At 63.0% G+C, this 99484-nt stretch carries 100 protein-coding genes (1 of these 100 cut by a window edge); 63 read left to right on the top strand and 37 right to left on the bottom strand.

What is annotated here, in order from left to right:
- Positions 1-396: 396 nt before the first annotated feature.
- The gene (locus L610_RS11045; RefSeq protein WP_246658985.1) at positions 397-837 is read right to left on the bottom strand and encodes a hypothetical protein; all 441 of its coding nucleotides are present in this window, start codon (positions 835-837) and stop codon (positions 397-399) included.
- A 129-nt stretch (positions 838-966) separates the two neighbouring features.
- Entirely contained in the window at positions 967-1350 is a 384-nt protein-coding gene (locus tag L610_RS11040; RefSeq protein WP_144705096.1) for a VOC family protein, read from the bottom strand.
- Positions 1351-1654: 304 nt separating this feature from the next.
- Between L610_RS11040 and mgtE the strand changes: the two genes are divergently transcribed.
- The 4 genes from mgtE (at position 1655) to L610_RS11020 (ending at position 4671) form a co-directional block, all read left to right on the top strand.
- Positions 1655-3025: a magnesium transporter gene (gene mgtE / locus L610_RS11035; protein WP_144705114.1), complete on the top strand. Its 1371-nt coding sequence runs from the start codon at positions 1655-1657 to the stop codon at positions 3023-3025.
- A gap of 77 nt (positions 3026-3102) precedes the next feature.
- The gene (locus L610_RS11030) at positions 3103-3489 is read left to right on the top strand and encodes a MerR family DNA-binding transcriptional regulator (protein WP_024846787.1); all 387 of its coding nucleotides are present in this window, start codon (positions 3103-3105) and stop codon (positions 3487-3489) included.
- A gap of 79 nt (positions 3490-3568) precedes the next feature.
- Positions 3569-4312, top strand: coding sequence for an AzlC family ABC transporter permease (locus L610_RS11025; protein WP_144705112.1), 744 nt, complete (start codon positions 3569-3571; stop codon positions 4310-4312).
- Positions 4312-4671, top strand: a complete 360-nt coding sequence (locus L610_RS11020; RefSeq protein WP_144705093.1) for an AzlD domain-containing protein — start codon at positions 4312-4314, stop codon at positions 4669-4671. The genes L610_RS11025 and L610_RS11020 overlap by 1 nt, the downstream gene beginning before the upstream one ends.
- A gap of 3 nt (positions 4672-4674) precedes the next feature.
- Here the strand turns inward: L610_RS11020 and L610_RS11015 are convergent, their stop codons facing one another.
- The 4 genes from L610_RS11015 to L610_RS11000 all read right to left on the bottom strand — a co-directional run bounded on the left by L610_RS11015 (position 4675) and on the right by L610_RS11000 (position 7641).
- The gene (locus L610_RS11015) at positions 4675-5106 is read right to left on the bottom strand and encodes an HIT family protein (protein ID WP_144705090.1); all 432 of its coding nucleotides are present in this window, start codon (positions 5104-5106) and stop codon (positions 4675-4677) included.
- A 68-nt stretch (positions 5107-5174) separates the two neighbouring features.
- Complete coding sequence (locus tag L610_RS11010) at positions 5175-6326, bottom strand: GNAT family N-acetyltransferase (protein ID WP_246658984.1); 1152 nt, start codon at positions 6324-6326, stop codon at positions 5175-5177.
- Between the two features lie 110 nt (positions 6327-6436).
- Positions 6437-7147, bottom strand: coding sequence for a glycerophosphodiester phosphodiesterase (locus L610_RS11005; protein WP_144705083.1), 711 nt, complete (start codon positions 7145-7147; stop codon positions 6437-6439).
- 29 nt (positions 7148-7176) lie between these two features.
- The gene (locus L610_RS11000) at positions 7177-7641 is read right to left on the bottom strand and encodes a RidA family protein (protein WP_024846793.1); all 465 of its coding nucleotides are present in this window, start codon (positions 7639-7641) and stop codon (positions 7177-7179) included.
- 120 nt (positions 7642-7761) lie between these two features.
- On the opposite strand from L610_RS11000, the gene L610_RS10995 reads away from it, so the two are divergent.
- The 15 genes from L610_RS10995 (at position 7762) to L610_RS10925 (ending at position 22156) form a co-directional block, all read left to right on the top strand.
- Positions 7762-8571, top strand: a complete 810-nt coding sequence (locus L610_RS10995; RefSeq protein ID WP_144705080.1) for a cell envelope integrity EipB family protein — start codon at positions 7762-7764, stop codon at positions 8569-8571.
- Between the two features lie 9 nt (positions 8572-8580).
- A complete protein-coding gene (locus tag L610_RS10990) occupies positions 8581-8868 on the top strand; it encodes a DUF4031 domain-containing protein (protein WP_144705078.1) in 288 nt (95 codons plus the stop codon).
- Positions 8869-9024: 156 nt separating this feature from the next.
- The gene (rpsB, locus tag L610_RS10985) at positions 9025-9795 is read left to right on the top strand and encodes a 30S ribosomal protein S2 (RefSeq protein WP_144705076.1); all 771 of its coding nucleotides are present in this window, start codon (positions 9025-9027) and stop codon (positions 9793-9795) included.
- Between the two features lie 108 nt (positions 9796-9903).
- Positions 9904-10815 carry a translation elongation factor Ts gene (gene tsf / locus L610_RS10980; protein WP_144705074.1) on the top strand — a complete coding sequence of 304 codons (912 nt, stop codon included), beginning with the start codon at positions 9904-9906 and terminating at the stop codon, positions 10813-10815.
- A gap of 103 nt (positions 10816-10918) precedes the next feature.
- Positions 10919-11641: a UMP kinase gene (gene pyrH / locus L610_RS10975; RefSeq protein ID WP_144705072.1), complete on the top strand. Its 723-nt coding sequence runs from the start codon at positions 10919-10921 to the stop codon at positions 11639-11641.
- Positions 11642-11702: 61 nt separating this feature from the next.
- Positions 11703-12263: a ribosome recycling factor gene (gene frr, locus L610_RS10970; protein ID WP_024846799.1), complete on the top strand. Its 561-nt coding sequence runs from the start codon at positions 11703-11705 to the stop codon at positions 12261-12263.
- A gap of 77 nt (positions 12264-12340) precedes the next feature.
- The gene (locus L610_RS10965) at positions 12341-13033 is read left to right on the top strand and encodes an isoprenyl transferase (protein ID WP_246658987.1); all 693 of its coding nucleotides are present in this window, start codon (positions 12341-12343) and stop codon (positions 13031-13033) included.
- Positions 13034-13068: 35 nt separating this feature from the next.
- Positions 13069-13866 (top strand): phosphatidate cytidylyltransferase, encoded by a 798-nt coding sequence (locus L610_RS10960; RefSeq protein WP_246658983.1) that lies wholly within the window; start codon positions 13069-13071, stop codon positions 13864-13866.
- Between the two features lie 97 nt (positions 13867-13963).
- On the top strand, positions 13964-15103 hold the full coding sequence (rseP, locus tag L610_RS10955) for an RIP metalloprotease RseP (protein WP_144705065.1): 1140 nt from the start codon (positions 13964-13966) through the stop codon (positions 15101-15103).
- Between the two features lie 221 nt (positions 15104-15324).
- Positions 15325-17700 (top strand): outer membrane protein assembly factor BamA, encoded by a 2376-nt coding sequence (gene bamA / locus L610_RS10950; RefSeq protein ID WP_144705063.1) that lies wholly within the window; start codon positions 15325-15327, stop codon positions 17698-17700.
- A gap of 51 nt (positions 17701-17751) precedes the next feature.
- Positions 17752-18810: a UDP-3-O-(3-hydroxymyristoyl)glucosamine N-acyltransferase gene (gene lpxD, locus L610_RS10945; protein ID WP_144705061.1), complete on the top strand. Its 1059-nt coding sequence runs from the start codon at positions 17752-17754 to the stop codon at positions 18808-18810.
- Positions 18803-19276, top strand: coding sequence for a 3-hydroxyacyl-ACP dehydratase FabZ (fabZ, locus tag L610_RS10940; protein ID WP_024846805.1), 474 nt, complete (start codon positions 18803-18805; stop codon positions 19274-19276). The genes lpxD and fabZ overlap by 8 nt, the downstream gene beginning before the upstream one ends.
- Before the next feature lie 12 nt (positions 19277-19288).
- On the top strand, positions 19289-20119 hold the full coding sequence (gene lpxA, locus L610_RS10935) for an acyl-ACP--UDP-N-acetylglucosamine O-acyltransferase (protein ID WP_144705058.1): 831 nt from the start codon (positions 19289-19291) through the stop codon (positions 20117-20119).
- Positions 20103-21002 carry an LpxI family protein gene (locus L610_RS10930; protein ID WP_371713015.1) on the top strand — a complete coding sequence of 300 codons (900 nt, stop codon included), beginning with the start codon at positions 20103-20105 and terminating at the stop codon, positions 21000-21002. Before lpxA ends, L610_RS10930 begins: the two co-directional genes overlap by 17 nt.
- Entirely contained in the window at positions 20999-22156 is a 1158-nt protein-coding gene (locus L610_RS10925) for a lipid-A-disaccharide synthase (protein ID WP_144705054.1), read from the top strand. The genes L610_RS10930 and L610_RS10925 overlap by 4 nt, the downstream gene beginning before the upstream one ends.
- A 96-nt stretch (positions 22157-22252) precedes the next feature.
- Here L610_RS10925 and gltA read toward each other — a convergent pair whose 3' ends face one another.
- Complete coding sequence (gene gltA, locus L610_RS10920; protein WP_144705052.1) at positions 22253-23542, bottom strand: citrate synthase; 1290 nt, start codon at positions 23540-23542, stop codon at positions 22253-22255.
- Positions 23543-23704: 162 nt separating this feature from the next.
- Positions 23705-25129, bottom strand: a complete 1425-nt coding sequence (gene gltX, locus L610_RS10915) for a glutamate--tRNA ligase (RefSeq protein WP_144705048.1) — start codon at positions 25127-25129, stop codon at positions 23705-23707.
- A gap of 256 nt (positions 25130-25385) precedes the next feature.
- Here gltX and L610_RS10910 point away from each other — a divergent pair, with 256 nt between their 5' ends.
- Positions 25386-27605 (top strand): ComEC/Rec2 family competence protein, encoded by a 2220-nt coding sequence (locus L610_RS10910; protein WP_144705045.1) that lies wholly within the window; start codon positions 25386-25388, stop codon positions 27603-27605.
- Here L610_RS10910 and lexA read toward each other — a convergent pair.
- Complete coding sequence (lexA, locus tag L610_RS10905) at positions 27599-28312, bottom strand: transcriptional repressor LexA (protein ID WP_144705042.1); 714 nt, start codon at positions 28310-28312, stop codon at positions 27599-27601. The two genes, L610_RS10910 and lexA, sit on opposite strands and share 7 nt — an antisense overlap.
- A 152-nt stretch (positions 28313-28464) precedes the next feature.
- Here lexA and L610_RS10900 point away from each other — a divergent pair, with 152 nt between their 5' ends.
- The 9 genes from L610_RS10900 (at position 28465) to L610_RS10860 (ending at position 37697) form a co-directional block, all read left to right on the top strand.
- Positions 28465-29325 carry an SMP-30/gluconolactonase/LRE family protein gene (locus tag L610_RS10900; RefSeq protein WP_246658982.1) on the top strand — a complete coding sequence of 287 codons (861 nt, stop codon included), beginning with the start codon at positions 28465-28467 and terminating at the stop codon, positions 29323-29325.
- A 178-nt stretch (positions 29326-29503) separates the two neighbouring features.
- A complete protein-coding gene (locus tag L610_RS10895) occupies positions 29504-30694 on the top strand; it encodes an AI-2E family transporter (RefSeq protein ID WP_144705036.1) in 1191 nt (396 codons plus the stop codon).
- Positions 30695-30824: 130 nt separating this feature from the next.
- Positions 30825-33740, top strand: a complete 2916-nt coding sequence (locus L610_RS10890) for a monovalent cation/H+ antiporter subunit A (protein ID WP_144705033.1) — start codon at positions 30825-30827, stop codon at positions 33738-33740.
- A complete protein-coding gene (locus L610_RS10885) occupies positions 33740-34081 on the top strand; it encodes a Na+/H+ antiporter subunit C (protein WP_144705030.1) in 342 nt (113 codons plus the stop codon). Before L610_RS10890 ends, L610_RS10885 begins: the two co-directional genes overlap by 1 nt.
- The gene (locus L610_RS10880) at positions 34078-35718 is read left to right on the top strand and encodes a monovalent cation/H+ antiporter subunit D (RefSeq protein WP_144705027.1); all 1641 of its coding nucleotides are present in this window, start codon (positions 34078-34080) and stop codon (positions 35716-35718) included. The genes L610_RS10885 and L610_RS10880 overlap by 4 nt, the downstream gene beginning before the upstream one ends.
- Entirely contained in the window at positions 35715-36200 is a 486-nt protein-coding gene (locus tag L610_RS10875) for a Na+/H+ antiporter subunit E (protein ID WP_144705024.1), read from the top strand. The genes L610_RS10880 and L610_RS10875 overlap by 4 nt, the downstream gene beginning before the upstream one ends.
- Entirely contained in the window at positions 36197-36478 is a 282-nt protein-coding gene (locus L610_RS10870; RefSeq protein WP_024846818.1) for a K+/H+ antiporter subunit F, read from the top strand. The genes L610_RS10875 and L610_RS10870 overlap by 4 nt, the downstream gene beginning before the upstream one ends.
- Positions 36479-36480: 2 nt before the next feature.
- Positions 36481-36894 (top strand): monovalent cation/H(+) antiporter subunit G, encoded by a 414-nt coding sequence (mnhG, locus tag L610_RS10865; RefSeq protein WP_144705110.1) that lies wholly within the window; start codon positions 36481-36483, stop codon positions 36892-36894.
- A gap of 71 nt (positions 36895-36965) precedes the next feature.
- Positions 36966-37697 (top strand): DUF502 domain-containing protein, encoded by a 732-nt coding sequence (locus tag L610_RS10860; RefSeq protein WP_144705021.1) that lies wholly within the window; start codon positions 36966-36968, stop codon positions 37695-37697.
- On the opposite strand, the gene L610_RS10855 is transcribed toward L610_RS10860, so the two are convergent.
- The 6 genes from L610_RS10855 to L610_RS10830 form a co-directional block, all read right to left on the bottom strand.
- Positions 37624-38559, bottom strand: coding sequence for a lysylphosphatidylglycerol synthase domain-containing protein (locus L610_RS10855; RefSeq protein ID WP_144705018.1), 936 nt, complete (start codon positions 38557-38559; stop codon positions 37624-37626). The genes L610_RS10860 and L610_RS10855 overlap by 74 nt on opposite strands.
- A 297-nt stretch (positions 38560-38856) precedes the next feature.
- Positions 38857-40074, bottom strand: a complete 1218-nt coding sequence (gene glp, locus L610_RS10850) for a gephyrin-like molybdotransferase Glp (protein WP_144705015.1) — start codon at positions 40072-40074, stop codon at positions 38857-38859.
- Position 40075: 1 nt separating this feature from the next.
- Positions 40076-40561, bottom strand: coding sequence for a cyclic pyranopterin monophosphate synthase MoaC (gene moaC / locus L610_RS10845; protein WP_144705012.1), 486 nt, complete (start codon positions 40559-40561; stop codon positions 40076-40078).
- A gap of 1 nt (position 40562) precedes the next feature.
- Positions 40563-41369 carry an indole-3-glycerol phosphate synthase TrpC gene (gene trpC, locus L610_RS10840; protein ID WP_144705009.1) on the bottom strand — a complete coding sequence of 269 codons (807 nt, stop codon included), beginning with the start codon at positions 41367-41369 and terminating at the stop codon, positions 40563-40565.
- Positions 41366-42388: an anthranilate phosphoribosyltransferase gene (gene trpD, locus L610_RS10835; protein WP_144705006.1), complete on the bottom strand. Its 1023-nt coding sequence runs from the start codon at positions 42386-42388 to the stop codon at positions 41366-41368. The genes trpC and trpD overlap by 4 nt, the downstream gene beginning before the upstream one ends.
- Before the next feature lie 11 nt (positions 42389-42399).
- Positions 42400-44286 carry a SurA N-terminal domain-containing protein gene (locus tag L610_RS10830; RefSeq protein WP_144705003.1) on the bottom strand — a complete coding sequence of 629 codons (1887 nt, stop codon included), beginning with the start codon at positions 44284-44286 and terminating at the stop codon, positions 42400-42402.
- Between the two features lie 142 nt (positions 44287-44428).
- On the opposite strand from L610_RS10830, the gene tpiA reads away from it, so the two are divergent.
- The 3 genes from tpiA to L610_RS10815 all read left to right on the top strand — a co-directional run bounded on the left by tpiA (position 44429) and on the right by L610_RS10815 (position 47477).
- Complete coding sequence (gene tpiA, locus L610_RS10825; RefSeq protein ID WP_144705000.1) at positions 44429-45193, top strand: triose-phosphate isomerase; 765 nt, start codon at positions 44429-44431, stop codon at positions 45191-45193.
- 158 nt (positions 45194-45351) lie between these two features.
- A complete protein-coding gene (gene secG, locus L610_RS10820; protein ID WP_144704997.1) occupies positions 45352-45711 on the top strand; it encodes a preprotein translocase subunit SecG in 360 nt (119 codons plus the stop codon).
- Between the two features lie 137 nt (positions 45712-45848).
- Complete coding sequence (locus tag L610_RS10815; RefSeq protein ID WP_024846829.1) at positions 45849-47477, top strand: CTP synthase; 1629 nt, start codon at positions 45849-45851, stop codon at positions 47475-47477.
- A 345-nt stretch (positions 47478-47822) separates the two neighbouring features.
- Here L610_RS10815 and L610_RS10810 read toward each other — a convergent pair whose 3' ends face one another.
- Positions 47823-53480: a kinesin gene (locus tag L610_RS10810; protein WP_144704994.1), complete on the bottom strand. Its 5658-nt coding sequence runs from the start codon at positions 53478-53480 to the stop codon at positions 47823-47825.
- Between the two features lie 273 nt (positions 53481-53753).
- Here L610_RS10810 and L610_RS10805 point away from each other — a divergent pair, with 273 nt between their 5' ends.
- Positions 53754-54134, top strand: a complete 381-nt coding sequence (locus tag L610_RS10805; protein ID WP_144704991.1) for an Hpt domain-containing protein — start codon at positions 53754-53756, stop codon at positions 54132-54134.
- Between the two features lie 83 nt (positions 54135-54217).
- Complete coding sequence (locus tag L610_RS10800) at positions 54218-54538, top strand: 2Fe-2S iron-sulfur cluster-binding protein (RefSeq protein ID WP_024846832.1); 321 nt, start codon at positions 54218-54220, stop codon at positions 54536-54538.
- Here the strand turns inward: L610_RS10800 and L610_RS10795 are convergent.
- A complete protein-coding gene (locus L610_RS10795) occupies positions 54535-55125 on the bottom strand; it encodes a DUF922 domain-containing Zn-dependent protease (RefSeq protein ID WP_144704988.1) in 591 nt (196 codons plus the stop codon). The two genes, L610_RS10800 and L610_RS10795, sit on opposite strands and share 4 nt — an antisense overlap.
- A 203-nt stretch (positions 55126-55328) precedes the next feature.
- Here L610_RS10795 and folP point away from each other — a divergent pair, with 203 nt between their 5' ends.
- The 4 genes from folP (at position 55329) to dusA (ending at position 58123) form a co-directional block, all read left to right on the top strand.
- Positions 55329-56195, top strand: a complete 867-nt coding sequence (gene folP / locus L610_RS10790) for a dihydropteroate synthase (protein ID WP_144704985.1) — start codon at positions 55329-55331, stop codon at positions 56193-56195.
- A gap of 3 nt (positions 56196-56198) precedes the next feature.
- Complete coding sequence (gene folB, locus L610_RS10785; protein ID WP_144704982.1) at positions 56199-56558, top strand: dihydroneopterin aldolase; 360 nt, start codon at positions 56199-56201, stop codon at positions 56556-56558.
- A complete protein-coding gene (gene folK, locus L610_RS10780) occupies positions 56542-57060 on the top strand; it encodes a 2-amino-4-hydroxy-6-hydroxymethyldihydropteridine diphosphokinase (protein ID WP_144704979.1) in 519 nt (172 codons plus the stop codon). The genes folB and folK overlap by 17 nt, the downstream gene beginning before the upstream one ends.
- A 61-nt stretch (positions 57061-57121) precedes the next feature.
- On the top strand, positions 57122-58123 hold the full coding sequence (gene dusA, locus L610_RS10775) for a tRNA dihydrouridine(20/20a) synthase DusA (RefSeq protein ID WP_144704977.1): 1002 nt from the start codon (positions 57122-57124) through the stop codon (positions 58121-58123).
- Here dusA and L610_RS10770 read toward each other — a convergent pair.
- Together L610_RS10770 and L610_RS10765 are read right to left on the bottom strand one after the other, a co-directional pair.
- A complete protein-coding gene (locus L610_RS10770) occupies positions 58120-58824 on the bottom strand; it encodes a TIGR02281 family clan AA aspartic protease (protein ID WP_144704974.1) in 705 nt (234 codons plus the stop codon). The two genes, dusA and L610_RS10770, sit on opposite strands and share 4 nt — an antisense overlap.
- Positions 58824-59054: a DUF1289 domain-containing protein gene (locus tag L610_RS10765; RefSeq protein ID WP_144705108.1), complete on the bottom strand. Its 231-nt coding sequence runs from the start codon at positions 59052-59054 to the stop codon at positions 58824-58826. Before L610_RS10765 ends, L610_RS10770 begins: the two co-directional genes overlap by 1 nt.
- 154 nt (positions 59055-59208) lie before the next feature.
- Between L610_RS10765 and L610_RS10760 the strand changes: the two genes are divergently transcribed.
- A complete protein-coding gene (locus L610_RS10760; protein ID WP_024846840.1) occupies positions 59209-59529 on the top strand; it encodes a DUF1476 domain-containing protein in 321 nt (106 codons plus the stop codon).
- Position 59530: 1 nt separating this feature from the next.
- A complete protein-coding gene (locus L610_RS10755) occupies positions 59531-60304 on the top strand; it encodes an HpcH/HpaI aldolase/citrate lyase family protein (protein ID WP_144704971.1) in 774 nt (257 codons plus the stop codon).
- Positions 60305-60317: 13 nt separating this feature from the next.
- On the opposite strand, the gene L610_RS10750 is transcribed toward L610_RS10755, so the two are convergent.
- Positions 60318-60866, bottom strand: a complete 549-nt coding sequence (locus L610_RS10750) for an alpha/beta hydrolase (protein WP_024846842.1) — start codon at positions 60864-60866, stop codon at positions 60318-60320.
- A gap of 140 nt (positions 60867-61006) precedes the next feature.
- Between L610_RS10750 and L610_RS10745 the strand changes: the two genes are divergently transcribed.
- Positions 61007-61819 (top strand): VOC family protein, encoded by an 813-nt coding sequence (locus L610_RS10745; RefSeq protein ID WP_144704968.1) that lies wholly within the window; start codon positions 61007-61009, stop codon positions 61817-61819.
- Between the two features lie 3 nt (positions 61820-61822).
- Here L610_RS10745 and purB read toward each other — a convergent pair whose 3' ends face one another.
- The 4 genes from purB to L610_RS10725 all read right to left on the bottom strand — a co-directional run bounded on the left by purB (position 61823) and on the right by L610_RS10725 (position 66030).
- Entirely contained in the window at positions 61823-63130 is a 1308-nt protein-coding gene (purB, locus tag L610_RS10740; protein ID WP_144704965.1) for an adenylosuccinate lyase, read from the bottom strand.
- A gap of 86 nt (positions 63131-63216) precedes the next feature.
- The gene (locus L610_RS10735) at positions 63217-63942 is read right to left on the bottom strand and encodes a DUF2259 domain-containing protein (RefSeq protein ID WP_144704962.1); all 726 of its coding nucleotides are present in this window, start codon (positions 63940-63942) and stop codon (positions 63217-63219) included.
- A gap of 55 nt (positions 63943-63997) precedes the next feature.
- Positions 63998-65002, bottom strand: a complete 1005-nt coding sequence (locus L610_RS10730) for a P1 family peptidase (protein WP_144704959.1) — start codon at positions 65000-65002, stop codon at positions 63998-64000.
- Positions 64999-66030 carry a branched-chain amino acid ABC transporter substrate-binding protein gene (locus tag L610_RS10725; protein ID WP_024846847.1) on the bottom strand — a complete coding sequence of 344 codons (1032 nt, stop codon included), beginning with the start codon at positions 66028-66030 and terminating at the stop codon, positions 64999-65001. Before L610_RS10725 ends, L610_RS10730 begins: the two co-directional genes overlap by 4 nt.
- Before the next feature lie 136 nt (positions 66031-66166).
- Here L610_RS10725 and L610_RS10720 point away from each other — a divergent pair, with 136 nt between their 5' ends.
- Genes L610_RS10720 through L610_RS10690 form a run of 7 tightly spaced genes read left to right on the top strand, consistent with a single transcriptional unit; the run spans position 66167 to position 72407 of the window.
- On the top strand, positions 66167-66661 hold the full coding sequence (locus L610_RS10720) for a flavin reductase (RefSeq protein ID WP_024846848.1): 495 nt from the start codon (positions 66167-66169) through the stop codon (positions 66659-66661).
- Positions 66662-66674: 13 nt separating this feature from the next.
- Positions 66675-67604 carry a MoxR family ATPase gene (locus L610_RS10715; protein WP_144704956.1) on the top strand — a complete coding sequence of 310 codons (930 nt, stop codon included), beginning with the start codon at positions 66675-66677 and terminating at the stop codon, positions 67602-67604.
- A 1-nt stretch (position 67605) separates the two neighbouring features.
- Entirely contained in the window at positions 67606-68844 is a 1239-nt protein-coding gene (locus L610_RS10710) for a VWA domain-containing protein (protein WP_144704953.1), read from the top strand.
- Between the two features lie 30 nt (positions 68845-68874).
- Positions 68875-69207 carry an XdhC family protein gene (locus tag L610_RS10705; RefSeq protein WP_144704950.1) on the top strand — a complete coding sequence of 111 codons (333 nt, stop codon included), beginning with the start codon at positions 68875-68877 and terminating at the stop codon, positions 69205-69207.
- 1 nt (position 69208) lies between these two features.
- Complete coding sequence (locus L610_RS10700; protein ID WP_144704947.1) at positions 69209-69919, top strand: XdhC family protein; 711 nt, start codon at positions 69209-69211, stop codon at positions 69917-69919.
- Positions 69916-71520 (top strand): NTP transferase domain-containing protein, encoded by a 1605-nt coding sequence (locus tag L610_RS10695; protein WP_144704944.1) that lies wholly within the window; start codon positions 69916-69918, stop codon positions 71518-71520. The genes L610_RS10700 and L610_RS10695 overlap by 4 nt, the downstream gene beginning before the upstream one ends.
- 23 nt (positions 71521-71543) lie before the next feature.
- Positions 71544-72407 (top strand): S9 family peptidase, encoded by an 864-nt coding sequence (locus L610_RS10690; RefSeq protein WP_144704942.1) that lies wholly within the window; start codon positions 71544-71546, stop codon positions 72405-72407.
- Between the two features lies 1 nt (position 72408).
- Here the strand turns inward: L610_RS10690 and L610_RS10685 are convergent, their stop codons facing one another.
- Complete coding sequence (locus L610_RS10685) at positions 72409-72882, bottom strand: hypothetical protein (RefSeq protein WP_144704939.1); 474 nt, start codon at positions 72880-72882, stop codon at positions 72409-72411.
- Between the two features lie 147 nt (positions 72883-73029).
- On the opposite strand from L610_RS10685, the gene L610_RS10680 reads away from it, so the two are divergent.
- From L610_RS10680 to L610_RS10660, 5 genes are all read left to right on the top strand, one after another.
- Entirely contained in the window at positions 73030-73497 is a 468-nt protein-coding gene (locus tag L610_RS10680) for a hypothetical protein (protein ID WP_144704936.1), read from the top strand.
- Positions 73498-73687: 190 nt separating this feature from the next.
- A complete protein-coding gene (locus L610_RS10675; protein WP_024846857.1) occupies positions 73688-74275 on the top strand; it encodes a cold-shock protein in 588 nt (195 codons plus the stop codon).
- Positions 74276-74301: 26 nt separating this feature from the next.
- A complete protein-coding gene (locus L610_RS10670) occupies positions 74302-74805 on the top strand; it encodes a DUF192 domain-containing protein (RefSeq protein WP_144704933.1) in 504 nt (167 codons plus the stop codon).
- Between the two features lie 44 nt (positions 74806-74849).
- On the top strand, positions 74850-75623 hold the full coding sequence (locus L610_RS10665) for an alpha/beta fold hydrolase (protein ID WP_144704930.1): 774 nt from the start codon (positions 74850-74852) through the stop codon (positions 75621-75623).
- Positions 75620-76486, top strand: a complete 867-nt coding sequence (locus L610_RS10660) for an alpha/beta fold hydrolase (RefSeq protein ID WP_144704927.1) — start codon at positions 75620-75622, stop codon at positions 76484-76486. The genes L610_RS10665 and L610_RS10660 overlap by 4 nt, the downstream gene beginning before the upstream one ends.
- A 16-nt stretch (positions 76487-76502) precedes the next feature.
- On the opposite strand, the gene L610_RS10655 is transcribed toward L610_RS10660, so the two are convergent.
- Positions 76503-77282: an enoyl-CoA hydratase-related protein gene (locus L610_RS10655; RefSeq protein ID WP_186441424.1), complete on the bottom strand. Its 780-nt coding sequence runs from the start codon at positions 77280-77282 to the stop codon at positions 76503-76505.
- Positions 77283-77411: 129 nt separating this feature from the next.
- On the opposite strand from L610_RS10655, the gene cysE reads away from it, so the two are divergent.
- Positions 77412-78230, top strand: a complete 819-nt coding sequence (gene cysE / locus L610_RS10650; RefSeq protein WP_024846862.1) for a serine O-acetyltransferase — start codon at positions 77412-77414, stop codon at positions 78228-78230.
- Positions 78231-78337: 107 nt separating this feature from the next.
- A complete protein-coding gene (locus L610_RS10645) occupies positions 78338-78547 on the top strand; it encodes a DUF3126 family protein (protein WP_024846863.1) in 210 nt (69 codons plus the stop codon).
- Between the two features lie 18 nt (positions 78548-78565).
- Here the strand turns inward: L610_RS10645 and L610_RS10640 are convergent, their stop codons facing one another.
- Together L610_RS10640 and L610_RS10635 are read right to left on the bottom strand one after the other, a co-directional pair.
- Entirely contained in the window at positions 78566-79066 is a 501-nt protein-coding gene (locus tag L610_RS10640) for a CinA family protein (RefSeq protein WP_144704922.1), read from the bottom strand.
- Positions 79063-80250, bottom strand: a complete 1188-nt coding sequence (locus L610_RS10635; protein WP_371713008.1) for a bifunctional 2-C-methyl-D-erythritol 4-phosphate cytidylyltransferase/2-C-methyl-D-erythritol 2,4-cyclodiphosphate synthase — start codon at positions 80248-80250, stop codon at positions 79063-79065. Before L610_RS10635 ends, L610_RS10640 begins: the two co-directional genes overlap by 4 nt.
- Before the next feature lie 159 nt (positions 80251-80409).
- Between L610_RS10635 and dusB the strand changes: the two genes are divergently transcribed.
- From dusB to hflX, 8 genes are all read left to right on the top strand, one after another.
- Positions 80410-81426: a tRNA dihydrouridine synthase DusB gene (dusB, locus tag L610_RS10630; protein ID WP_144704915.1), complete on the top strand. Its 1017-nt coding sequence runs from the start codon at positions 80410-80412 to the stop codon at positions 81424-81426.
- A gap of 14 nt (positions 81427-81440) precedes the next feature.
- Positions 81441-82556 carry a nitrogen regulation protein NR(II) gene (locus L610_RS10625; RefSeq protein ID WP_024846867.1) on the top strand — a complete coding sequence of 372 codons (1116 nt, stop codon included), beginning with the start codon at positions 81441-81443 and terminating at the stop codon, positions 82554-82556.
- A complete protein-coding gene (ntrC, locus tag L610_RS10620) occupies positions 82553-84010 on the top strand; it encodes a nitrogen regulation protein NR(I) (protein WP_144704912.1) in 1458 nt (485 codons plus the stop codon). Before L610_RS10625 ends, ntrC begins: the two co-directional genes overlap by 4 nt.
- Positions 84011-84107: 97 nt before the next feature.
- On the top strand, positions 84108-86372 hold the full coding sequence (locus L610_RS10615; RefSeq protein ID WP_144704909.1) for a PAS domain-containing sensor histidine kinase: 2265 nt from the start codon (positions 84108-84110) through the stop codon (positions 86370-86372).
- Positions 86362-87726 carry a sigma-54 dependent transcriptional regulator gene (locus L610_RS10610; protein WP_144704906.1) on the top strand — a complete coding sequence of 455 codons (1365 nt, stop codon included), beginning with the start codon at positions 86362-86364 and terminating at the stop codon, positions 87724-87726. The genes L610_RS10615 and L610_RS10610 overlap by 11 nt, the downstream gene beginning before the upstream one ends.
- Positions 87727-87780: 54 nt before the next feature.
- Positions 87781-88644 (top strand): D-amino-acid transaminase, encoded by an 864-nt coding sequence (locus L610_RS10605; RefSeq protein ID WP_144704903.1) that lies wholly within the window; start codon positions 87781-87783, stop codon positions 88642-88644.
- A gap of 137 nt (positions 88645-88781) precedes the next feature.
- The gene (gene hfq / locus L610_RS10600) at positions 88782-89024 is read left to right on the top strand and encodes an RNA chaperone Hfq (RefSeq protein ID WP_024846872.1); all 243 of its coding nucleotides are present in this window, start codon (positions 88782-88784) and stop codon (positions 89022-89024) included.
- 69 nt (positions 89025-89093) lie between these two features.
- On the top strand, positions 89094-90419 hold the full coding sequence (gene hflX, locus L610_RS10595) for a GTPase HflX (RefSeq protein ID WP_144704900.1): 1326 nt from the start codon (positions 89094-89096) through the stop codon (positions 90417-90419).
- 3 nt (positions 90420-90422) lie between these two features.
- Here the strand turns inward: hflX and mazG are convergent, their stop codons facing one another.
- The 9 genes from mazG to L610_RS10550 all read right to left on the bottom strand — a co-directional run.
- On the bottom strand, positions 90423-91247 hold the full coding sequence (mazG, locus tag L610_RS10590) for a nucleoside triphosphate pyrophosphohydrolase (RefSeq protein WP_144704897.1): 825 nt from the start codon (positions 91245-91247) through the stop codon (positions 90423-90425).
- 203 nt (positions 91248-91450) lie between these two features.
- On the bottom strand, positions 91451-92263 hold the full coding sequence (locus L610_RS10585) for an MBL fold metallo-hydrolase (RefSeq protein ID WP_024846875.1): 813 nt from the start codon (positions 92261-92263) through the stop codon (positions 91451-91453).
- Between the two features lies 1 nt (position 92264).
- A complete protein-coding gene (locus L610_RS10580) occupies positions 92265-93047 on the bottom strand; it encodes a TatD family hydrolase (protein ID WP_024846876.1) in 783 nt (260 codons plus the stop codon).
- Positions 93048-93049: 2 nt separating this feature from the next.
- Entirely contained in the window at positions 93050-94606 is a 1557-nt protein-coding gene (gene metG, locus L610_RS10575) for a methionine--tRNA ligase (RefSeq protein WP_144704894.1), read from the bottom strand.
- 67 nt (positions 94607-94673) lie between these two features.
- Complete coding sequence (locus L610_RS10570; protein ID WP_024846878.1) at positions 94674-95729, bottom strand: DNA polymerase III subunit delta'; 1056 nt, start codon at positions 95727-95729, stop codon at positions 94674-94676.
- Positions 95726-96391: a dTMP kinase gene (tmk, locus tag L610_RS10565; RefSeq protein WP_144704891.1), complete on the bottom strand. Its 666-nt coding sequence runs from the start codon at positions 96389-96391 to the stop codon at positions 95726-95728. Before tmk ends, L610_RS10570 begins: the two co-directional genes overlap by 4 nt.
- Positions 96392-96466: 75 nt before the next feature.
- On the bottom strand, positions 96467-97639 hold the full coding sequence (locus L610_RS10560) for a D-alanyl-D-alanine carboxypeptidase family protein (RefSeq protein ID WP_024846880.1): 1173 nt from the start codon (positions 97637-97639) through the stop codon (positions 96467-96469).
- Between the two features lie 75 nt (positions 97640-97714).
- Positions 97715-98728: a septal ring lytic transglycosylase RlpA family protein gene (locus L610_RS10555; RefSeq protein ID WP_144704888.1), complete on the bottom strand. Its 1014-nt coding sequence runs from the start codon at positions 98726-98728 to the stop codon at positions 97715-97717.
- A gap of 173 nt (positions 98729-98901) precedes the next feature.
- Positions 98902-99484 carry the 3' portion of a quinone oxidoreductase gene (locus tag L610_RS10550; protein ID WP_144704885.1) on the bottom strand. The gene runs 395 nt beyond the window's last position, so only the last 583 of its 978 coding nucleotides appear in the window; its start codon lies beyond the right edge, outside the window; the stop codon is at positions 98902-98904.

Raw genomic sequence — 99484 nt, 5'->3', positions numbered from 1 at the left:
TCTTCAATCGCCGCAATAACTCGACCGCGAAGGTCCCCGCTCAAGCTCCTCGTCATCACCACCCTCCTGGCAAATCACCAAGAGCAGTGAATCAGACTAAACTGATCCCGTGAATCCTCAAACCGACTCTGTGTTCATAAAAGATGCTCTAGTGCTTTCTTTTGTGGGTCGCATTTGGTTTGCGGCAACGACTGGTTTCAATCATGGTGTCTTAGGCGCCCTGGTGTTCTGGATTGTTGCAGTATTCACGGTCGGAATTGTTGCACATCTAAGCTTCCGCTTTCTGGAGCTGCCGATTTTAGCGGCGTTCCGGAAGACCTATTTCAGGCGGGAGCCGCGGACGGTAGGTAGCCATTGATATTATTTGGCTGGTGAGCACTCGGTGGTTGGCGGCGGCTATCGCGCGACTGTGACCACAACCGAGCGCCCGACGCCGCCGCGCCCATAAATCTCGACCAGAACGACGGCGCCGCCACGCATCACATCGCGCGCGGCCTGACGCGAAATTGAGCCAGATCGCAGCATGCTTTCGAAGGCAGCGCGGTTGTTGGCGTCGTGAAAGAAGCTGTCGCCCTCATCCAGCCGATCGCGGATCCGAAACCGGTGATAGTTGGCGCGGTCCTGGCGCAGTACCTGCCATGGCTGGCTGAGCCGGGCGCCACTCGAGTTGACCAGATCGCGCGGGCCGATTTCGGCGATGTATTGCTCGATCAGCACATCGCCCCTCGGAGCGGACTGGATGATGGATTGTGCCCCGGACGTGGCGGGCAGGGCGGCCAACGCAACCAGTCCTGTGACCGTACCTCGAATGAATTTCCTCACCATGCCAGGCGGCATCGATCATCCTCCCGCTCGCTGCATTCCCCGGTTCTTTATAACCAGCGGCAAAGGGCGAGTCGCGCCCCGGCACCGCGAAGAACGGCAAAAAGCAAAACGGCGGGCCGAAGCCCGCCGCCAGTAAAATCCTTAGTCCGCCGCCGGCGCGCCGGCGCAGAGCTTGTTGCCGATTGGATCGCGCAGATAGGCGAGAAAGAGCTTGCGCGGCCCGACCTGGCGCACGCCGGGAGGGTTTTCGCAGGTGGTGCCGCCGTTGGCGACGCCCGCCGCGTGCCAGGCTTCGACCAGTTCCGGGCTCGCCATCTTGAAGCCGATGGKGCCGCCATTGGCGTGGGTAGCCGGCTCGCCGTTGATCGGCTTGGTCACCAGGAAGCGCATGCCGTCTTTGGAATAGACGACACGGCCCTTCGGATCGATCTGTCCGGCCTCGCCGCCGGCGGCAAGGAAAATTGCGTCATAAAAGGCCTTAGAAGCCTCAATATCGTTCGCGCCGACCACGATGTGGCTGAACATTCATGCCCCTCCTCAGTGAGTGTGTTGCGGAAAAGGAGCTAGACTGATTCCGGAGAGCAGCCAAGGCAAACCGGAGCAGCCGCGCGGTGCTTCCCGATCATGTGAACTGAAACCTCGCGGGAGCCGGCGCGTTGCTCGTGGCTGGCCTGCAACATCATCTTGCTAACCTTTGGAGAGATAAGGCAGATGGGTTCCGCACGGCTCCGCTCCGGGTTAAACGGCATAGTCACGAACTGAAAGGCGGGAGGCGCTTTTGGAAAATCCGCAAGACCGGCCTCCTGAATTCGAAGTCCGCGATTCCGTCATGGAGGGCGGGATCTACGACGACTCCGGCGTGCTGCGGCCCGAATTCCTCAACCGGGTGACGACGGCAATCGCCGAGGGCGACACCGAGACGCTCAAACAGAACGTCGGCGAGCTTCACCAGTCGGAGGTCGGCGACCTTCTCGAGACGCTTTCGCCAGACCAGCGCCTCGCGCTCGTCGAGCTCATGGGCGCGGACTTCGACTTCTCGGCGCTGACCGAGGTCGACGAGGCCATTCGTCTCGACATCGTCGAGAACCTGCCGAACGAGCAGATCGCCCAGGCCGTCCAGGAACTGGATTCGGACGACGCGGTCTACATCCTTGAGGACCTCGACCAGGAAGACCAGGACGAGATTCTCGCGCAGCTGCCGTTCACCGAACGGATCAGGCTGCGCCGGTCGCTGGACTATCCGGAAGATTCGGCCGGCCGCCGCATGCAGACCGAATTTGTCGCCGTGCCGCCGTTCTGGACGGTCGGCCAGACGATCGACTACATGCGCGAGGACAGCAATCTGCCGGAATCGTTCAGCCAGATTTTTGTCATCGACCCGACCTTCCGCCTGCTCGGGACAGTCGATCTCGATCGCATCCTGCGCACCAAGCGCGCGGTGAAGATCGAGGAGATCATGCACGAGACGCGCCATGCCATCCCGGCCACCATGGACCAGGAAGAGGCGGCGCACGAATTCGAGCAGTACGATCTTCTCTCGGCCGCCGTCGTCGACGAGAACGACCGCCTCGTCGGCGTACTGACCATCGATGACGTCGTCGACGTCATCCAGGAAGAGGCCGAGGAAGACCTGATGCGCCTCGGCGGCGTCGGCGATGAAGAGCTGTCGGACTCGGTACTGGCGACCTCGCGCTCACGCATTCCCTGGCTGATGGTTAATCTCGTCATGGCCTTTCTGGCGGCATCCGTTATCGGCCTGTTCGATGGAACGATCCAGCAGATCGTGGCGCTCGCGGTACTGATGCCGATCGTGGCTGGCATGGGCGGCAATGCCGGTTCGCAGACCATGACGGTCACGGTGCGTGCGCTCGCCACCAAGGACCTCGACATTTACAACGCCGGCCGAATCATCCGCCGCGAGATCGGGGTGGGGCTAATCAACGGCATCCTCTTCGCAACGCTGATCGGTATTGTCGCCGGCTTCTGGTTCTCTGATCTCAACCTTGGCGGCATCATCGCCGTTGCGATGGTGATCAACCTTCTGGTCGCCGCGCTGGCCGGCATTCTCGTGCCTCTGTTGCTCGACAAGGCGGGAGCGGACCCTGCTGTTTCGTCGGCTGTTTTCGTGACCACCATTACTGACGTCGTCGGCTTCTTCGCCTTCCTCGGCCTTGCGACCTGGTGGTTCGGTCTCCTCTAGGTGCACTCCTCCAAGAGGGGAGTTTGACTTTTACGTAAGTGCCGTGGCAAACATGAGCGAGCGGCAGGACAAGCGAAATGCGTGAATATTACACCATCACCGAGCTGACACGCGAATTCGACGTGTCGACGCGGACCCTTCGCTTCTATGAGGACGAGGGACTCATTTCGCCGATCAGACGCGGACGGACCCGCCTGTTTCGTCCCTCCGACCGTCATCTGATTCGTCAGATCCTTCGCGGGAAGCGCCTCGGATTCTCGATCGCGGAGATCCGCGAGATTATCCAGATGTACAAGGAGCCACCGGGCGAGGTGGGTCAGCTCAAGCTGATGATCCGCAAGATCGAGGAAAAGCGCGAGGAACTGCGCCAGAAGCGGCGAGACCTTGAGGAGACTCTCGCAGAGCTCGACAACGCGGAGGAAAGCTGCGTCGAGCGCTTGGTCGAGCTGGGCGTGACCACCTGACCGGGCAGGCAGTCCTCATAAATCTGGCACAAGGGTTGAGGTATCGCAGGTACCGCCGCGCCATGCTATCTGCCGATTGATGAAACCCGCCGCCTCCGCCTCTCCGGACAAGCACTCGACGCGCACCCGCTGGTTCTTCCGGGGCGTGGCGTCGGCGGTATCGATTCCCGGCCTTATCCTCATCAGCGCGTTTGTCGGCTTTGCGGGCCTCGCCCGCGAGGCGGGCATCACCCTGCCGCAGGCCGTGTTCATGACCGGCCTCGTCTGGGCGCTGCCTGCCAAGGTGGTGCTGATCGGTGCCATCATGTCGGGCGCGTCGCTGCCTGCGGCGGCGCTTGCCGTCAGCCTTTCGTCGGTGCGCCTGACCCCAATGGTTGTGGCTCTGATGCCAGAACTGCGCAGCGAGGGCGGCCGGCCAATCGTGCTCTACCTGTTGTCGCACTTCGTCGCCGTGACTTCTTGGGTCATCGCGATGGAAAAGGTGCGCGAGGTCCCGCGCGAGATGCGCACCTCCTGGTACGCGGGCCTTGGCGGATCGCTTGTCCTTGGCAACATGGTGGTCGTCGCGTTGGTCTATGCCGTCGCCGGCAGCTTGCCGCCGATCCTGTCAGCCGCGTTGCTGCTTTTGACGCCGATCTATTTCCTGACCTCGCTCTGGGGATCGGCGCGCGAAGCTGCGAGCCACTACGCAATGACCTTCGGGATCGTACTTGGACCCGTCTTCCATGTTTGCATGCCGGGGGGCGACCTGATGGCTGCCGGGTTCATCGGCGGAATCGGCGCCTACGTCCTGTACAGGTTGCGCAAGGGGCAGGGCGCCTGATGACCTTCACCGCATTCGAAAACTGGTGGTGGCCCTACCTGTTCATCCTGATCGCCGGCTCGCTTGCGACCGACATCTGGCGCTTTCTCGGCGTCTATCTCGGCGGGCGGATCAGGGACGATTCGGAGGCGCTCGTCTTCGTGCGCGCTCTGGCAACGGCACTGGTGGCCGCCGTCATCGGCAACCTTATCGTGTTTCCCTCGGGAGCTCTGGCTGCCGCGCCGCTCTTGTTGCGGCTTGTCTCGGTGCTGGTGGGTTTTGCTGCTTACCTGAGATTCGGCAAACTGGTGATCGTGGGGATCATGGTGGCGGAGGCCGTGCTGATCGGCGGCCTCTACCTGATCGGCTTCGAAGCCTAGCCGTTACTCGGCGAGCGCCGCGCGGATCTTCTCGGCATTTGCCGCCAGCACGCCCTGGTCTTCCATCTGTCCGGTGTGTGGCTTCAGCGCGACGCCCTCAAAGCGCGGAATGACGTGAACATGAAGGTGGAACACCACCTGACCGCCGGCGCTCTCGTTGAACTGCTGGACCGTCACGCCATCAGCAGAGAATGCCTTTTTGACGGCACGCGCGAGCTTCTGTGTGGTCCTCGCAACGGCGGCGAGGCTGGCTTCCTCGACGTCAAGTATGCTGCGGGCGGGCTGCTTCGGCAGCACGAGGCAGTGGCCGTCGCCGCGCGGCATGATGTCCATGATGGCAACGGTGTCGTCGTCCTCGTAAACCTTGTGGGAGGGTAGTTCGCCGCGCAGGATCTTGGCAAAGACGTTGGTCGGATCGTAGGCAGGTGTCGTCATCGAAGCCTCTGGTTCGCTCAGTTGGTCTGTTATCAGGGGAATAGGATATTGGCGCGCCCGGTCAACTGTCAGGATGCGGCTTCCGGGTCCTTGCGGAACGGCGTTGCGTCCTCCAGCCACTCGCCCACCTGTTCCACCTCTCGCCGTTCCTGCTCGAGATAGTCCGCGACCGCGCGGCGGAAGCCGGGATGGGCGATGTAGTGCGCCGAATGGGTCGTCACCGGCCGGTAGCCGCGCGCGAGTTTGTGTTGGCCCTGCGCGCCGGCCTCCACGACGCGCAGTTTTCGCGAAATCGCGAACTCGATCGCCTGATGGTAGCAGACCTCGAAGTGTAGGAATGGATGGTCCTCGATGCAGCCCCAGTTGCGGCCGTACAGTGTGTCCGAGCCAATGAAGTTGATGGCGCCGGCAATGTAGCGGCCATTGCGGCGGGCCATGACGAGCAGGATGTCGTCCGCCATCCGCTCGCCGATCAGCGAGAAGAACTGCCGGTTTAGGTAAGGCCGGCCCCACTTGCGGCTGCCGGTGTCCATGTAGAAGGCGAAGAAATCGTCCCACACCGCTTCGGTGAGGTCGCTCCCCGTAAGCCACTCGATGGTAATGCCGGAACTCACTGCCTCGCGGCGCTCGCGCTTCAGCGCCTTGCGCTTGCGAGAAGCAAGTGTGGCGAGGAAATCATCGTAGCAATCGAACCCTTCGTTGAAGAAGTGAAACTGCTGGTCGATGCGATGGAGGAAGCCTGCCTCAGTAAGCGCGTCGATGTCGTCGCCCTGGGCGAAGGTGACGTGGACCGACGAGGTGCCGAGCGTGTCGTTCAGCGCCTTGAGGCCGTTGGCGAGCGCGGCCCGAACAGCATTTCCGTCGAACCCCTCGCGGACCAGCAGGCGAGGGCCGGTTGCCGGGGTGAAGGGAACAGATACCTGCAGCTTCGGATAATAGTTGCCGCCGGCACGCTCGAAGGCATCGGCCCAGCCGTGGTCGAAGACGTACTCGCCCTGGCTGTGGCTCTTGGCATAGCAGGGCACTCCCCCCACTAGCGTTCCGTCAGGCGCTTCGAGCCGCAGGTGCCGAGGGGCCCAGCCAGTTCGTGCCGTCGCGCAACCGCTTTCTTCGACAACTCTCAGAAAGTCATACGAAATGAACGGGTTATAGAGCGAAATTGCACTGGTAGAAGAAGTGCCGGAGAGTAGATTCCACTCTTCCGGCCGGAAGTCGTGCATCCCCGTGACCGCACGCAGGACGAAGTCGCCGGCACTTCCTTCTGAAACACTGCGCTCGCTCGTGGCCATAACGCATAGATACGCGCCTCAAGGAGCGATGCAAGTGCGGCCTAGGCCTCGTAACCCTCGAAGGTGACCTGATCCGCGTACCTGGCGGTCGTGTCGCGCGCCTGCTGGTCCCGAACCGTCCAGGTGATGACCGGCATGGCAAGCTTTTCACGCACGAAGCAGATGAACGGGTTGGGCAGATCGGAGACGCTGAACGAGACGAACGAGATCGGATGCGCCAGCATCGAGAAGTGGAGTTCGAGGTCGCGGATGCCCTTGCCCTCGGCCGTCAGGCCGCCCGGAATGCCAGGCGCGTCTTCGGCGAAGCGGCGGACCAGCCAGTGGTCGAACGACATGATCGCCGCCTGGCCCTTGTAGCCGGAGAGGACGGAAGCCACGGCCTTCACGAGGCCGTTGTCCTTGCCCTCGATGCCCTTGAGCTCGATCACCAGCGGCACGCGGCCGTCGATGACATCGAGTAGCTCGCGCAGCGTCGGCGCATGGTCGTTGGTGCCACCGATCTTCATCGCCGCCATCTCGGCAGCCGTCTTTTCGTAGATGAAGCCCTTCTGGCCGGTCAGGCGCTCGAGTTCCGAGTCGTGGAACACGACCGGCACCCCGTCGGACGAGAGGTGGACGTCGCACTCGATCGCATAATTGCGCTCGATTGCTGCGCGCGCCGCCGAGAGGGTGTTCTCCCAGCGGGTCTTGTTCATGTCATGATAGCCGCGATGGGCAATCGGCCTCTGCGTCAGCCACGAGATGTCGGTCATGTCCTGATGTCCGTCTGGGCGGGGTACTGTTACTTGAGCTCGACGATCGCCTCGATCTCGACCGGGGCGTTGAGCGGAAGGACCGCAACGCCAACAGCCGAACGGGCATGCTTGCCCCGCTCGCCGAGCACCTCGGCCAGGAAATCGGAAGCACCGTTGGCGACAAGGTGCTGCTCGGTAAAGTCAGGCGACGAGGCGACGAACACGGTGATCTTCACGAGGCGCGCGATCTTTTCGAGATCGCCCGTGGCAGCCTGGATCTGGGCGAGGATGTTGATCGCGCAGGCGCGCGCCGCAGCCTTGCCGGCCTCGGTGTCGACGTCACGGCCGAGAAGGCCGGTCGAAATCAGCTTGCCGTCGACCAGCGGCAGCTGACCGGCCGTGAGAAGCAGGTTGCCGCTCTGTGCAAACGGGACATAATTGGCGGCAGGGGCAGCTGCAGCAGGAATGGTGACGCCAAGATCGGCCAGCCGTTTTTGGATTGTGTCGCTCATGCTCTCTTCCCTATGCTTGCGCGCAGGCGCGGGTCAGGCGCTGTGATGCCCCGCTTCTGCCACGAATAGCCTTTCTGTTAAATACCAGTTTGCGGCATCGCCGCGTCGGGGAGATTACACATGCGCGCCGCGTGCCTTGCCTTGCCGTTCGTCCTGTCCGCTGCGCTCCCTGCTCAGGCAGGTCCGCTTTTACCCCACCGCGCGGTCTACGACCTTGCCCTCGAGAATGCCTCGGATCGTTCCGGCATCACTGGAATCGTCGGCCGCATGGTCTATGAGTTCAACGGCTCGGAGTGTGACGCCTATACGGTAAAGTTCCGCTTCGTGACGCAGATCGACACCCCCGACATCACGCGTATCACCGACCAGCAGACGACCACCTTCGAAGACGGTGACGGCAAGACCTTCAACTTCGTCACGCGCTCCTTCGTCGACTCGGTGATGGACAAGGAAGTGAGGGGCTCCGCCAAGACCGAAGGCAGCGAGACGGTCGTGTCGCTCGAAAAGCCGGAGAAGCAGGAATTTGCGCTCGAGAAGACTCAGTTCCCGACGCAGCATCTCCTCGAATTGCTCGACAACGCCCGCAAGGGCGAGACCTTCTACGAGACGACGCTGTTTGACGGTTCGGAAGATGCCGACCGGATCATGACGACCACTGTCATTATCGGCAAGGGTTCAACGCCAGCTGCGAATGATCCGGAACGTAAGGCGATCAAGACGCTCGCCGATGATGAGTTCTGGCCAGTCGACATCGCCTATTTCGATCTCAAGGGAGATCAGGGCGAGGAGATCCCTACCTACCGGATCAGCTTCAAGCTGCACGAGAGCGGCATTACCCGCGACCTCGTCATGGACTACGGCGACTTCTCCATGACCGGCACGCTGGTCGATCTCGCCCTGTTCGAGCCGGCAAAGGACTGCGCCCAGTAACGGCTGCCCATGGCTGTCTACGTCGATGATGCGATCTGGAACTTTGCCGGTCGCAAGTGGTGCCACCTGATGGCCGATTCGGAAGAGGAGCTGCATCGCTTCGCGGCACGGCTCGGCGTGCATCGCTCCTCCTATCAGGGGCCGCCGAAGACGGCAGCGCCTCACTACGACATCACGGGATTTGAGCGGGACCGCGCCATCCGCATGGGCGCGCTGGCGGTAAGCCGGGCAGAAATTCTTGCGGTGTACCGCGGGGTGAGGCGGCCGGGCGAAAAACAACGCCGTCAGCTTGTTTAGCCGGACGGTTGCCTTTTCTCTTCGTCGCCTATATATGCGCGACCATTCCACACGCGGACTTGGTTTCATCCGGGAGAAATCCGGCTGCGACCGCCGGTGGCGGGGRGCTCCGCTTCTCGTCATGTCCGTGGAGGCTAACCGGAAAGGAAAAAGAAAATGGCACTGCCTGATTTCAGCATGCGCCAGCTCCTGGAAGCTGGTGTTCACTTCGGCCACCAGACCCACCGCTGGAACCCGAAGATGGCTCCGTACATCTTCGGCGCTCGCAACAACATCCACATCATCGACCTTTCGCAGACCGTGCCGCTGCTGCACCAGGCTCTCAAGGTCGTTTCGGATACCGTTGCTCGCGGCGGTCGCGTCCTGTTCGTCGGCACCAAGCGTCAGGCTTCGGACATCGTTGCTGAGTCTGCTGCCCGTTCGGCTCAGTACTACGTCAACTCGCGTTGGCTCGGCGGCATGCTGACCAACTGGAAGACGATCTCGAACTCGATCCAGCGCCTGCGCAAGCTCGACGAGCTGCTGGCTGGCGAAGCCCTCGGCTTCACCAAGAAGGAGCGCCTGAACCTCGAGCGCGAGCGTGAGAAGCTGAGCAAGGCTCTCGGCGGTATCAAGGACATGGGCTCGACCCCGGACCTGATGTTCGTGATCGACACCAACAAGGAAGCTATCGCCATCCAGGAAGCCAAGCGCCTTGGCATCCCGGTCGTCGCGATCGTCGACTCGAACTGCGATCCGGACAAGGTCGACTACCCGATCCCGGGCAACGACGACGCCGCACGCGCTATCCAGCTCTACTGCGACCTGGTTTCCCGCGCTGCGATCGACGGTATCGCTCGTCAGCAGGGTGCTCTGGGCATGGACCTCGGCGCTTCGGAAGAAGCTCCGGTTGAGCCGACGCTCGAAGCAGACGGCAACGACGCGTAATCCCGTTGGCCGCTTCGTGCGGCTGCAGACTTGAACTTCGGGCAGGCGCACCTGGAAATCCATGGTGCGCCGCGCTCTTTTGAAAATACCGGATTTGAAGAGGCGACAATGAGCATTTCTGCTGCACAGGTCAAACAACTGCGCGAGATGACCGGCGCGGGCATGATGGACTGCAAGGCTGCGCTGGCCGAGACCAACGGCGACCTCGAGGCCGCTGTCGACTGGCTGCGCGCCAAGGGCATTGCCAAGGCCGACAAGAAGGCCGGCCGTACCGCTGCTGAGGGCCTGGTTGCCGTCGCTGCCGACGACAACGGCGCCGTCGTCGTCGAGGTGAACTCCGAGACCGACTTCGTTGCCCGCAACGACGCCTTCCAGGACATGGTTCGCAAGATCGCCACGGTTGCTCTCGGCACCGACGGTTCGGTCGAGGCTGTTGCCGCTGCTGGCTATGCAGACGGCAAGTCGGTTGCCGACACCATCAAGGACGCCATCGGCACCATCGGCGAGAACATGAACCTGCGCCGCTCGGCCAAGCTGACCGGCACGGTCGCGACCTATATCCACAACGCGGTTTCTGACGGCCTCGGCAAGCTCGGCGTTCTCGTTGCTATCGAGACTTCGGGCAATGCTGACGCTGCCCGAGCTTTCGGCCGTCAGGTCGCGATGCACGTTGCTGCTACCAGCCCGCTCGCTCTGACCGCTGAAGAGGTCGATCCGGCCGCCGTTGCCCGCGAGAAGGAAATCTTCTCGACCCAGGCTCGCGAGTCCGGCAAGCCGGAGAACATCATCGAGAAGATGGTCGAAGGCCGCATGCGCAAGTTCTACGAGGAAGTCGTGCTGCTGAAGCAGGCTTTCGTCATGAACCCGGACGTTACCGTCGAGCAGGCCCTGAAGGAAGCCGAGAAGGAAATCGGCGCTCCGGCGAAGATCACCGGCTTCGTCCGCTTCGCTCTCGGCGAGGGCATCGAGAAGGAAGAGACCGACTTCGCTGCCGAGGTTGCAGCTGCGGTCAAGAGCTAATCGTTCTTCCCAGCCATTCACTGGTAACGACAGGGCGCCGCGTGACATCGCGGCGCCCTTCGTGTATCGGGGCACCGCATTCATGAATTTGCCGAGGGAGCCCATGCCGAACACGCCAAAATATCGTCGCGTCCTTCTGAAGGCTTCGGGCGAGGCCCTCATGGGCAATCAGGGATTTGGCATCGATGTCGAGGTGGCAGATCGTATTGCCGCCGACATCAAGGAAGCCCGCGAGATGGGCGTCGAGGTGGGCGTCGTCATCGGCGGTGGCAACATCTTCCGGGGCGTGGCGGTTGCCTCGAAGGGCGGTGACCGCGTGACGGGCGACCACATGGGCATGCTGGCGACGGTTATCAATTCGCTCGCCCTGCGCACCTCGCTCATCAAGGCCGGCGTCGACGCGGTCGTGCTTTCCGCCATCGCCATGCCTGAGCTCTGCGAGAGCTTTTCGCAGCGCCAGGCGACCGCCTACATGAATGCGGGCAAGGTCGTCATCTTTGCAGGCGGTACCGGCAACCCGTTCTTCACGACCGACTCCGCCGCGGCCCTGCGAGCTGCAGAAATCGGCGCTGACGCGCTGTTCAAGGGCACCCAGGTTGATGGCGTCTACTCGGCCGATCCCAAGAAGGACCCGAACGCGACGCGGTACGACAAAATCACGCACGAGCAGGTCATCCGCGAGGGCCTTGCGGTCATGGATACGGCGGCGATTGCGCTTGCGCGTGAGAACAACATTCCGATAATCGTCTACTCGATTCATGAAAAGGGCGGGCTCGGCGCGGTCCTGCGTGGCGAAGGCCGTTGTACGGTCGTCAGCGACACGTGACGAAGCCAGCTCCTAGATTTCCCACAATCAGCGCCGACTATAAGGCAGCGGAGGATTACCGATGACCAACGGAGTCGATTTCAACGACATTCAGCGTCGCATGGACGGCGCCGTCAACGCTTTCAAGCATGACCTTGCCTCGCTGCGCACTGGGCGCGCCTCGGCAAACCTGCTCGATCCGATCCAGGTTCAGGCCTACGGCTCGACCATGCCGATCTCCCAGGTGGGTACGGTCAGCGTTCCGGAGCCGCGAATGATCTCGGTATCCGTCTGGGACAAGCAGCTGGTGGGTGCGGTCGATCGCGCCATCCGCGAGTCGAACCTCGGCTTCAACCCGATTGTTGACGGCACGACCCTGCGCATTCCTCTGCCGGAGCTCAACGAGCAGCGCCGCAAGGAGCTCGTGAAGATCGCTCATCAGTACGCTGAGAACGCGCGTGTCGCCGCTCGCCACGTACGCCGCGACGGCATCGACGCCTCGAAGAAGGCGGAGAAGGATGGTGTCATCAGTCAGGATGATGCCCGCGTTCAGTCGGACCGTATCCAAAAGATTACGGATGACACGATCGCACTGATCGATAAGCTGCTCGCCGAGAAGGAAGCAGAGATCATGCAGGTCTAGGCCTCGCGGCCTGACGCCTGGTCTGCTTCTCGGGGGAAAGGAACCGGGATTTGAAACCCGAGCACATCGCGATCATCATGGACGGCAACGGCCGGTGGGCGAAAGCTCGCGGCCTGCCGCGCATTGCGGGGCACAGGGCCGGCGTCGAGGCGCTGCGCCAGACCGTGCGGACCGCAGGCGACCTCGGGATTCCGTGGCTTACCGTCTACGCATTTTCCTCCGAAAACTGGTCGCGGCCGCAGTCGGAGATCAGCGATCTCCTCGGCCTGCTGAAGACCTTCATCCGCCGCGATCTCGCGGAGCTGCACAAGGCTGGTGTCCGTGTTCGGATGATCGGTGCCCGCGAAGGGCTCGCCAAAGACATTCGTCTCCTCATTGAGGAGGCCGAGAGCCTGACCGCTGACAATACGTCGCTCAACCTGGTGATTGCCTTCAACTATGGCAGCCGCGACGAGATCGTCCGGGCGACGCGTTCGATTGCCGAGGCGGTTGCCGCCGGCTCGATCCGTCCGGAAGATATCACCCAGGAGAGCTTCGCAACATTCCTCGACACGCACTTCGTGCCGGATCCGGATCTCATCATCCGAACCAGCGGCGAGCTGCGCCTGTCGAACTTCCTGCTCTGGCAGGGGGCCTACAGCGAGCTGGTCTTTCTGCCGTGCTACTGGCCCGACTTCGGCAAGGCCGAGTTGCTGGGAGCTATCAAGAGCTTTGAGGCGAGGGAGCGCCGGTTTGGCGGCGTGACGCCGGCACGGGACGTCGCCCTATGACGGCGGCGGGCAGTCACAGCAATTTGCAGCTTCGCATGATGTCGGCAATCGTGCTTGCGATCGTCGTGCTTGCTCTGACCTGGGCTGGCGGCTTCTGGTATCGGCTGCTGTCGGCCGTCATCGGCGCGGCGATTCTCTACGAGTGGACCAGCATGGTGCTGCCGAAGGAGAAAGTGGTTCACCGCGTCCTCTTAGGGCTCCTGTTCCTGCCCGTTCTTGCGCTTCTCGTCATCGGTTATCCCATCTTGCCGACGCTGATTGTTCTCGTGGCGGTTTTCCTGGTCGTGCTGATCTACGGCGTGGCGACGAAATCCGGCCTCTGGCCGTCGCTCGGCGTTATCTATGCCGGCATCAGCGCCATTTCGCTCGCTGCCCTGCGCAACGACGATTCGTCCGGCCTTGCGGTCACGATCTTCCTCTTCGCGGTCGTATGGGCGACCGACATTGCCGCATATTTTGTCGGCCGGAAGTTCGGCGGCCCGAAGCTCGCGCCTTCCATATCGCCCGGCAAGACCTGGAGCGGCGCCATCGGCGGCACGCTGGGTGCTGTCGTTGCGGGCCTCATCGTCGCGTGGTCCTATGGCACCAGTTGGAACATCGTGGCGCTGTTCGTCCTCATCTTGGTGCTGTCCGCGATCTCGCAGATCGGCGACCTGTTCGAATCGTCCATCAAGCGGCGCTACGGGGTAAAGGACTCGAGCCAGCTCATTCCGGGCCACGGTGGGGTGATGGACCGCGTCGACGGGTTGGTAGCGGCAGCGGCCGCGCTGTTCATCCTGGGTGCGGTATTCGTGTCACCAGATTTCCCCGCTCATTTCCTGTTCGCCCGGTGACCACCGCGGAACTGTCCACTATGGTCAGCTTCGGACACGGATTTGCCCGTATTGATCCTGTATCTGGGCGAAGGAACAAGAGCGGGCAAGAACCGAAGTGAACGACATCCTGGGCACATTCTTCAGCCTCGACAACATCATCTTCACGACGCTGATTCCCTTCCTGTTCGTGCTGACCGTCGTCGTCTTCGTGCACGAAATGGGGCACTACCTCGTCGGCCGCTGGTGCGGTATCGGCGTGCGAGAGTTCTCGATCGGCTTCGGCCCAGAGCTGTTCGGCTTCTTCGATCGCAAGGGGACCCGCTGGAAGCTTTCCGCCATTCCGCTCGGCGGCTACGTGAAATTCGTCGGCGACATGAGCGTGACCAGCGATCCCTCGACGCAGGATACGGGCGTGCTGACGCCGGAGGAGCGCAAGGGCGCGTTCCATCTCCAGCCGGTCTGGAAGCGTGCTGCGACTGTCTTTGCCGGCCCCTTCGCCAACTTCCTGCTGACGATTGCCGTCTTTGCGGTGATGTTCTCGCTCTATGGCCGCTACGTGTCGGAGCCGATGGTGGCCGAGGTGCGCCCCGGCAGCGCTGCCGAAGAGGCGGGCTTTCAGCCGGGTGACCGTTTCGTTTCGGTCGATGGTAAGCGCGTGACGACATTCGGCGACGTTCAGCGCCTGGTTTCGGGGCGCGCCGGCGATACCATCACTTTCGTCATGTTGCGTGGCGAGAAGGAGGTGACCCTGACCGCGACACCTCAGCTGGTTGAGCAGCAAGACGCGCTCGGCAACACCATTCGCATCGGCGTCATCGGTGTCGTCAACAATCAGGAACTCGGCCAGCCGCGCCACATCGAATACGGGCTGGGCGAGGCGCTGGTCGAGGCGACGAAGGAGACGGGCCACATCATCGCCCGTACTGGCCAGTTCTTCCAGCGCTTCGTGACGGGGCGGGAGGACCGCTGCCAGCTCGGCGGACCGGTCAGAATTGCCGATATGGCAGGGAAGGCGGCTGCGCTCGGCTTCGAGTGGCTGGTTCAGTTGGTGGCGATGCTGTCGGTTGGAATTGGGATTCTCAACCTCCTGCCGATTCCCCCTCTTGATGGCGGACATCTGGCGTTTTACGCAGCGGAAGCCGCCTTGCGCCGTCCGGTGTCTGAGCGCGTGATGGAGATGTTCTACCGGGCGGGCCTGCTGGTTGTGCTCGGCTTCATGATGTTCGTGTTCTGGAACGACCTGTTTGGTTGCTAAAAGATGAACGAAATGATCGGCTTGCTAACGAAATTGACGGCGCATTTACCATGGCGCGGCTTATCCGTGACGCTAATGCCACGGCCGGTGATTAAGTAAATGGATCTTAACCAGAACCCTTGCGTGTAGGCGAAATCCGGGTAATACGGTACGACACTTGTGACAGCCACGTCCGGTGTTCTCGCCGTGGGGACTACGAGAATAAAAGGTTTCAGAGCCCAATGAAGGCAGCTTCTAATTTGTTCGGCGCCGTTTCGGCGATCGCTATCTCGGCCGGCGTTGTGGTGAGCGGCGCTGGTGCATTGCAGCTGGCAACCGTGGCCGTCGCAGAAGCCGCCGTGGTCAACAGGATCGAAGTCCGCGGCAACCGCCGCGTGGACGCGGAGACGATCCGCAGCAACATCGCGATCCGTCCCGGCAGGAATTTCAACAACGACGACGTCGATGAGGCTGTGAAGCGCCTGTTCGCTACCGGCCTGTTCTCCGACGTGCGCATCAACCAGGCTGGCGGCGCGCTCGTCGTCACCGTCGACGAATACTCGATCGTCAACCAGGTGCTGTTCCAGGGCAACAAGCGCCTGAAGGACGAGGACCTTATCCGTCAGATCCAGCTGCAGCCGCGCGGCTCGTTCTCCAGCGCGACCGCCGAGGCTGACGCCGAAACCATCCGTCAGGCCTACGCTCGCGTCGGCCGCGAGGGTGCGAATGTTTCCTACCAGGTCGTCGACCTCGGCGAGAATCGCGTCAACGTCGTCTTCAACGTGGAAGAGGGCGGCCGCACCAAGATTTCGTCGATCACCTTCGATGGCAACTCGGCCTACTCCGACAGCCGCCTGCGCGACGTCATCTCGACGAAGCGCTCGGGCGTTATGTCGTGGCTGACCCGCAACGACATCTATGACGCCGACCGTCTGCGTGCCGACGAAGAGGCGCTGCGTCGCTTCTACTACAACCGCGGCTATGCCGACTTCCGTGTGATCTCGTCGTCCGCGCAGCACAACGACCAGACCAACTCCTACGACATCACCTTCGTCGTCGATGAAGGTCAGCGCTACCGCTTCGGCTCGATCGAGGTCGAGAGCACGGTCGAAGGCCTGTCGCCAGAAGTCCTGCGCTCGCAGATCAAGACCGTCGAGGGCAAGTACTACTCGGCCAAGGACGTCGAGGACACGCTTCTCGGCCTTTCCGAGCGCGCTGCTGACCTCGGCTACGCATTCGCGCAGGTTACCCCTCGCGGTGACCGCAATTTCGAGAACGGTACGATCTCGGTCGTCTACACGATCGACCAGGGTCCTCGTGCCTACATTGAGCGCATCGAGATCCGCGGCAACAGCCGCACCCGTGACTACGTCATTCGTCGCGAGTTCGATGTCAGCGAAGGTGACGCTTTCAACCAGGTCCTGATTCAGCGCGCCAAGCGCCGTCTTGAGGCTCTGGACTTCTTCCAGACCGTCAACATTGCGACCGCTCCGGGCTCCGAGCCTGACCAGGTTGTTCTGGTTGTCGACGTAGTCGAGAAGTCGACTGGTGAGCTGTCGATCGGTGGCGGTTACGCGACCGGTGGTGGTCCGACCGGCGGTTTCTCGGTTGAAGGCTCGATTGCAGAGCGCAACTTCCTCGGTCGCGGCCAGTCGATCCGTCTCGCCGGCGGTGGCGGCAAGAACTCGCGCGACTACCAGCTGTCGTTCACCGAGCCATACTTCCTCGGCCGTCGTATCTCCGCTGGCTTTGACATCTACCGCAACACCCGCGAGTACGATGAGTACCACAGCCAGCTGACCGGTGGCACGATCCGCTTCGGCCTGCCGATCACGCAGGGTCTCACCACGCAGGTGGCGTACAACTACACGCAGGAAAAGTACAAGTACGACGACGATTGCTTCGTTGGTTCGGACAATAAATGTGATGATGATGCAGTGCTATCGCGTCATATTCGTGAGGCAATCGGCGAGGGAACTTGGACGAAATCGTCGGTCAGTGGCTCGCTGATCTACAACACGATCGACAATATCCAGAACCCCCGCAACGGCATCTACGCCAACTTCACGACCGAAGTGGCCGGCCTTGGTGGAGATGCAAAGTGGGCGAAGTTCACGGCTCGCGGCAGCTACTACAAGCCGCTGGTCGATGAGCTCGACCTGGTTGGCCTTCTCTCGGTGGGCGCCGGCCACATTATGAGCTACGGCTCGGGTGAATTGCGGGTGTTCGACCACTTCCAGGGCAACGACCGCATGATCCGTGGCTTCAGGCACAACGGTTTCGGTCCGTATGACACGACGGTTGCGCCGGGTTATGATAGCCGTCACCTGGGTGGTACGACCTACTTCAATGCTTCTGCTGAAGTGCAATTCCCGCTGCCGCTGCTGTCGGAAAGCCTTGGCTTCCGGGGTGCCGCGTTTGTCGACGCTGCAACGCTCTACGGCAACGATCTTGCGAACGCTGCAGGCACCTCGATGGAGTGGCGTGCTTCTGCCGGCGCCAGCATCATCTGGGCCTCGCCGTTCGGTCCGCTGCGCGTCGACTACGCTGTGCCTTTCAAGAAGGAAGCTACCGACCGGGTGCAGGAGTTCAGCTTCGGCATGTCGACCCGGTTCTAGTCACAGCAACAACTCTTCCGGGCCGCTCGCGGCCCGGATAAGAAGGCTCGCATGACGGACCCGGTTTTCTTTCAAGCGTCGCGCACTTTCACCGCAGCTGAAATTGCGGCGCTGACGGGGGCGGAGCTTCGCACTCCTGAACATGCTTCGATGACAGTGTCGTCACTGGCGTCCGCCGAAAACGGCGGCGCCGGTGCGCTTGTCTTTGTCGAAGGCCGCCGCAACGCCGGCCTGCTCAAGGGCATTGCTGGCGGCGTGTTGCTGTGCACCGACGACGTGTCGAAAGACGTGCCGGCTGGTATTGCCGTTCTCGTTTCGAAGGCACCGCAGCAGGATTTTGCGAGCATCGGCCGCTTGCTGTTCCCCGCCGCTGCGCGTCCGGTCTCGGTGACCGGTGAGACCGGGATCTCGAAGACTGCCTTCGTTCATCCGAGCGCGACCATTGAAGCAGGCGTGATCGTCGAGCCGGGCGCGGTCATCGGCGCTGATGCCGCAATAGGCCAGGGGTCCATCATCGGCCCCAACTCGGTCATTGGCGCCAACTGCAAGATCGGCCGCGAATGCTTTGTCGGCCCCGGCGCCAGCGTCCAGCACGCGATGATCGGCAACCGAGTGATTATCCACGCCGGCGTTCGCGTCGGCCAGGATGGCTTTGGCTTTGTCGGCGGCCGTACCGGCCCGGAAAAGATGCCTCAGGTTGGTCGCGTGATCATTCAGGATGATGTCGAGATCGGGGCCAACACCACCATTGACCGCGGCGCGCTGTCGGACACTATAATCGGCGAGAAATCGAAAATCGATAATCTGGTCCAAATTGCGCATAACGTACGTATAGGTCGTGCGTGCCTGATTGCGGGCCAGTGCGGAATTTCCGGCTCAGTCACCCTCGGCGATGGCGTGATGATGGGCGGTAGCGTCGGCATTGCCGATCACATCAATGTAGGCTCCGGCGCGCAGATCGCCGCCAGGTCGGGTGTGATGAACGACATTCCGGCCGGCGAACGGTGGGCTGGCGCCCCCGCGCGGCCGATCAAGGATTTCTTCCGCGAAGTCGCCGCTATCCGGAAACTGATTACTCCAAGAACAGAGAAGGGACAGGGCGATGGCTGAGGAAACTCAGGGCAACACGCTTGAAAGCCTCGACATTCTGCAGATTATGCGGCTGCTGCCGCACCGCTATCCGTTTCTGCTGATCGACCGCGTCATCGAGATCGATGAAGACAACTCCGCGATCGGCATCAAGAACGTCACTTTCAACGAGCCGCATTTCACAGGACATTTCCCGGAACAGCCTGTCATGCCGGGCGTCCTCATCATCGAGGCCATGGCGCAGACGGCCGGCGCGATCTGCATCCGCAAGACCGGACTCGACAAGCCTTCGCTGGTCTACTTCATGACGATCGACAACGCGAAGTTCCGCAAGCCTGTCGTCCCCGGTGACCGCCTCGAGATCCACGTGAAGAAGCTCAAGCAGCGCGGCAACATCTGGCGTTTCGCCTGCGAAGCAATTGTTGAAGGCAACAAGGTTGCCGAGGCCGAAATTTCGGCCATGATGTCGCCGAAGACGGCGAGCTGACGGAGATTTTTTTTGACTTCCGAGACTTTTGTTCATCCGAGTGCGCTCGTCGAAACGGGCGCACAGCTCGGAACTGGCGTCTATGTGGGTCCCTTCTGCTATGTGGGGCCGGACGTGGTGCTGGGTGACAACGTTCATCTCGCAAACCACGTATCGATCCAGGGCGCCACGACGATCGGCGAGGGCACCCGTATTCAAGCGTTTGCCGCGCTTGGTGGCCTGCCGCAGGACACCAAGCACAAGGGCGGCCGCACGACGCTCATCGTCGGCAAGAATTGCGACATCCGCGAGTCGGTGACCATTCACAAGGGCTCTGACGCAGGTTCGGGCGCTACAGTGGTCGGCGACAACTGCTTCCTGCTGGCCTATTCACATATTGCGCACGACTGCGTGGTGGGCAACAACGTCACGCTTACCAACGGCGCGACCCTCGGCGGCCACTGCGAGGTCGGCGATCATGTCATCATCGGCGGCCTCACGGCCGTGCACCAGTTCTGCCGCATCGGCCGCCGCGCTTTCTTGGGCGGCTGCTCGGCGATCGTCGGCGACGTCATTCCCTTCGCCATGGCGGTCGGTAACCGTGCAACCCTGCACGGCTTCAACGTCGTCGGGCTGAAGCGCTCGGGCATGACCCGCACGCAGCTGCAGGCGATGCGCGCGGCTTACCGCATGCTGTTCTCGTCGAGCGGCACGGTGGCGGAGAACGCCGAGGCCGTCCGCAAGGAGTTTGCGGACATCCCCGAGGTCATCGAGATCCTCGACTTCATGACCAGTCGCGGCAAGCGGCATTTCGTGGTACCGGCATTGGGTGACCGCGATGATGCCCATGATGACATCGACTGACGAAGACAAGCAGATCAGGCATATTCCGGATGGACGCGTCGCCATCATAGCTGGCGGCGGCGCGCTTCCCGTAGCGGTAGCCCGCACGCTGGCCGAGCGGGGCAACAATCCGTTCGTCGCCGTTCTCCAGGGCGAGGCTGCCGAAGCAGACTTTTCCGGCATCGCGCAGACCACGGTGAGGCTCGAGGACTTCGGGCCGCTGCTCGATCGCTTCACGCAGGAAAAGATCACGCATGTGATCCTGGCCGGCAGCGTCGGCCGCCGGCCGAAACTTACCGGCATGAAATGGAACTGGACGCTGATGCGCCTGGTCTCGCGCGTCATCACCGGCCTCATGCGCGGCGACGATGGCCTGTTGCGAACGGTTATCGGCGCGATCGAAAAGCAGGGATTCCGCGTGGTCGGTTCGCATGAAGTGGTGCCTGACCTGCTGGCACCTGCTGGCGTTCTGACGAAAGAAGCTCCCAACAGGGCCGATCAGCGGGACATTGAGGCTGCTTCGCAGGCGGCCGAACTCATCGGCAAGCTCGACATTGGCCAGGCGGCTGTTGCTATTGGCGGCCGCGTCATTGCCCTCGAAGGCATTGAGGGTACCGAAGGACTGCTCGAACGCACGGCGTCCCTGCGCGGGCACGGGCGTTTGGCCGGCAAGAAGCGGGGCGTGCTCGTGAAGCGCCTCAAGCCGCAGCAGGAGCGCCGGGCAGACATTCCGGCCATTGGCCCCGACACGATGGATCAGGCCAACCGGGCCGGGTTAGCAGGCGTCGCCGTCGAGGCGGGTGGCTGCTTCATCCTCGACTTTGACCGCGCCATTGCCCGGGCCGATGAGCTCGGCCTGTTCGTCGTCGGCATCGAGCCGCAGGCTGCCAAGGAGGACATATGACTTCGGAGCGCCCGCTGCGCATCGCCATGGTTGCCGGCGAGGAGTCCGGCGACCTTCTCGGCGTCGATCTTGCCGAGTCGCTCCGCAGGATCACCGGTCGGCCGGTCGAGCTATGCGGCGTCGGTGGCCGGCATCTGCGCGAAGCCGGGATGGAGCCGCTGTTCGATGGCTCCGAGATCGCCCTTATGGGCATCACGGCAGTGGTAAAGGAACTGCCGAAGCTGATCCGTCGCATCAACCAGACGGCCGCGCACATCGTTGCCGCGAGGCCCGATTGCCTCGTCACCATCGATAGCCCGGACTTTGCGCTGCGCGTAGCGAAGAAGGTCCGCGAGGCCGATCCCAAGATCCCGATCATCCACTACGTCTGTCCCAGTGTGTGGGCATGGCGGCCGGGCAGGGCGCCGTCGATGAAGCCCTACATCGATGAAATTCTCTGCGTGCTACCGTTCGAACCGGAAGCGCTGCGGACACTCGATGGCCCGCAAGGCACTTATGTGGGCCACCGTCTGGCCGCCAATCCAGGCGTTGCGCAGGCAGCACAGATGCAGACCGAGCGCATCCGTGAAGGACGCAGAACACTGCTGGTCCTGCCGGGCTCTCGTCGCAGCGAAGTGCGCCGCCTGTTGCGGCCGTTCGGGGAAACCGTCGGCATCCTTGCTAAGCGCGGCCATGACTTTGAGGTCGTGGTCCCGACGGTGCCGCATGTCGCCCAAATCGTTCGCGACGGCTGCCTCGAGTGGCCCGTGTGGCCGCGGTTTGTTGAGTCTGCGGAAGAGAAGTGGCAGGCATTCGGCGAGGCGGATGCAGCCCTCGCAGCCTCGGGCACGGTCCTGCTGGAACTAGCCTTGTCGCGTGTGCCGATGATTTCCTGCTACCGGCCCGACTGGATGGCATCGCAGCTGATGCGGTTCGTCACCACCTGGTCGGCGGCGTTGCCGAACCTCATCGTCGACTGGCCGGTCGTACCGGAGTTCTACAACGACTTCGTTAGGCCCGAATATCTAGCTCGGCTCATCGAGCAGCTGTGGGCGGACACGCCCGCCCGCATCGCGCAGATCGACGGCCTTCTGCACGTGGCGCGGCGCATGAAGATGCCGAAACCTCCCGGCGATTTGGCTGCGGAAGTCGTCCTCCGCCGCATGGGGCGCTAGCATCGACCCGCCGCCACTGCCGCAATTTCCCGCCGAAATCAACCGGCAAAACAAAAGGGGCGCCCGAGGCGCCCCTTCTCTTTAGATCTTTTGCGATCAGCGCTGAGCGATCGGCACATAGTCGCGGAGGGTATGGCCGGTGTAGAGCTGACGCGGACGGCCGATCTTCTGGTGCGGATCCTCGATCATTTCCTTCCACTGTGCGACCCAGCCGACGGTGCGCGCGACGGCGAACAGCACGGTGAACATGGTCGTCGGGAAGCCGAGCGCCTTCAGCGTGATGCCCGAGTAGAAGTCGATGTTCGGGTACAGCTTCTTCTCGATGAAGTACTCGTCGGTCAGGGCGATCTTCTCGAGCTCCATCGCGACGTCGAGCAGCGGATCGTCCTTGATGCCGAGCTCGCCGAGCACCTCATGGCAGGTCTTCTGCATGATCTTGGCGCGCGGATCGTAGTTCTTGTAGACGCGGTGACCGAAGCCCATCAGGCGGAACGGATCGTTCTTGTCCTTCGCGCGGGCGATGAATTCCGGAATACGGTCAACGGAACCGATCTCGGCCAGCATGTTGAGCGCAGCCTCGTTCGCGCCGCCGTGTGCCGGGCCCCACAGGCAGGCAATGCCGGCCGCGATGCAGGCGAATGGGTTGGCGCCCGACGAACCGGCGAGGCGGACGGTCGAGGTGGACGCGTTCTGCTCGTGGTCGGCGTGCAGGATGAAGATGCGTTCCATCGCGCGAGCGAGGATCGGGTTGACCTTGTACTCCTCGCAGGGAACCGCGAAGCACATGTGCAGGAAGTTGGCCGCGAAGGACAGCTCGTTCTTCGGGTAAACGAAAGGCTGTCCGATGTGGTACTTGTAGGCCATCGCTGCGATCGTCGGCATCTTTGCGATCAGGCGGATCGACGCGACCATGCGGTGATGCGGATCGGAGATGTCGGTGGAGTCGTGGTAGAAGGCCGAAAGCGCGCCGACGACACCGCACATGACAGCCATCGGGTGGGCGTCGCGGCGGRAGCCGGKGAAGAAGCGCGACAGCTGCTCGTGCACCATGGTGTGGTGCGTGACGCGGTAGTCGAAGTCTTCCTTCTGCGCCTTGGTCGGCAGCTCGCCGTAGAGGAGCAGGTAGCAGGTCTCGAGGAAGTCGCCGTGCTCGGCGAGCTGCTCGATCGGATAGCCACGGTGCAGCAGGACGCCCTGGTCACCGTCGATGTAGGTGATCTTGGACTCGCAGCTTGCGGTCGAGGTGAAACCCGGATCGTAGGTGAAAGCGCCGGTCTCCTTGTAGAGGGAGCTGATGTCGATGACGTCCGGCCCCACCGTCCCTTGTCGCACCTTGAATTCAGTGGGTTTTCCCTTGAAATCAAGTGTTGCGGCCGTGCTGCTCATGACAATCACCTCTTAAATATGTTTCCCCGCCACCGATCAGTTTCGCTCAGCGAGTTCCTCCGATCGCGGGCCCTAGCTATCCGATTTGGACTGGCCTGCCAAGCTATTCCGACGGGCAGATGTTGCAACGCAAAAATGCAACAGCTGCCCAAAAAGTTATCTTCAGCCTGCGGCCTGATCAGCCAGGCGCGCAATACTTTCATCGCGTCCGAGAACAGCCAGGACGTCGAACACGCCGGGCGAAGTTGAACGTCCCGTAAGGGCCGCGCGGAGCGGTTGCGCGATCTTTCCGAGCTTCAGTCCAGTCTCCTCGGCATAGGCGCGCACGACCGACTCGGTCGATGCCGCGGTCCACTCGCCCAGGGCTTCAAACCGCGGCAGGAGGCCGGCGATCGTGGCGCGCGCATCCGCGTCGAGGATCTGCGTCGCCTTCTCGTCGAGGTTCAGCGGACGCTGCACGAACAGGTACTGGGCGCTGTCCGCCAGCTCCACCAGCGTCTTTGCACGTTCCTTGAGGCCCGGAAGCGCGGCGAGCAGCTTAGCCTTCTGCTCGTCGCTGAGCTCGGTGGGGATTGCGCCGCGCTCCTCGATGTAGGGCAGGGTGCCCAGGAACTGGTCGAGCAGCACCTTGTCGTCGGTGTTGCGCATGTGGATGCCGTTGAGCGCCTCAAGCTTGGCGAAGTCGAAACGGGCGGCGCCCTTGTTGACGTCCACGATGTCGAACCAGCTGATCATGTCCTCGATGGACATGACCTCGTCATCGCCATGGCTCCAGCCCAGGCGGGCGAGGTAGTTCAGCAGCGCCTTGGGCAGATAGCCCATCGCGCGATAGGCTTCGACGCCCAGCGCACCATGGCGCTTCGACAGCTTCGCACCGTCCGAACCATGGATCAGCGGAATGTGCGCCATGACCGGCACGTCCCAGCCCATGGCCTGGTAGATGATGGTCTGACGTGCGGCATTCGTCAGATGGTCGTCGCCGCGAATGATGTGGGTGACGCCCATGTCATGGTCATCAACGACCACGGCTTGCATGTAGGTCGGGTTGCCGTCCGAGCGCAGGATGATGAAATCGTCGAGATCCTTGTTCGGGAAGCGGACCTCGCCCTGCACCTTGTCGTAGACGATCGTCTCGCCTTCCTGAGGCGCCTTGATGCGGATCGCGGGCTTCACGCCGGCCGGTGCCTCGGACGGATCGCGGTCGCGCCAGCGGCCGTCATAGCGCGGCGGGCGTCCCTCTGCGCGAGCCTTCTCGCGCATCTCCTCGAGCTCCTGCGGGGTCGCATAACAGTAATACGCCTTGCCCATGCGGACGAGTTCCTCGGCCACCTCGCGGTGACGGTCGGCGCGCTGATACTGCGAGATCGGCTCGCCTTCCCACTCGAGCCCGAGCCACTTCAGACCGTCGAGGATCGCCCGGGTTGCCGCCTCGGTCGAGCGCTCACGGTCGGTATCCTCGATGCGCAGCAGCATGATGCCGCCGGTGTGGTTGGCATAAAGCCAGTTGAAGAGCGCGGTGCGCGCACCACCAATGTGCAGGAAGCCGGTAGGTGAGGGCGCGAAGCGGGTGACAACCTTGTCGGACACGGGATCCATCCATGAGAAAACTGGCCGTTGAACGGCCGATGGTATTTGTCTGGCGCTCATGTAGCATAGCGACCTCATCGTGCAAGCGCCTACGGGGCTGGGAAACGCGGCATGGGCGGGGAGGAGCATGCGGAAATTGACGAGCGCCGCCTGTTCTTCGGCGGGACCGATCTCGCGCGAACCGATGGTGCCCGGAGCCAAATTTTCGGCAGAAGAGGCCGGATAAGCTGGCGCACGCGCCTCGGAAAGGCCCGCGATTGGACGGATATCACAAGAAGCGCGCGCGGCGTTTGAAGCTGAAATTGATCGCGGGACGCCGTTTCTTTGTATTCCGGTCTTTATTGGTGCCGGGGCGCTCACCTATTTCGCCCTGCCGCACGAGCCCACCCTTCTTCCGCTCACTGCGCTCGTCTTCGGCCTCCTGAGTCTCTGTTGGTGGCTGCGCACACACTTCGCCTGGCGTCTGCTGGCCATGTCAGGGCTGCTCGTTGCCAGCGGTGCTGTGAGCGCCAAGATTGAAACGCTTACAGCAGGCACGCGCATCCTCGGCTCGGAGGTAACCACAAGGCTGACCGGCCGCGTGGAGTTGATCGAGCAACAGGCTTCCGGGCGGGTGAGACTGACGCTTCGGGTCCTCGACACCCGGCGGCCCGTGCTGCGCTATGCGCCGGACATCGTACGTGTCACTGCGAGTTCGATGCCGGAAAATGCCGGAATAGGAGAGGTCATCGAAAGCGTCGTCAGGCTTATCTCGCCCTCGGGTCCGGTACGGCCGTACAGCTATGACTTCTCGTTTCAGAGTTACTTTTCGGGCATCGGTGCAATCGGCTTCTTCATGGGCGCTCCCGAGATTGTGGAGGGCGAGAGGCCCGAGCCGGCCCTCTGGATGCGCGGAATGGCGTGGGTCCAAACCCTACGCCAGAAGATGGCCGCGCGGATCACCGAGACGATTGGCGGTCCGGAAGGAGCCATTGCAGCCGCTCTGATCACCGGCATCCGCGCCGGCATTCCGGAGCAGATCAACGAGGCGCTGCGCATCACTGGCCTCTACCACGTCATTTCAATCTCCGGCCTGCACATGGCCCTTGTCGGCGGCACGCTGATGGTCGCACTGCGCAGCGTCTTCGCGCTCGCTCCCAATTTCGCGATGCGGCGGCCGGTGAAGAAATATGCGGCGGTGATCGCTCTGCTAGCCGCCGCCTTCTACCTGCTCATCTCCGGGGCGGATGTCGCGGCGCAGCGCAGCTTCATCATGCTTGCGGTCATGCTGCTGGCGATCGTGTTCGACCGCGCGGCGCTCACCATGCGCAATCTCGCCATCTCGGCGATCATCATCTTGCTGATCTCGCCGCATGAGGTGGCAGGACCTTCCTTCCAGATGTCTTTCGCAGCAACCGCCGCACTCGTCGCGTCTTACGCTGCCTGGACTAGCTACCGCGCTGGACAGGAGCCGCGACGCCGGCGCAGTACGCCGTCCTTTCCGGGACGAATTGTACGGTACTCCTTCGCCGCTGCCATCGCCCTCGCCGCGACATCGATCATCGCCGGGGGTGCGACGGCCCTTTTTAGCGCGTGGCATTTTCAGCAAGTTTCGCCACTCGGCCTGTTCGCCAATCTTGCGGCGATGCCGATCGTGTCGGTGGTGGTGATGCCGATGGCGGTTGCCGCGTCGATCCTGATGCCGCTCGGGCTTGACGCCCTCCCGCTGCTTGCGATGGGCGAGGGGATCGCGGCGGTTATCACGGTCGCGCAGTGGCTCGCGGAGCGTTCGTTCTACGACTCTACCGGTGCAATTCCCGGCGCTTCTGTCCTCTTGTTGGCCGCTGGCCTCGCAATCCTGACGATGTCGCAGACGTCCCTGCGCTGGCTGGCAGCAGCGCCGATCGCCGCAGGCCTGACAGTACTTGTTCTTGTTGACGCCCGACCGGACGTCCTGATCGCCGAGGACGGCAGGCTCGTTGCGATGCGCCTGTCGGACGGGGCTGTTGCCGTCAACCAGTCGCGACCGCGCGGCTTTGCGCTTGAAAATTGGCAGCGCGCGATGCGGGCAACCACGGTAGTGCGGCCGCAAGCCGAAGACAACTCGCTCGAACACGGCTTCATCTGTTCAGGAAAGACCTGCACCGCCCGCCATGAAAACGGAAACACGATTGTCTACACGGCAGATGAGGACGCGGCACGTGATGCGTGCGGGCTGGCGGCGCTGCTCGTGCTCGCCGATGCTACATCGAGCGATCCCTGCGCGGGCTCAGGCACGTTGACGCTCACCACGCGCGATCTGGCGTTATACGGTGCAGCCGAAGTTCGATTTGACGCGCAAGGTCGGGCGCAAATCCGGCACGCCATCAGCATGCCATACCGGCCGTGGCATGATCATCGCCGCTTCTCGCGGGCTGCGCGCGGATTGCCTGAACGAACGACGGCCACACAAGGTGCGGCCGGCGCGAACAGTGAAACTAAGGAAACGGTTCAGTAGCGACGGATGAGGCCGACCAGCCTGCCCTGGACCTTCACTCGGTCCGGCCCAAAAATGCGGGTCTCATAGGCCGGGTTCGCAGCTTCCAGCGCAATCGAGTCGCCCTTCCGGCGGAAACGCTTGAGCGTTGCTTCCTCGTCATCGACGAGGGCGACGACGATGTCGCCTGGGGTTGCCGATGAGGTGTTTCGGATGATCACCGTGTCGCCATCGAAGATGCCGGCCTCGATCATCGAGTCGCCCTTGACTTCGAGCGCATAGTGCTCGCCGCCGCGCAGCATGTCCGGTGGCACGGCAATCGAATGGGTCTGCAGCTGAATCGCGCTGATCGGAACGCCCGCTGCAATGCGACCCATCACCGGAATGGCGATGCCGGATGCGGCATCGTCATTGCTCGGAACCTGCACGCGCGCAGGCTCCGGCGCCTTGCCCAAGCTGCCCTGGATCACGCTCGGCGAGAATTTTTTCGCTGAGTTGAGGCCCGGCGCGATCGAGTCGGGAAGGCGCAGAACCTCGAGGGCGCGCGCCCGGTTAGGTAGGCGGCGGATAAAGCCGCGTTCCTCAAGGGCGGTGATCAGGCGGTGAATGCCCGACTTGGACGCAAGGTCCAGCGCCTCCTTCATTTCATCGAATGAAGGAGGAATGCCCGTCTCCTTCAACCGCTCATGGATGAAGAGAAGCAGTTCGTGTTGCTTGCGCGTAAGCATCGGGCGCCCCTTGGAATCAGAAAAACAAACCCTGAACAAAACACTATATGTTCCATTTGTGTTCCGCAATCATTAATAGGCGCGCGCCCTGCTGCACGAGACGACGAGTTGTGGCACAAGGTGCTTCGATTGAAGTTCCAGGGGAGGGGCTGGTGGAACCAAGAGTCTTTGATGATCGGCTTTGTGCGCTTGGCGAGGGGCCGCTGTGGCATCCGGACAGGGAGCAGCTTTTCTGGGTCGACATCGTCGGCCAGAAGCTGCGGTCGCGGAAGGAGGAGAAGGTCTTCGAGTGGACTTTCGATGTGCCGGTCTCCGCCCTCGGCTGGATCGACCACGACAACCTGCTTGTAGCGGGGGCTGGCGGCCTGATGCGCTTTAATATCGAAAGCGGCTCGCGGGAGACGATCTGCCGGATCGAGCCGGATCGGCCAGATCTGCGCACCAATGACGGTCGGGCAGACCCGAAAGGGGGCTTCTGGATCGGTACGATGGGACGCAGGGCGGAACCGGGCTTAGGCACCATCTACCGCTACTATCGGGGCGAACTGCGAGCCCTCTACACGGGTATTGATATTCCCAACGCCACCTGCTTTTCGCCGGATGGCAAGTTCGCCTGTTTTGCTGATAGCCGGGAGCGCATCATCTGGCGCCAGGCACTGGACCGGGACGGCTGGCCGACGGGCGACCGGACGATTTTCCTCGACCTGCGGCAGGTCGCGACAAGTCCAGATGGAGCCATCTTCGATGCGGATGGCTTCCTCTGGGTGGCGTGTTGGGCGAAATCCTCCGTCGCGCGCTATGCGCCGAACGGACTCGAGGATCTCAGGATCGAGCTTCCGGTGAGCCAGATCACGTGTCCGGCCTTCGGTGGCCCGAACTGGTCCACGCTTTTCGTGACCACTGCGCAGGAAGGTTTATCTGCAGAAGCGCTTGCGAGCCAGCCGCTCGCTGGCGCCGTCTTTGCGGTCGAAACCGGGCTTAGGGGACAGCCTGATCCAAGGGTGATCCTTTAGCGGAAACTGGAGACCGGAGCCTTTGTCATTGATGGTGCCATGAAACCGCTCAAAATGCGGTGGTATGGGGCATTCATTGGTGGCCGAGTCTTGACCCGGTCGGAACGCGGATGCGACACATCAGATTGATGGGCGTCCGCTGCAGATTGGCCTCCATCTGATCAGGCGACGGAAAGCGATGAAAAAGACACTCGAACCGCAGGAACCGCGTTGGCTCGGCTCCGCCACTCCGACGCGGATCGCGCTGGTACCGCCTCTTTCGGCGGCGCGGTGGCTGCTGGTGCTGGTGTTTGCAGCCGGCATCTACTTCTTCCATGGCTTTCTGGTACCAGTCCTGGCGGCCCTGGTGATCGGTTTCGCCAGCTGGCCGGTCTACAGCGACCTGCTGCGCCGTTGCGGCAACAATCGCCCACTAGCGGCTTCGATCGCAATTGCGCTGATCCTTACCTTCCTCGTCGTGCCGGTGGTGCTCGCCATCAGTTACACGATCAAGGAAGTCGGCGTCTGGTTCACCTGGGCGGTGGAGGCAAACCGCACCGGCTCACCGCCGCCTGAATGGATGATCACCCTGCCGGGCGGCATCGGGCCGTGGCTCGACGAGCAGTGGCAGCGCTACATCGGCCATCCGGGCGCGCTGGGCGAACTGGTGCAGATCGTCAGCGGCGCGAATATCGGCTCGATCTACCGCGCCGTGCTTGCTGCCGGCACCGGTCTCTTCGACCTCCTGCTAACGCTGCTCTTCATGCTGATCGCGCTGTTCTTCGTCTACAAGGACGGGGAGAACTTCGTGAAGCAGGTGGACACGCTGGGCGAGCGGATCCTGCCGATGCGCTGGGAGCGCATTTCGCGCGTGGTCCCGGCGACGATCAGCTCGACCGTCATGGGCATGACGCTGATCGCGATCGGCGAGGGCATCGTTCTCGGCACGGCCTACTGGATCGCGGGCGTGCCCTCGCCGGTTACCCTTGGCGTCATCACCGGCGTCATGGCCCTCATCCCCGGCGGTGCGCCGCTCAGCTTCACGCTGGTCTCTCTCTATCTGGTTGCGTCTGGTTCACCCTTTGCCGGCCTTGGCCTGTTCGCCTGGGGTTCGATCGAACTCTTCATCGTCGACAAGACGCTGCGCCCGAAACTCGTGGGCGGGCCGATCAAGCTGCCGTTCCTGCCAACCTTCTTTGGCCTGATCGGTGGCGTGAAGACCATGGGCTTCCTTGGCCTGTTCATCGGGCCGGTGCTGATGGCGTTGCTGGTAGCTATCTGGCGCGAATGGCTGCATGAAATGCAGGCTTCTCCCGCCCCCGTCACGGTGGAAGTGCCGGAGGAAGAGTCCGTCAAGTCTACCCTTGCGGCAGGTTCGGGCGGGGCATGATCTTTGGCGCGGTTGCGCCAAGCCGACGCAGTATCCCAATTTTTCGGCATAAGGGGTTGACTGGGCGGCTGAATCTACGGCTTTTCAAATAATCCGGTCCCCCAACTCCCCTTTTGCCGAATCACGCGGAATGACTGACGCGAACCTGCTACTATTTTTGGTGTTGCTGCCGTTCGCAGGCAGCGTAGCGGCTTCGTTGCTTCCCCGGAACGCGCGCAACGCTGAGGCCTGGTTGTCGGGGCTGGTTTCGCTTGCAGCATTTACGATCACGGCCTTCCTGTACCCTGCAGTCAGGGAAGGCGGCGTGATCCGCCGCGAGGCGCAGTGGCTGCCGGAGCTAGGCGTCAATTTCACCCTGCGCATGGACGGTTTCGGCTGGATGTTTTCGGTGCTGATCACCGGCATTGGCCTGCTCGTCGTCATCTACGCACGCTACTACATGTCGCCGAAGGACCCTGTGCCGCGGTTCTTCTCGTTCTTGCTCGCTTTCATGGGTTCCATGCAGGGCCTGGTTATTGCCGGCAACCTGATCGTGCTGGCGATCTTCTGGGAACTGACCAGCATCGTCTCCTTCCTGCTCATCAGCTACTGGCACCACAACCAGGCGGCGCGTGACGGCGCGCGAATGGCGCTGACGATCACGGGCATTGGTGGACTCGCGCTGCTCGTCGGCCTGATGCTCATCGGCCATATCGTCGGCAGCTACGATCTCGACGTTGTGCTCGCCTCGGGCGACAAGATCCGCGGGCACGAACTCTATTCGACTGCCCTTGTGCTGATCCTGCTCGGGGCACTGACGAAAAGCGCGCAATTCCCTTTTCACTTCTGGTTGCCCAACGCGATGGCGGCGCCGACGCCCGTGTCTGCCTACCTGCACTCGGCAACGATGGTGAAGGCTGGCGTCTTCTTGTTGGCCCGACTATGGCCGGTTCTGTCGGGCACCGATGAGTGGTTTTTCCTTGTCGGTCTGACCGGCATGGCGACGCTGATGCTGGGTGCGTTCTATGCGATCTTCCAGCAAGACCTGAAGGGTCTGCTGGCCTATTCCACCATCAGCCATCTGGGCCTCATCACGACGCTGCTGAGCCTCGGCAGCCCGCTCGCTGCGGTTGCGGCCATCTTCCACATGATCAACCACGCCACCTTCAAGGCGTCGCTGTTCATGGCCGCCGGCATCATCGACCACGAGGCGGGTACACGCGACATGCGCCGGCTGTCCGGCCTGTTTTCATTCCTGCCGATAACGGCAACGCTGGCGATGGTGGCAAGTGCCGCGATGGCGGGCGTGCCGCTTCTGAACGGCTTCCTGTCGAAGGAAATGTTCTTCGCCGAGACGCTGGAGAAGCATCACGGGTCGATCCTCGACGGACTTGCACCCTATGCCGCAACGATCGCAAGCACCTTCGCGGTGACCTATTCGGTGCGGTTCATCCATACCGTTTTCTTTGGGCCAAAGCCCGTCGACCTGCCACATGAGCCGCACGAGCCGCCGCACTGGATGCGTCTGCCGATCGAGCTCCTGGTGCTCATCTGCCTGATTGTCGGCATTGTGCCGAGCATCACCATCGGGCCGTACCTGCACACCGCCGTCGTGGCAGTGCTTGGCAGTGAGACGCCCGACTACAGCCTTGCCGTGTGGCATGGCCTCAATACACCGCTGATCATGAGCGTCATCGCGCTGGTAGGCGGCACGGCGCTCTATCTTGCGCTGCGCCGCTACCTTGCCACCTGCGAAGACGGCACGCCGTTCCTGCGCAACCTCAAGGGCCAGCGCATCTTCGAGCGTATCCTGGTCACCATCTCCTGGCGCTGGGCGCGCTGGATCGAGGCCAATCTGGGCACGCGCCGTCTGCAGCCGCAACTGCGGCTTGTCGTCTTTGCCGCCTTCGTGGCGGGGCTGGTTCCGCTATTCCGGGGCGGGTTCCGTCTGCCGAACGTCAGCTTCGACGGCCTCGACCCGACCTTTGCCGCCTTCTGGGCGGTGGGCATCGTCTGCGCGCTGGGCGCAGCTTATCAGGCCAAGTACCACCGCCTGGCCGCGCTCATCCTGATGGGCGGTGCTGGCATCGTAACCTGCATCACCTTCATCTGGTTCTCCGCGCCGGACCTTGCCGTCACGCAGCTCGTGGTCGAGGTGGTGACGACGGTTCTCATCCTGCTTGGTCTGCGTTGGCTGCCGAAGCGTCTCGAAGAAGTGGATAACTCCGTTCGTCCGATGGACCGCATGCGCCGTCACCGCGACTTCGGCCTTGCCGTCATCTGCGGTGTCGGCATGGCGATACTCGCCTACGCGATGATGAAGCGGCCGGAGACGGATACGATCGCCAATTTCTTCCTGGAGAACGCTTACTCCGAGGGCGGCGGCAAGAACGTCGTCAACGTGATCCTGGTCGACTTCCGTGGCTTCGATACCTTTGGCGAAATCACCGTGCTCGGCATCGTTGCGCTCACCGTTTTCGCCCTGCTTCGCCGCTACCGACCGGCGGCGGACAGCGTTGGCGTTCCGGAGCAGCAGCGCATCCAGAACATGTACGACGACGCGCGCCCGGACCGGGAGATCGGGTCGACTGTCCGCGACTACCTGATGGTGCCCTCCGTGCTGATGCAGTGGATGTTCCCGGTGATCATCCTGCTCGCTGCCTTCCTGTTCCTGCGCGGACACGACCTGCCGGGCGGCGGCTTTGCGGCCGGCGTGACGATGGCAATCGGCTTCCTGCTGCAATATCTCGGCGGCGGTACACGCTGGGTCGAGGATCGCCTGCGTATCCTGCCCGTGCGCTGGATCGCCTTTGGCCTGATGGCGGCCGCCGTCACGGGCTTGGGTGCGTGGCTGTTCGGCATGCCGTTCCTGACCACCTACTTCCAGTACACCGAGATTCCGCTGATCGGTAAGGTGCCGACGGCGAGCGCACTGCTGTTCGACCTCGGCGTGTTCTCTCTTGTTGTCGGCGCCACCGTGCTCATCCTTATTGCGCTGGCTCACCAGTCGGTCCGCAGCTACCGCGTCCGTGCCGTCGAAGCCGCGAAGGCGGAGGAGGACGCCTGATGGAACTCGTCCTCTCGCTCGGCATCGGCGTGCTTGTGGCTTCCGGCGTGTGGCTGCTGCTGCGCCCGCGCACCTACCAGGTCATCATCGGCCTCTCGCTGCTGGGCTACGCCGTCAATCTCTTCATTTTCTCGATGGGACGGCTGAAGTCCAACGCGGCCCCCGTTGTGCCGGGCGCTGAAGTCGACCCGTCGGCTTTTGCTGATCCGATCCCCCAAGCGCTGGTGCTGACGGCGATCGTGATCGGCTTTGCAACAACGGCCCTGTTCCTCGTCGTGCTCCTTGCTGCCCGCGGCTTCACCGGCACCGATCATGTTGACGGCAGGGAGCCCGAAAGATGATCCCTGCACCCGAACACCTTGTCATCCTGCCGATCGTGCTGCCGCTAGTGGCTGGCGCGCTGCTGCTGTTCTTCAACGACCAGGAGCGCGTGCTGAAGGCAACGATCACGATCGGCACGGCGGTGGCACTGCTCATTGTCGCGATCCTGCTGCTGCGGATCGCGCATGCAGATGGCAGGCCCGGTGACGGGCGCGTCGTCGTCTACCTGCTCGGCAACTGGCCGCCTCCGTTCGCAATCGTGCTGGTGCTGGACCGCCTCGCGGCGATGATGCTGGCGCTGACTGCCGTCCTCGCCATTCCGGCGCTCGTCTTTTCGATCGTGCGCTGGCAGAAGGCCGGTCCGAATTATCACACGCTGTTCCTGTTCCTGCTGATGGGCCTCAATGGCTCGTTCCTGACGGGCGATCTGTTCAACCTCTTCGTCTTCTTCGAGGTGATGCTCGCCGCGTCCTACGGGCTCGTGTTGCACAGCTCAGGCTCGCTGCGAGTGAGGGCTGGTCTGCACTACATCGCGATCAATCTGGCGGCGTCGCTGCTGTTTCTGATCGGCGTTGCCATGATCTACGGCGTCACCGGTACGCTGAACATGGCCGACCTCGCGCTCCGGATCCCCAAGGTCGCGCCCGAAAGCATGATGATGCTTGAGGCGGGTGCGGGCATTCTTGGCATCGCCTTCCTGATCAAGGCAGGCATGTGGCCATTGTCCTTCTGGCTGCCGACTACCTACACCGCTGCGCCGGCGCCGGTCGCCGCAATCATGGCGATCATGAGCAAGGTCGGCGTCTACGTCATCCTGCGACTGTCACTGCTGTTCTTCACCAAGGAAACGGTGTCGTTCGGCTTCGGCACAAACGTGCTGTTGCTCGGCGGAATCCTGACCATTACCTTTGGTGCTATCGGCGTTCTTGCCTCGCAATCGCTCGGCCGGCTTGCCGGCTTCTCCGTGCTGGTCTCCTCCGGAACGCTGCTTGCCTCGCTGGGCCTCTTCGAGGTTGGCGTCACAGCGGGCGCTCTGCTGTACCTCGTCAGTTCGACCATCGCGATCAGCGCCTTCTTCCTGCTGATCGAGCTCGTCGAGCGCGGGCAGGACCAGTTCGCGAACGTTCTTGCGGTGACGGTCGAAGCCTTCGGCGAGGGCGAGGAAGACGAGGATGTCGAGGAAGAGGTTGGCGTGACCATACCGGGCACACTCGCGATCCTTGGCATCAGCTTTGGCGCCTGTGCCCTCCTGCTGGCAGGCCTGCCGCCGCTGCCTGGCTTCGTCGCCAAGTTCATCATCATCGACGCGAGCTTCAATCACGGCGCGCTTGGTGACGCAGCCACGATCCCCTCGGCCGCGTGGTGGCTCGCGACGTTCCTGGTTCTGTCGGGTCTCGCGTCGCTGATCTCGATGAGCCGCGCCGGTATCCGCACTTTCTGGGCGCCGGTCGATGTGGTCATCCCGCGCGTCCAGCTGATGGAAATCATCCCGATCGGCGTCCTGCTTGCGCTGACGCTGGCCCTGACTGTCCAGGCTGGCCCGATCATGCGCTTCATGCAGGCGACGGCTGACAATCTGCACGATCCGCGCATCTACATCGAGAGCGTGGTCGACGCGCCTCGTGCGATGCCCCGCGGCCGGGAGGGCACGCGATGAAGCGCTTCTTCCCGTTCCCGCTGCTGCTCGTCTCGCTGGTGCTGATGTGGCTGGCGCTGACCAGCCTCTCGCTCGGAAACCTGATCGTCGGCATCCTCGTCGCGCTGATGGCGGTGCATGGCTTTGCAGCGCTTCAACCGTCGCGTCCGAAGATCAAGAAGTGGCATCTCGTACCAAAGCTGATCGGCGTGGTGCTGCTCGACATTCTGCGCTCCAACATCGCGGTGGCGACGATCATACTGCAGGGCCGCCGCCGGCAGCGGAAGTCCGGCTTCCTGACAATTCCGCTCGACCTGCGTGATCCAACAGGGCTTGCTATCCTTTCTGTGATCATCACGAGCACACCGGGGACAGCCTGGATGGACTACAATTCGGCGCGTGGGGAGGTGCTTCTGCACGTCTTCGACCTCGTCGATGAGGCGGACTGGCTCGATACCATCAAGAACCGGTACGAGCACCTGCTGCGGGAGATCTTCGAATGAGCGAGATGATCGTTGTATTCGCGGTCTGGGTTGCGCACGGCGCGCTCGCGCTTGCTATGATTTTCGCAATGGCGCGGATGATGCGTGGCCCGCGCGCGCAGGACCGCGTGCTCGGCCTCGACACGCTCTACGTGAACTCGATGCTGCAGCTGCTGGTATTCGGCATCCGCACCGGAAGCACCTTCTATTTCGAAGCCGCCCTTATCATCGGCGTCCTTGGATTCGTGGCGACGGCAGCACTGGCAAAGTTCCTCATGCGCGGCGAGGTGATCGAATGAGCATGCCTCACGCCGCTGACCTGCCGCTCTGGGCGGCGATCCTGGTCGCCGCGTTCCTGGTGATCGGCGCCGGCCTGACGCTGATCGGTTCGTTCGGCTTCTGGCGCCTGCGTTCGTTCTACGACCGGGTGCATGCGCCCACCCTTGGCACAAGCTGGGGCACGGGCGGGATCGTCTTCGCGTCGATGATCTACTTCACCGTTCTTGAATTGCGACCGGTGGTGCACGAAATCTTGATCGGCATTTTCGTGACGGTCACGATGCCGGTGACGCTGATGCTGCTTGCCCGTGCGGCCATCTACCGTGATCGCGCCGAGCAGAATCCGGACGTGCCGGCGATGGAATCGGCGCGAGGAAGGCTGGAAGAAGCATCGGCAGGCAGCGAGACCGATAGCCGTCTGCAGAATGGGATCTAGATGTTTCCGCATGGCCGGTCGGGACGCCGCAGCGGCACTGATCTGCCTGTGGCTTCGTCGGGGAGGGTGACATGCAGTCCATCACTCGCCACATCATCACCGGGGTCCTGACGATCATCCCGCTCGGGGTGACCGCCTGGATTGTCTCGTTCGTAGTGGATATGCTGGTGTGGGCCGGACGTCCCGCAACCTTCGCACTGGCGGGTGTGTTGCATCCGACCATGCCCGATGTGGCGGAGCTGTTGCTTGCCGGCTGGTTCCAGTCCGGCGTCGCCCTGGTGCTCGCGCTTCTCTTTCTCTTCCTTCTCGGCAAGACCTCTAACGCCGTGGTCGGACGACGTGTGCTGCGCGCGCTGGACAGGCTGGTCGAGCGCCTCCCGTTTGCCCGAACCGTCTATGGTGCGACCCAGACCCTGATCCGCTCGCTGGGAGGCGACGGAACGCCCACCGGACAGCGCGTTGTTCTGATCGAGTTTCCCTCCGAAAGCATGCGCGCCGTCGGCATCGTGACGCGCATCTTTCCGGAAAGCGACCATCACCCGGAACTTGCGGCCGTCTATGTGCCGACGACGCCGAACCCGACGTCAGGCTTTGTCGAGCTCGTTCCGACATCACGCCTCGTCTGGCTTGACTGGACCAAGAACGACGCCATGGCCTTCATCGTTTCGGGCGGTTCGATGGCCCCGGAAAACGTTCCGCTCAGCTGGCCCCAGCTGAACCAGAACGTCGTTATTCCTGATGCTGCACTAGCTGTGAGCGCTCAAAGCCGAGCACGACGAACAGAGCCATCACAAACGGGATGATCAGGTAGAGTAGGCGAAACACCAGCAGGGCCGCCAGCACGTCCGCCGGATCCATTTCCGACAGCCCCGTGATGAAGACCAGCTCAAGCACGCCAAGGCCGCCCGGGGCGTGCGAGATCAGCGCCGCCGAAAACGAGATCAGGAAGATGCCGAGCACGACGATGTAGCCGGGATTTCCCGCCTCCGGCAGTGCAAAATAGATGATGGCGGCAGCACCGATCAGCTCCAGCGGCGCAATCAGGAGTTGGCGCCAGACGATCGACAGGTTCGGATAGTGGATCTCGATCTTGCCGAGCTTCAGCGGACGCAGCTTCAGCGCGCTGCCGAGAACGTAAAGCCCAACGATTGCCAGCAGCGCGATACCTGTCGCCGAAGTTGCTGACACTGGCAGCACGTCGACGAAACGCTCGGTCAGTTCCGGCTCTAGGATGAGCACGATTCCCGTCAGCATCAGGGTGCCAAGGGCGAATGTGAACGAGCAGAACGCCACCAGCACGCCGACTTCGGCCGCGCTCAAACCCTTCGCGGAGTAGGCGCGGTAGCGGACGACGGAGCCCGAGAAGACAGATGCGCCAATATTGTGCGACAGCGCATAGGTCGTGAACGAGCAGACCGTCATGTAGAGCCAGCCGACGCGGCGGCGCAGGTGAAGCAGGGCCAGGTGGTCATAGCCGGCAAGAGCGGCGTAGGCGAGGAGGGTCGCGGCGATCGAAAGAAGCCAGTGGCGTATCGTTATAGCTGTCAGGCTGTCCCAAAGCTCATCGAGTGAGAGACCTCGAAGCTCGTGGTAGAGAAGCCAGATCGAAAACGCGACGGCTCCAACTCCGACCACAGGCCAAAAATACTTGCTCACATACTTCACCGGCACCTATCCCCTTCAGTGGCGAGCCGTCCGTCAACCGCCGCCACGCCCCATTTCCCCGGAGGTCGCCAAGCGACCGATTCTTATGGTTGGCCCCGGCATTCAGCCTGAGAAACCGGGACGTCGTGAACGGCGACGGAAGGCGAGGGAACCCTCGTGAATCCTCACCGCCACCCTGAGTAACATAGCGGGATTTCAGGAGATGAAAGGGAAAAAGCGCCTCGATCCGGGCGCCCGTGCGCATTTTTCGCGGCCGACCAGCGGGAGCCTGAGAGGCTGCTAAAACGCAGGGTTGCGTCAGCGCAGCATCAGCACCTTGCAGGGGTCACCGGCATCGGCCGGAGGAGCATGCGGCTCGCGGATGATCAGCGCATTGGCTTCCGCGAGCGTCTTCAGCATCGACGAATCCTGCGTCGGGAACGGGGTCGCAACCAACTGATCGCCATGATGCTCGGCGCTCGCCACGACAGCGCGGACATAATCGCGACGCGACTCGTTTGCCCCCATTGGTGTGCCAAGGACCGCGCTGCGGATATCGTGCTCGTAGGCCTGGCCGGTGAGGGCGGCGACGAGCGGTTTCAGGAACAGATGCCCGCAGACGATGCTCGAGACGGGATTGCCCGGAAGGCCCAGCACGCGCAGTTCGCCGAGGCGGCCGTACATCAGCGGCTTGCCCGGACGCATGGCGATCTTCCAGAAGTCGAGTTCCATGCCGGCAGCACCGAGCGCGTCCTTGACGAGGTCATGGTCGCCAACAGATGCCCCGCCAAGAGTGACGAGAATATCCGCTCCGGACTCCCGGGCGCGACGGATTGCGTCATCCAGCGCGCCGAGATCGTCGCTGACGATGCCAAGGTCGATCGATCGTCCGCCAGCCTGCTGCACCAGCGCCATGATGGCGTAGGTGTTCGAGGCGACGATCTGGTCAGGTCCGGGCGTTGCACCGGGTGCAACGAGTTCGGTGCCAGTGGCAAGGATTGCCACGACCGGCGTTCTGGCGACGTCCAGCACCGGATGATTGGCTGCTGCAGCAAGCGCCAGGGCGGCGGCGTCGAGAACACGTCCCGCTGCCAGCAGCTTCTCGCCTTCGGAAAAGTCGAGGCCCGCCTTGCGGATGTGCCTGCCGCGTGCGGTGGCTTCCGTCGCTTCGATCCGCCCGTCCTCATGGACGATCGCATCTTCCTGCAGCAGGATGGTGTCGGCGCCCTCCGGCACCGGTGCGCCGGTAAAAATGCGGACGGCTTCACCCGGCTGCAACGTGCCTGAATATCGTTTGCCCGCGACGGATTCGCCTGCCGGACGGAGATAGGCCGGGAGCGTGGCAATGTCTTCTGCGCGGACGGCATAGCCATCCATGGCGGATGCGGGAAATGGCGGCTGGGTGCGGCGCGCATGGAGGTCGGAGGCGAGAACTCGGCCAACCGCTTCGGCGAGAGGCACCTGCTCAGAGCCAAGCGGTTCTACGCCGGCCAGAAGCCTCTGCAGTGCCTCGTCCACCGGAAGAGGCTGCGCCATGTCACTCGTTCTCCGACCGGCGAAAGTCGCCCGACTTGCCGCCTGTCTTCTCCATCAGGCGGATGTCGGAAATGACCATCGCCTTGTCGACGGCCTTTGCCATGTCGTAGATCGTCAGGCACGCCACCGACACGGCGGTGAGCGCTTCCATCTCGACGCCAGTCTTGCCGCTGACGCGCGCAAGCGCCGTGACCCTGAGGCCCGGCAGGGCCTCATCAGGCTCGATCTCGACCGCGACCTTGTTGAGGAGGAGCGGATGGCAAAGTGGGATCAGCTCGTGCGTCTTCTTGGCCGCCATGATGCCGGCAATGCGCGCTGCGCCAAGCACGTCACCCTTCTTCGCGTCGCCCGCCAGGATCGTGTCGAGCGTCTCGGGCTTCATGATGACCGCGCCCTCGGCTACGGCAGTGCGCACCGTGTCCGCCTTGTCGCCGACGTCGACCATGTTGGCCTCGCCGGATGCGCCGAGGTGGGTCAGCTTGCTCATGTCACGCCGCGATCCGCTGTCCGAGCAGCGTCTGCGTGGCAAGTGTCACGTCTTCCTGGCGCATCAGGCTTTCGCCGACCAGGAAGGTCGAGATGTTGACGCGCGAAAGGCGCACGCAGTCGTCATGAGTGAAGATGCCGCTCTCGCCGACGATGATCTTGTCCTGCGGGATGAGCTTTGCCAGCCGTTCAGACGTTTCGAGAGACACCTCGAAGGTGCGTAGGTTGCGGTTGTTGATACCGACCAGGGGCGAGGTGAGGGACTTGAGCGCACGCTCAAGCTCTTCCTCGTCATGCACCTCTATCAGCACGTCCATACCGGTCTCGAACGCCGTCTCTTCGAGCGCCTTCGCCTCGTCGTCCGACAGGCTCGCCATGATGATGAGGATCGCGTCGGCGCCCCAGCTGCGGGCCTCGTAGACCTGATATGGCTCGAACATGAAGTCCTTGCGCAACGCAGGCAGCGAGCAGGCCTCGCGGGCGGCGGTGAGGAATTCAGGCGCGCCCTGGAACGAGGGCTTGTCGGTCAGGACGGAGAGGCAAGCCGCACCACCCGCCTCGTATGCCTTTGCGAGCGCCGGGGGATCGAAATCGGGACGGATCAGGCCCTTCGACGGGCTCGCCTTCTTGATCTCGGCGATGAGCGCGAAGGCGCCATGCGCGTGCTTGGCCTCCAGTGCCTTACGAAAGCCGCGGGCAGGGGCGACGTCGGCAGCACGAGCCTTGACCTCAGCGAGCGGAAGGGCTGCCTTCGCGGCAGCGATTTCCTCGCGCTTGTAGGCTTCGATCTTGCGCAGGATGTCGGTCATGCCTTGCCGCCCCGGTTTGACACTTCGATCAGCTTCTCGAGCTTTGCCTGAGCGGCGCCGCTGTCGATAGCCTCTGTCGCGAGTTTGATACCTTCGCTCAGATCCCCAGCCTTTGCAGCCACGACCAGCGCGGCAGCGGCGTTTAGCACCGCGATATCACGATACGGGCACTTCTCACCTGCGAGAACCCCGCGCAGCGCCCTCGCATTGTGCTCTGCATCGGCACCCTTGAGGTCAGCCTGCGTGACGCGGGCGAGGCCAACTTGTTCGGGTGTAACCTCGAAGGTGCGAATTTCGCCGTTGCGAACCTCTGCGACCTGCGTTGTACCGGCCGTGGTCATCTCATCCAGGCCCTCGCCATGGACAACCCATGCAGACGTCGCGCCAAGGCCCTTCAGCACCTCGGCGATCGGCACCACCCATTGCGGCGAGAACACGCCGACCAGCTGCCGGGTTACGCCTGCCGGGTTGGCGAGCGGTCCGAGGAGATTGAAGATCGTGCGCGTACCGAGTTCAACGCGGCTTGGCCCCACATGGCGCATCGCCGAATGGTGGGCCGGTGCGAACATGAAGCCGACGCCGGCTTGGTAGATGCACTCGGAAATCGCGTCGGGGCCGATCTCGATGTTGACGCCAAGCGCCGCAAGCGCATCGGCTGCCCCCGACTTGGAGGAGAGGGCGCGGTTGCCATGCTTGGCGACCGGAACTCCTGCACCTGCCACAATGAAAGCCGCGCAGGTCGAGACGTTGTAGGAGCCCGAAGCGTCGCCGCCGGTGCCGACGATGTCGACGGCATCGGTTGGCGCCTTAACCGGCAGCATCTTTGCGCGCATCGTCGCGACGGCGCCGGAGATTTCATCGACCGTCTCGCCGCGGGTACGCAGCGCCATCAGAAAGCCGCCGATCTGGCTCGGCGTCGCCTCGCCGGACATCATGATGTCGAAGGCGTCGCGCGCTTCCTCGAAGGTCAGCGGCTGCCCGTTCGCCACCTTGGCAATGTGCGCCTTGAAATCGCTCATCTGGCCGCCCCTCAGAAACTCAGTGCTTGCTGAATCGCACTGCGATCAACGCTAATCGAGTACTGCCCCTGCAACTTCGCGACAAGTTGGTCGATCAGGTCATCCGAAAGTCCGGCCGCGAGCGCATCCTTAGTCTGCTGGTTGATCGCCTCCGCGGTCGCGTTCATCGGCTGGACGGTTTCGAGGACGCGGAAGACAATCTGCGTGCCTTCTTCCGGGCCTTCGACAACGCCGCTTTCGCCGGAAGCAACGCCGAACGCGGCCGCTACACCGGCCTGGCCGATGCCTGCATCGTTGGCGTCACGCTTGAGGCCGCGGCGGGTCTGCAGCTCGACGCCGAGCTCCTGCGCGATCGCGGCAAAGTCCTCACCATCTGCCACGCGCTTCTGGATGGCAGCGGCACGTTCACCGAGACGAACCTCGGCTTCCTGCGTGGTCCAGTCGGCAACGACCTGGTCACGGACTTCGGCGAGTTCGCGGTCGCGGGCAGGGGTGACACCTTCGACCTCGTAGAAGAGGAAGCCGTTCGAACCCAGCGGGATGGACGGGTTCTCGACGCCGACTTCGGTATCAAATGCCTCGCGCAGCAGCGTGCTCGATTCCGGCAGGTCGGTCAGGATCGTGCCGTCCGGGGTCTTGCCGGTGCGGTCCACCGCCTCGATGGTGACGACTTCGAGCTGTTGGCGGGTTGCCGCTTCGCGCATCGTCTCGCCGGCGGCGCGCGCATCCTCGTAGGCGTCGTGCACTTCCATCAGGACTTCATTGGCCTCGGCAAGCGCGATTTCGCTGCGGATCTGGTCGGCGACTTCCTCGAACGGCTTGATTATGGCCGGGGTGATCTCGGTTACACGGACCAGCACCGGGCCGAAGGCGCCCTGGACGATCTCGCTGACCTCGCCCTGCTTGAGGGCAAAAGCTGCCTCGCCGATTGCCGGATCAGCAACGCGTTCCTTTTCGAAGGTGCCGAGCAGCGCGTCCTTCAGTGTCTTGCCCTCGGCGGCGACGATGTCCTCGAACGAGGTACCGGCGCGGATCTTGTCGAGCGCAGCCTGTGCCGCATCCTCGTTGGCGAAGACGATCTGCTCGATCGTACGCTTTTCCGGCGTGGTGAAGCGGGCGATGGTCTGGTCGAAGTGCTTCTTGGCATCTTCGTCTGTGACGGCGGCCGGATCGGCAATCGCCTCCGGCTCGAGCTTAACGTAGGAAATCTTGCGATATTCCGGCGCTGCGTATTCCGCCTTGTGCTCGTTGAAGTAGGCGGTAACCTGCTCTTCGGTCGGCGCAGGCACCGGCTCGACCAGCGGGCGGCTCAGCCCGACGTATTCAACAGTGCGGTCCTCGCCCTGGTAGAGCGCCATCGCCTTCAGGAAGGTGTCGGGCGTCGTCAGGCCATCAGAGACCGCCTCGACGATCTGCTGGCGAATCGCGACCTGCTCGCGGTTCTTGAGGTAGTCGTTTGGCGACATACCGACCTGGCGCAGCACCCACTCGAACTGGGCGCGGTCGAAGCGGCCGTCGGCGGTGCGGAAGGCCGGGTCCTCTGCCGTCAGCGCAGCAAGCCGGTCACGCGACAGGCCAAGGCGCATCTCGCGAGCCTGCTCGTCGAGCACTGCGCCAGCAACGAGCTGCGCCAGCACCTGGTTGTCGACGCCGAAGGCCTGCGCCTGCTCGCGGGTCAGCGGCGCGCCGAACTGCTGCGAGAGCTGGCGGATCTGCCGGTCATAGGCGAGGCGGTATTCGAGGATCGAGACGCGGGTCTTGCCAACCTCGACGACGTAGGAGCCGAGCCCACCAAAGATCTGGCCGGAAATGCCCCAGACTGCAAAGCTCAGCACGAGAATGACGAGGAGCAGTTTTGAGACCCAGGTACCAGCTGCGTTTCTAAGAATGGTGAGCATGTCGTTTCCCGGTTAGTGCCTAATACCGAGCGGAATGGCCGCGCTTCGGCAATACCGTCCTTCCCCGCCGGTGTCGATTGCTTTGTGTCCTGATTTTGATAGGAAAGCCCAGCGTCACCGCCAATTGAAGGGATTATGCTCGATGACACCCGGAATTCGTCCGCTCGTGGCAGGAAACTGGAAGATGAACGGTACGAGCGCATCGCTCACGGAACTGGCCGCGATCGCCAGCGGATTTTCAGGCGGACTCGAGGCGGAAGCGGACGCGCTGATTTGCGTGCCGGCAACATTGCTGTCGCGCGCCAGCGACGTCTTGTCGAAGAGCGTGGTTCGCTCGGGCGGCCAGGACTGCCATGCGAACGAGTCCGGCGCGCACACCGGTGACGTCTCAGCGGAGATGCTGAAGGACGCGGGCGCGGCGTTCGTGATCGTTGGCCATTCCGAGCGCCGAACCGATCATGGCGAAACCGACGAAGTCGTTCGCGACAAGGCATCTGCAGCCTGGCGCGCGGGTCTGGTGGCGATCATCTGCATCGGCGAGACTGAGGCGCAGCGCCGGGCAGGGGAGACGCTTGCGGTTCTTTCCCGCCAGATCCAGGGCTCCGTGCCGGCCGGCGCAACCGCACCGACAACGGTGATCGCCTATGAGCCCGTCTGGGCCATCGGCACCGGCCTTACGCCGTCGGCTGCAGACGTCGAGGAAGCCCATGCCCACATCCGCGCCGAGCTTGCGAAGGTGATGGGCGACGAAGCGGCAAAGACGCGCATCCTCTATGGCGGCTCGGTGAAGCCTTCCAACGCCAGGGAACTGATGGCCGTCGCAAATGTGGATGGCGCGCTTGTCGGCGGCGCCAGCCTCAAGGCTTCGGACTTTCTTGGTATTGCGGAAGCCTACCGTTCGATATAGGCAGATTGCCTGACAGGTCCGCGTGGATTTCGACGGGGGCCTTTTTTGAGACGCATTGCGTCCCAATATGATTGGAAAACGCGACGAAGCCGTGTAAGGAGCCGCGTGGCTGCCGCGCAAGTTTGCGCGTGGCCCGTGAACAACGCTGGAAGTGAGCCATGCAGACAGTCCTTATCGTCATCCATCTGATGGTCGTCCTCGCTCTGGTCGGGGTCGTGCTCCTGCAGCGTTCGGAGGGTGGCGGTCTTGGCATCGGCGGTGGCTCCGGCTTCATGACGGCGCGCGGCGCGGCGAACGCGCTGACCCGCACCACGGCCATTCTAGCGGTCGCGTTCTTTGCGACCTCGCTGGCACTCTCTCTGCTTGCTCGGTACCAGGAGCAGCCGGTCAACATTCTCGATCGTCTTCCGACCACGGAACAGGGTCAGACGGGCGGCGCAGGCATTCTCGATCAGCTTGGGCCGTCGGAGACGCCGGCGGAACAGCCGGCCCAGCCGCAGGTGCCTTCGGGCCAGTAAGGTCCTGAAAGATCGATAAGAGCGCAGGGCCGGCGCGCGTCGGCCCTTTTCTTTTGTGAAAACTTGAACAGGAAATTGCTCCCTGTGAGCATTTTTCGCTGGCGGAATCAAAACCAGAAGGCTAAGCGACGACTCCCATGGCGCGATATGTTTTCATCACCGGCGGCGTGGTCTCCTCACTCGGCAAAGGCATCGCTGCAGCGGCTCTCGGAGCCCTGTTGCAGGCGCGTGGCTACCGTGTCCGGATCCGCAAGCTTGATCCCTACCTGAATGTCGATCCGGGGACGATGAGCCCCTACCAGCACGGCGAGGTGTTCGTCACCGACGATGGTGCCGAAACCGACCTCGACCTCGGTCACTACGAGCGCTTTACCGGCCGCTCCGCGACCCGGCAGGACAGCATCACCACGGGCCGCATCTACCAGAACATCATCGAACGTGAGCGCCGCGGTGACTATCTCGGCGCGACCGTGCAGGTCATCCCGCACGTCACCGACGAGATCAAGAACTTCATTCTCGACGGCAACGACGACTTCGACTTCGTGCTCTGCGAGATCGGCGGCACCGTCGGCGACATCGAGGCGATGCCGTTCCTCGAGGCGATCCGCCAGCTGGGCAACGAGCTACCGCGCGGCGGAGCCGTCTACATCCACCTGACGCTGATGCCGTGGATTCCGTCGGCAGGCGAACTCAAGACCAAGCCGACGCAGCACTCTGTCAAGGAGCTCCGCTCGATCGGTATCGCGCCGGACATCCTGCTCGTTCGCGCCGACCGTCCGATCCCGAAGGAAGAGCGCCGCAAGCTGTCGCTGTTCTGCAACGTCCGCGAGAGCTCCGTCATCCAGGCGCTGGACGTCGCGCACATCTACGACGTGCCGAATGCTTACCATCGCGAAGGCCTCGACAACGAGGTTCTGTCCGCCTTCGGCATCGACCCGGCTCCGAAGCCGCGCCTTGAGCGCTGGAAGGAAGTCACCGACCGGATCCACAATCCGGAAGGCGAGGTTACGATCGCCGTAGTCGGCAAGTACACCGGCCTCAAAGACGCCTACAAGTCGCTGATCGAAGCGCTCTCGCACGGTGGCCTTGCCAACCGCGTCCGCGTCAAGCTGGAGTGGATCGAGTCCGAGATCTTCGAAAAGGAAGATCCGGCGCCGTACCTCGAAAAAGTCCACGGCATCCTCGTTCCCGGTGGCTTTGGCGAGCGCGGCTCCGAGGGCAAGATCCTTGCCGCGAAATTCGCGCGTGAGCGCAAGGTGCCGTATTTCGGTATCTGCTTCGGCATGCAGATGGCGTGCATCGAAGCAGCCCGTTCGCTGGCCGGCATCAAGAACGCCTCGTCGACCGAGTTTGGCGAGACGTCGGAGCCGGTCGTTGGCCTGATGACCGAATGGCTGCGCGGCAACATGCTTGAGAAGCGCCGCGCCAGCGGTGACCTTGGCGGCACCATGCGTCTCGGCGCCTATCCGTCGGTCCTCAAGGAAGGTTCCAAGATCGCGCAGATCTATGGCGCGACCGAGATTTCCGAGCGTCACCGCCACCGCTATGAGGTGAACGTCGACTACCGCGCGCGCCTTGAGGAGTGCGGCCTGGTCTTTTCCGGCATGTCGCCGGACGGCGTGCTGCCGGAGACGGTCGAATATGCGGACCATCCGTGGTTCATCGGCGTCCAGTACCATCCGGAACTGAAGTCGCGCCCGCTGGAGCCGCATCCGCTGTTCTCGAGCTTCATCGCCGCGGCAGTCGAGCAGAGCCGTCTGGTCTGATAGACAAGCCGCACAGGCGGCCCAAAGACAGGATCTCAAAGGCGTCGCAGGAAACCTGCGGCGCCTTTTGCTTTTGACCTCTCGAGTGCGCCCAGACGGCACGTGTCTGTGTTGGTTAAGGCTCGCTCGCCGGCTAGCCCGACGAGACTCGCCACACTGCCGGTCGGTGCGGATGCGACTGGTGCGAAAAGGGCGCAGGGGGAATCTCTCTGTCCTCCGGAAGACCTTCAGCGGCGTCCGCGCTTACGGCATTTGGCAATCCTCCCGACGGGTGACTCGTCTTAAGACAGGCAAAAGAAAAAGGCGGCCCGAAAGCCGCCTTTGTCGTTTCTGCCTGACCTTGCCTTACTTCAGGCGGCCGCTGGCGTGCGCGAGCATCGTGTAGACCTTGCCGGTGTCGGACGACAGGTAGGTCTGGGTCATGATGTTGTCGCGGTCGTTGCGGCCGACATCCTGCAGCAGCTTCTCGAAGTCGCGGCAGTAGCGGTCGACGGCGGCACGGAACTCCGAGTCGTTCTGGTACTTGCGGCGGATCTCCTCGAACGTCTGCTGGCCCTTCAGCGTGTAGAGCCGGCGGGTGAAGACGTTGCGCTCGCCGCGGCGATAGCGTTCCCACAGCTCAATCGAGGCGTCGTGGTCGATCGCGCGGGCGATGTCGACCGAGAGCGAGTTCAGCGACTCGACGAGGTGGAGCGGCGAACGGCTGACGTCGCGCGGCTTCGGTGCCGGTGCGGGAGCAGCATCCTCACGCGAGGCGCCGCGCAGCAGGTCTTTCACCCAGCCGCCGGAAGCCTGGCCGCCATTGTCCGCCGGTGCGGCAACGGCCGGAGCCGGACGCACGGGCGCAGCGACAGGAGCGGGAGCCGGTGCCGGCGGAGGCGGCGTCAGCGTCTGCACCGGAGCCTGGGGAAGCGGGGCGCGGGGCGCGGGCTTGCGCGCGGTAGCGTCGAATGCGCGGCCGGACTTGGCGACGATGTCGGCCAGTTCCTTGAGCGCGTTGATCTGCTCGCTGACGGCGCGGCGCATCGCGGAGGTCGACTGCTTGGTCTCCTCGGGCAGTTCCATCACGCCCTTCTTCACCTCGGCGCGGGTCAGGTCGAGCTCCTGGCGGATCGTCTTCGCGGTGCGGCGGATTTCCTCCGTCGCATCGGTAAAGCGCTTGGCTGCACTCTCGACCGTCTCGGCAATAGCCGCGCGGATCTGCTCGGTGGAGGCACGGGTGCGGCCCTCGGCGGCCTGCAACGACCGGTTGATGAGGTCTTCGAACGACCGCATCACGCGCTCGATGTCGGCCGACTTGTTGACGAGGCCGGTCGCAAGCGCTTCAAGCGCCTCCTTGCGGCTGTCGATGGTCGAGACGAACTCGTTCTGTGCGGCACCCAGCAGGTCGGATGCAGAGCGCAGCATGCCGGCGTGGTCGTCGAACCGGTTCGCGATCTGCGCGATGTCCTTGAGAGTTACCGACGACAGCTCGCTCAGGCGGCCGGCATTCGCGTCGATCAGACGAGCCGAGGAAGCGAAGGACTGAGCGGCCTTCTCGGTCGAGGCTGCGAAGCGCTCGGTCGAGCCGACGATCTTTTCGTCGATCTGGTGCAGGTTGGACGCCGCATTGTCGACCAGCTCGTGCAGCTGCTCGTTCGAGGAGCCAAGCCGGTCAATCAGCGACGACACGCGCTCGGCGAGGTTGCTGGTCGCGGCATCGACCGCAGAAAGTGTCTCGGCCGTGCGCGAGGCGAGGGCGTTGACCAGAGCCGCGTTCTGCTGGCGCAGGCGCTCGGAGGCCTTGTCAGTGGCTTCCTCGAGGCTCTTCTGCAGCTCCTCGCCCCTCTGTGCGAACTGCTCGACCAGCGGCTGGGCGCGCTCATCGAGGATGCGCGACAGCTCGTTGGAGCGGGCAGCCAGCAGGGCGTTGAGCTGGCGGGTCTTCATGTCGATCGCGCCGGTAGCCGAGCTCGTCGACTGCTCGATCTTTTCGCCCACGCTCGTGAGTGCCTCGGTGAGGCCCTCCGCGCGCGCGGCGATGTCGGCTTCGACCTTGGCGACGTGCTCCTGCAGGGTCTGGCCGGCCTCGACAGCGCTGACCGCGAGACGCTGCTCGGCAGCAGCGAGGGCGCTCGACAGCGCATTTACGCGGCTGTTGAGAACCTCTGCCGTCTGCTGGGTGCGCGCCAGGATCGCGTTGTCGGCCTTGCTGAAGACCTCGCCGAGCTCGTTCGTGCGGGTCGCCAGGCGCTCATCCACATCGTTGAACGACGAGGTGATGTTCGAGACGCGGGCAACGAGCGACGAAGCGGTCTGCTCGACGCGGTCGCCAAGGTGACGGCCGGCCTCGTCGAAGACGTTCTTGATCTGCTCGGCGCGGGCGGTGAATTCCTCCGCGCTGCTGCGCACGCGCTCGCCGAGATGCTGGTCGGCCTCGTTGAAGGCGTTGCGGATCTCTTCCGCGCGGGCCGTGAAAGCCTGCGCCGTGCGCTGGACGCTCTCGCCGAGGTAACGGTCAGCGTCATCGAACACGGCCTTGATCTCCGCCGCGCGAGCGGCAAGAGCCTGTGCCGTCTGCTCGACGCGGGTGCCGAGCTGGCTGTCGGTGGCGTCGAAGATGGTCTTGATCTGCGTGGCACGCTCCGCGAACGCCTCTGCGCTCTGGATGACGCGTTCGCCGATCTGGCGGTCGGCCTGGTCGAATACCAGCTTGATTTCGCCGGCGCGGGCAGCAAAGGCCCGGGCGATCTCATCGACCTGGCCGCCGATCTCAGCACCGGAGAGGGAGATCCGCTCGGCGAGACGCTTATCAGCATCATCGTAGGCGGCGCGGATTTCGGCGGCGCGGATCGCGAAGATTCCGGCGGCCTGGTCGGCCTGGGTCTTCATCTGCTCGGCAGCTTCGAGGGTCTTCTCGGCCATGCGGCGCTCCGCAGCGGAGAAGACCTGCTCGAACTCGCCGACGCGGGCGCTGAAGGCTTCTGCAGTCTCGGCGGTACGAGCCGCGATGCGTGCATCCGCATCGGCCAGCGCGCGGTTCGCCTGTTCGCCGATCTCGGCGGTGGCTTCGAGCACCTTGTCACGCAGCGAGCCGGCAACGACGACCGCGCTGTTCTCGAGCGCGTTCTTCACATTGTCGACACCGATGCGCAGCGCCGTTTCCATCGTGCGGGTGCGCTCTTCGATGATGCCGGTCTGCTGTGCGAACACGCCTTCGATCTGCTGGATGTCCTCGCCGACCGCGTTGCGGACCTGGCTGACGCCTGAGTGCAGGGCATCGGCGAGCGCTGCGGTGCGCTCCTCGATGACGCCGGCCTGACGGTCGAACAGGCTTTCGATTTTCTCGACGTCCTGGCCCAGCGCATTGCGGACCTCCGCAGCGCCGGAGACGAGCGTGTCAGCGAGCGCACTGGTGCGTGCCTCGATAACGCCGGCCTGACGGTCGAACACATGCTCGATGCGGCCGACGTCGGAGGCAAGCGTCTCGTGCAGCGCGCGGGTGCGCTGCTCGATCACGCCGCTCTGGCGGGCAAAAACGTCTTCGATCTTGGCGAGGTCTTCGCCAAGGGTATTGCGGATGGTGTCGGCGCCGGCATGCAGCGCGCTCTCGATGGTGCGGGTACGCGCCTCGATGACCTGATGCTGGTTGGCAAGCGCCTCCTCGATCTTGGCGAGGTCCTCGTCGATCGTGCTGCGCAGGGAATCCGCGCCGCTAGCGAGTTTGGCCTGAATTGCCAGCGCGCGCTGCTCGATGATCTCGGCATTGCCCTTGAGGACATTGTCGATGCCTGCGACCTCGCTGCCGAGCGCGTCCTTGATCTGCTCGACGCTGCTGGACAGCACGTCCTGCAGTTCCGACGTGCGGTTGCCGAGGACGCTGGTCTGGCGATCGAACGCTTCCTCGACGCGAGCGATGTCGACGGAGAGGGCGGTCGTAAGGTCCTTCTGGCGCTCGACGAGCGTCGCAAGATGCTGCGCGACGGCACCGTCCAGCTCGTCACGAGCCTGACGGACACGCTGCAGGTCGTTCTCGAGCACTGCTGCGATCTGCTCGCGGCCCTCGGCAAAGCGCTCGACGTGACCGGTCACGGCCGCATCGACCTGGGCGCGGGCCTCGGCGAGCTTCTGGAGATCTTCCTCCAGCGCGCGGGTCATGACCTCGCGGCTCTGCGCGAATTTTTCGACGTTCTCACGGACAGCAGCCTCGATGCGCTCGTGGGTAGAGGCGACCTTTTGCAGGTCTTCTTCGAGGATGTTGGCAAGGAGCTGGCGGCCCTGCGCGAGGCGCTCGACATGGCTGGACATAGCGGTGTCGACACTCTTGCGTGCCTCTGCCACCTTGGCGAGGTCGGCTTCGAGCGCCTGTGCGATCAGGTCGCGGCCCTGGCCAAGCTGCTGCGCGAAGTCGGTTGCACGCGCCTCGAGCATGGTCGAGGTCGACATAACCAGCTCTGCCATCTCGGAGCCGATGCGCGCCTTGCTTTCCTCAACGACGCTGGTGATGGCCTGCTTGCCGTCTGTGAAGGTCTGGGCGATCTCGCGTGAACGATCGACCAGTGTTTCATTGATCTGGCGTGCGCGGGCCTCAAGAGCTGCGTTGAGCTTCTGGGCGCCGACGTCGAGGGCTTCGGCACGGGTCTGGAACTCGTGGATGAGGGCCTGGCCGCGCTCGCGCAGCGTCGCCTCGATGCCTTCGAGGCGGGCGGTGAGCTCGGTGTTCAGCGTGGTGGTGACCCCGCCAAGGAGGGACACCATGCCCGAGGTGCGTTCGTCGAGCATCTGCGACAGAGTGCGGGTGGCTTCGTCGGCGCTCTGCGTCAGACGGGCGATGCGCGTGTCGAGCAGGCTCGCAAAGCCTTCGCCGGACGTGGTGATGCGGTCCGCAATGGCGTCCAGACGCTCATCGAGCGAACTGTAGAGGCTCATGCCGCTTTCATTGATGCGGTCAACGAGCTGTGCGCCTGACTCCGTAATCGTCGAAGATAGGCGGCTGGAAACACCATGAATGTTTTGGGCGATGACATCGCTGGCCGAAGCGAGTTCTTCCTTCAACGCTTCATGTGCGCCCGAAATGGAGGCACGGACGCGCTCGGCGTGCATGACAACGGCTTCACGCTCGCTGCCAAGGCCGTCGATCAACGCGCGGATGCGGCTTTCGTTGTCAGAATAAGCGCGCTCGAGCTCGTTGACCTCGGTGTGGACAAGCGTCTCGAGTTCAACTGCGCGGGCGAGGGTCCGTTCGATGCCTTCGCCCATCGCCTGTACCTCGCGGCGCACAGCCTGACCGACCATCATGACGCGGTCTGTAGCAAGCTGTTCCGGCTCGGCGAGGCGGATGGCGACTTCAGTCATCGACTGGGCGGCGGCCCGCATTTCCTGCGCGCGGCGCATCATCACGCCGAAGCCCCAGAACAGGATGACAGGCACGACGATGGCGACGATCAGGCCAACCAGACCAGGCGAGGCGATCAGCTGTGAAACTGAGCGCACTTCCCACAACGGCGGCTGGAAGAGCATGCTGCCCATGATCATGGCGCCGGCGATCCAGGCAAGTGAGAGCAGGGTGACCCCCCAGTAGATGGCGCGCGAGCCGGAGCGGCGAACCATCTGCTGCAGCGCGCGATAATCCTTCTGGCGGTCGTCGTTGGCGGGCGACATCTGTGTCGGCGCCGGCTGGCTCGGAGCCACGTCGACAGGCTTCAGGTCATTCAGATCGCGCTTTTCGCCGGGCTTCGGCTCCGGTTTTTCAGCAACGGGCGCCTTGGCTGCCGGAGCCGCTGCCTTTGCAGCTGGCTTTTCAGCAACCGGCTTTTCCGCCTTTGCCTCGGACACTGTCGCTGCGCGCGAGTCGCGCGCAAGGTCTGCCGCGGCCCTGGCGATCTGCGCCTCGAAATCCGCTATCGAGCTGGCCATATCCAACCCCGGCTCGTCATCGACGAACAGATCGATGTCGAGTGCGTCTTCCAGTTCCTTAGCGACCTCATTGTCGAGGCCGCTGGTGTTAACTGCTTTACGCGCCATGCCGCTGATACCCTGTACTCTAAAGGGCGGGCCGCCTTTCGGCGCCTCGTGCCCGCACGCCTGACCCTTTCCGGGCCAATGCGTATCGTACTGGCACAACCGGACGAAGGGAACTCGGATTTGCGCCCATGTGTAAAACTTTAAACATAAGGTTAACGGGCGGAAACCTTTGAAAAATTTTCTAAGTTCGTTAACGGGTGGGTAGGAGGCCGGTTGGGCCTTCCAATCAAGGTGCATCACTGCACCATCCAACGAGCAGTATCGGCCCTTCGAATGGCAATCGAGTTTACAAACGCGGTAAATCCACAGCTAAAGCCGGAAGCGTCGGAAAACGCCCTTCCGCCCATCGACCTTGAGCATCTCGCGCGGCAGACGATGGGCGATCCCGATCTGCGTCGCGAAGTGCTGGGCATGTTCCTGGACCAACTCACCTCGACACGTGCGGCGCTGGCCGTTGAGCATGGCGAGAGCAGGGGGCGTATAGCCCATACCCTGCGTGGTGCGGCCGCAGGCATCGGCGCCTTTGCGGTTTCCGAATGCGCCGCAAATGTTGAACGCAGCCCTGACGACCCCGCGCTTGTCGAGCGGCTGATCTCCCTGATAGATGAGGTCCGAGCTTTCACGCAGGCCGAGATCGCGGTTTCTGATTGCTGACCGGTCGTTGACTCATTTCATTCGCCGTCTGTATACAACGCGAACTGTGGCGCAACTATCCATTCCCCAAGGCAAATCTGTCGATGACCAAGATCACCTACATCACCCATGACGGCACGCGCTTCGAGGTCGAAGCGGCAAACGGTTCGACCGTGATGGAAAATGCCATCCGCAACTCCGTTCCCGGCATCGAGGCCGAGTGCGGCGGCGCCTGCGCATGCGCGACCTGCCACGTCTATGTGGATGAGGCGTGGGCCGATGTCGTCGGTGCGCCTGAGGCGATGGAAGAGGACATGCTCGACTTTGCCTGGGAAGTTGGCCCGACCTCGCGCTTGTCGTGCCAGATTAAGGTTCGCGACGAGCTCGACGGCCTGGTCGTTCGCATTCCGGAGCGTCAGGGCTAACCCCCGGATCCGCTCTTCATGCGTTCGGCGCGGTACTGGATGAGCCGCGCCAACCGGTCGGAAAAGTTGATGCTTTCGACCCGGTCGAAACGCTCCTGTTCACGATCATGCCGTGCGAGAAGTTCGGCGGTGCGCCGCTGAACCTCTTCCTGCGCGAGTTGGCAACCGCGCAGACCCACGATGCCCTTCAGGGCCTGTTCCAGCTCACGTGCGTGGTTCTTGGCAATGACCACGTGGAACTCCTCGTGCCGCTTGATGTCGGCCGCGAGCGTGTCCCAGATCAGGCGAGTATCCGCATCGGCACGACGGTTGCGGGTCCAGCGCGGCAGCATAATCTCGGCCTTTACCGTCACCGAAGCGTCGCTGACGCCGCAGCGGCCGTTCCTTTCGCCGTAGGTGACGCGGGACTTGAACTCGAGGCTGGTGGCGCCCGGATGCGTCGCTCCGGATTTGTTCAGCTTTGGCCCGCGGCGGGCAAGGTCCCGCTCGATCTCTGCCAGTGTCGCACCGCCGACGGAAAAATAGTGGTAGGCCTTTGATACGGTGGCGGCGTTCGCGGCTGGCGCCCAGGACGTCGCTSSMGCCATGAAAAAGCCAAGGGTAGCCGCCCAACGCATTAAGACAACACCTCAATCCCGGGTACAAAGCGCTTTGGCCAATCTGGGTCAGTTGCACTGCTCTGGCAATCGGATATTTGCCGTAGCACTACCTCTCGGCTCGACCGTCTGGAAATTCGTTGTCACGGACCGGCAGCATGGGTAAGACAAACTGTATACAGCCGGAGCAACGCATGTTTGCACCCTATCAATGGCCCCTGGCGCATGGCCGAAGCCTCGAACTTGGCCCGGTTGCGCGGATCATGGGCGTCCTCAACGTCACGCCGGACAGTTTTTCGGACGGCGGCAGCTATGTCGAGGTGGAGGCGGCGATCGCGCAGGCCGAGGCGATGATCGCCGAGGGCGCCGACATCATCGACATCGGTGGCGAGTCGACGCGTCCGGGGGCGGCACCCGTCGATGCCGCCGAGGAGCAGCGCCGCGTACTGCCACTCATCGAGGCGCTGGCGGGCAGGGACGATGTTCTCATCTCCGTTGACACCTACCGGGAGGATACCGCCCGCAAGGCGATCGAGGCCGGGGCGCATATCGTCAATGACGTCTGGGGGCTGCAACGGGAGCCAGGCATTGCGAGGGTCGCGGCCGATGCCGGTGCCGGTCTCGTCGTGATGCATACGGGGCGCGAGCGCGAGAAGCTGGCTGATGTCATCGATGACCAGATTGCTTTCCTGCGGCGTTCGCTTGAGGTCGCAGCGCAAGCCGGCGTCGATCCGCAACGCATCATCCTCGATCCCGGCTTCGGCTTCGCCAAGGAAACGGCCGAGGAAAATCTCGACCTGATGTCGCGTCTGGGCGAACTTTTTGCGCTCGGACGCCCGCTGCTGATCGGAACATCGCGTAAGCGCTTCATCGGAACCGTGACGGGCAGGGAGCCGGCCGGCCGGGACGCGGGCACCGCTGCAACGAGCGTTATCACCCGCCTGCAAGGTGGTGCCATCTTCCGGGTGCACAACGTCGCCATGAGCAGGGATGCCTTGCTGTTCGCGGACGAGATGATCCGGCGTGGATTGACCGCGCAAATGAAGGCGCAGAAGGAATAGCCAATGTATGTGATACGGATGAAGAACTGCGCCTTTTTTGCCAGGCACGGTGTGCTTGACGAGGAGGAGCGCCTTGGCCAGCGCTTCTATGTCGACGCAGAGCTGCAGGTGAAGCCGGACACCCCGCTTGAATCGGATTCCATAAATTCTACAGTCGATTACGGCTTAGCTTTCATCGAGATCGAGAAGATCGTGACGGGTCGCCGCCGCTTCCTGATCGAGTCTCTGGCGCTCGATATCGCGCAGGCGCTTTGTCGTAAGTTCCCGCAGATCGTGCGTGCTGAAATCACAGTCCGCAAGCCCAACGCGCCGGTGCCGGGCGTACTCGACCACGTGGAGGTCACGGTTGCCTGGCCACAGTAGCACGCTCGCCTATCTTGGCCTTGGCGGCAACATTGGCGATCCCGTTGCATCGATGGCGGCAGCTTTGCAGGCGCTTGACAGGCATCCTGCCGTTCGCGTGGCTGCCGTTTCGTCGCTCTACCGGACGCCGCCGTGGGGCGTGACCGATCAGCCGGATTTCATCAATGCCGTGGCCGCGGTCGAGACGGATCTGTCGGCACGTGAGCTTCTGGAGCTTTGCCTCAGCAGCGAACTGGCTCTCAAGCGTGTGCGCAAGGAACGCTGGGGTCCGCGCTCGATCGACATCGACATCCTGCTGTTCGGAGATGACGAGATCGATGAAGACGGCCTGCACGTGCCGCATCCGCGCATGACGCAACGGGCCTTTGTCCTGGCGCCCCTTGCTGAAATCGGTGGCGAATTGAAGGTGAAAGGCGAGCGGGTGTCCGAACTTCTTGCGAAGACGGATCAGGCGGGCATCGTCAAGCTCGACGGCGGCGGTGCGTGGTGGCGCGCGGCGTGACTTTGCCCGAATTCGCCTGTATGGCTCGCGCATTTCGTTCCGCCCGCCTACATTTGCCTAGATGAGAAACTATCCAAACCACCGATTTGCCGTGGCGCCGATGATCGACTGGACCGATCGGCACTGCCGGTTTTTCCACCGGCAGCTCACGCGCCGGGCGCTGCTTTACACGGAAATGATCGTGACGGATGCGATCATCCATGGCGACTGCGATCGGCTGCTGGGTTTCGACGATGCCGAGCATCCGGTCGCGCTGCAGCTGGGCGGCTCCAATCCGCAGAAGCTGGCTGAGGCCGCGCGGATCGGCGAGGAGTTCGGCTACGACGAGATCAACCTCAACGTAGGCTGCCCTTCTGATCGCGTTCAGTCGGGCACGTTCGGCGCGTGCCTGATGAAAACGCCGCAGCTCGTCGCCGAATGCGTCGCTGCCATGAAGGCTGCGGCCCGTATCCCTGTCACTGTGAAGTGCCGTATCGGCGTGGATGAACAGGACCCGGAACCGGCATTGGATGAGCTTGCGAACGCGGTTCTGGATGCGGGTGCAGATGCTCTTTGGGTGCATGCGCGCAAGGCGTGGCTTCAGGGGCTTTCGCCTAAGGAAAACAGAGAGATACCCCCGCTTGATTATGCGCGAGTTTATCGACTTAAAGCGCGGCTTGAAGATGTTTTCGTAGGGATCAACGGCGGCATTGCGACGCTCGAAGAGGCGCGCGGGCATTTTGCTGCAGGCGTAAATGGCGTGATGTTCGGCCGCGCCGCTTACCAGAACCCGGGCCTGCTCACCGAAGTCGACGGCGCGCTCTACGGCCAGCCTCAGCGCGACCCGAACTGGAACGAAATAATCGACGAAATGATCCGCTACGCTGCCGAGCACACCCAGCGCGGCGGACGGCTGGTTCACATCACGCGGCACATGGTTGGTCTGTTCCATGGCCTGCCAGGCGCGCGCCGCTGGCGGCAGATACTGTCGGCAGACGCAACCCGCGCTGATGCAAAGCCGGAGCTTCTTCGCGAAGCGTTGGCACAGGTCCGCTTTGATGAGGTCGAAGTTCCGGCCGCCTAGTCGCGCAGGATCAGCCTGTCGCCGCGCATGTCGAAACCTGACAGCGAGCCAATGAAGTTCATACCGAGGAGGCTGCGGTCGAGGCGCCCGGCCTCCGCGACAAGGATCGGCACGCGGCGGCGCACGATGTTGCCGACACGGATCTCGTCAGCGACGGCCCTTGCGGCACTCGCTGCGCCGTTGGCGGTCATGACAGGAATGTTGAAGCTGAGCTTTGCAGGCTCGAACCCCGCACGCTCTGCATCCTGAAAGGTGAGGACCGTAGAGGTTGCGCCCGTGTCGACCATCGCCGTCACCGGAGCGCCATCGATCTGCGCCCGCACCTCGAAGTGGCCGTTGCGCAGGCGCTCGAGCATGACCGACACACGGCCGTCTGCGTCCGTCATCGACAAGGGGCTGCCGGGGATCAGGCCAGCTGTGATGCGGCTTGCCGCATCCTGCAGCTCGTAGCGGAACTGGTAGCCGGCGACGAGCGTGACGATGATCAGCAGCCACAGGACCAGAGATCGGGCAAAATAGCCGAGCCCAAGGCCGGAGCGCAGGATGCTGGCGCCAACGACGACTGCCAGCGCTCCGAGGGCCAGCAGGCGGCCGAAGGATTCGTTCTCGATGCCGAGAATCGCCCCGGCATCATGCCGGGCAACCAGCACCACGACCCCGACCGCGATGACAGCAAGGACGATCCAGAGAAGGCGCGGCATTACGACGCTCCGCCGCGCTCGCGTGCCATCCTGGCACGGCGCGTCTCGCGGCGCGGTTTGCGCTCGATCCCGCTCAGCCGCCCGGGCAGTTCGGCGATGACAGAAGCCCGTCGCTCCGGCGTCATGGTGATCCAATCGGCAATTTCGGCCGACGTGCGCCCGCATCCGAAGCAGAAGCCTGTCTTCTGGTCGATCACGCAGACGAGGATGCAGGGTGATTCAATAACCATGAGCGCAGATTGTCGCCTTCCTCTTGCTGTCTTCACATGGGACAACGGCTGGAGCGATGCAAGCCGGATATTGACCAGATGCCGGGCATTTGGTTTGTGGACGGCTCTACAGATTTGCTGCCGGCGCGGTTTGCCGGTGAAAGAGGATACGGGCATGGCAAGCATGGATGAACGCAAGGACGCCTTCGAGAAGAAGTTCGCCCATGACGAGGAACTGAAGTTCAAGGCAGTGGCTCGCCGCAACAAGCTCCTCGGGCTCTGGGCGGCAGAGAAGCTGGGCAAGACCGGCGAGGCGGCCGAGGCGTACGCCAAGGAAGTGATCATGGCCGATTTCCAGGAAATTGGTGACGATGACGTCTTCCGCAAGATCCGCGCGGACTTCGATGCGGCCGGCGTCGAGCAGTCGGATCACCAGATCCGTCGCACGATGGAAGAGCTGATGGCCCAGGCCATCGAGTCCGTCCGGAACGCATAACGTGAAGAACCTCGCGGACCGCCTGAATGCCGACGAGACCGTTTTCACGGCCTGGTCGGGTATTCCCGATGCCTTGACGATCGATGCGCTCGCGGCGACGCCAGTCGACGCCGTGACGCTCGACATGCAGCATGGCGGCCACCACGAGGACAGCGTCCTGCGCGGCATTGCGCCGGTCATCGCGGCTGGAAAACCGGTGGTCGTGCGCGTGCCGGTGGGACGCTTTGAGATGGCGAGCCGCGCGCTCGATTTCGGCGCCGACGCGGTCATCGCACCGATGATCAACTCGATCGACGACGCGCGCGCTTTCGCGGCCGCTATGAAGTACCCGCCGGTGGGCCAGCGCTCCTGGGGCGCGAGCTTTGCTATGGCGCGCCGCGGCCGCAACAATGGCGGCGAGTGGCTGGCTTCCGCCAACAAGGACACGCTCGCCTTCGCCATGGTGGAGACCCGCGAGGCACTCGCGATCCTCGATGACATCCTGGCGGTCCCGGGCATCGACGGCATCTTTGTCGGCCCTTCGGATTTCTCGATCGCCTGGACCAACGGCGGGACGGTCAACCCCGGCCTCGATGACATGATGGACGCGATTGCCGATATCGGCCGCCGTACCCGTGCAGCCGGCAAGCATGCAGCGATCTATATCGTCGATCCGGCGCTGACCGGCCGCTACGTTTCCTTCGGCTACCGCTTCCTCGCGCTCGGCAACGAGCAGCGCTACATGTCGCTCGGGGCCGCTTCCCTGCTGGAAGCAGCCCGCAAGACGATCGCCTGAATAATTTTCGAGCTTAGAGCTTCGACAGGAAGGCCGCGAAGGTCATTGAACCTTCCGGCCATGGGCCATGTCCGGATTCCGCGTTGATGTGGCCGGATTCGCCCGCATCGATGAATTTCGATCCCCACGCACCGGCAATGTCCTCGGCAACCTCGAAGGCACAGAAGGGGTCGTTGCGGCTTGCCACCGTCATCGACGGAAATGGCAGCGGATCGCGCGGGTAGGGGCCGAAGGTCATCAGGTGTTTTGGCCGGATCGCCGGGTTGGAGACGTCAGGCGGAGCGACGAAGAACGCCCCTGCGACCGGCTTCGTTGCCACCCTAGCGGCATGAATGGCCGTCGGAATGCCAAGCGAGTGGGCGACCAGCACCACGGGCCTCACCGCTTCCTCGATCGCTTGGACAACATTAGCCACCCAGTCCTCGCGAACTGGCTTAGACCATTCGGCTTGCTCGACACGACGGGCGGTCGAGAGCTTATTCTCCCAGCGTGTCTGCCAATGGTCCGGACCGGAATTGGTGTAGCCGGGAATGATGAGGATGTCTGCGTCTTTGACCTTCATGGGGCGCGATGTAGCGAGGCGGGGCAGGCGATGCAACCTCTTTGCTCCGGTGAACAAGCTGTCTTTCGGAACGGGCTTGTGCGCGGACACATGCTGACCATTTTTCGCCGACAAAGTTCGCCTGCCCGACGGAGATTCGCATGGAACAGCTCCCCTTCGCCGCAACCACGCCGGTCAGCATTGGCCGCGTCGGCCTCAAGGCACGCAATGCCCAGCGCCTCGCCGACTACTACGTCTCCATTCTCGGCCTGAAGGTCCTGAGTCGCGAGCGCGGGAGGGTGCTGCTTGGCACGGAGGAGCGGCCCCTCCTGGAGATCGAAGGCTCGACCTCACTGAAGCAGGATGATCCGCGATCGGCCGGCCTCTTTCACACGGCATTTCTGCTGCCCCACCGCACCGACCTTGCGCGCTGGATCAACTTCGCGATCGAACAGCGCATCCGTGTCGATGGCGCCGCCGACCATGATGTCAGCGAGGCGATCTACCTGACCGACCCGGAAGGCAACGGCATCGAGATCTACACCGACCGCCCGCGGGAAGCCTGGACCTTCAATGGCCCGAGCGTCCACATGGGTACCGATCCGCTCAACATTCAGGCGCTGCTCGACACACTGTCAACGAACGACTCAGACTGGACCGGCGCTCCCGAAGGCACCGTCGTTGGACACGTCCACCTGCGCGTAGGCGATGTGATGGCTGCCGAAGAATGGTGGCGACAGGCTCAAGGCTTCGACACGATGCTGCACTATGGCGGGCAGGCGGTGTTCATGTCTTCGGGCGGGTATCACCACCACATCGGTGCCAATACATGGCAGAGCCGGGGGGCTGGCCCGCGCGAAAAGGACCGGACCGGCTTGAGCTTCGTGGAGCTCAAGTCAAAAGGGGCCGCTGACGAGCGCGTCGCCAGCGACCCCTGGGGTACCGAAATTCGCATTGTTCCGGCTAAGGCGTGAAGATCACGCCTCTCCGAACACCCGCTTGAAGATCGTGTCGACGTGCTTGGTGTGGTAGCCAAGGTCGAATTTCTCGCGGATCGTCTCTTCCGAGAGCGCGGCCCGCACGTCGGCATCGGCAAGCAGCTCTTCAAGGAAATCCTTGCCCTGCTCCCAGACTTTCATAGCATTGCGCTGCACCAAGCGGTACGCGTCCTCGCGTGAGACACCAGCCTGGGTGAGCGCCAGCAGCACGCGCTGCGAGTGGATCAGACCGCGGAACTTGTTCATGTTGGCGAGCATGTTCTGCGGGTAGACCACCAGCTTCTCGATCACGCCGGTGAGACGCGCAAGCGCGAAGTCCAGCGTGACGGTGGCATCCGGGCCAATCATACGCTCGACCGACGAGTGCGAAATGTCGCGCTCGTGCCAGAGTGCCACGTTCTCCAGCGCCGGTGTAACCATGCCGCGAACGAGACGGGCGAGGCCGGTCAGGTTCTCGGTCAGGACCGGGTTTCGCTTGTGCGGCATTGCCGACGAGCCCTTCTGGCCCGGCGAGAAATACTCTTCCGCTTCGAGCACTTCGGTACGCTGCAGGTGGCGGATTTCCGTGGCGAGGCGCTCGACCGAAGAGGCGATGACGCCAAGCGTCGCGAAGAACATGGCGTGGCGGTCGCGCGGGATGACCTGCGTCGACACCGGCTCCGGCTTCAGGCCGAGCTTGGCCGCGACATGCTCTTCGACGCGCGGGTCGATGTTGGCGAAGGTGCCAACGGCGCCAGAAATCGCGCAGGTAGCGATTTCCTCACGTGCGTGGACAAGGCGTTCGCGGCAGCGCTCGAACTCGGCGTAGGCGAGGGCCAGCTTGACGCCGAAGGTGGTCGGCTCGGCGTGGATGCCGTGGCTGCGGCCGATGGTGACGGTGTCCTTGTGCTCGAAGGCGCGCTTCTTGAGCGCGGCAAGCAGGGCGTCGAGGTCGGCGAGCAGGATATCGGAGGCGCGGGTCAACTGCACCGAAAGGCAGGTGTCGAGAACGTCCGACGAGGTCATGCCCTGATGGATGAAGCGGGAGTCCGGCCCGACGAATTCGGCAAGGTGCGTCAGGAAGGCGATGACGTCGTGCTTCGTCTCGCGTTCGATCTCGTCGATGCGGGCGACGTTGAACTCAGCCTTGCCGCCGCGCTCCCAGATCGTCTTCGCAGCTTCCTTCGGGATCACTCCGAGTTCGGCCAGTGCATCGCAGGCATGCGCCTCGATCTCGAACCAAATCCGGAATTTCGTCTCCTGCGACCAGATGGAAACCATTTCGGGTCGCGAATAGCGCGGGATCATGAGGCTCGTCCTGATTGTTCCGGGAAGAATGCGCGCTCCCTAGCAGACGCGGTCCAAATCCTCAACGCGACTCTGCCGCTTGTGGATTAGAATCGCCCCGGAACCGCGATCCACCGGAAGTCGGGACCTTCGAAACCGAACGAGCGTACTGCGATCAGGACTGCGTAGACGGGCGGACCGGATTCAGGGAAGAAGGTCTGCACTGCGCCAAACTGATAGCCCAGCGGACAGCCGCGGCTAGTCGGAATCGTCGTATCCTGATGCAGGAGCGCGGTTTCCTGGCCGGGCGTCAGGCTGACGCGGGTGAGGCGGTAACCTTTTGCTTCAGCAAGCTCCCGGCAAAGGTCCGGTTGCGGGACGTTGATTTCCTCGATGCGGAATTCCAGCGGAACGCCTATTGGCGGGAAGACAGGACGAGGATTGACGGTGATCCGGTGCGGATCGGCGGAAAGCTCAGTCGGCGGATTGAAGCCGACGAGGGTGCCGCGGTTCGCGGCAAGCTCAGCTTCGGCGATGATGGTCTCACCTTTCTCGTGTGCCTGAGTACGCGCCTGCTCGACGGATGCCCCCTCATCATCAAGCCTCACGCGGATGGGCGAACCCGGCACGAACTTGTCGGTCTCGACGTCGATGTAATAGCGGTTGGCGTAAGGAAATCCGGAGCCGTCCTGTACCCCGAATTCCTCGAAGGCGAAGAGTTTTCCGTCCTCGCTGAAGCCAAGAATGTTGAGCTCCGCGACGTCGCCGGCGATTGCCGGGATCGCGAAAAGGCAGGAGAGGGCGAGGGAGGTCAGGCCGGGATGCAGCTTCATGGTCGGCTCCTTTCCATAGCGTCAGGATGCCGCCAGAGCCTGTGCGGGGCAAGTCCTAGCCGAACTGCGCGTTCCAGCTTGGGAAAACATCGCCCTCAGCCGGAGTGGCGAAATAGACCGCGCGGGCGATCGCACGCGCCATTGTGGAGGCGGCGACGGCGGCAAGGTCCATCGATGCGTGATGATCGGGCACGATCCCGCTCGTGCCGGTTGCCATGCCGAACACAAGATCGCCGTCCCCGGGCGTGTGCGCCGGCCAGATCGCACGGGAAAAGCCATCATGGGCCGCCACCGCCAGCCGTTTTGCCTCGGCCTTCGTCAGCACCGCATCAGTCGCAATCACCGCGATCGTCGTTGCCGCATTGAACGCGTGGTACTTGAAGCGGATTTCAGCAGTGTCGGCCGGCAGCGGCGAGGGCAGGCCAAGACCGCCGAACTCGTCGCCAACTTCAAAGGGTGCCGCCCAGAAATGCCTGCTTCGTCCAATGGTGACCGACCCGAGAGGGTTGGCGGCAACGAGTGCGCCAACCGTTATCCCATTCGGCAGCACCGTCGACGCGGAACCGAGGCCGCCCTTAAGGCCGGCGGTCAACGCGCCGGTGCCTGCACCGACCGTGCCCAGTTCAAACTCAACGCTAGCGGCGTTCGCCGCTTCGTAGCCGAGCTCCCGATAGGGCGGAAACCGGCCCCAGTCCTTGTCACCGCCGTTGGCGAGGTCGAACAGAATCGCCGCAGGCACGACCGGCACGCGATGACCTGACACGTCGAAGCCGATGCCTTGCTCGCGAAGGGCTGCTTGCACGCCAGATGCGGCATCGAGGCCAAATGCCGAGCCACCCGACAGTACCAGCCCATGGAACTCCTGCACGGAATTGTGCGGTTCCATCGCATCCGTTTCGCGGGTTCCGGGGGCGCCGCCAAGCACCTGCACCGCCGCCACGGATGGCTTGTCCGGGATGATCGCGGTTACGCCGCTCTTGAGCCGGTGATCCTGTGCGTTGCCGACGCGGAGGCCGGCCACGTCCGTGATGAGATTGCGCGGTCCGGGACGAAGGGTCACCGCTGGTCCTCGACAATAACGAACTTTTCGCCGTCGAAACGGTGCAGCCGGTAGGGATTGCGGCTGAGGTCTCCCTTCGCGTCGAACTTCACGGGCCCCATCACAGTCTGGAACTCGCTCCTGGACAGAAGCTCCTGGATGGATGCCATGTCGTCGCCAGCTTGCGTCAGCGCCGCGGCGGCGATTTCGACGGCCGCATGGGCGGGAAATGCATAGCCTTCTAACTCGGGGGAACCTTCTGGCATGCCCACCATCAGCACGCCAGCCCGAAGCGGAATGCCTGAAGGAGCACGGAGCATTTCGCCACCGGCGATTGTGAGCTCAGCCTTCGCTTCGGCCGCATCGCGGGCGATGATGCCAATGTCGTCGCGGTCGCCGCCGACGAACACGTTTGTGGCGCCAGCGCGCGTCAGCCTTCCGATCAGCGCGAACTGGTTCTCCGATTGCGGCCGGAAGGTATCGACGAAGGCGGGCTTGAGGCCGGCGACTTCGGCGGCAAGACGCAACGTCTCGGCGAGCTCGCGGCCATAGATCGTGCCGTCGTCGACGATGGCAAAAAGGTCATTGCGCCAGAGTGGGACTAGGATGTCGGCTGCGGCAGAGCGTTCCGCATCGTCGCGCGGTGCGACGCGCCAGAAAAGCCAGCCTTCGCGTTCGCGCAGGTCTGTGAAGCGGTCAGCGCGCACGCCGGTGCTGATGACGGGGATGCTTGCCTCGGTGAGAAGTGGAAGTGCGGCATCCATCGCCTCGGAGCAAAGGCCACCAACGACCAAAGCGACATCCCTGGCAATCAGTTCGCGCGCAGCAGAAGCGCCGCCCTCGGCATCGCAGCGGTCATCGGCAATGGCGAGTTCGACGCCTTTGGCCTGCGCCGCCGCAGCCGCACCCTCTTGCATCTGCTTGCCAAGAATTTCGAAGTTGCCGCTCAGCGGCGCCATGAGGCCGATGGGTGCATCGGCAGCAAGAGCTGCCTGACCTGAGAAAACCAGCGCAGCTGCCGCTGCGATAAGACTGACTGGACGCGACACGTGATGCGGACTCCACCCCTGGAGCGATGTGGTAAAGGCTGGCACTATTCTTCGCAACCGATTAGACGATCCGTGCTTGGTGGCAATCGCACCAGCCACTATATCGTGACGAAAGCTAACAATCCGGATCGCGCTCGTGCTTTTGAAGAATGCTGTTGAACCGCGCCTTTACCGTGAGGCCATGAGCCGCTTTGCTGGGGCCGTACATGTGGTGACGACCGACGGCCCCTTCGGAAGACGCGGCACCACCGCAATTGCCGCCTGCTCAGTGTCCGACGATCCCCCAACTGTCCTCGTCTGCCTCAATCGCACCAAGCCGGACAACGACCTTTTCGCGAACAATGGCGTCTTTGCGCTGAACACCCTTTCCGCAGCCCAGCAGCCTATTGCCGATGCCTTCTCCGGCCTCACCCGTCTGCCACAGGAAGAGCGCTTCAAGCTCGGCGAGTGGGAAACGATCTCGACCGGAGCACCGGTTCTGCTTGGCACAGAAGCGAGCTTTGACTGTCACGTTGTCGAGACCAAGGATTTTGCTACCCATCGCATCCTGTTCGGAAAGGTGACAGGCATCAGAATAGGCGATAGCCTCGAGCCGCTCATCTACCATCATCGGGAATACAAGAAGCTGTAAGGATCAAGGTTTGATGGTCAGCTCCCAGTCGCAGTCGCTTCCGACTTCAATTGACGAAACGATGGCGCTGCTGGCGGGTGCCGACTATGTCGCCGATCGTGCCCTTGCGACCGTGCTGTTTCTCAGCCTGCGCATGCAGCGGCCGCTGTTCCTCGAGGGCGAGGCCGGCGTCGGAAAGACCGAGATCGCGAAGGTCCTCGCTAGCTCCCTCAACCGCCGGCTGATCCGCCTGCAGTGTTACGAAGGCCTCGACGTCTCGACCGCGGTCTACGAGTGGAACTACGCCGCGCAGATGATCGAGATCCGCATGGACGAGGCGACGGGCGAGACTGACCGCGCCGCCATGGAGCGCAACGTCTTCTCGGAAAAATACCTGATCCGGCGGCCGATCCTGGAAGCTCTCAACGGCAAGCCGGGAGAAGCACCGGTTCTTCTCATCGACGAGCTCGACCGAACCGATGAGGCCTTTGAGGCGTTCCTGCTCGAAATACTGTCCGACTGGCAGGTAACGGTCCCGGAACTCGGGACGATAAAGGCGGAAGAGCCGCCGCTGGTCATCATAACCACCAACCGCACGCGCGAAATTCATGACGCGCTCAAGCGCCGTTGCCTCTACCACTGGGTCGATTATCCGGATGCGGAGCGCGAGCTGCAGATCGTCGAGCGCAAGGTCCCGCAGGCCAATGCGCGGCTCTCCGCGGAGGTCGTGCGCTTCATCCAGAAGCTGCGCCAGATCGACCTGTTTAAGGTGCCGGGCGTCGCCGAAACGATTGACTGGGCCGGCGCGCTTACCGAACTCGACAAGGTGGCACTCGATCCGGAGACGGTCTCAGACACGATCGGCGTGCTGCTGAAGTACCAGGACGACATCGCCCGCATCAGCCAGGGCGAGGGGCGCCGGATTCTGGACGAGGTGAAGGCCGAGCTTGCTGCAGCCGAGTGACATGCAGGAAACCCTTCCAGCGAGCGCGGATCCCCACGGCCGTCTCGCGGACAACATCGTCTATTTTGCCCGCGCGCTTCGCAAGGCTAGCATGCGGGTCGGTCCTGCCTCGGTCAAGGATGCGCTCGACGCTGTGCTCGCCGCTGGCATCGGCTCACGCGACGACTTTTACTGGACGCTGCACGCCGTGCTCGTGAAGCGGCGCGAGGACCACGCTACCTTCGACGAGGCCTTCAAGCTCTTCTGGAAGTCGCGCGAACTGATCGAGAAGATGATCGCAATGTTCTCGCCGGTCGCGCCGCCGCGTCAGGAGACGCGCAAGAACCGCGCTGCCGAGACGCGGGTGGGTGACGCCATGTTCGAGAGCCATCGCCAGAAGCAGGCGGCTCAGGAAGTCCCGGAGATCGAGGTCGATGCCCGCTTCACCACCTCGACCAACGAGGTGCTGCGCGAAAAGGATTTTGCGCAGATGAGCGCCGCCGAGCTTGCGGAGGCGCGGCAGGCAATCGCCAGACTGCAGCTTCCCGAGGATTTTGTCAGCACGCGGCGATGGCGGGCTGATCCGCGCGGCAACCGCACCGACCCGCGCGCTACTATGCGCGCGTCGATGCGAACCGGCGGCCAGCTGATCCTCCCGAAGTTCAGATCGGTGCGGAAGGTGCATCCGCCCCTCGTGGTCCTTGCGGACATTTCCGGCTCAATGAGCCAGTACACCCGCACATTCCTGCATTTCCTGCACGCGCTGCAGGCCCAGCGCGGCCACGTCCATACCTTCGTCTTCGGTACGCGGCTCACCAACCTGACGCGCCAGATGCGCCATCGCGATCCGGACGATGCGCTGACCGACTGCGCGGCGGCCGTGAAGGACTGGTCAGGCGGCACCCTGATCGGCGAGACGCTGCGCGAGTTCAACCTGCGCTGGTCGCGGCGCGTCTTGGGGCAGGGGGCAGTCGTGCTGCTCATCACCGACGGACTCGAGCGCGACGACACCGAGCTGCTGTCCGCCGAGATCGAGCGGCTGTCGAAGTCGTGCCGGCGCCTCATTTGGCTCAACCCGCTGCTGCGTTTCGACGGTTTTGAGCCGCGTGCAAAAGGCGTTCGGGCCATGCTGCCGCATGTCGACGAGTTCCGCCCGGTCCACTCGCTGAAGTCGCTCGGCGACCTGGTGGCATCGCTGTCCGCGGCGAAATCGCGTTCGATCCATCCGCGGCGCTGGATGGGGGTTGGCACGGGGGCCTGAGCCGGATCATAGTGTTCTGGGAGGAACATCATGCATACCGCGAAAGATGAGACACGGGACCCGTTGGACGCTGCCGAGGAGTGGCTGGACGAAGGCCGTTCTGTCGCACTCGCCACTGTGATCGAGACCTGGGGCTCTGCACCACGGCCCGTTGGCAGCCAGCTCGTCATCGACGCCGAAGGCAATTTCCTGGGCTCCGTCTCAGGCGGCTGTGTCGAAGGCGCGGTGGTCACCGAGGCCCTCGACGTCATCGACAGTGGCCAGCCACGCATGCTCGAATTCGGCGTTGCCGACGAAACCGCCTGGCGGGTGGGCCTGTCCTGCGGCGGTCGTATCCGAGTTTTTGTCGAGCGGTTGAACTGACGTGGACGCATCCATTCTCAAGGCAATCAATGCGGAGCGCCGTGCACGGCGAGCCGTCATCGTGCTCACCAGTCTTTCTGACGGCAGCAGTCAGCTCTTCCGCGAGGGCGAGCCAATCGCCAGCGAGTTTCGAGATGCCGTAGAAGCGGCTTTCCGGACCGGGAAATCCGGCACCATCGACGTCAACGGACAATCGTGGTTCCTCAACGCGCATCTGCCACCGCCGCGCATCGTCGTGATTGGCGCGGTCCACATCAGTCAGGCGCTTGCACCGATGGCTAAGATCGCCGGTTTCCACGTCGAGATCGTTGACCCGCGCACGGCGTTTGCGACCGAAGAGCGCTTCCCGAATGTCCCGCTTTATCCGGAGTGGCCCGAGGACTTCCTGAAACGCCGGCCGCTCGACACCTTTGCCGCCGTGGCGGCGGTTACGCACGATCCGAAGGTCGATGACCTGCCGCTGCAGGCCGCGCTCGAAACCGGCTGCTTCTACGTAGGCGCGCTCGGCAGCCGCAAGACGCACGCCAAGAGGGTGGAACGCTTGCGTGAGGCTGGCCTCAACGACGAGCAGATTAGCCGCATCCATGCGCCGATCGGTCTGGACATTGCGGCAGCGTCGCCAGCGGAGATCGCTGTCGCCATCTTAGGCGACATCATCAAGGCGCTGCGCACGCGTGGCCTCGCTCCCGTGCAGATGGAGCTCGCCGAATGAAGTTCGGAGCCGTCCCCGTCAGCGAGGCTGAAGGCGCGATCCTCGCGCACTCGATCACAGTCGGGGCGCAGACCTGGCGCAAGGGCCGCATCCTCTCGGACGATGATGTTCGGCAGCTGCAGTCCGCAGGCATGACCGAAGTCGTCGTGGCCTCCAAGGCGCCAGACGACCTCGACGAGAACAAGGCCGCCGAGCTGATTGCGACTGCACTTGTCAGCCAGGGCATCGAGGCGCGCCCGGCCTCGACAGGACGCGTGAATCTGCATGCCGTGGTCAGCGGCGTGTTTACGGTGAATCGCGGCGTCGTCGACGCACTGAACCGGATCGATCCGGCGATCACGCTGGCAACCCTTCCGAACTTTGCGACGGTCGAAGCGGGGCAGATGGTCGCCACGGTCAAGATCATCCCCTTCGCCGTTGCCGAGCCTCTCGTCCGCGCTGCCGTAAATCTGGCAGGTAGTGACGCCCCGATAAAGCTGAACCCGTTCCAGCCCAGGCGCGTCGGGCTGGTGCAGACGGTGCTGCCGTCGATCAAGAAGAGCGTCCTCGATAAAACTGCCGAGCGCACGGCCGACCGCCTGGCGCGCTCGGGCAGCATCCTCGCGGAGGAAATCCGGGTCTCCCACGAGACAGCTACTGTGGCGGAGGCGGCGAAGGCGCTGGCCGCCCGCCATGACATGGTGCTGATCTTTGGCGCCTCCGCGGTGGCGGATGCCGACGACGTCATTCCTGCGGCGATCCGCCTGGAAGGGCGCGTCGAGCGCGTGGGAATGCCGGTCGATCCCGGCAATCTGCTCGTCCTTGGCGAAATCGCGGGCAGGCCAGTGATTGGCGCGCCGGGATGCGCCCGCAGCCCGAAACTGAACGGTTTCGACTGGGTGCTTGACCGCCTGATGGCGGGACTCCCGGTTGGGGACCGCGAGATTTCCGGCATGGGGGTAGGGGGCCTCCTGATGGAGATCGAATCGCGACCGCAGCCGCGCGAGCCGAAGCCTGCGCGCAGCCTGTCTGTTGCAGCCGTAATCCTCGCAGCCGGCAAGGGCGAGCGCATGGGCGGTCCCAACAAGCTGCTTGCGCTGTTCCACGGCGTTCCCCTCGTCCGCCATATCGCGGACTGCGTTGCGGCGGCGAAGGTTCGCACCTCAGTGCTGGTTGCGGGGCATCAGGCGGACCGCGTAACAGCTGCGCTCGGAGACGTACCGGTCCGCGTCGTCGTCAACGAGCACTACGCCTGCGGCCTTGCCTCGTCGCTCAAGGCGGGCATCGCCGCCCTGCCGCCTGACATTGCCGGCGCGATGATCGTCCTTGCCGACATGCCGCGCGTTTCGACAACAGACCTCGACCGGCTCGTCGATACGTTCGTGAACGCGGGCGGACGGTCGATCGTCCGGGCAACGCACGCCGGCAAGCGCGGCAATCCGGTCATCCTGCCGCGAGCGCTGTTCCCGGCTGTGGCGAAGCTCGAAGGTGACACCGGCGCCCGTCACCTCGTCGAAGGCAGCGACTTGCCGGTGATCGAGGTCGAGATAGGCGAGGCCGCGAGCCTCGATGTCGATACGCCGGAAGCGATGGCGCTCGCCGGGGGCGTACTCGAAGGATGAGAGCGGCGGCGAGCACAATCCTCATGCTGCTCGCCTTCCTGCTTGCGCCGAACGCGGTGCAACCCGCCAGCGCCGAACTGCTCGCACCCTACAAGGACGAGCTGTTCGCCTATCCAAAGACGCTGAAGACCGGCGACGGCGGCGCCTATCTCTCCGTCGACTACCGCTCGGAGCGGGACATCAACCAGCGCGACGAGATCCCAGAAAAGCGAGTGTATTCACGTTACGTCGACCTCGCGCCACGACGGGTCCAGCAGGATCTCAATCTCGTGACCGATGTAGGCCGTATCCCGCATGTCGCCGTCGGCAAACGGGAAGGTGCGAAATTCATCGTCGTCTACGTGCACGGGCAGGGTGGAAGCCGCCTGCAGGGGATGAACGACTTCACCTTTGGCGGCAACTTCAACCGCATTAAGAACCTCGCCGCCCGAAATGGTGGGCTTTATCTCACCGTCGATTTCTCCAACTTCGAAACCGCGGGCGCGAGCCAGGTCAGCCATCTCATCTCGACCTATGCGGGGGCGTCACCGCGCGCAAAGGTGTTCGTGGCGTGCGGCTCGATGGGCGGCCGAATCTGCTGGGCGCTGGCGGCCGACAAGAGGGTAGTGCCGAAGCTCGGAGGCTTGCTCCTCCTTGGCTCCCATTGGGACAATTCGTTCCTCAGGAGCCCGGCGTTCCAGGCCCGCGTCCCGGTCTATTTCGGGCATGGCGGTGCGGACAAGGTCTTCCCGGTGGAAAAGCAGGAAGCCTTCTTCCGCAGCATTCTCGCCAAGGACCCGAACTATCCCGCACGCTTCGTCCGCTTCGAGACGGGAAGCCATGGCACACCGATCCGGATGGTTGACTGGCGCCACACGCTGAACTGGATGGCTTCAGCGAGCCGCTAGGTCACGTCCACTCATCGCAGTCAGCAGGGACCGCGCGATCCAGCGGCAGCTTGCTTGGCCTCAGCTTGCCGCGTTCGATGATGAGCGGCGAAAAAGTCTCCTCCGAGATGACGCCACCGCGCTTGAGAAAGTAACAGCCGGCAAAAGTCTGGCGCGTCCCGTCGGCCTTCGTCGCCTCGATGGCGACCGGCAGCTCGAAATAGGCGCTGCCCATCGCGCCTTCCTCGAATACCTCGCCGGTCCTCAGCCGCACATGGCGGGTGTCGGCGAAGCCTGCTGCATAGCTCTCAAGATCAGCTGCGGGCGGCTCGGCGAAATAGCTGAACGCGCGTGCATACTCGCCTCGATTGATCGCGTTGTAGAGCGAGCGCACCAGCGCAGCTGGATTGGAATGGTCATCGAGATAAGCATCCTCTGCCAGAGAGGAGTTGGCGCAGCCCATGACTGCAAGGCAGGCCAGTGCGGAACGAAGCATCCGTTTCTCCTTTTACAATCTGGTTACGATACCTGGGGAGAACGCTTTGAAGGAACTGCACGATCAGTAAGTATGGCGCATAATTCAGAACCTTTTTAACCACTTGACGTTAGCGTCAAAACAAAACGCGAAACTGGGGAGGCCCCTGTGGCCGACGACGCGAAGCTCGATTTTGCATCGCTGCTGGATGACCTGATCGCTGCATCCGAAGCCGTGGAACCGCAGCCACGTGAGAAGATTGCGGCGCCGTCTCTCCGCATTGACATGCTGGAGCAGATCGAGCGACTACAGGCGGAAAACATCTCGCTGTTCCCCGAGCGAGCGATGCAGGAATATGGTTCCAACGCTGGCAAGGTTCGCGAACCCCTCAAGGAGGAGACGCCGCCGCATCTCCAGCCGGCGCTCGAGGACCTGTTCTTCCTCGACCCGCAGTCGATTGCGCGTGAGCTCGGCATCGCGTCCGCGAAGAAGCCGGAAGACCTCGACCGCGCGCGTCGCATGTTCGCCAAGCGCTACCATCCGGACCGCGTTCCAGAGGAGTTCCGTGAGCGCGCGGCCCTGCGCATGCAGATCGCAAACATGCTGATCGACGACGCGAAGCGCGCCCGGCGATAGGCTGAAACTTTCGCGAAACTTGTGCTTTCAACGTCCCGAGGGCGGCCAATAGTACGCGCGCTCTGGTTGCTGCCAGAACTTCTGCCACGATGTGTTGAAAATTACGCAGCGGCTATTGCTATAGCGACGACCCCCAGTGTTATCCTTCTGTTAAGAATCAGTAGGCCGATCGAACGAGAGGTACGTCGGTATGGGGGATAGGGCCTCTTTTGAGGGGCGATACGCGACCAGCAACGATGTTGCGGACGAAACCAGCGATGTCGATCTCATCGAGGTTTCCGGTAACATCAAGTGGTTCGACGTCGCCAAAGGTTACGGGTTCATCGTCCCCGATGACGCAACCATCGGTGACGTTCTCCTGCACGTTACATGCCTCCGCAAGGATGGCTTCCAGACTGCCCTTGAAGGCGCCCGCATCGTCTGCCTCATCCGCAAGGGCGAACGCGGCTTCCAGGCATTCAAGGTCATATCGATGGACAACTCCTGCGCTGTCCATCCGGCCGAGCAGCCGATGCAGCGCACGCATGTAACCGTGGTACCGGAAAGCGGGCTCGAGCGCGCGCTGGTGAAGTGGTTCAACCGCACCAAGGGCTTTGGCTTCCTCACGCGCGGCGAGGGCACGGAGGACATCTTCATCCACATGGAGACGCTGCGGCGCTATGGCTTGACCGAGCTGCGCCCCGGCCAGGTGGTGCTCGTGCGCTACGGCCATGGTGATAAGGGCCTTATGGCTGCCGAAATTCACCCCGACATAGGTACCTTGCCGATCGCTCACTGATTCATCAGTCGGCAGGGGAACCTGATATGCATCGACCATCCTGGACCGCGGCCCTGCTGGCCATTTCCCTCATCGCGACCGCGGCTCCTGTTCCCGTGCTCGCACAGGCGCCTGCCGCGACCGGCAGCCCGATGATCCTGGAGACCGACCCGGCACCTCTGGTTGCCGAGACCGCCAACGGCGAGAAGTTGTTCACAATCGAGGTTGCCGACGAGGACCACGAGCGCGCCGCCGGCCTGATGTTCCGCACCGAGATGCGCGACGATCACGGCATGCTGTTCGAGTTCCAGCAGACCCGTCCGGTCGCCTTCTGGATGAAAAACACGCCGATGCCACTTGATCTTGTCTTCATTGGGGAGGACGGCAAGGTGATCGCGGTCCTTCCGGGCGAACCCTTCTCCACCGCATCCATCACGCCCGACGCACCAACCCGATTTGTTCTTGAACTGAAGGCCGGGACGGCGCAGAAGGCGGGCATCGTCGATGGCGTGCGCTTGCGCCATCCGAGAATTGATGTGGTTGCGGACTAGGCGGTCTGGCTCTGACCGGGTCCAGACGGGGCTGACAGTTTCTGATGCAGACGTTTCATAACGACGGTTTCGAGATCGCGTTCATTGACCAGTCGCCGGCGAATGGCGGTGAAGGCGAACCGGTACTCCTGATCCATGGCTTCGCGTCCAGCTATCTCGTCAACTGGATCTCGCCTGGCTGGGTGAAGACCCTGACCGAAGCCGGCTATCGCGTCATCGCGCTCGACAACCGCGGTCATGGCCGCTCGACCAAGAGCTACAACCCCGCCGCCTACACGCCGAGCGAGATGGCGACCGACGCGGCCGCGCTCCTCGATCATCTCGGCATCGAGAAAGCTCACGTCTTCGGCTACTCGATGGGCGCGCGCATTTCGGCATTCCTTGCGCTGGAGCATCCCGAAAAAATCGCGACGTTGATCCTTGGTGGCCTCGGCTACGGTATGGTCGACGGTGTCGGCGACTGGGATCCAATTGCTGATGCGCTGGTTGCGCCCGATCCGGAGGCGATCTCCCATCCGCGCGGAAAAATGTTCCGCACCTTTGCCGATCAGACCCGCAGCGACCGTCAGGCGCTTGCGGCCTGCATCGCTACCTCGCGCGAACTGGTTTCGGAAGCGCAGATGACGACCATCACCGCACCGGTGCTGGTTGGCGTCGGGACCAAGGACGACATTGCCGGTTCCGCCCAACGTCTCGCGGCACTGCTGCCGAACGGTGAAGCATTCGACATCGAGGGCAGGGACCACATGCTTGCAGTCGGCGACCGCACCTTCAAGGCGCGGGTGATCGAATTCCTCAAGGAACATACGATCACATGAAGCCGGTTTCGCTCGAATTTGCTGGCGCTGAAGGCAACCGCCTGCAGGCGGACCTCTGGGATGGACGCGGCCATCCGGTCGTGCTCCTGCATGGTGGCGGCCAGACGCGTCGCGCCTGGGACGCCACTGCGCGCCGCATCGCCGAAGCCGGCATGCGGGCGATTACGGTCGATCTCCGTGGCCACGGCGATAGCGAATGGGCGGCGAGCGGTAACTATACCTTCAGAGCGTACGGCGCAGACGCAGCCGCCATCTTCCAGCAGGTCATCGACAAATTTCATGCTCGTCCATCAGCCGTCGGCGCTTCGCTTGGCGGACTGTCCGCCCTTCTGGCGGAGACCGGCCAAGGGCCGCTGATCCATTCGCTGATCCTGGTGGACGTGACGCCACGCATGGACCCGCAGGGCGTGAGCAAAGTGCAGGGTTTCATGGGCGCACGTCTCGACGAGGGCTTCGCCTCGCTCGAAGAAGCGGCGGACGCGATTTCAGCCTACATGCCGCATCGCAAGCGCCCGCGCTCGCTCGAGGGTCTGCGCAAGAACCTGCGTCTGTGCGAGGACGGCCGCTATCGCTGGCACTGGGACCCAGCCTTCATCACCAGCCCTTCGAACATCAATGCCGGTGCTGCGGCGACAATGGAAGAACTGACCGCGCGCCTGCCCGAGCTGCGCGTCCCGACGCTTCTCGTGCGCGGAATGCAGTCCGAGCTCGTCCAGGAAGAACATGCCCGCGAATTCGTCTCGCTGGCACCCGCTGCGACCTATGTCGACATTAGCGGGGCAGGACACATGATCGCCGGCGACAAGAACGACGTGTTCTGCAACGCAGTTCTCGATTTTCTGCGCGAGGACGAGGCCGCCTGAGCGGACTCCACTCCGCTTAGCGGCCGCGAAATACCGGCCGCCGCTTCTCGCGGAACGCAGCGCGGCCTTCTGCATAGTCTTCGCTCTCGAATGTCGCGTCACCGAGCGCCACCGCCTGCGCCAGCTCGTCTTCTTTGCCCGTCAGGCAGGCGCGGATCGACGCCTTGGTAGCGCGGATGGTGAGCGGTGCGTTCGCCGCAATCTCGGCCGCGAGATGCTGCACATGCGCATCGAGATCCTCTGGTACCAGTTCCATCAGGAACCCCGCTGACAGCGCCTTCTGTGCGTCGAATCGGGCAGCTGAGTAGACAAGGTATTTTGCCAGCTGCGGCCCGACGGCGTTGACGATGTCGGCCATTGCGTCTGCCGGGTAGGCGAGCCCAAGGCGCGCGGCCGGGACGCTGAAGAGGGCGGAGCCGTCGGCAATACGAATGTCGCAGGACGCCGCAAGACCAAAACCGCCGCCGAAGCAGATGCCGCGAATGGCGGCGATTGTCGGCAGAGGACAATTGCGAATGGCGGCAAAGGTGCGGGAATTTTCCGCCTCATAGGCCCGCGCGCTCGCCGCATCCTTGCGCACCGTGTCGAACTCGCTGATGTCGGCGCCAGCGCAAAAATCCTTGCCGCTGCCGGTCAATACGACCACCCGAGCATCCTCCTCGCGGACGAGGTGGGTATAGAGATCCGCCATCTCCCGCCACATCGCCTGGTTCATCGCATTCTTGCGATCCGGCCGGTTAATCGTGATGGTGACGACGGCGCTGTCACGCGCCACATTCAAGAACCCGGATTTCACGATATCACCATCACGCGCATGTCAGTTTCCATTGAACGGACGTTCAGAAGAATTAGGTTTAGTTGACACCCTGTTGGGTTTATGGTTGGCCCTGCGTCCGCAATAGGGCGATCGACGAGGAAAGCCACGATGAGCAGCACCCGAGCAATCCGGTCCGAGACTGTGAAGCCGATGGATCCGATCTGGGATGCGGTACGCGCCGAAGCGAGCGAAGCCGTTGACCGCGATCCGTTACTTGCGGCTTTTCTCTACTCGACAATCCTCAACCAGACCAGCCTCGAATCCGCGGTCATTCATCGCGTGTCTGAACGGCTCGACCATTCCGATTTTCCGGCCGACCTCATCCGCCAGACCTATGAGGCGATGTTCGCCGAGAACCCCGAATGGGGTTCCATCGTGCGGGTGGACATCCAAGCCTATTACGACCGCGATCCCGCATGCGACCGGTTCCTGATGCCGGTTCTGTACTTCAAGGGCTTCCACGCGATCCAGACGCATCGCCTCGCCCACTGGCTCTGGAGCCGCGGCCGCAAGGATTTCGCGCTCTACCTGCAGAGCCGCTCCTCGGCGGTGTTCCAGACCGACATCCACCCAGCCGCCAGGATGGGCAAGGGCATCTTCATCGACCATGCCACCGGCATCGTTGTGGGCGAGACGGCAGTCATCGAGGATGATGTGTCGATCCTTCACGGCGTGACGCTCGGCGGCACCGGCAAGACTGCTGGCGACCGGCATCCGAAGATCCGCCACGGCGTGCTGATCGGAGCCGGAGCGAAGATTCTCGGCAACATCGAAGTGGGCCATTGCTCGAAGATTGCGGCCGGTTCCGTGCTGCTGAACTCGATCCCGAACAACAAGACGGTAGCCGGCGTTCCCGCCCGCATCGTCGGCGAAACGGGGTGCGACGAGCCGGCCCGGGCGATGGACCAGCTCATCACGAGAAGCTGACGCGGCGTATCCCCAACCCTGTCTTGAAAGAGGCCCCTCGGGCTTTACATGCTTGTGCTCAGCGTGCCAGAAGCGCCGCCTAAGCCAAAGTCATCGGAGTACAGGTTTTGAAGCCCGAAGAGATCAAGAAGCTTGATGCCTATTTCAAGCGCACGTTCCAGAACCCGCAGCTTCAGGTGAAGGCACGCCCGCGCAAGAACGATTCTTGCGAGGTTTACATCGGCGAAGAGTTTCTCGGGATCGTGTTCAAGGACGATGACGACGGCGATCTCTCCTACAATTTCTCGATGGCGATCCTCGACGTCGATCTCGACTAAAATGAGCTGGGGCCGCTCCTAAGCGGTCCCATCTTCCTTTAGCGCGTCGAGCGCCAGCTCGATTGCGTGATATGCCGCCTGATGCCGGACATAGTCGCGGCCGCGGTTCTCAAAAATACGATGCTCCGCCCTTGGAGCCTGTCCCTTCAGCGCCACGCCGAACCACACAAGCCCGACTGGCTTCTCCGCGCTGCCACCATCCGGACCGGCAATTCCTGTCACCGAAAGCGTCAGGCCCGCGCGCGAGCGCTCAAGCGCCCCCGCAGCCATTTCCAGCGCGGTCTGTTCCGACACCGCGCCATACTTCTCCAGCGTGGCCGACGAGACGCCCAGCATGTCCATCTTGGCTTCGTTTGAGTAGGTGACGAAGCCGCGGTCGACCATAGAGGACGAGCCCGGCAGGTCGGTCATCAGCGACACGATCATCCCACCGGTGCAGGATTCGGCAGTGGCAACGAGAATGCCGCGCTTCTTGCAGATTTCGAGCAGGAGGCGGGTGCGTTCAACGATCTCGGTCATTCGGGCAGTTCCCCTGGATAGACGACCGTGGCGGTCGCGATGGCTGCGATTCCTTCTTCGCGGCCTACAAACCCCATTCGCTCGTTGGTGGTTGCCTTGATCGACACCCGATCCGGTGAAATTTTCAGCATGTCGCAAAGGGCAGCCGTCATCGCTTCGCGATGCGGTCCGACCTTCGGGGCTTCGGCGATCAGCGTGATGTCGGCATTGGAGATGCGCCCTCCGCGCTCGCGCACGATCCGTACCGCCTCCTCGACGAAGATGCGTGATGCGGCACCCTTCCACCGCATGTCCGACGGGGGGAAGTGGGTGCCGATATCACCGGCACCGCAGGTGGCGAGCAGCGCGTCGGTGAGGGCGTGCAGGCCGACGTCCGCATCCGAATGGCCCGAGAGCGCCCTGTGGTAGGGGATAGCGACGCCGCACAGCGTGACATGATCTCCCTCGCCGAACGAGTGGACGTCGTAGCCATTGCCGGTCCGCACGTCCGGAAAGGATTGGGAGAGCCGCGCATTCGCCATTTCGATGTCCTTTGCCCAGGTCAACTTAACATTGTCGGGGGAGCCTTCGACGATCCGAACCGGAATGCCGGCCCATTCGGCGATCGCCGCATCGTCCGTAAAATCTTCGCGGCCCTGCCGGAAGGCCTCCTCATGCGCTTCAAGAATCTTTCCGAAGGGAAATCCCTGCGGCGTCTGGGCGGCATAAAGGTCGGCGCGGGGAACGGTCGTGACGACGATCCCGTCCTTGTCGGCCTTTTTGATAGTGTCGGATACCGGAACAGCGGGCAGGGCCCCGACCGAAAGATCAGCGCAGACGCGATCGATCAGTGCGGCGTCCACGAACGGGCGTACTGCATCATGAATGAGCACACCGTCCAGGTTCTTGTCCTGCAAGGCGAGGAGCGCCAACCGCGTCGAGGCTTGCCGGGTAGGCCCGCCGGGCACCACGGTGACACCCTCAGCCAGATCGCCAACCGCTTGCCGGAACAGCTCGAAATCCTCCGCGTGAATCGCGACAGAAATTTCCGAGATCAGCGGATGTTCCCTGAAGGCGCGCAGCGTCCGGCGAATGACCGGTTCGCCGCCAACCTTGCGGTATTGCTTGGGTCCTTCGACTGATTGCCCCGCTCGTTCGCCGCGCCCTGCGGCCACGAGTACTGCGCCGATCCTGCGGTTGTTCATAGTGATCTGCATTCCTTCCGTGGACCATCGATCCCATAGTTGCAGCGGCGGTGAATGACCAGCCTTCAGAAAATCATTGCAGCTTCAATTTCCGGATTGCAGCGTAACGCGTTCATGTCTATGGAATGTGCATCAACTCTTACTGCATGGTTTTTGTGCATGAGCGGTAGAAGCCTTCTGGCTGAACCATTGACGATCGGCGGGCTGGAAATTCCCAACAGGGTCATACTCGCCCCAATGTCCGGGGTGACGGATGAGCCTTTTCGCCGCCGGGCGATCGCGCACGGGGCCGGCCTTGTCGTGTCCGAAATGGTAGCCAGTGCGGAGCTCGCTAAGGGCCGCCGGAACTCCGAGCTGCGAATCAGGCGTCCGGACGTCCCCATTCACATGGTGCAGCTTGCGGGCCGCGATGCCGAGTGGATGGCGGAGGGCGCCCGTATAGCAGCAGCCGAGGGTGCGGACATCATCGATATCAACATGGGCTGTCCCGCCAAGAAGGTGACGGGCGGCTATTGTGGCTCGGCGCTGATGCGCGAGCCTGATCATGCCCTGACACTGATCGAAGCCGTGGTGAAGGCAGTCGATGTGCCGGTAACGGTGAAGATGCGCCTCGGCTGGGACGAAGATTCAATTAATGCGCCGGCGATCGCTGCGCGGGCCGAAAGCGCCGGCGTCGCCATGATTACCGTTCACGGCCGCACCCGCTGCCAGTTCTACAAGGGCAGGGCCGACCGTGACGCCATCCGCCGGATCAAGGAGAACGTCAGCGTACCGGTCGTCGCCAATGGCGATATTTCCAGTCACGACGACGCTCTCGACATGCTCGAACGCTCCGGCGCCGACGCGGTGATGATCGGCAGAGAGCATTACGGCCGGCCATGGCTCGCAGGCGAGGTTGCCTCGGCAGCGTATGACGAGCAGAACGTCTCCGTACCCCGCACGCCGCGTCAGCTTTTTGATTATATTTCCGATCATTACGCCGACATGCTGATGTTTTACGGTGAGGGGCAGGGCCTGCGCCATGCCCGAAAGCATCTTGGCTGGTACCTCGAACGGCATGCATCCGGCGTGTCGCCGGAACTTCGGCAGCAGATCATGACATCGACGGAACCAGCGATCGTCATCGATGGCCTCAGACAGGCGTTTGCGGACGAGCCGCTCAGGAGTGCAGCGTGAACAAGCGACCAGACATGAGCGGCGATGCCGCCGCGATCGTCCTCAACACGATCCGCAGGCCGGTCATCATGGTGGATCCGAAGGGGTTCATCGTGTTTGCCAATGCCGACGCCGAGGACTTTTTCCGTGCGAGCGCAACGCTGCTGGCTCGCGATGGGCTGGAGCGCTACGTGCCGTTCGGCAGCCCGCTGCTGGCACTGGTAGATCAGGTCCGCCAGCGCCGTGCACCAGTAAACGAATACCGCGTCGACATCTCATCTCCGCGTCTTGGATCAGACCGCGTCGTCGACCTCTATGTCGCTCCCGTTCCGGAGCTCGAGGGGCATGTCGTCGTCATGTTCCAGGAACGCTCGATGGCGGACAAGATCGACCGCCAGATGACGCATCGCGGCGCCGCCCGCTCGGTAACCGGCCTCGCCGCCATGCTGGCACACGAGATCAAGAACCCGCTTTCCGGCATTCGCGGCGCGGCACAACTGCTTGAAAGCGTCGTCGGCGACGAGGACCGCCCGCTGGCGCGTCTGATTCAGGACGAGACCGACCGTATCGTGTCGCTGGTCGACCGCATGGAAGTCTTCTCGGACGAGCGTCCGATCGAGCGCTTCCCGGTCAACATCCACGTCGTACTCGACCACGTGAAGGCGCTGGCGCTGAATGGCTTTGCCAGCCGCATCCGCATCATCGAGGACTATGACCCGTCGCTGCCGCCCGTCTACGGCAATCGCGACCAGCTGATCCAGGTGTTCCTGAACCTGGTGAAGAACGCGGCGGAAGCGATTGGCAACGAGCCAAACGGCGAGATCACACTCTCGACGGCCTTCCGGCCAGGCATTCGGCTTTCGGTGCCGGGAACGGCCGACAGGGTGTCGCTGCCGCTCGAATTTTGCGTCCACGACAACGGGCGAGGGGTGCCCGAGGACCTGCTGCCGATCCTGTTCGATCCCTTCATCACCACTAAGCCGAATGGCTCCGGCCTTGGGCTCGCGCTGGTGGCGAAGATCGTCGGCGAGCACGGCGGTGTCATTGAATGCGACTCGTCGCCGAGGGGAACGACATTTCGCATCCTTATGCCGGCTTGGAGGGAGCCGAGGGAGCCAGAAGAAAAGACGGGTGAAGGGACTGCAGAATGAGCGTGCGCGGGCAAATCCTTGTTGCAGACGATGATGCTGCGATCCGCACCGTATTGAGCCAGGCACTCTCACGTGTCGGCCATGAGGTGCGCGTCACATCAAATGCATCGACCTTGTGGCGCTGGGTAGGCGCGGGAGATGGCGACATCGTCATTACCGACGTCGTCATGCCGGACGAGAACGCCTTCGACATGCTGCCGCGCATCAAGAAGGCACGTCCGGAACTGCCGGTAATCGTCATGAGCGCGCAGAACACGTTCATGACCGCAATCCGTGCATCGGAAGCCGGTGCCTATGAGTACCTGCCAAAGCCGTTCGATCTGACCGAGCTTCTCAACATCGTCCAGCGCGCGCTCTCCGAGCCGCGCCGCAACAAGGTCGACAAGAACGCGGACGAAGCGCTGGAATCGATGCCGCTGATCGGCAGGTCGAGCGCGATGCAGGACATCTACCGCATGCTCGCCCGCATGATGCAGACCGACCTGACGGTCATGATCACCGGCGAGTCGGGCACCGGCAAGGAGCTGGTCGCGCGCGCCCTGCATGAATATGGCCGCCGCCGCAACGGGCCGTTCGTGGCAATCAACATGGCGGCGATCCCGCGCGACCTCATCGAGTCGGAACTCTTCGGCCATGAGAAGGGCGCCTTCACCGGCGCGCAGAGCAGGTCGGCCGGCCGATTCGAGCAGGCAGAGGGCGGCACGCTGTTCCTCGATGAGATCGGCGACATGCCGATGGAAGCGCAGACGCGCCTGCTGCGCGTGCTGCAGCAAGGTGAATACACGACGGTTGGCGGCCGCACGCCGATTCGCACCGACGTGCGCATCGTTGCCGCGACCAACAAGGACCTGCGTACCCTGATCAATCAGGGTCTGTTCCGCGAGGACCTTTTCTATCGCCTTAACGTCGTCCCGCTGCGCCTGCCGCCGCTGCGCGAGCGCACCGAGGACGTGCCAGACCTCGTCCGCCATTTCTTCAAGCAAGTGGAAAGCGAAGGCCTGCCGGCGAAGCGAATCGCGCCAGCCGGCATCGAGCTGATGAAGCGCTATTCGTGGCCCGGTAACGTTCGCGAGCTCGAAAATCTCGTCCGCCGCCTGGCAGCGCTTTACCCGCAGGACGAGATCACCGCGGAGATCATCGAGCAGGAACTGCAGACGATCGAGCCGAGGACCGAGAGTGCCGCGACTGGCACGATGCTGCCGGACGACATCACGATCTCGCACGCGGTCGAGCACTATCTGCAGCGCTATTTCGCGAGCTTTGGTGGGGAGTTGCCGCCACCTGGCCTATATGACCGCGTCCTTGCGGAGGTCGAGTATCCGCTGGTTCTGGCGGCGATGACCGCGACGCGCGGGAATCAGATCAAGGCAGCGGAATTGCTTGGATTGAACCGCAACACCCTGAGAAAGAAGATCCGCGAACTCGGTGTGAACGTCTACCGCGCCTCGAAATAGCCATTTAGTCGCTGGAAATCGCGACCTCACGCTTGCGCTTGTTGCACATTCGCCACAATGCGTTGCATAGATGTCACGCGTGAGGACAGGTTTCCGGATGACGGTGCAGACGCCATCGATTGAGATGCCGATGACGCCGACCGCTACAGCGGCGGACGGCAGGCGTCTGCTTGCGCTGCCTGGTATCATCACCATCGTCGGTGCGCTTATCACCGCCGGCATATCCTTTGTGGTGCTGGCCGGCCTGACGCCAATCACACCCGACGAGACGACCACACTTACCCTCATCGCCGTCAACGCTGCCTTCGTGCTGGCGCTGGTTGCGCTGATCTCTCGCGAAATTCATCGCATCTTCATGGCGCGGCGCCGCGGCAAGGCTGCTTCGAGGCTGCATGTGCGCATCGTTGCCATGTTCTCGCTGGTGGCGGCGATCCCCGCCCTGGTGGTCGCCGTCGTCGCCTCAGTCACACTCGACATAGGTCTCGATCGGTGGTTCGAGATCCGAACCAAGGTGATCATCAGCTCGTCACTGTCGATCGCCGAGGCCTACGTCATCGAAAACGCCCGCAACCTTCAGGGCACGACCCTGTCGATGGCAGGCGACCTCGACGCGAACCGCACGCTCTACACGCTCGACCGCGTCGGCTTCCGCACGTTTCTCAGCCGGCAGGCGCAGGGCAGGGCGCTTGCCCATGCCGCCCTCATCCGCGCCGACGGCTCGTTCGTGATGCAGGCTGAGACGAGCGCGGAGTTCCCGATCCCGCAGCCGCCGATTGAGGCAGTCCAGACCGCATCGGACGGCTTACCGGTCCTGATTCCGCCGGCGCAACGCAACATCGTCGGCGCAATCATCAAGCTCAGGGAATTCGACGACCTCTTTCTCTACACGATCCGCGAGGTTGACCCGGAGGTGATCCGGGCGCGCCAGATCGTGCGCGCGAACACGGACGAATACCGGAAGCTTGAGAGCAACCGGTTCTCGACGCAGGTTGCCTTCGCGCTGATCTATCTCGGTGTCACGCTCATCATCGTCCTGTCCGCGATCTGGACCGGCATTGCCGTTGCGGACCGTCTGGTTCGACCGATCCGCCAGCTCATCAGTGCGGCGGACAACGTGGCGACCGGCAATCTGGACGTCACGGTCCCGGTGCGCCAGTCCGACGGCGACGTCGCTTCGCTCGCCGAGACGTTCAACAACATGATCCTCGAGCTCAAGTCGCAGCGAAACGAGCTCATCGCCGCCAAAGACCTGATCGACGAACGCCGCCGCTTCTCGGAAGCCGTGCTTTCCGGTGTGTCAGCCGGTGTCATCGGCGTCGACCACGAGGGCATCATCACCATCGTCAACCGCTCGGCAGCCAAGATGCTGACGCTGCGCCCGGAAAATGCGGTTGGTCGCAAGCTCTCCGAAATGCTGCCACATGTCGGCGCCGTCTTCGAAGCAGGTCGCGACTCGGGCCGCTCGGTCTATCGGGACCAGGCGACGTTCTACCGGGGAGGGGCCGAGCGCACCTTCGACATTCAGGTCACCACCGAGGAAGTCACCGCTAGCGGCGGTCATAATTCCTACGTCGTCACCGTCGACGACATTACGGACCTCGTCTCCGCGCAGCGTTCGTCCGCCTGGGCGGACGTCGCCCGCCGCATCGCCCACGAGATCAAGAATCCGCTGACACCGATCCAGCTGTCGGCGGAGCGCATCCGCAGGCGCTTCGGCAAGGTGATCGTCGAGGACAAGGAAGTCTTCGACCAGTGCACTGAGACCATCATCCGCCAGGTCGGCGACATCGGCCGCATGGTCGACGAGTTCTCGTCGTTTGCGCGCATGCCGAAGCCCGAAATGCAGCTGATGGACCTGCGCGAGCCGCTGCGCGAGGCGTCGTTCCTTGTCGAGGTCAGCAAGGCGGACATCGAGTTCGACCGCGCCTTTGGCGATGAGCCATTGCCGGTCACTTGCGACCCGCGCCTGCTGAGCCAGGCCTTCGGAAACCTCATCAAGAACGCGGCCGAGGCGATCGAAGCGGCGGAGCGGGATACGAGCGAGCGGGGCGCGATCCTCGTGCGCGCCGAGCGCCAAGGCCAGGAGACCGTCATCGACGTCATCGACAACGGCAAGGGGCTGCCGCGCGAGAACAGGCAGCGCCTGCTCGAGCCCTACATGACCACGCGCGAAAAGGGCACCGGTCTCGGGCTCGCGATCGTGCGCAAGATTATCGAAGACCACGGGGGCCGGCTCGAACTCCACGACGCGCCGGCTGACTTCCATGGCGGCCGGGGGGCCATGATCCGCGTTGTCCTGCCATCGGCAGGACAGGGCGATACGCGCGGAACCAAGACTGGGAAGGTTGAAAATGGCGTCTGACATCCTCATCGTCGACGACGAAGAAGACATTCGTGAGCTGGTTGCCGGCATCCTGAGCGACGAAGGCCATGAGACGCGCACGGCGCATGACGCCGACAGCGCGCTGGCAGCGATCGCGAATCGTGTTCCTCGTCTGGTGTTTCTGGACATCTGGCTGCAGGGCTCGCGTCTCGACGGACTTGCCCTGCTGGACGAGATCAAGAAGCAGCATCCGCAGCTGCCGGTGGTGATGATCTCGGGTCACGGTACCATCGAAACCGCCGTTTCGGCTATTCGTCGCGGCGCCTACGACTTCATCGAGAAGCCGTTCAAGACCGACCGGCTGATCCTCGTTGCCGAACGCGCGCTCGAAACCTCGAAGCTGCGGCGCGAACTGTCCGACCTCAAGAAGAGGAGCGGGGAGACCTTCGATCTGATCGGCATGTCGGCCGCAATGACGCAGCTGCGCCAGACCATCGAGCGTGTCGCGCCGACCAACAGCCGCGTGATGATGATCGGCCCGTCGGGTTCTGGCAAAGAAATGGCCGCGCGCGCCATCCATGCCCTTTCCAACCGCAAGAACGGCCCGTTCGTCGTGGTCAGCGCCGCATCGATCACGCCGGAGCGCATGGAGGTCGAGCTGTTCGGCACCGAGCCGAAGAACGGCGAACCACGCAAGGTCGGCGCGCTGGAAGAGGCCCACAAGGGTATTCTCTACCTCGACGAGGTCGCGGATATGCCGCGCGAGACGCAGGCCAAGATCCTGCGGGTTCTGGTCGACCAGCAGTTTGAGCGCGTCGGTGGAAATACCCGCGTGAAGGTAGACGTCCGCATCATCTCGTCCACGGCGCAGAACATCGAGCAGCTGATCGCACAGGGTCGTTTCCGCGAGGACCTCTATCATCGCCTGGCGGTGGTGCCGGTTCGTGTGCCGGCGCTTTCCGAGCGGCGGGAGGACATTCCGTTCCTTGTCGACCATTTCATGCGTCAGGTTGCGGCGCAGGCCGGGATCCGGATGCGACGCATTGGGGACGATGCGCTCGCCGTCCTGCAGGCTCACAACTGGCCGGGCAACGTGCGCCAGCTCAAGAATAACATCGAGCGCCTGATGATCCTGGCGCGAGGCGACGATGTCGGCTCCCCCATCACCGCTGACCTGCTCCCGCAGGAGATCGGCGACGTGATGCCTAGGGCGCCGAACCAGTCCGATCAGCACATCATGGCGCTGCCGCTGCGCGAAGCGCGCGAGCTGTTCGAGAAGGAGTATCTGCTGGCGCAGATCAACCGGTTCGGCGGCAACATTTCGCGTACGGCCGAGTTCATCGGGATGGAACGGTCTGCCTTGCACCGCAAGCTTCGGTCGCTGGGCGTCTGATAGACATCCGCCAACTGAGTCATTTTAGTCCCCCCAACTGCTACCGAGAGAGCCATGCCTCGCATCGCCTATGTAAACGGACGCTACGTCCCCCACGCCGACGCCACTGTTCACATTGAGGATCGAGGCTATCAGTTCGCCGACGGTGTCTACGAAGTCTGTGAAGTCGCCCGCGGCTACATTGTGGACATGACGCCGCATCTGGACCGGCTCGACCGCTCGTTGCGGGAACTGCGGATTTCCTGGCCGATGAGCCGCAAGGCGCTTGAGATTGTGATGGCCGAGGTGATCCGCCGCAACCACGTTGAGAACGGCATGGTCTACCTGCAGGTGACCCGCGGTGTTGCCCCGCGCGACCACTACTTCCCGGCTGCAAACACCGCGCCCGCCATCGTCGTGACCGCCAAGCGCATCGACCCACACGCCTCGGCAACGAAGGCCCAGGCCGGCGTCAAGGTCATTACGCTGCCCGACAACCGCTGGGAGCGAGTCGATATCAAGTCCGTTGGGCTGCTGCCGAACGTGCTTGCCAAGCAGAAGGCGCGCGAGGCTGGTGCAACCGAGGCCTGGTTCATCGATGCCGACGGCAAGGTGACGGAAGGCGCCTCGACCAACGCCTGGATCGTAACCTCCGATGGCACGCTGGTCACCCGTCCGGCCGAGCACGGCATCCTGCGCGGCGTTACCCGCACGACCGTCATGGATGTTGCCGCCAAGTTGGGCTTAAAGGTCGAGGAGAGGGCGTTTACCGTCGAGGAGGCGCTGAAGGCGAAGGAAGCCTTCATCACCGCTGCGACGACCCTCGTGATGCCAGTGGTCGCGATCGACGACAAGCCTGTTGCCAACGGTCATCCGGGCGAAACAGCGCTTTCCCTGCGCGCAGCGTTTTTCGACGTTGCAGAGAAGACGCAGGCCTGATAACCGCCTATGGGACGGTTGTCGGGCGTACTGGCAACCTTCCGCACTTGTTAGCTTTTTGTTTGTGTGCTTGACAGTCCGCGCTCAGATAGGCGCTACTATCCGGCACTTTTGGGGATCTGCGAAAGATAAGAAAAATGGCGGAACGGACGCAAAATCTGCAGGATGTATTCCTGAATTCTGTTCGTAAGAGCAAGAATCCACTCACGATCTTCTTGGTCAATGGCGTCAAGCTGACTGGCGTCGTGACTTCCTTTGACAACTTCTGCGTTCTGCTCCGCCGTGACGGGCATTCGCAGCTTGTCTACAAGCATGCGATTTCGACCATCATGCCGAGCCAGCCGGTCCAGATGTTCGAGAACGACGACAAGGAAGCCTGATTGGCGCACACCGGCTCGACCGGTAATCGGGCAGGGGGCTCGAAACGCCGCAGCAGTGCGGCGAGTGAGATGATGCCCCCTGGTCACACTACCGCACGTGCACTGATTGTTGTTCCCGTCCTCACGCGACAGCCGCGCGCTGCCGCCGAGGATGGCGCACGCCCACGCACCCAGCGCTCGCCGCAGGCGCGGCTGGAGGAAGCCGTTGGCCTTGCCGGAGCCATCGACCTCGACACGATCCATTCCGAGATCGTCACCGTCAACGATCCCCGCCCAGCGACCTTGCTGGGCAGCGGCAAGATCGAAGAGCTTGCGGAAATCGTGAAGGAGCAGGAGGTCGAACTCGTCTTCGTCGACCATCCGCTAACGCCTGTACAGCAGCGCAACCTCGAGAAAGAGCTGAACGCCAAGGTCCTCGACCGGACCGGCATCATCCTCGAGATATTTGGTCGGCGCGCCCGCACCCGTGAAGGTACGCTGCAGGTCGATCTCGCACACCTCGAATACCAGCGCGGCCGACTGGTTCGCAGCTGGACCCACCTTGAGCGACAGCGCGGCGGTGCCGGCTTCCTCGGCGGTCCAGGTGAAACCCAGATCGAGGCCGACCGGCGTATCCTCCAGGAAAAGATCGTCAAGCTGAAGCGAGAGCTCGAAACGGTGAGGCGCACGCGCGACCTGCACCGCGCCAAGCGCCGCAAGGTGCCGTATCCGATCGTCGCGATCGTCGGCTACACGAATGCCGGCAAGTCGACGCTGTTCAACCGGGTGACGGGGGCAGGGGTTCTGGCTGAGGACATGCTGTTCGCGACGCTCGACCCGACGCTGCGTCGCCTGCGCCTGCCCCACGGTACCATCGTCATCCTGTCCGACACGGTCGGCTTCATTTCCGACCTCCCGACACACCTCGTCGCTGCCTTCCGCGCGACCCTTGAAGAAGTCGTGGAAGCCGATCTCGTCATCCATCTGCGCGACATTTCTGATCCCGACACTAAGGCGCAAGCCGAGGACGTCGAAAACATCCTGCGCAGCCTCGGCGTCGACGCCAAGGACGAAAAGCGCGTGCTGGAGGTCTGGAACAAGGTTGACCTTGTGGACGAGTCTGTGCGTGCGGCAATGCTCGAGAAGAAAGAACGGCCGCCGGTTGCGATTTCCGCAATCACGGGCGAGGGGCTAAACCACCTCGCCACCCTCATCGAGGAGCGGATTGCGGGTTCCCTGCAGACGGTGCGTCTGACACTCGCACCGCATCGGGCCGGCGATGTGGATTGGATCTACCGCAACAGCACGGTGCTCAACCGCGAGAACCTCGAAGACGGCAGCATCGAATTGACTCTACGAGCCACTGCCTCGATCCGCGAGGAGCTGGCGACGAAGTACGGGCCAGCACTCGACTGACGGTTACTCGGCAGCCTTTGCCTGCTGCCAAAGCTCTTCCATCTCATCCAGTGACGCTTCATCCAGGCTACGGCCCTGCGCCTTGAGCGCGCGCTCGATATAGTGGAAGCGGTCGCGGAACTTATCGTTGGTCTTGCGCAGCGAATCTTCCGCATCAACCTCCAGATGGCGGCCGAGATTGACGACCGCGAACAGCACGTCGCCCAGCTCGCCAGCGACGAGGTCTGGCCGGCCTTCGGCCATCGCGGCGCGCAGCTCGGCGATTTCTTCCTCGATCTTATCGAGGATCGGCTCCGCAGCACCCCAGTCGAACCCGACGCGCGAAGCCTTCTGCTGCAGCTTGAGGGCGCGGGTGAGGGCAGGCTGGGTCAGCGGAACGCTGTCAAGATAACCCGCCTGCTCTTCCTTCGGCGGAAGGCCGCGTGCGGCTCGTGCTGCCTGCTTCTCGGACTTCTCCTCGGCCTTGATCTGCTCCCACATGCCCTTGGGCAGGCCCTTGCGGCGCGCGTCCTCGTCGCCGAAGACGTGCGGATGGCGGCGGATCATCTTTCGCGTCACCGCCTCGATGACGTCACCAAACGCGAACTCGCCGATCTCTTCGGCCATCCGTGAATGGTAGACGACCTGCAGCAGCAGATCGCCGAGCTCGTCACGCAGCTCGTCCATGTCACCGCGCTCGATCGCGTCGGCGACTTCGTAGGCTTCCTCGATGGTGTAAGGCGCGATGCTCGAAAAACTCTGCTCGATGTCCCACGGGCAGCCGCTGACGGGATCGCGCAACGCGGCCATGATTTCGATCAGGCGGGAAATGTCTTTGGAAGGCTGCATCGTTCTGCTCGGGCTGATCGCTGGTCGGGAGGATTTTTGTCGTAGAAGAGGCGCGACTGAATGTCCATCAGCAGCGTGGGAGACCCCAATCCGAAAGTCGCATAAGCATGATTATGGAACCACCAGTATGTCCTGATGCGTCGCAATGCTGGAATTCACGGGTTCGATGCGTTTCCAGGATCCCCGTCTCTTCGGCAGCCTGCTCAGTCGATCGGAAACTCGAACACCATGCCGTCGAACGCTGGTTCGACGTTCTCCGGCGTCTCGGCGCGGACAGTCGCGTAGTCCAGCGGCACATGCATGTGCGTCAGCACGGCCTGGCGCGGTTTCAGCCGCTCGATCCACTCCAGTGCCTCGCCAAGCGAGAAATGGCTTGGATGCGGCCGGTACTGCAGCGCGTCGATCACCAGCAGATCGAGATTTTCGAGCCTCGCGACTGTATCGTGCGGATAGTCGCTGACGTCCGAGCAATACGCCAGATCGTGGATCCGGAAGCCGAGCGACATGATATCACCGTGGATCTGCGGCAGCGGCAGAAACGGAATGGGACCGCCCGGCCCGTCAATCTCGAACGGCTCGTCGTGCTCGATCAGATGCGGCTCGACAATCGGCGGATAGCTGCTGCCCGCCGGAGTTTCGAAGCAATATCTGAAGCCTTCACGCAGCCGTTCAAGCGTCGCTTTATCGGCATAGACGTCGACGCGCTTGCGGCTTTCGAGGAAATAGCTGCGCACATCGTCGATCCCGTGGATGTGATCGGCATGGCCGTGCGTGTAGACGACGGCGTCGAGATGCGTCGCCCGCGCCGAGATCATCTGTTCGCGAAAATCCGGGCCAGTGTCGATCGCAATGCGGGTGATGCGTCCGTCGGGCTTGATGCGCTCGACCAGCGCCGCCGGCCGGCGGCGGCGGTTCTTCGGGTCGGTCGGGTCGCAGTTGCCCCAATCGCCGTTGGGGCGCGGAACGCCAGGCGACGAGCCGCATCCCACGATGGTGAAACGCAGTATGTCGCCCATGTCAGGCCGGTCTCGGCATCTTATTAAAAAGTCGGAAGAAATTCTCGGTCGTGATCGCCGCGATCTCGTCTTCGCTCACACCGACCGTCTCGGCCAGCACTTTGGCGGTGTGCTTAACAAAGGCCGGCTCGTTGCGCTTGCCGCGATGCGGCGGCGGCGCAAGGTAAGGCGCGTCGGTCTCGACCAGCATCCGGTCGCGTGGCACATCACCAGCGATCGCGCGGATTTCCTCCGACTTCTTGAAGGTAAGAATACCCGAGAACGAGATGTAGCCGCCGAGTTCGAGGCCGACTTCGGCAAGCCGACGACCCGACGAGAAGCAGTGCAGGACGAATGGGAAGGCGCCCTTCCCCATCTCTTCGGTCAGGATCGCCGCCATGTCCTCGTCGGCATCGCGCGCATGGATGACCAGCGGCAGCTGCGTGATGCGGGCAGCAGCGATATGCGTCCGCAGCCCTTGAGCCTGCGCTTCGCGCGGCCCGTAGTCATAGAAATAGTCGAGACCCGCCTCGCCGATTGCGACCACCTTAGGGTGCTTCGCGTGCGCGACCAGCTCGTCAACGGTTACGTCCAGCTCCTCGGCGGCCTGATGCGGATGCGTGCCGACCGAGCAATAGACTTCCGGATAGGCCTCAGCGATGGCGAGGATCTCCGGGAAGCGGCGCACGCGCGTTGAAATCGTGACCATACGCTCGACACCGGCCGCCTTGGCGCGCGCGATGATGTCGTCGCGCTCCTCTGCAAAATCCGGGAAGTCCAGGTGGCAGTGACTGTCTACGAGCATGATTATTCCTGCGCCGCGGCGGTCGGCTCCACATAGCGCGGGAAAACACCCTGCGGCGCCGGAAGTTCCTGGCCCGGCTGCAGCTCGGAAGCCTCGCTGACATTGGCGAACTTGCGTGCGTCAGGCGCGATGGCCAGCAGGTCGAGCAGCTTGGAGGCTGACTCGGGCATGTAGGGCTGGCAGAGGATCGCGACGCGACGGACGGTTTCGGCCGTCGTCCAGAGCACCGTCTCCATGCGGGCAGGGTCGGTCTTGCGCAGCGCCCAGGGCTCCTGCCCCGCAAAATAGCGGTTGGCCTCGGCGACGACCGCGAACACGGCAGCCAGCGCGTGGTGGATCGCCTGATCCTTCATCGCCTTGCGGCCGGTCTCCAGCGCGTCGAGCGCCATCTGCAGGATCGCCTTGTCGGCGTCTTGAAGTTCACCCTTGGCCGGAACTTTGCCGCCGCAGTTCTTGGCGATCATCGACAGCGATCGCTGCGCCAGGTTGCCAAGATCGTTAGCAAGGTCCGCATTGGTGCGGTTGACGATCGCCTCGTGGCTGTAGTTGCCGTCCTGACCGAACGGAACCTCGCGCAGCAGGAAGTAGCGGACCTGATCGAGACCGTAGTGCTCGACCAGCGCGAACGGGTCGATCACGTTGCCGACCGACTTCGACATCTTCTCGCCGCGGTTGAACACGAAGCCGTGGCCGAACACGCGCTTCGGCAGCGGGATGCCGGCGGACATCAGGAACGCCGGCCAGTAGACGGCATGGAAACGGGTGATGTCCTTGCCGATGACATGGACGTCAGCCGGCCAGTAGCCGTAGAGCGGCGACGACTCGTCCGGATAGCCGATGCCGGTGAGATAGTTGGTGAGGGCATCGACCCACACATACATCACGTGCTTCTCGTCGCCCGGAACCGGAATGCCCCAGTCGAAGGTCGTGCGCGAAACCGAAAGGTCCTTTAGGCCCGACTTCACGAAGCTGACGATCTCGTTACGGCGCTCGTTCGGGCCGATGAAGTGCGGGTTCTCGTCGTAGTACTTGAGCAGGCGGTCCTGGTAGTTCGACAGGCGGAAGAAATAGCTCTCCTCCTCGACCCACTCGACCGGCGTTCCCTGCGGGCCATAGCGCACGCCGTCCTCGCGGACTTCCGTCTCTTCCTCGGCGTAGTACGCCTCATCGCGGACAGAGTACCAGCCGGCGTAGCTGTCCTTGTAGATGTCGCCATTGGCGGCCATCGCCTTCCAGATCGCCTGCGAGGCGCGGTAGTGGCGCTCTTCGGAGGTGCGGATGAAGTCGTCGTTCGACGCATTCAGCGCCTTTGCCATCCGCTGAAATTCAGCCGAGTTCCGGTCAGCCAGCTCGCGCGGCGTGATGCCTTCCTTGCGAGCGGTCTGGAACATCTTGATGCCGTGCTCGTCGGTGCCGGTCAGGAAGTACACATCCTTGCCATCGAGACGTTGAAAGCGCGCCAGCGCATCGGTCGCGATCAGTTCGTAGGCGTGGCCGATATGCGGCTTGCCGTTCGGGTACGAGATGGCCGTGGTGATGTAATAGCGTTCGGTCGACATGAAATGGTCCGGATCCGTTTTATGGGGCGTGGATAGCGCATCGTCGCTGCGATTGCTATGCGCGATCTTATGCGTGGAGCGCTTGCCACATACGCGAAAGCAGCCCGTTGACGTGCTGCTTCTTGTCGAGATTGTAGGTCTCGGTCTCAATAACCTGCTGGCCCGCCTGACGCCAGAGATCAGCGAAAAATGCCGCTGCACCCGCCTGCCCCTGAGCGGCAGCGTTCCTCGCCCAGCTGGCGATCATGTCGAGCGCATTCTGGTTGAAGATTGCGAACTGGACGCTGTTGTCCTTACCGGCGACGACTTCGGCGATCCGCCACGCCTTTGCGACGGGGTAGGTGCGTTCCTGCATGACCTCGACCACCGCGTCGGCGATATCGAGGCCGCCATACTGGGTCAGCAGCAGCGCCTCGCGCACGCTGCCCCCTGCCCTTTGTGCCAGCGCCGCGCGCGACTGCGGATCGTCCGGCAGCGGTGCACCGAGCGACTGCAGCACCTGGAACAGCTGCGCCTCATTGAGCGGCTTGAACTTGATGAGCTGGCAGCGCGACCGGATCGTCGGCAGCAGGCCCCCGGCCGAGTGGGCGATCAGCACGAACAACGTGCGCGCCGGTGGCTCCTCCAGATTTTTGAGGAGCGCATTGGCCGCGTTGGTGTTCATGTCGTCGGCCGGATCGACGATCACCACGCGCCAGCCGCCGTCGTGTGAGGTCATCGACAGGAAACGGCCGATCTTGCGGATCTCATCGACCGTAACGACTGACTTGAAACCCTTGGTGCGCTCGTTCACCGGCCGCGTCAGGTGCAGCACCGACGGGTGCGAGCCCTGGGCAATCTGCCTGAACAGCGCGGACTGCGGATCACGGCCCGAAAAGGTCGCCGGTGCCAGCTCCGGAACCGGATTCGCGAGGAGATGCTGCGCGAGATGAAACGCGAAGGTCGCCTTGCCGACGCCGGGCGGGCCGGAAAGTAGCAGGGCGTGGTGCATCTTCCCGGACTGATAGGCGGCCGCGACATGCGCAATCGCATCCTCGTGCCCGACGAGCAGGGGATTTTCCGCCGGCTCAGCAATGCCGTCGATGGTGTCGAACTGTTCAGGGGCGAGGCGAACGAAGCTCATGCCGTAGCCCCCTCACCCGCAGTGGCCTGAGTTTCAAACAGCCGCGCAACCTCATTGATGATGTCGGCCGAGACGAGGTTCATCTCCTGGCTGGCGTCGATCACCCGGCAGCGCTCGGGCTCCGCGCGCGCGATTTCGAGGAAGGCGTCGCGTCGGCGGCGATGGACATCCATCGTCTCCTTCTCGAAACGATCAGCGCCACCGTCGCCACGGCGGGCATTGGCGCGGCGCATCCCCTCCTCTGCCGGAAGATCGAGGATCAGCGTCAGATCCGGCACCATGCCGTTGATCGCCGCTTCCTCCAGAGAGCGCATGAAGTCCGGGCTGAGGTTACCCGTCACGCCCTGGTAGACGCGACTCGAATCCATGAAGCGGTCGCACAGGACAACCTTTCCCGCCTCGACGGCGGGGCGAATGACCTGCTCGACGTGGTCCGACCGCGCCGCGGCAAACAACACCGCCTCCATCGCCGGCCCGAACGGCTCCGCGGCACCTGACAGCAACACGTGCCGGACAGCCTCCGCACCGGGCGAGCCACCGGGTTCGCGTGTGACCAGCACCTCGCGACCGGCCTCGCGCAAAGCATCGGCCAGCATGCCGATCTGCGTCGACTTGCCGGCGCCCTCGCCGCCTTCGAAGGTTATGAAGATCCCACGCGCCACGTCAGCCTTTCAGTGCGCCCGATTCCGATGACGCCTTCCACATAGGCCAGCGGCGCGCGTTTATCCACTCGCGGTTCAGCGCAGCCACCCGATCGCCAGTTCCTCGATCGCATCGAAGAAGCGCTGGTGCAGCTTGCCGACGCCAACGCTCTCGGCCGCGTAGAGTGGCGTTTCCTGACTAAGCGTATCGCCGATCCAGACTTTCAGCGATCCGATGCGGGTCCCCTCCTCCACCGGCGCAATGACCGGACCTTCATAGACGATGCGGGCGATCAGCCGGTCGCGATTGAAGGTCGGCACGAAGATCGACAAGGGCCCCTCGCCCTTCAGCGCAACGCCCGACTTGTCGCCGCCATAAACCTTGGCTTCGCCGACGTGCTCGTCGGGCTGGAACAGCGTGATCTTCTGGAACGCGCGCATGCCCCAGTCGAGGATGCGCCGCGCCTCCTCGGCGCGCTGCTTGTCGCTTTCCATACCGCTCAGTGCAACGAAGGTGCGGCGGTCATCGCGGTTTACCGAACCGACGATCGCGTAGCCGGATTCTTCGGTGAAGCCGGTCTTGAGCCCGTCGGCGCCGATGTTCATGCCGAGTAGCGGGTTGCGGTTGCGCTGGGTGATCTTGTTCCAGGTGAACTCAGGCTGCGAGTAGTACTTATAGAACTCCGGATATTCCTTCCACAGATGGTGCGCGAGCTTCACGAGGTCCCGCGCGGTGACGACCTGTCCCTCAGCTGGAAGCCCGGTGGAGTTTTTGAACACCGACTTGGTGAGGCCGATCTCCTTTGCGCGATCGTTCATCAGCTGCGCAAAGTTCTCCTCCGATCCTGCCATGCCCTCGGCGATGATGATGCAGCCGTCATTGGCCGACTGCACGATCACGCCCTGGATCAGGTCCTCGAGCCGGATCGATGAGCCGAGGGCGGCGAACATGGTCGAGGTTCGCGACGGCGCGCCGCCCGTCCTCCAGGCGTTCTCCGAAACATAAAACTCCTCGTCCAGCGACAGCTGGCCCTTGCGGATGGCGTTGAACACCACCTCCATGGTCATCAGCTTCGCAAGAGACGCTGGCGGAAACGGCGTATCCGGGTCCTTGGAATAGAGGACGGTGCCCGTCTCCGCGTCGATCATGAAGGCCTGCTTGGCCTTCGTCTCGAACATGTCTTGGGCGCTTGCGCTCAGCCCCGTGGCGAGCACCAGCAGCGCCGCAACAACGTAGCGAAGAAGCCAGAAATGAAAGATGGATCGCATGCCCAGTCCGCTCCCTACGCGACGGACTGAAGCTAGCAGCCCGGCATGACCGCAATCAAGCCGTGCTAATATTCCTTACCGGAGAGCGGTGGAATATCGCTGGTTCAGCGCCTCAACGACCTTGGCCATTGCCGCAGGGTCGCCTGCAAGCCGTGCCAGGGCATCGTCAGCTGGCTGCTGCTCGCTGTGATGGCCGGCATAAGCGAGCGGCTTTGCGGGAGCAGCGGCCACGCGGACATCCGGGCGCCACGGCACGATCGGGCCGAATTCAGGCAGGACAACATCGACGCTCGCGACTTGGGCCGCCTGCGCAGCAATCGGTGCGGGAGCCGGCGAATGCCCGCCAAAGCTGCCAAACGGGCTCGTTGAAGCCATCACCGGGCGCTGCGTCGGCGTGGGGCCGTTCATGGCGATCATCACGCCGGTCGGCAGGCCATCGGACGGATCCATCGGCTTCTTGCCGTTGCCTGGCCGGAAAGACGCCATCAGGAACTCGTCGTCCTTGCCGTGCAGCGGCGCACGGCCAAGATACTCAACCTCAACCCTGGCGACGCCACGGTGGGCGTAGCCAAGCATCTCGGCAGCCCGGCGAGAGACATCGATCAGCCGGTTGTGTTCATAAGGCCCACGATCATTAACGCGGACAATGACGGAGTTCCCGTTTTCCTTATTGGTAACCCGCGCATAGCTAGGCAGCGGCATGGTGGGATGCGCAGCCGTGAGATGCGTCATGTCGTAGATTTCGCCGTTGGCGGTGAGGCGGCCATGGAAGGCGTCGCCGTACCAGGAAGCGAGGCCCGACTTCTTGTAGTTCGGATCTTCCTTCGGGTGATACCACTTGCCCTTGACCTGGTAGGGTTTGCCAACTTGGTCCCTGCCCCCGCCGCGAGGCAGGTTGCTGGCAAGGTTGGTGACACGTGGGCTGGCCTTCACGCCGTAGACGGACTCGGCGAAGTACTCTTTGCTACGCTTGGGCTTCTTGGGAGCTTCCGCAACTTTGGCAGCACATGAGGCAAGGGTAATTGCCGATACGACACCAAGAAGCGCGCCCAGCCGCTTGCAGGCTGCCCGTGAGGGGTAAACCGCCATGCCCAACTTCCCCAAACCTCTCGCGCGAAAGACGCAATACAAACAGACAACGCGATCTCGTCCGGTGCCGGACGCGGTCCCGCACAAACTGCGGCAAAAGTCTTAGCAGTACCTTAAGCAAATCAGGCGAGATCGGGGCATAATTGCGTCTCGCCTGAGGTTTGGGCTTTCCGTCAGGGAATCAGGACGGTGGTACCGGTCGTCTTCCGGCTCTCAAGATCGATATGCGCCTGCGCGGCATCCTTGAGCGCGTAGCGCTGGTTGACCGCGACCTTCACGGTCCCCGCCTTCACCACATCGAACAGCGCGTTGGCGGACTCTTCCAGTTCCGGGCGGGTTGCAATGTACGCGAACAACGACGGCCGCGTTGCGTAGAGCGAGCCTTTCTGTGCCAGCAGATTGATGCTGATGGGCGGGATCGGTCCTGACGACTGGCCGAAGCTGACGAACATGCCCCGCACCTTGAGGCAGTCGAGCGAGCCTTCGAAGGTGTCCTTGCCGACTGAGTCATAGACGACATCGCACTTTTTGCCGCTGGTGATGTCCTTCACCGCCGCGACGAAGTCGTCCTTGCGGTAATTGATAACGTGCTGATAGCCGTTGGCCTTGGCAAGCGCGACCTTCTCGTCAGAACCTGCGGTGCCGATCAGCGTGACGCCGAGCGAGCTCAGCCACTGGCCGAGGATCAGCCCGACGCCGCCGGCTGCCGCATGCACCAGCACGGCATCACCCGGCTTCACTGCATAGGTCCGGCGC

The organism is Aminobacter sp. J44 (assembly GCF_007829415.1).
Taxonomy (GTDB): Bacteria; Pseudomonadota; Alphaproteobacteria; order Rhizobiales; family Rhizobiaceae; genus Aerobium.
This window is presented reverse-complemented; position numbering and strand designations above follow the sequence as displayed.

Coding starts and splice junctions, on each gene's coding strand:
- L610_RS11045 (WP_246658985.1), bottom strand. CDS start 837: ATGCCGCCTGGCATGGTGAGGAAATTCATTCGAGGTACGGTCACAGGA.
- mgtE (WP_144705114.1), top strand. CDS start 1,655: ATGGAGGGCGGGATCTACGACGACTCCGGCGTGCTGCGGCCCGAATTC.
- L610_RS11030 (WP_024846787.1), top strand. CDS start 3,103: ATGCGTGAATATTACACCATCACCGAGCTGACACGCGAATTCGACGTG.
- L610_RS11025 (WP_144705112.1), top strand. CDS start 3,569: ATGAAACCCGCCGCCTCCGCCTCTCCGGACAAGCACTCGACGCGCACC.
- L610_RS11020 (WP_144705093.1), top strand. CDS start 4,312: ATGACCTTCACCGCATTCGAAAACTGGTGGTGGCCCTACCTGTTCATC.
- L610_RS11015 (WP_144705090.1), bottom strand. CDS start 5,106: ATGACGACACCTGCCTACGATCCGACCAACGTCTTTGCCAAGATCCTG.
- L610_RS11010 (WP_246658984.1), bottom strand. CDS start 6,326: ATGCACGACTTCCGGCCGGAAGAGTGGAATCTACTCTCCGGCACTTCT.
- L610_RS11005 (WP_144705083.1), bottom strand. CDS start 7,147: ATGACCGACATCTCGTGGCTGACGCAGAGGCCGATTGCCCATCGCGGC.
- L610_RS11000 (WP_024846793.1), bottom strand. CDS start 7,641: ATGAGCGACACAATCCAAAAACGGCTGGCCGATCTTGGCGTCACCATT.
- L610_RS10995 (WP_144705080.1), top strand. CDS start 7,762: ATGCGCGCCGCGTGCCTTGCCTTGCCGTTCGTCCTGTCCGCTGCGCTC.
- L610_RS10990 (WP_144705078.1), top strand. CDS start 8,581: ATGGCTGTCTACGTCGATGATGCGATCTGGAACTTTGCCGGTCGCAAG.
- rpsB (WP_144705076.1), top strand. CDS start 9,025: ATGGCACTGCCTGATTTCAGCATGCGCCAGCTCCTGGAAGCTGGTGTT.
- tsf (WP_144705074.1), top strand. CDS start 9,904: ATGAGCATTTCTGCTGCACAGGTCAAACAACTGCGCGAGATGACCGGC.
- pyrH (WP_144705072.1), top strand. CDS start 10,919: ATGCCGAACACGCCAAAATATCGTCGCGTCCTTCTGAAGGCTTCGGGC.
- frr (WP_024846799.1), top strand. CDS start 11,703: ATGACCAACGGAGTCGATTTCAACGACATTCAGCGTCGCATGGACGGC.
- L610_RS10965 (WP_246658987.1), top strand. CDS start 12,341: ATGGACGGCAACGGCCGGTGGGCGAAAGCTCGCGGCCTGCCGCGCATT.
- L610_RS10960 (WP_246658983.1), top strand. CDS start 13,069: ATGATGTCGGCAATCGTGCTTGCGATCGTCGTGCTTGCTCTGACCTGG.
- bamA (WP_144705063.1), top strand. CDS start 15,325: ATGAAGGCAGCTTCTAATTTGTTCGGCGCCGTTTCGGCGATCGCTATC.
- lpxD (WP_144705061.1), top strand. CDS start 17,752: ATGACGGACCCGGTTTTCTTTCAAGCGTCGCGCACTTTCACCGCAGCT.
- fabZ (WP_024846805.1), top strand. CDS start 18,803: ATGGCTGAGGAAACTCAGGGCAACACGCTTGAAAGCCTCGACATTCTG.
- L610_RS10930 (WP_371713015.1), top strand. CDS start 20,103: ATGATGACATCGACTGACGAAGACAAGCAGATCAGGCATATTCCGGAT.
- L610_RS10925 (WP_144705054.1), top strand. CDS start 20,999: ATGACTTCGGAGCGCCCGCTGCGCATCGCCATGGTTGCCGGCGAGGAG.
- lexA (WP_144705042.1), bottom strand. CDS start 28,312: ATGCTTACGCGCAAGCAACACGAACTGCTTCTCTTCATCCATGAGCGG.
- L610_RS10895 (WP_144705036.1), top strand. CDS start 29,504: ATGAAAAAGACACTCGAACCGCAGGAACCGCGTTGGCTCGGCTCCGCC.
- L610_RS10890 (WP_144705033.1), top strand. CDS start 30,825: ATGACTGACGCGAACCTGCTACTATTTTTGGTGTTGCTGCCGTTCGCA.
- L610_RS10885 (WP_144705030.1), top strand. CDS start 33,740: ATGGAACTCGTCCTCTCGCTCGGCATCGGCGTGCTTGTGGCTTCCGGC.
- L610_RS10880 (WP_144705027.1), top strand. CDS start 34,078: ATGATCCCTGCACCCGAACACCTTGTCATCCTGCCGATCGTGCTGCCG.
- L610_RS10875 (WP_144705024.1), top strand. CDS start 35,715: ATGAAGCGCTTCTTCCCGTTCCCGCTGCTGCTCGTCTCGCTGGTGCTG.
- L610_RS10870 (WP_024846818.1), top strand. CDS start 36,197: ATGAGCGAGATGATCGTTGTATTCGCGGTCTGGGTTGCGCACGGCGCG.
- mnhG (WP_144705110.1), top strand. CDS start 36,481: ATGCCTCACGCCGCTGACCTGCCGCTCTGGGCGGCGATCCTGGTCGCC.
- L610_RS10860 (WP_144705021.1), top strand. CDS start 36,966: ATGCAGTCCATCACTCGCCACATCATCACCGGGGTCCTGACGATCATC.
- glp (WP_144705015.1), bottom strand. CDS start 40,074: ATGGCGCAGCCTCTTCCGGTGGACGAGGCACTGCAGAGGCTTCTGGCC.
- moaC (WP_144705012.1), bottom strand. CDS start 40,561: ATGAGCAAGCTGACCCACCTCGGCGCATCCGGCGAGGCCAACATGGTC.
- trpC (WP_144705009.1), bottom strand. CDS start 41,369: ATGACCGACATCCTGCGCAAGATCGAAGCCTACAAGCGCGAGGAAATC.
- trpD (WP_144705006.1), bottom strand. CDS start 42,388: ATGAGCGATTTCAAGGCGCACATTGCCAAGGTGGCGAACGGGCAGCCG.
- L610_RS10830 (WP_144705003.1), bottom strand. CDS start 44,286: ATGCTCACCATTCTTAGAAACGCAGCTGGTACCTGGGTCTCAAAACTG.
- tpiA (WP_144705000.1), top strand. CDS start 44,429: ATGACACCCGGAATTCGTCCGCTCGTGGCAGGAAACTGGAAGATGAAC.
- secG (WP_144704997.1), top strand. CDS start 45,352: ATGCAGACAGTCCTTATCGTCATCCATCTGATGGTCGTCCTCGCTCTG.
- L610_RS10815 (WP_024846829.1), top strand. CDS start 45,849: ATGGCGCGATATGTTTTCATCACCGGCGGCGTGGTCTCCTCACTCGGC.
- L610_RS10810 (WP_144704994.1), bottom strand. CDS start 53,480: ATGGCGCGTAAAGCAGTTAACACCAGCGGCCTCGACAATGAGGTCGCT.
- L610_RS10805 (WP_144704991.1), top strand. CDS start 53,754: ATGGCAATCGAGTTTACAAACGCGGTAAATCCACAGCTAAAGCCGGAA.
- L610_RS10800 (WP_024846832.1), top strand. CDS start 54,218: ATGACCAAGATCACCTACATCACCCATGACGGCACGCGCTTCGAGGTC.
- folP (WP_144704985.1), top strand. CDS start 55,329: ATGTTTGCACCCTATCAATGGCCCCTGGCGCATGGCCGAAGCCTCGAA.
- folB (WP_144704982.1), top strand. CDS start 56,199: ATGTATGTGATACGGATGAAGAACTGCGCCTTTTTTGCCAGGCACGGT.
- dusA (WP_144704977.1), top strand. CDS start 57,122: ATGAGAAACTATCCAAACCACCGATTTGCCGTGGCGCCGATGATCGAC.
- L610_RS10770 (WP_144704974.1), bottom strand. CDS start 58,824: ATGCCGCGCCTTCTCTGGATCGTCCTTGCTGTCATCGCGGTCGGGGTC.
- L610_RS10765 (WP_144705108.1), bottom strand. CDS start 59,054: ATGGTTATTGAATCACCCTGCATCCTCGTCTGCGTGATCGACCAGAAG.
- L610_RS10760 (WP_024846840.1), top strand. CDS start 59,209: ATGGCAAGCATGGATGAACGCAAGGACGCCTTCGAGAAGAAGTTCGCC.
- L610_RS10750 (WP_024846842.1), bottom strand. CDS start 60,866: ATGAAGGTCAAAGACGCAGACATCCTCATCATTCCCGGCTACACCAAT.
- L610_RS10745 (WP_144704968.1), top strand. CDS start 61,007: ATGGAACAGCTCCCCTTCGCCGCAACCACGCCGGTCAGCATTGGCCGC.
- purB (WP_144704965.1), bottom strand. CDS start 63,130: ATGATCCCGCGCTATTCGCGACCCGAAATGGTTTCCATCTGGTCGCAG.
- L610_RS10735 (WP_144704962.1), bottom strand. CDS start 63,942: ATGAAGCTGCATCCCGGCCTGACCTCCCTCGCCCTCTCCTGCCTTTTC.
- L610_RS10715 (WP_144704956.1), top strand. CDS start 66,675: ATGGTCAGCTCCCAGTCGCAGTCGCTTCCGACTTCAATTGACGAAACG.
- L610_RS10710 (WP_144704953.1), top strand. CDS start 67,606: ATGCAGGAAACCCTTCCAGCGAGCGCGGATCCCCACGGCCGTCTCGCG.
- L610_RS10705 (WP_144704950.1), top strand. CDS start 68,875: ATGCATACCGCGAAAGATGAGACACGGGACCCGTTGGACGCTGCCGAG.
- L610_RS10695 (WP_144704944.1), top strand. CDS start 69,916: ATGAAGTTCGGAGCCGTCCCCGTCAGCGAGGCTGAAGGCGCGATCCTC.
- L610_RS10690 (WP_144704942.1), top strand. CDS start 71,544: ATGCTGCTCGCCTTCCTGCTTGCGCCGAACGCGGTGCAACCCGCCAGC.
- L610_RS10685 (WP_144704939.1), bottom strand. CDS start 72,882: ATGCTTCGTTCCGCACTGGCCTGCCTTGCAGTCATGGGCTGCGCCAAC.
- L610_RS10675 (WP_024846857.1), top strand. CDS start 73,688: ATGGGGGATAGGGCCTCTTTTGAGGGGCGATACGCGACCAGCAACGAT.
- L610_RS10670 (WP_144704933.1), top strand. CDS start 74,302: ATGCATCGACCATCCTGGACCGCGGCCCTGCTGGCCATTTCCCTCATC.
- L610_RS10665 (WP_144704930.1), top strand. CDS start 74,850: ATGCAGACGTTTCATAACGACGGTTTCGAGATCGCGTTCATTGACCAG.
- L610_RS10660 (WP_144704927.1), top strand. CDS start 75,620: ATGAAGCCGGTTTCGCTCGAATTTGCTGGCGCTGAAGGCAACCGCCTG.
- cysE (WP_024846862.1), top strand. CDS start 77,412: ATGAGCAGCACCCGAGCAATCCGGTCCGAGACTGTGAAGCCGATGGAT.
- L610_RS10640 (WP_144704922.1), bottom strand. CDS start 79,066: ATGACCGAGATCGTTGAACGCACCCGCCTCCTGCTCGAAATCTGCAAG.
- L610_RS10635 (WP_371713008.1), bottom strand. CDS start 80,250: ATGAACAACCGCAGGATCGGCGCAGTACTCGTGGCCGCAGGGCGCGGC.
- dusB (WP_144704915.1), top strand. CDS start 80,410: ATGAGCGGTAGAAGCCTTCTGGCTGAACCATTGACGATCGGCGGGCTG.
- L610_RS10625 (WP_024846867.1), top strand. CDS start 81,441: ATGAGCGGCGATGCCGCCGCGATCGTCCTCAACACGATCCGCAGGCCG.
- ntrC (WP_144704912.1), top strand. CDS start 82,553: ATGAGCGTGCGCGGGCAAATCCTTGTTGCAGACGATGATGCTGCGATC.
- L610_RS10615 (WP_144704909.1), top strand. CDS start 84,108: ATGACGGTGCAGACGCCATCGATTGAGATGCCGATGACGCCGACCGCT.
- L610_RS10610 (WP_144704906.1), top strand. CDS start 86,362: ATGGCGTCTGACATCCTCATCGTCGACGACGAAGAAGACATTCGTGAG.
- L610_RS10605 (WP_144704903.1), top strand. CDS start 87,781: ATGCCTCGCATCGCCTATGTAAACGGACGCTACGTCCCCCACGCCGAC.
- hfq (WP_024846872.1), top strand. CDS start 88,782: ATGGCGGAACGGACGCAAAATCTGCAGGATGTATTCCTGAATTCTGTT.
- hflX (WP_144704900.1), top strand. CDS start 89,094: ATGATGCCCCCTGGTCACACTACCGCACGTGCACTGATTGTTGTTCCC.
- mazG (WP_144704897.1), bottom strand. CDS start 91,247: ATGCAGCCTTCCAAAGACATTTCCCGCCTGATCGAAATCATGGCCGCG.
- L610_RS10585 (WP_024846875.1), bottom strand. CDS start 92,263: ATGGGCGACATACTGCGTTTCACCATCGTGGGATGCGGCTCGTCGCCT.
- L610_RS10580 (WP_024846876.1), bottom strand. CDS start 93,047: ATGCTCGTAGACAGTCACTGCCACCTGGACTTCCCGGATTTTGCAGAG.
- metG (WP_144704894.1), bottom strand. CDS start 94,606: ATGTCGACCGAACGCTATTACATCACCACGGCCATCTCGTACCCGAAC.
- L610_RS10570 (WP_024846878.1), bottom strand. CDS start 95,729: ATGAGCTTCGTTCGCCTCGCCCCTGAACAGTTCGACACCATCGACGGC.
- L610_RS10560 (WP_024846880.1), bottom strand. CDS start 97,639: ATGCGATCCATCTTTCATTTCTGGCTTCTTCGCTACGTTGTTGCGGCG.
- L610_RS10555 (WP_144704888.1), bottom strand. CDS start 98,728: ATGGCGGTTTACCCCTCACGGGCAGCCTGCAAGCGGCTGGGCGCGCTT.